The 82,933-nt window shown below is 64.1% G+C and carries 74 protein-coding genes and 1 tRNA gene; 29 read left to right on the forward strand and 46 right to left on the reverse strand.

Features of this window, described 5'->3' with window-relative positions; all coding sequences use genetic code 11:
* Positions 1–1,673: 1,673 nt before the first annotated feature.
* From JQ635_RS12480 to JQ635_RS12510, 7 genes are all read right to left on the reverse strand, one after another.
* A complete protein-coding gene (locus tag JQ635_RS12480) occupies positions 1,674–2,381 on the reverse strand; it encodes a hypothetical protein (RefSeq protein ID WP_211410153.1) in 708 nt (235 codons plus the stop codon).
* 4 nt (positions 2,382–2,385) lie between these two features.
* The gene (locus tag JQ635_RS12485) at positions 2,386–3,657 is read right to left on the reverse strand and encodes an efflux RND transporter periplasmic adaptor subunit (protein WP_211410154.1); all 1,272 of its coding nucleotides are present in this window, start codon (positions 3,655–3,657) and stop codon (positions 2,386–2,388) included.
* Positions 3,654–6,836, reverse strand: coding sequence for an efflux RND transporter permease subunit (locus JQ635_RS12490; protein ID WP_211410155.1), 3,183 nt, complete (start codon positions 6,834–6,836; stop codon positions 3,654–3,656). The genes JQ635_RS12485 and JQ635_RS12490 overlap by 4 nt, the downstream gene beginning before the upstream one ends.
* An 80-nt stretch (positions 6,837–6,916) precedes the next feature.
* On the reverse strand, positions 6,917–7,840 hold the full coding sequence (gene rpoH, locus JQ635_RS12495) for an RNA polymerase sigma factor RpoH (RefSeq protein ID WP_211410156.1): 924 nt from the start codon (positions 7,838–7,840) through the stop codon (positions 6,917–6,919).
* 60 nt (positions 7,841–7,900) lie between these two features.
* Positions 7,901–9,325 carry a sensor histidine kinase gene (locus JQ635_RS12500; protein WP_211410157.1) on the reverse strand — a complete coding sequence of 475 codons (1,425 nt, stop codon included), beginning with the start codon at positions 9,323–9,325 and terminating at the stop codon, positions 7,901–7,903.
* Positions 9,326–9,334: 9 nt separating this feature from the next.
* On the reverse strand, positions 9,335–10,015 hold the full coding sequence (locus JQ635_RS12505; protein ID WP_211410158.1) for a response regulator transcription factor: 681 nt from the start codon (positions 10,013–10,015) through the stop codon (positions 9,335–9,337).
* A gap of 71 nt (positions 10,016–10,086) precedes the next feature.
* Entirely contained in the window at positions 10,087–10,272 is a 186-nt protein-coding gene (locus tag JQ635_RS12510) for a hypothetical protein (RefSeq protein WP_211410159.1), read from the reverse strand.
* 234 nt (positions 10,273–10,506) lie between these two features.
* Here JQ635_RS12510 and JQ635_RS12515 point away from each other — a divergent pair, with 234 nt between their 5' ends.
* From JQ635_RS12515 to JQ635_RS12525, 3 genes are all read left to right on the forward strand, one after another.
* Entirely contained in the window at positions 10,507–10,755 is a 249-nt protein-coding gene (locus JQ635_RS12515) for a hypothetical protein (RefSeq protein WP_211410160.1), read from the forward strand.
* Positions 10,756–11,019: 264 nt separating this feature from the next.
* Positions 11,020–11,397 (forward strand): hypothetical protein, encoded by a 378-nt coding sequence (locus JQ635_RS12520; protein WP_211410161.1) that lies wholly within the window; start codon positions 11,020–11,022, stop codon positions 11,395–11,397.
* 320 nt (positions 11,398–11,717) lie between these two features.
* Positions 11,718–12,182, forward strand: a complete 465-nt coding sequence (locus JQ635_RS12525; protein WP_211410162.1) for a YybH family protein — start codon at positions 11,718–11,720, stop codon at positions 12,180–12,182.
* Between the two features lie 167 nt (positions 12,183–12,349).
* Here JQ635_RS12525 and JQ635_RS12530 read toward each other — a convergent pair whose 3' ends face one another.
* Genes JQ635_RS12530 through JQ635_RS12545 form a run of 4 tightly spaced genes read right to left on the reverse strand, consistent with a single transcriptional unit; the run spans position 12,350 to position 17,126 of the window.
* Entirely contained in the window at positions 12,350–13,852 is a 1,503-nt protein-coding gene (locus JQ635_RS12530; RefSeq protein ID WP_349631861.1) for a tripartite tricarboxylate transporter permease, read from the reverse strand.
* Between the two features lie 40 nt (positions 13,853–13,892).
* Positions 13,893–14,384, reverse strand: coding sequence for a tripartite tricarboxylate transporter TctB family protein (locus JQ635_RS12535; RefSeq protein WP_211410164.1), 492 nt, complete (start codon positions 14,382–14,384; stop codon positions 13,893–13,895).
* Between the two features lie 11 nt (positions 14,385–14,395).
* A complete protein-coding gene (locus tag JQ635_RS12540; RefSeq protein WP_211410165.1) occupies positions 14,396–16,162 on the reverse strand; it encodes a thiamine pyrophosphate-binding protein in 1,767 nt (588 codons plus the stop codon).
* 52 nt (positions 16,163–16,214) lie between these two features.
* Positions 16,215–17,126: a tripartite tricarboxylate transporter substrate binding protein gene (locus JQ635_RS12545; protein WP_211410166.1), complete on the reverse strand. Its 912-nt coding sequence runs from the start codon at positions 17,124–17,126 to the stop codon at positions 16,215–16,217.
* 240 nt (positions 17,127–17,366) lie between these two features.
* Between JQ635_RS12545 and JQ635_RS12550 the strand changes: the two genes are divergently transcribed.
* Positions 17,367–18,143, forward strand: a complete 777-nt coding sequence (locus tag JQ635_RS12550) for an IclR family transcriptional regulator (protein WP_211410167.1) — start codon at positions 17,367–17,369, stop codon at positions 18,141–18,143.
* Positions 18,144–18,731: 588 nt separating this feature from the next.
* On the opposite strand, the gene JQ635_RS12555 is transcribed toward JQ635_RS12550, so the two are convergent.
* The 6 genes from JQ635_RS12555 to JQ635_RS12580 form a co-directional block, all read right to left on the reverse strand.
* Complete coding sequence (locus JQ635_RS12555; protein ID WP_211410168.1) at positions 18,732–18,935, reverse strand: hypothetical protein; 204 nt, start codon at positions 18,933–18,935, stop codon at positions 18,732–18,734.
* A 380-nt stretch (positions 18,936–19,315) separates the two neighbouring features.
* Positions 19,316–19,501, reverse strand: a complete 186-nt coding sequence (locus JQ635_RS12560; RefSeq protein WP_211410169.1) for a hypothetical protein — start codon at positions 19,499–19,501, stop codon at positions 19,316–19,318.
* 11 nt (positions 19,502–19,512) lie between these two features.
* Positions 19,513–19,698 (reverse strand): hypothetical protein, encoded by a 186-nt coding sequence (locus JQ635_RS12565; protein ID WP_136615294.1) that lies wholly within the window; start codon positions 19,696–19,698, stop codon positions 19,513–19,515.
* Positions 19,699–20,015: 317 nt separating this feature from the next.
* Entirely contained in the window at positions 20,016–20,243 is a 228-nt protein-coding gene (locus JQ635_RS12570) for a hypothetical protein (protein ID WP_211410170.1), read from the reverse strand.
* Between the two features lie 54 nt (positions 20,244–20,297).
* On the reverse strand, positions 20,298–20,477 hold the full coding sequence (locus JQ635_RS12575; RefSeq protein WP_130364843.1) for a hypothetical protein: 180 nt from the start codon (positions 20,475–20,477) through the stop codon (positions 20,298–20,300).
* Positions 20,478–20,667: 190 nt separating this feature from the next.
* Entirely contained in the window at positions 20,668–21,273 is a 606-nt protein-coding gene (locus JQ635_RS12580) for a hypothetical protein (RefSeq protein WP_246583478.1), read from the reverse strand.
* A gap of 161 nt (positions 21,274–21,434) precedes the next feature.
* Here JQ635_RS12580 and JQ635_RS12585 point away from each other — a divergent pair, with 161 nt between their 5' ends.
* The 6 genes from JQ635_RS12585 (at position 21,435) to JQ635_RS12610 (ending at position 29,076) form a co-directional block, all read left to right on the forward strand.
* Entirely contained in the window at positions 21,435–22,700 is a 1,266-nt protein-coding gene (locus JQ635_RS12585) for an NHLP bacteriocin system secretion protein (protein ID WP_211410171.1), read from the forward strand.
* Positions 22,693–24,858 (forward strand): NHLP family bacteriocin export ABC transporter peptidase/permease/ATPase subunit, encoded by a 2,166-nt coding sequence (locus JQ635_RS12590; RefSeq protein WP_211410172.1) that lies wholly within the window; start codon positions 22,693–22,695, stop codon positions 24,856–24,858. Before JQ635_RS12585 ends, JQ635_RS12590 begins: the two co-directional genes overlap by 8 nt.
* Positions 24,855–27,740 carry an NHLP bacteriocin export ABC transporter permease/ATPase subunit gene (locus tag JQ635_RS12595; RefSeq protein WP_211410173.1) on the forward strand — a complete coding sequence of 962 codons (2,886 nt, stop codon included), beginning with the start codon at positions 24,855–24,857 and terminating at the stop codon, positions 27,738–27,740. The genes JQ635_RS12590 and JQ635_RS12595 overlap by 4 nt, the downstream gene beginning before the upstream one ends.
* 272 nt (positions 27,741–28,012) lie before the next feature.
* On the forward strand, positions 28,013–28,192 hold the full coding sequence (locus JQ635_RS12600; RefSeq protein WP_211410174.1) for a hypothetical protein: 180 nt from the start codon (positions 28,013–28,015) through the stop codon (positions 28,190–28,192).
* A gap of 54 nt (positions 28,193–28,246) precedes the next feature.
* Positions 28,247–28,474, forward strand: coding sequence for a hypothetical protein (locus JQ635_RS12605; protein ID WP_211410175.1), 228 nt, complete (start codon positions 28,247–28,249; stop codon positions 28,472–28,474).
* A gap of 125 nt (positions 28,475–28,599) precedes the next feature.
* Positions 28,600–29,076, forward strand: a complete 477-nt coding sequence (locus tag JQ635_RS12610; RefSeq protein WP_211410233.1) for a cyclic nucleotide-binding domain-containing protein — start codon at positions 28,600–28,602, stop codon at positions 29,074–29,076.
* Between the two features lie 385 nt (positions 29,077–29,461).
* Here JQ635_RS12610 and JQ635_RS12615 read toward each other — a convergent pair.
* The 5 genes from JQ635_RS12615 to JQ635_RS12635 all read right to left on the reverse strand — a co-directional run bounded on the left by JQ635_RS12615 (position 29,462) and on the right by JQ635_RS12635 (position 34,216).
* Positions 29,462–29,537, reverse strand: a tRNA-Lys gene (locus tag JQ635_RS12615).
* Positions 29,538–29,705: 168 nt separating this feature from the next.
* Positions 29,706–30,311, reverse strand: a complete 606-nt coding sequence (locus JQ635_RS12620) for a Spy/CpxP family protein refolding chaperone (protein WP_211410176.1) — start codon at positions 30,309–30,311, stop codon at positions 29,706–29,708.
* Between the two features lie 210 nt (positions 30,312–30,521).
* A complete protein-coding gene (locus tag JQ635_RS12625) occupies positions 30,522–31,523 on the reverse strand; it encodes a TRAP transporter substrate-binding protein (protein ID WP_211410177.1) in 1,002 nt (333 codons plus the stop codon).
* Positions 31,524–31,745: 222 nt separating this feature from the next.
* Positions 31,746–33,308: a 2-isopropylmalate synthase gene (locus JQ635_RS12630; RefSeq protein ID WP_211410178.1), complete on the reverse strand. Its 1,563-nt coding sequence runs from the start codon at positions 33,306–33,308 to the stop codon at positions 31,746–31,748.
* Positions 33,309–33,955: 647 nt separating this feature from the next.
* Complete coding sequence (locus JQ635_RS12635; RefSeq protein WP_246583479.1) at positions 33,956–34,216, reverse strand: hypothetical protein; 261 nt, start codon at positions 34,214–34,216, stop codon at positions 33,956–33,958.
* A gap of 276 nt (positions 34,217–34,492) precedes the next feature.
* Between JQ635_RS12635 and JQ635_RS12640 the strand changes: the two genes are divergently transcribed.
* Both JQ635_RS12640 and JQ635_RS12645 read left to right on the forward strand, forming a co-directional pair.
* Positions 34,493–35,716 (forward strand): SMP-30/gluconolactonase/LRE family protein, encoded by a 1,224-nt coding sequence (locus JQ635_RS12640; protein WP_211410179.1) that lies wholly within the window; start codon positions 34,493–34,495, stop codon positions 35,714–35,716.
* A gap of 138 nt (positions 35,717–35,854) precedes the next feature.
* Positions 35,855–36,976 carry a D-alanine--D-alanine ligase family protein gene (locus tag JQ635_RS12645; protein WP_211410180.1) on the forward strand — a complete coding sequence of 374 codons (1,122 nt, stop codon included), beginning with the start codon at positions 35,855–35,857 and terminating at the stop codon, positions 36,974–36,976.
* Positions 36,977–37,059: 83 nt separating this feature from the next.
* Here the strand turns inward: JQ635_RS12645 and JQ635_RS12650 are convergent, their stop codons facing one another.
* Complete coding sequence (locus JQ635_RS12650) at positions 37,060–38,226, reverse strand: hypothetical protein (RefSeq protein ID WP_246583480.1); 1,167 nt, start codon at positions 38,224–38,226, stop codon at positions 37,060–37,062.
* A 223-nt stretch (positions 38,227–38,449) separates the two neighbouring features.
* On the opposite strand from JQ635_RS12650, the gene JQ635_RS12655 reads away from it, so the two are divergent.
* The 8 genes from JQ635_RS12655 (at position 38,450) to JQ635_RS12685 (ending at position 46,558) form a co-directional block, all read left to right on the forward strand.
* Positions 38,450–39,547, forward strand: coding sequence for an NAD(P)/FAD-dependent oxidoreductase (locus JQ635_RS12655; RefSeq protein WP_211410181.1), 1,098 nt, complete (start codon positions 38,450–38,452; stop codon positions 39,545–39,547).
* A 251-nt stretch (positions 39,548–39,798) separates the two neighbouring features.
* Positions 39,799–39,933: a hypothetical protein gene (locus JQ635_RS39210; protein ID WP_283826652.1), complete on the forward strand. Its 135-nt coding sequence runs from the start codon at positions 39,799–39,801 to the stop codon at positions 39,931–39,933.
* 100 nt (positions 39,934–40,033) lie between these two features.
* Positions 40,034–40,909 (forward strand): branched-chain amino acid ABC transporter permease, encoded by an 876-nt coding sequence (locus JQ635_RS12660; protein ID WP_211410182.1) that lies wholly within the window; start codon positions 40,034–40,036, stop codon positions 40,907–40,909.
* 1 nt (position 40,910) lies between these two features.
* Entirely contained in the window at positions 40,911–41,837 is a 927-nt protein-coding gene (locus JQ635_RS12665) for a branched-chain amino acid ABC transporter permease (protein WP_211410183.1), read from the forward strand.
* Entirely contained in the window at positions 41,837–43,318 is a 1,482-nt protein-coding gene (locus JQ635_RS12670; protein WP_211410236.1) for an ATP-binding cassette domain-containing protein, read from the forward strand. The genes JQ635_RS12665 and JQ635_RS12670 overlap by 1 nt, the downstream gene beginning before the upstream one ends.
* Positions 43,319–43,357: 39 nt before the next feature.
* Positions 43,358–44,593, forward strand: coding sequence for an ABC transporter substrate-binding protein (locus JQ635_RS12675; protein WP_211410184.1), 1,236 nt, complete (start codon positions 43,358–43,360; stop codon positions 44,591–44,593).
* 187 nt (positions 44,594–44,780) lie between these two features.
* Positions 44,781–46,091: an ABC transporter substrate-binding protein gene (locus JQ635_RS12680; RefSeq protein WP_211410185.1), complete on the forward strand. Its 1,311-nt coding sequence runs from the start codon at positions 44,781–44,783 to the stop codon at positions 46,089–46,091.
* 266 nt (positions 46,092–46,357) lie between these two features.
* Positions 46,358–46,558: a hypothetical protein gene (locus JQ635_RS12685; protein WP_211410186.1), complete on the forward strand. Its 201-nt coding sequence runs from the start codon at positions 46,358–46,360 to the stop codon at positions 46,556–46,558.
* 214 nt (positions 46,559–46,772) lie between these two features.
* Here JQ635_RS12685 and JQ635_RS12690 read toward each other — a convergent pair whose 3' ends face one another.
* The 9 genes from JQ635_RS12690 to JQ635_RS12730 form a co-directional block, all read right to left on the reverse strand.
* Positions 46,773–47,942, reverse strand: a complete 1,170-nt coding sequence (locus JQ635_RS12690; RefSeq protein WP_211410187.1) for a Gfo/Idh/MocA family protein — start codon at positions 47,940–47,942, stop codon at positions 46,773–46,775.
* 43 nt (positions 47,943–47,985) lie between these two features.
* On the reverse strand, positions 47,986–48,297 hold the full coding sequence (locus tag JQ635_RS12695) for a septal ring lytic transglycosylase RlpA family protein (RefSeq protein WP_211410188.1): 312 nt from the start codon (positions 48,295–48,297) through the stop codon (positions 47,986–47,988).
* Positions 48,298–48,400: 103 nt separating this feature from the next.
* Positions 48,401–49,246 carry a CmcJ/NvfI family oxidoreductase gene (locus JQ635_RS12700; RefSeq protein WP_211410189.1) on the reverse strand — a complete coding sequence of 282 codons (846 nt, stop codon included), beginning with the start codon at positions 49,244–49,246 and terminating at the stop codon, positions 48,401–48,403.
* A gap of 354 nt (positions 49,247–49,600) precedes the next feature.
* Positions 49,601–50,539 (reverse strand): ABC transporter substrate-binding protein, encoded by a 939-nt coding sequence (locus JQ635_RS12705; RefSeq protein ID WP_211410190.1) that lies wholly within the window; start codon positions 50,537–50,539, stop codon positions 49,601–49,603.
* A complete protein-coding gene (locus tag JQ635_RS12710) occupies positions 50,536–51,636 on the reverse strand; it encodes an LLM class flavin-dependent oxidoreductase (protein WP_211410191.1) in 1,101 nt (366 codons plus the stop codon). The genes JQ635_RS12705 and JQ635_RS12710 overlap by 4 nt, the downstream gene beginning before the upstream one ends.
* Positions 51,637–51,666: 30 nt before the next feature.
* Positions 51,667–52,839: an acyl-CoA dehydrogenase family protein gene (locus JQ635_RS12715; RefSeq protein ID WP_211410192.1), complete on the reverse strand. Its 1,173-nt coding sequence runs from the start codon at positions 52,837–52,839 to the stop codon at positions 51,667–51,669.
* Complete coding sequence (locus JQ635_RS12720) at positions 52,833–53,630, reverse strand: ABC transporter ATP-binding protein (protein WP_211410193.1); 798 nt, start codon at positions 53,628–53,630, stop codon at positions 52,833–52,835. The genes JQ635_RS12715 and JQ635_RS12720 overlap by 7 nt, the downstream gene beginning before the upstream one ends.
* Complete coding sequence (locus JQ635_RS12725) at positions 53,624–54,646, reverse strand: ABC transporter permease (protein WP_211410194.1); 1,023 nt, start codon at positions 54,644–54,646, stop codon at positions 53,624–53,626. The genes JQ635_RS12720 and JQ635_RS12725 overlap by 7 nt, the downstream gene beginning before the upstream one ends.
* The gene (locus JQ635_RS12730) at positions 54,624–55,727 is read right to left on the reverse strand and encodes an ABC transporter substrate-binding protein (RefSeq protein WP_211410195.1); all 1,104 of its coding nucleotides are present in this window, start codon (positions 55,725–55,727) and stop codon (positions 54,624–54,626) included. The genes JQ635_RS12725 and JQ635_RS12730 overlap by 23 nt, the downstream gene beginning before the upstream one ends.
* Positions 55,728–56,202: 475 nt before the next feature.
* Between JQ635_RS12730 and JQ635_RS12735 the strand changes: the two genes are divergently transcribed.
* A complete protein-coding gene (locus tag JQ635_RS12735) occupies positions 56,203–57,183 on the forward strand; it encodes an ABC transporter substrate-binding protein (protein WP_211410196.1) in 981 nt (326 codons plus the stop codon).
* 126 nt (positions 57,184–57,309) lie between these two features.
* Here the strand turns inward: JQ635_RS12735 and JQ635_RS12740 are convergent, their stop codons facing one another.
* Positions 57,310–57,771 (reverse strand): hypothetical protein, encoded by a 462-nt coding sequence (locus JQ635_RS12740; RefSeq protein WP_211410197.1) that lies wholly within the window; start codon positions 57,769–57,771, stop codon positions 57,310–57,312.
* A 321-nt stretch (positions 57,772–58,092) separates the two neighbouring features.
* Here JQ635_RS12740 and glgC point away from each other — a divergent pair, with 321 nt between their 5' ends.
* Genes glgC through JQ635_RS12755 form a run of 3 tightly spaced genes read left to right on the forward strand, consistent with a single transcriptional unit; the run spans position 58,093 to position 61,100 of the window.
* Positions 58,093–59,355 carry a glucose-1-phosphate adenylyltransferase gene (gene glgC / locus JQ635_RS12745; protein WP_211410198.1) on the forward strand — a complete coding sequence of 421 codons (1,263 nt, stop codon included), beginning with the start codon at positions 58,093–58,095 and terminating at the stop codon, positions 59,353–59,355.
* A complete protein-coding gene (gene glgA / locus JQ635_RS12750) occupies positions 59,352–60,806 on the forward strand; it encodes a glycogen synthase GlgA (RefSeq protein ID WP_211410199.1) in 1,455 nt (484 codons plus the stop codon). The genes glgC and glgA overlap by 4 nt, the downstream gene beginning before the upstream one ends.
* A 33-nt stretch (positions 60,807–60,839) precedes the next feature.
* Positions 60,840–61,100 (forward strand): SemiSWEET transporter, encoded by a 261-nt coding sequence (locus JQ635_RS12755; protein WP_100174567.1) that lies wholly within the window; start codon positions 60,840–60,842, stop codon positions 61,098–61,100.
* A 253-nt stretch (positions 61,101–61,353) separates the two neighbouring features.
* Here the strand turns inward: JQ635_RS12755 and JQ635_RS12760 are convergent, their stop codons facing one another.
* On the reverse strand, positions 61,354–62,151 hold the full coding sequence (locus JQ635_RS12760; RefSeq protein WP_211410200.1) for a DODA-type extradiol aromatic ring-opening family dioxygenase: 798 nt from the start codon (positions 62,149–62,151) through the stop codon (positions 61,354–61,356).
* Positions 62,152–62,323: 172 nt separating this feature from the next.
* On the opposite strand from JQ635_RS12760, the gene JQ635_RS12765 reads away from it, so the two are divergent.
* Positions 62,324–62,503 (forward strand): hypothetical protein, encoded by a 180-nt coding sequence (locus JQ635_RS12765; RefSeq protein ID WP_018640802.1) that lies wholly within the window; start codon positions 62,324–62,326, stop codon positions 62,501–62,503.
* A gap of 113 nt (positions 62,504–62,616) precedes the next feature.
* Here JQ635_RS12765 and JQ635_RS12770 read toward each other — a convergent pair whose 3' ends face one another.
* On the reverse strand, positions 62,617–64,092 hold the full coding sequence (locus JQ635_RS12770) for a carboxylesterase/lipase family protein (protein WP_211410201.1): 1,476 nt from the start codon (positions 64,090–64,092) through the stop codon (positions 62,617–62,619).
* 267 nt (positions 64,093–64,359) lie between these two features.
* A complete protein-coding gene (locus JQ635_RS12775) occupies positions 64,360–64,608 on the reverse strand; it encodes a hypothetical protein (protein WP_211410202.1) in 249 nt (82 codons plus the stop codon).
* 191 nt (positions 64,609–64,799) lie between these two features.
* Between JQ635_RS12775 and JQ635_RS12780 the strand changes: the two genes are divergently transcribed.
* The 3 genes from JQ635_RS12780 to JQ635_RS12790 all read left to right on the forward strand — a co-directional run bounded on the left by JQ635_RS12780 (position 64,800) and on the right by JQ635_RS12790 (position 68,284).
* Positions 64,800–67,490, forward strand: a complete 2,691-nt coding sequence (locus tag JQ635_RS12780) for a flavin-containing monooxygenase (RefSeq protein ID WP_211410203.1) — start codon at positions 64,800–64,802, stop codon at positions 67,488–67,490.
* A gap of 131 nt (positions 67,491–67,621) precedes the next feature.
* Positions 67,622–67,894, forward strand: coding sequence for a hypothetical protein (locus JQ635_RS12785; protein ID WP_211410204.1), 273 nt, complete (start codon positions 67,622–67,624; stop codon positions 67,892–67,894).
* 84 nt (positions 67,895–67,978) lie between these two features.
* Positions 67,979–68,284, forward strand: coding sequence for a hypothetical protein (locus JQ635_RS12790; protein WP_211410205.1), 306 nt, complete (start codon positions 67,979–67,981; stop codon positions 68,282–68,284).
* A gap of 265 nt (positions 68,285–68,549) precedes the next feature.
* On the opposite strand, the gene JQ635_RS12795 is transcribed toward JQ635_RS12790, so the two are convergent.
* From JQ635_RS12795 to JQ635_RS12840, 10 genes are all read right to left on the reverse strand, one after another.
* Positions 68,550–68,705, reverse strand: coding sequence for a hypothetical protein (locus JQ635_RS12795; protein ID WP_018640808.1), 156 nt, complete (start codon positions 68,703–68,705; stop codon positions 68,550–68,552).
* 105 nt (positions 68,706–68,810) lie between these two features.
* A complete protein-coding gene (locus JQ635_RS12800; RefSeq protein ID WP_211410206.1) occupies positions 68,811–69,329 on the reverse strand; it encodes a septal ring lytic transglycosylase RlpA family protein in 519 nt (172 codons plus the stop codon).
* A 148-nt stretch (positions 69,330–69,477) separates the two neighbouring features.
* Positions 69,478–69,645: a hypothetical protein gene (locus JQ635_RS12805; RefSeq protein WP_211410207.1), complete on the reverse strand. Its 168-nt coding sequence runs from the start codon at positions 69,643–69,645 to the stop codon at positions 69,478–69,480.
* 31 nt (positions 69,646–69,676) lie between these two features.
* Positions 69,677–70,924 (reverse strand): DUF1501 domain-containing protein, encoded by a 1,248-nt coding sequence (locus JQ635_RS12810; RefSeq protein ID WP_211410208.1) that lies wholly within the window; start codon positions 70,922–70,924, stop codon positions 69,677–69,679.
* Between the two features lie 2 nt (positions 70,925–70,926).
* A complete protein-coding gene (locus JQ635_RS12815; RefSeq protein WP_211410209.1) occupies positions 70,927–72,402 on the reverse strand; it encodes a DUF1800 domain-containing protein in 1,476 nt (491 codons plus the stop codon).
* Between the two features lie 174 nt (positions 72,403–72,576).
* On the reverse strand, positions 72,577–75,096 hold the full coding sequence (locus JQ635_RS12820; protein ID WP_211410210.1) for a M56 family metallopeptidase: 2,520 nt from the start codon (positions 75,094–75,096) through the stop codon (positions 72,577–72,579).
* On the reverse strand, positions 75,093–75,485 hold the full coding sequence (locus JQ635_RS12825) for a BlaI/MecI/CopY family transcriptional regulator (RefSeq protein WP_211410211.1): 393 nt from the start codon (positions 75,483–75,485) through the stop codon (positions 75,093–75,095). Before JQ635_RS12825 ends, JQ635_RS12820 begins: the two co-directional genes overlap by 4 nt.
* A 308-nt stretch (positions 75,486–75,793) precedes the next feature.
* On the reverse strand, positions 75,794–77,446 hold the full coding sequence (locus JQ635_RS12830; protein ID WP_211410212.1) for an NAD-dependent malic enzyme: 1,653 nt from the start codon (positions 77,444–77,446) through the stop codon (positions 75,794–75,796).
* A gap of 297 nt (positions 77,447–77,743) precedes the next feature.
* Positions 77,744–78,742, reverse strand: a complete 999-nt coding sequence (locus JQ635_RS12835) for a Bug family tripartite tricarboxylate transporter substrate binding protein (protein ID WP_211410213.1) — start codon at positions 78,740–78,742, stop codon at positions 77,744–77,746.
* Between the two features lie 99 nt (positions 78,743–78,841).
* Positions 78,842–81,172 (reverse strand): mechanosensitive ion channel domain-containing protein, encoded by a 2,331-nt coding sequence (locus JQ635_RS12840; RefSeq protein WP_211410214.1) that lies wholly within the window; start codon positions 81,170–81,172, stop codon positions 78,842–78,844.
* 740 nt (positions 81,173–81,912) lie between these two features.
* Here JQ635_RS12840 and JQ635_RS12845 point away from each other — a divergent pair.
* Entirely contained in the window at positions 81,913–82,605 is a 693-nt protein-coding gene (locus JQ635_RS12845) for an MBL fold metallo-hydrolase (protein WP_246583483.1), read from the forward strand.
* The last annotated feature ends 328 nt before the right edge of the window (positions 82,606–82,933 follow it).

An 82,933-nucleotide genomic window follows, 5' to 3' on the forward strand; every position in this document is an offset into this window, starting at 1 on the left:
ATGATGGATGACACCTTGTCGCGGTCGGATGTTATCGAAACCCTGTTCAATCTGGTTGGAAAATCGCTCGTCTCATTGGACCCCTCATTCGAGGGACGATGGCGCCTGCTGGAGAGCACGCGTGCTTATGCGCTGGAGAAGCTGACAGATGCAGGTCTCGTCGAGCAGGTCGCCAGACGGCAGGCTGGCTTTCTCAGGCAGATCATTGCGCCACTCGGCGACAACTCGCCCGCTCCCGACGACATCTCCCGTTTCGCGCAGGAGATCGGAAACGTGCATGCGGCGATCGATTGGGCGTTCTCGCCCGGTGGCGATACTGCGCTTGGCATCGAGCTGACGGCCGGCTTCGTTCCGGTCTGGATGCAGCTATTGTCCTTCGTGGAATGCTCGACGCGGATCGAGTACGCGCTTGCGCATTTCAGCCCCGAGTTCACCTGTGTTCCAAAACTCAAGGCGCAGCTCTATGTCGCGCTGGGATTCGCACTGCTCAACACCACGGGGTCGGCGGATCGCATGAAGGCGGCCCTGAGCATCGGTCTCGCGCTCGCCGAAGAATTGTCCGATCTCGAGCTTCAGCTCAAGGCGGTCTGGACGTTGTGGAGCTACAACCTCAACTCCGGCCAATACGCCGAGGCCAAGGAGGTCGGCGAGCGCTACCTCGAGATCGCGCTGCGCACCGGAAATCCCGCCAACGAGACGGTAGGCCGTCGCCTGATCGGCGCCGCCACCCATTTCTTCGGCGCGCAAGAGGATGCACGGCGCGAACTGACCCTGTCGCTGGACCATGCGGCTCATGGATTGGACGGCGGCGCGAACCAGATGTGGTTTCTGCTCAACCAGAGCGTCCTCGCCAAGGCGATGCTGGCCCGCGTGCTGCTGTTGCAGGGAAAGATCGGCCAGAGCAGATCCCTTGCCGCCGAGTGTCTCCAGGAGGCGCAGCGCGAGAAGGACAAGCTTGCAATCGCCTACGCACTTCGAAACGCGGTCTGTCCGATCGCGCTGATGACGCATGATCTTGCCGCCGCCGATCAGGCGATAGCGTCGCTTCTCGAGCTCGTCACACGCGAGGGAATTGCTTTCTGGACCAGCTGGACGTCATGCCTGAGGGGGCAATTGCTGATTCTGCAAGGCAAGCACGACGACGGAATTGCGCTGCTGCGCAGCGGCCTGAGCGCTCGGAGCGAGAACGGATGGCTGATGCGCAATCCGGAATTTCTCGGATCGCTCGCCGAAGGCCTGCTCGCGAGCGGCGAGGCAGCACAGGCGCTGGCCGCGGTGGAAGAGGCCCTGACCATATCGCGGCAAGGGTGGCAATTATGGTGCCTTGCCGATCTCTTGCGGATCAAGGCCGAGATTCTCCTGGCCAATGCCCCATCCGATTTGTCGCGGGCCGAGGTGCTGTTCGCCGAGGGATTGTCCATCGCCAGAGACCAGCAATGCCGCTTCTACGAGCTGAAGGTTGCGGCAGCGTGGGCAGGGATCATGGCGAGATCGAACCGTCAGCAGACGGCGCTTGACCTCGTCGGTCCGGTCAGCGCCCTGTTCGACCAGGAGATCGATCTTCCCGCACTTGCCTTTGCCCGCGCTCTCGCTGAAATACCGGGCATCTCGACACGCAACGGCGACAGTCCTGCGTCTTGCACCTGCCACTAAGGTTCGAACCGCTATCCACCTCAGCATCCCGGCGGCAGGATCGGCGACACGCCCGGCGTTGGCGCCGCGCCTGAGGCGTTGGCGGGCAACACAGTTGCAGGCTCCGCCAGATTCATCGAGACCCCTTCCGCGCAAGCCGAACTATTCGGGCTGGGTACGACGGCGGCGCTCGGGTCGATGCCCGTGCCGCCGGCGCCGCTGGCGTCTGCCTGAATCGTGCCAGGCGCGGGGCTCGCGGCCACTTGCGGGATCGACAACGGCAGAGATGCAGCGCTCGTGACCTCTCCTCCCGGCGTCGAGCTGCATGCGACCGTCGCACCTGTTCCTGCGGGCGCAGCTGAGGAAATCGTTCCGATGGCGCTGCTGTTCTGTCCCATGATCGGCAACAACGGAGCCGCGATGCCCGGTGGTGAAAGGCCCGTGGACGATACGGTCGGAGTCGCCGGCACCGGCGTTTGTGATGACGACGGTGGAGCGCAGACCACCACCGTCCCCGGCGTCGTCGGATCCGAGGCGAGCGGAACGGGCGCCAGGGTCGTATCCGGAGCACCTGACACCGTCGTTGCGGAAAACGGCCCGGGACTGTTGAGCGGTGAGATCACGATCGCGCCCGGCACCGTCGGCAGATCCATTGCCGTGCTACCGGTCGTTGCGACCTGTGCCTGAACCGGGGAGTAGCCCAGCAGCAGAGCCAACATCGTCGCGAGCGCGATCCGCTTCATCGCCATGGTCCTAGCTCGTCTCGGTCTTGCGAACGGTGACCTTGCTGCCCTCCGCCAGATTGACCGCAGGATTGAGCACGACCTGGTCGCCGGGCTGCACGCCGTCGCGCACTTCCACCGTGGTGCCGAAATCCCGGGAGATCGAGACCTGCTGAAAATGAACCGTGCCGTTGCGCACGACCACGACATGGAGACCGTTCTGATCGAACACGAGCGCGTCGGACGGGATCGTCATCGATGCCGTCCTGCGCGGGATCAATAATTCGACCGTGCAATAGATGCCCGGACTGAGCAGGCCGTCGGGATTGGGAACGTCGATCTCGGTCAGCAGCGTCCGGCTCCCCGGCTGCAGCGCGGTTGCGATCCGCGTGACCTTGCCCGCAAATGTCCGCCCCGGAATCTCGGGGACGCGGATGTCCGCTTCAACGCCCGGAGCAACGCCGAAAGCCTCATCCTGAGGCACGAACACCTGGGTTCGGATCACATCGGAATGCATCATCGTGAACATGAAGGTTGACCCGGCCTGCACCAAGCTGCCATTGTCGACGTTGCGCTGCGTGACCACGCCGTCGAACGGCGCCACCACGCGCTGGTAGGACTTCTCCTGCTGGAGCACGCGGATCTGCGCCTCCTGCGCAACGATGTTCGACTGGGCGACACCCACCGCGCCCTGCTGCGCGCGCAGGGTGAGACGATCGTTGTCGCCCTGTTGCGCCGTCAACCAGCCCTGCTTGACGAGGTTGCTGTCGCGCGAATTGGTGACGTCGGCGAGCTCCCGGCTTGCCTGCGCCTGCTGAAGCGCGGCCTGGTCCTGGGCGAGCGTTGCCTGCGCCTGCGCGATCTGCTGATCCAGCTCCGGCGCGGTGATCTGCACGAGGAGATCGCCCTTCTTGACCCGATCGCCGATATCGACGTAGCGCTTCTCGATATAGCCGCTGGTCCGCGCAAAGATGTTGGCCGCCTCGAACGCGGTCGTCGTCGCCGGCAGGCTCACCTTCATGACGTCGCCGCTGGGCTTGACCGTCGCGATCCGAACCTCGGGAATGTTGGTTCGAGCCTGCTCTGCCACTGCAGCGACGTCACGCGCGGCCTCGTAGTGCCGCCAGCCGCCGATGCCGAGACCGCCCGCAAGCAGCAGGAGCACGCCGCCCCCGAGCAGCGCACCGCCGAAACGGCGTCCGGATCGTGCGCCCTTGCCCGGCAGCTCCACGATCCGGAGGCTTTCCGCCCCGGGGCGGTCACTTGCCTCGTCGTCACTGCTCCTTGCGCGAACGTCACTCATTCCGGTTGCTCCTCGAATACGCCGTGGCGAGGCTTGCCGTCGTTGCCCTTGCGCAGCATCGCGAAGAGATAAGGCACGATCAGCAAGGTGGTCGGGGTTGCGAACAGCAGGCCGCCGATGACCGCCCGCGCGAGCGCTGCATTCTGCTCCTCGCCGGGCCCGCCGATCGCCATCGGGATCATGCCCACGATCATCGCCGCCGCAGTCATCAGCACGGGGCGGATTCGTGTCCGCCCCGCGCTCAGCGCCGCCTGGAAGGCCGAATGTCCCTTCAACTGCTCGTCACGCGCGAAAGTCACGAGCAGGATGGAATTTGCGGAGGCAACGCCGATCGCCATGATGGCGCCCATCAGCGACGGCACGTTCAGTGTCGTCCCAGTGATGGACAGCATCGTCACGATGCCGCAGAATGTCGCCGGCAGCGCCAGGATGACGACGAAGGGATCGCCGAAGTTCTGGTAGTTCACGACCATCAGCAGGTAGACGAGGATCGCCGCGAACAGCAGTCCTAACCCGAGATCGCGGAACGACTGATGCATGCTCTGGATCTGTCCCAGAACCTGAATCGAATTGCCCGGCTGGAGCTGCTTCTGCAGGGTGGACGTCACCTTCTCGATGTCGGCCGCGACGCTGCCGAGATCACGGCCCTGCACGCTCGCATAGACGTCGTACACGGGCTGGACATTGGCCTGGTTCGAATTGGTCGGAACAGTGCCCCGTTTGAAGGTCGCGACATTGCTGAGCAGGCCGGGCACCGTCTGCCCGCTTGCGGCAAGCGAGGCCGACACCGGCGTGTTGCCCAGGGCGTTCAGCGAGTTGGCCCTGTACTCCGGCGTCTGCACGGCCAGGTAATAGGGAATGCCTGACGCCGGATCCGTCCAGAAATTCGGCGAGACCTGCGCGGACGATGAGAGGCTGACATTGATGTTGGTCGCGACCGTGCTCGCATTGAGGCCGAGTTGCGCGGCTCGGGTGCGGTCGATGTCCGCGTAGAATGCGGGAGCATCGACCTCCTGCTGCAGATGCGCGTCGACCACGCCGGGAATCGCGGCAAGGCTCTTCTGCAGCTCCTTGGCGACCACCAGATTGTTGTTGCCGTAACCGACCGTGCGGACATCGATCTGCGCCGGGAGACCGAAGTTCAGGATCTGCGTGACGATATCGGCCGCCTGGAAATAGAAGGTGTCCTCCGGGAACGACGTTGGCAGCACCTGTCGCAGCTTCCTGATGTAATCTGCGGTCGGCTTGTGCCCTTCCTTCAGCGACACGAGGATGGTGCCGTCGTTCACCCCGATCGTTGAGCCGTCCGTGAAAGCAAGGTTATAGGGCCGCGCCGGCAGGCCGATATTGTCGACGATCAGCGCCCGGTCGCGCTCCGGAATGACGTCGCGGATCTTGTCCTCGACCGCCTGGAAGATCGCTTCCGTCCGCTCGATCCGCGTGCCCGCGGGGGCGCGAACATGGAGCTGGATCTGGCCGCCGTCGATCAGGGGATAGAAGTCCCGGCCGACATAGGCGAACAAGGTGGCTCCGAGCGCCAGCACCAGCACGGCGACGACGGGGATGATCACGCGGTGCCGCAGCAATTTCAGCAGGAGATCGGAATAGCCATCGCGCATTCGCTCGAAGCCGCGCTCGAACGCCGCAGAGGCGCGCGCGAAGATGTTTGACGGGCGCTCGCCCTCGCCATGACGCCGTTCGCTCTTCAGCAGCAGGCCAATGGTGATCGGCGTCAGTGTCCGCGACAGCCCGTAGGACGCCAGCATCGCGAACACCACGGCGAGGCCAAGAGGTGTGAACAGGTACTTGGCCGGGCCCTCCAGGAATACGACCGAGGTGAACACGCAGCTGATCGCGAGTGTCGAGACCAGCGTCGGAATGGCGATTTCGGCGGCCCCGTGCAGGGTCGCGTCCGGCAGCGGCATGCCCTCCTCGGTCCAGAGCCGGTGCGTATTCTCGATCGTCACGGTCGAATCGTCGACGAGAATACCGACCGCAAGGGCAAGGCCGCCGAGCGTCATCGTGTTGAGGGTCTCGCCGAGGAAATACAGGACGATCAGCGAGGACAGCATCGCCAGCGGGATCGAGATCAGGACGACCAGCGTCGATCGCCACGATCCCAGGAACACCAGGATCATCAGCGCCGTCAGGCCGGCCGCGATCGCGCCTTCGCGCAGCACGCCATCGACCGAGTGGGTGACGAAGACCGACTGGTCGAACAGCTCGTTGATCTTTAGCCCCGCCGGAGCAGAAGCGCGGATTGATGCCAACGCGTGCTTCACGCCGTTGACGACGGCGAGCGTGGAGGCATTGCCGTTCTTGATGACGCTGAGCAGGACGGCGCGGTGGCCGTCCTCGCGCACGATGTTCTGCTGGACCTGGGCGCCGTCGCGGACCTGGGCGACGTCCTTCAGGAAGATCGTGGCCCCGTTCGCGAACTTGACCGGGATCATGTTGAGATCCTGGATCGTCGCCGGCGTCGCGTTGGTGCGAACGGTGTACTGGGTGTCCCCGATCTTGGTCGTGCCGGTCGGCAGCGTCAGGTTCTGGGTGTTCACCGCGTTGACGATGTCGAGCGGCGTCAATCCGCGCGACAGCAGCTTGTTCGGATCGATGTCGACCATGATCTGGCGGTATTTGCCGCCGGCAGGCGTGGGCAAGGTCACGCCCGGAACGGGAGCCAGCTGCTGGCGGACCCGGTAGATGCCGAAATCGTAGAGCTGCTGCTCATTCAGGCTGTTCGATTCGAGGCTGAGCTGGAGCACCGGCACGCTCGATGCATTGAACTGCACGATGATCGGCGGCTGGATGCCCGGTGGCATCAGGGCACGGATGGCATTGGTCGCCGAGACGATCTGCGAGATCGCGAGATCGAGATTGACGTCCGGCTGGAAGTAGATCTTCTGAACCGACAGGCCGTTGAGGGTCTGCGCCTCGATATTCTTGATGCCGCTGACATTGGCGCTGATCGAATACTGGCTGTAGGTGCTGACGCGCTGCTCCATCTCCGGCGTCGAGAGGCCGGTGTAGCTCCAGATGACCGTGACGACGGGGATCTGGATCTCCGGGAAAATGTCCGTCGGCATCGAGCGGATCGCGATGCCGCCGAGGAACAGGATCAGCGCCGCAAGCACATAGAATGTATGCGGAAGCCGCAGCGCGAAGCGAACAATTCCCATGATGGTCTGCCTGGAGCAAAATTACGCGAGATCGTCGGACAGGTGAGGACGGCCGGGCCTCCGTTCAAATGAAAACGAATTCAGACGCTGCACGCGGCGGCGCGTGGTGCATCCTGTGCGGCGAGCATGACGGCCCGCTTGACCTTGGCGAAGGTGCGGATCTCGATCTGCCGAACCCGCTCACTGGATATGGAGAGCTCCCTGGCGAGCTGATCGAGCGTAACGGGACATTCCGTCAGCCGCCTTGCTTCGAAGATACGACGATCCCGTGCCGCAAGCCCGTCCAGCGCAACACGCAGGGCCTTGCTGCGCTGCTCCGTCTGGTCGTGGTCGGCCAGCATCGTCTCGGCGTCGGCCGCCCCATCGACCAGCAGGGCTTCCAGCTCGGTTCCACTGTCCTCGTCACCGACGCGCGCGTTCAGCGACATGTCACCATTGAGTCGCGCGTCCATCTCGATCACCTCGCGCGCCGTCACCTCGAGCTTGCCGGCGATCAATTCGGCGACGTCGGGCGTGAGTCCTGCCGTCACGCTGCCGGTGGCTTTCCTGATCTCGCCGCGGAGCCTGAAAAACAACTTCTTCTGCGCAGCCGTCGTCCCAATCTTGACCAGGGACCAGGACCGCAGGATGTATTCGTGAATGGTGGCCTTGATCCACCAGATCGCATAGCTGGAGAATCGCGCGCCGCGGCCGGGTTCGAAGCGCGACGCCGCGATCACGAGGCCGAGATTCGCTTCCGCGATCAGATCGACCAGTGGCAGGCCGTATCCCCTGTAACCTCGCGCCAGCTTGGCGGCGAGCCGAAGATGGCTGGTGACGAGCGCATCCGCGGCGCGCCGGTCCCGCGTTTCCTGCCAGCGACGCGCCAGCTGCTGCTCCTGACCTGACTCAAGCAGCTCGTAGCGCCGGATGGCGGCGGAATACGCGGTGAGGAACGGCGTCGACACCGCTGCGACCGGCACGGCAACAGGATCGCGCCTCACGACTTCATGGCTCGTCTGCATGTGTCACTCCTCTAGTCCAGGCCGGCTGATTGATCTCGAAAGCATCGCGCGTCATGTGGCTCATCCCATCTGGCCCGCGTCTGCGTGCAGCAATGCGCGCGACCGGCGCGTGATGGGCCTGCCCGCCCTCCCGGTCCAGGCAAGGATCTCGATCCGGCCACCGGGCGCGGGGCCAATGATCAGCCGGAAACCGTGCAGCTTGACGATCGCGGCCACCAGGCTCAGTCCAAGCCCGACGCCCGGCGTGTTGCGCATCTTGTCGGAGCGGTAGAACCGCCGCAGCACCGCCTCGCGCTCCTGCTCGCTGATGCCGGGCCCGGTATCGCTCACGCGCACCAGCGCGGTGTCGTCCTCCGCTTCCAGGGCGAGCTCCACGCGTCCGCCTGACGGCGTGAACTTGATGGCGTTGTCGACGAGGTTGGCGACCGCCTCGAACAGCAGGTCCCGGTCGCCCCACACCTGCACATTGCGCCCGGTGACGACACCGAGCCCGACATGCTTGTCCTCGGCGATCGGCTCGTAGACGTCGCACACCTCCCGCAGTATCTCGTCGAGCGGGACGTCGCCAAAGCCTGCCATGCGGCGGTTGTTCTCGATCTCGGTCAAGCGCAGCAGGGCTGTGACGATCGCCAGCGACTGGTCGATGCCGGCGATGGCCTTGTCCGTAATGTCCTGGAGCTCTTCCAGCGTTGCCGCATGCGTCCGCCCGCGCTCCAGCGCCAGGCGGACTCGCGTGAGCGGCGTCCTGAGATCATGAGCGATGTCGTTGCCGACGCCGGCGAGCGCATTGATCATCATCTCCATCTCGTCGAGCATGCCGTTGACGATCCTGGCCAACCGCGCAAACGGGTCGTCCGTCCCACCCTCCGGAAGCCGCTCGCGCAGCTCGCCGGCCACGATGCGCTGGACCCGCTGGTTGACCTCCTCCACGCGTCTCTGGGCACGCAAGCTCAGCCAGGCACCGGCGAGCAGGCAGAGGCTGAAGGCCGGCAGCAAGCCCAGGGCCAGGGCCTGGCCGACCACGCTCGATATCTCGCGCGTCTCGTCGACGTTCCGTCCCATCACCAGGACGTCGCCGCCCTCGAGACGCTGGCCGACTGCCCTGACGACGGGACCGTGGGCCGCCGGCTTCTCCAGCAGATCGAGTTGCACACCCTGCACCGCTCCATCGAGTCCCAGCTCGCGCGGCACACGGTCGATGTTGCCGGCCAGCCTTTTGCCGGCGGCATCGAACAGTCCCGCGTATTGGACGCCTCTGGAATCCTGCGCGAGGTGATCCGCGATAGCGCTGACGCGGCGGACCGGGGGCAGATCTGCGACGAAGTGGATCTGCGTAGTGATCATGCGATCGGATCGCGCGACCAGATAGGCATCGAGCTTCCAGTAGATGAATCCGAACAAGGCGACGACGAACAGCGCGAAGGCGGCCGCCACGGCCAGGGCCCAAAGGAACGTGCTGGAGCGGATCAACTGGATCTGCTGCATCGCCCGCCCCTATTGCCGCGAGCGCAGGACGAAGCCGGAGCCTCGAACGTTGTGGATCAGCTGCACCTCTCCAGGACCGTCCACCTTGTGGCGAAGCCGGCCCATATGCACGTCGATCAGATTGGTGGTCGCCGGAACGAACTTGTAGTTCCAGACCTCCTCGAGCAGCATCGCGCGCGTCAAGAGCTGATCGTTCCGGCGCATCATGTATTCGAGCAGGCGGAATTCGCGCGGCAGCAGGTCGAGCTCGCGCCCGCCGCGTCGCGCGGCCCGCTCGATCAGATCGAGCTCCAGCGGCCCGACATGCAGGATGGTTTCACGGCTGTCGATTGGCCGGCGCAGCAGCGCCTCGATTCGCGCGACCAGCTCGATGAGCGCGAACGGCTTTGTGAGATAATCATCCCCGCCCATGCGCAACCCGCGCACCCGGTCATCCACGGCGCCAAGCGCACTCAACACCAGCACGGGCGTCCGGACCTGATCCTTGCGCAGCGCCTCGATGACGGTCAGCCCGTCCATTCCCGGCAGCATGCGATCGACGATCATGGCATCGGGGCTCGACGTACGCGCCTGATCGAGACCGTCGACGCCGTCGCCGGCCCATTGCACCTCGAAGCCGCGATCGGCGAGCTCGGCGACGATCGCCTCGGCGGTCTCGGTATCGTCCTCGATCAGGAGAATCCGGTTCATGATTGTCGTCCCACGTTCCGCACGGCGCTTTGGCGCGCGGCGGGGAAGCTCGGGCTCGGCGGTGCACGGTGTCATGCCGGACGCCCGCCCGTTTCGAACGCGCGGCGACGATGCCGCCCGATGCCGGCCACCCGCTGTTTGACGAGGTAGTGCCGCGGCCGCAGGGGCACCATTAAATTGCAGTTCATGATGTCTGCTGCGCGCCTCACGAGCAGCGCCAATGCAAGGATGATGCGTGTTGCCAATACCGTGATCATCTTCCGGGCTCCGCTGCCAACTGCGCTGGATCGAACATATGCCGTCAACGCACGTGCTGTAGTTTCAGGGGCCACGGATGTTATGCATTCGCACGATCGTGGTTGTGATGCTGCATCGGCTCACAGGCGGTTGAACTGCGGTGAGCAAATCGTGCGTTTGAATCGCGGCCGATCGTTCACACCTCGATGACGAGCCGGCTTGGTTCGGCCTGATGTCAGCAATGGAGAGAGTGAATGACCACGTCCAAACTGTTGTCGCTGGGATTGATCGCGGCCGCCATGCTCGGCGGCCCCGTCATGGCGCGCGAGCATCATCGCGTCGTGCAGCAGCCCGCGGTGGAAGCCGATACGGTCGCAACGAACGCGCCGTTCTATTATCCGGGCGAACGCGCCTGCATTCCGGCACCGCGCGTCGGCGCCTTTGCCACCGCGCCGTGGACCGGCAACAACGTGCCGTGCGAGCCGGGCACGGGCAGCTTCTGATCGCACCAACGGAGCCGGCCGGATCACGCTGCCGGACGCTGCACATGGAATGAGAGGGAGCGGGCTGCTCTGTTCAGCCCGCTCCCCTGCACGCCTCGCGGCCATGCGCGGCGAGATCACCTTCGCGGGCGGCGCAGCTCATCTATGACTGCGAATTCAGTTGGATTGCCGCGCACCGCGCCTACCTCTCTTTCATCACTGGCCCGGTCATCAGAAGCCTCGCGCGCAGCATGGCCGGGCAGCTCAACACGAGAGGAGTTTCCCATGAAGCGCACGATCATGATTCTGGCGACGGCAGCACTCGCCTCGACGCTCGCCATCGGTGCGGCCAATGCGCATGGCGGCGGTGGTGGCGGTGGCGGCCACGGCGGCTTTGGCGGTGGCGGCTTTGGCGGTGGACATGCGGGCTTCGGCGGCGGCGCGCATTTCGGAGGCATGGGCCATGAGGGAGGTTTTGGCGGCAGTGCCCGGTTCGGCGGCGAGCATCTCGGCTTCGATGGTCATGCCGGCGGTCTCCGCCAGCACGCGTTTCACCACTTCGGCCGTGTCCGGCCCGGCTATGGATTCTACGGCGCCTATCCGGATTGCTATGACTGGTACGAGCTGCATCCCGACCAGCCGCTACCGCTGAGCTGCAGCTAACCCCGCAAGGCGCAGCGACCATTGGTCCGGACTAGCTAAAGCGCATTGCCGTCGGTGTCGATGATAAAGGCGATGAAACGCGTCGAAGCCCCCAGTCCTGCTCAGGAGAGTGGCGCTCGAAGGTTTGATTCGAGCGCCGCTACGCCAGCGCATCGCCCCTTCTTTTCAGGAGTTTCGAGCTGCGGGCCAGGACGCCGCTGCTATCGCGGTGCCTTCGTGCATTTCTGCAATGAGAATGGCTAACGGAAATACGAGCCGCGAACGATCCGATATTCGAACTCAAGGCGAAATTGCAATGTCGCCGCAGAAGGAAGGCTCGCATGAAGAAGGTTGCAATAGCGCTTCTCATCATGGCGGCAGTGGCGTCAGGCGGACGTGTACTCGCGCAGCCGAGTGAGGACAGCGTGCGGGACTTCTTCTCGCAGTTCGTGGCAGCGCAGAATGCGCACGACGCGACAAAAGTAAAATCGATGCTGTGGAGCTCACCTCAAGTTCTGTTCTTTTCGCGAGGTCTGGAAATCAGAGGAACGGAGGCGGTGGCAGCCCGCTTCAGCGAATATTACCAAGGGACCTGGCAGGTCGAGCCCGACATGTCGAAATTCCACGTCGCGCTGATCTCGGATCACGTCGCCCAAATACTGGTCCCCATCGTGTTCACGCGAGGCTTGCCAGGGGCAGAACCGCAGAGCAGCAGCTTTCTCATCAGCCAGACCCTGGTTCGAGATTCGGATGGTTGGAAACTCGCGTCGATCATGCCGATTGCAAATACCCAGTTCAAACAGTAGCGACTGACCCAGGGTCCGACTTCTAACCAACTGAAACTGTTGAGTTCTCGATCCAATCCATGATTAGACAAGCTGCAGCGCCGCTCGCGGGATCGCCATCCGCTGAAGGCCAGTCAGGCCTCAGCGCATCAGGGTGCACGGAAATGCACGGCCCCACTCGCGATCGCTCAGTGCATGGCTCGCGCTGGGCGAGGTGACGGCGGGACGCGCAGGTAGCTGTAGAACTGGAGCAGCACCAGCGCCAAACAGAGGACGATGAACGTGGCGCTGATCGGACGCTCAAGGTAGATCATCAAGTCGCCGCGCGAAAGCACCATCGCCCTGCGAAAATTCTCCTCCAGCATGGGTCCCAACACAAACCCGAGTACGACGGGAGCCACCGGAAATTCCAGCAGCAGAAAGATCGCGCCGACGCAGCCGAACACCGCGACGAGAAGGATGTCGAACACGTTGTTGTGCGTGCTGTAGACGCCGATTGCGATAAAGAACAACGCGGACGGGAACAGGAAGCGGTAGGGAATACGAAGTAGCCTGACCCAGATCCCGATGAGCGGCACATTCAATACGATCAACAACAGGTTGCCGATCCAGAAGCTGGCGACCAGCCCCCAGAAGACGTCTGGATGCTCGGTGATCAGTTGCGGCCCGGTGTTGACGCCTTTGATAATCAGCGCGCCGAGCAGCAGGGCCATGACGGGATCGCCGGGGATACCGAGCGACATTGTCGGGATGAAGTCGATCTGGGTCTTCGAATGTGCGGCCGCCTCCGGCGCCGTCACCCCCTCGATTGCCCCCTTACCGAATCGATCCGGCGACTTCGATATCTTCCGCTCCAACGCATAGGCAACGAAGGTCGTGATCGTAGGCCCGGTGCCGGGCATCGCGCCAAAGATGGCGCCGACGCCGGTGCCGCGCAGCATCGGCAGGATGGATCTTTTCAGTTCAGCGCGCGTAGGCATCATCTGCCGCATGGTGATGCGCGTTGTCGTGGTCGAGACCTCCCGCCGATCGACGGTGAGCAGGAAATCGGCGATACCGAACAGCCCAAGAGAAAGCGCCGCGAGATCGACGCCATCGGCGAGATCCGGCAGGCCAAACGTGTAGCGTTGAATGCCGCTGCTGACGTCGGTGCCGACCGAGCCGAGGAAGAGACCGAACAGCGTCATGGCAATGCCCTTGAGCGGCGAGCCGCGCGCCATCGTCGACCCCGCCAGCAACCCGAGCAGCATCACCGCGCTGATCTCGGTCGGACCGAACTTGAAGGCAACGGCCTCCAGCAGCGGCGAGACGAAGACCATCAGCATGATGCCGACGGATGCGGCGAAGAATGAGGCCATCATCGTGACGCCAAGCGCAGCGCCGCCGCGTCCGTTCAGGGTCATCGGATAACCGTCGATGCAGGTGACCGCGTGCGGGGGATGGCTCGGCAGATTGAGGAGAATTGCACAAATGGCGCCGCCATACATGGAGCCATAGAAGATTCCGGCGAGCATAAGGATGGCCGGGACCGCCGGGATTACATAGGTCAGCGGCAGCAGCATGGAAATTGTGGTCATCGCGCCCAATCCGGGAAGGACGCCGATCAGATTTCCCAGCACCACGCCAATGACGACCCACATCAGATTCGCAGGCTGCAGCGCGACGCCGAAGCCATACAACAGATCAGCCAACGCCTGTTCCATCGCTATTCCCCCCAAATCCCTCGAGCACTCACCCCCAGGCGAACAGCGCGAACTGCAGCTTCAAACCGTAACTGAAGATGAGAACAGCCGCGATGACGAGGCCTGTTGCCAACAGCGCCGCAGTCCGTGCCGAATTGGCGGCACTGCCCATCGCGGCGAGGAACACCGCGATGAAGGTTGCCGGCACCAGGCCGCCATACACCCCGATGATCGCGAAAGCGATCAGGGCACCGAGGATGCACAGCCAACCCCGCCAGTTGACAGCCGCGACGCCACGGTCCCCTTCCCTCACGCCTCTTGCGGCCACGCCGATCGCAAGGCCGACTAGCACCATGAGCACGCCGTAGAAGAAGGGCATATAGCCCGGTCCCATGCGGGTAGCCGTGCCCATCCGGTAGGTGAGCGCGAGCGTGGCAATACTCGCGCCCATCACCACCAGCAGCGCAGCGCCGATCCTGTCCTTGCCGAGACGATCGGCCAAGGTGGCAGGTCGGCGCCCGTCAGCGCTACGATCCGTCATGTCCCGCACTCTCACGCAACCCGGTCGCCCTTCTTGATCTGCACGGTGCGACTGTCGACGCCAGGCAGCATCTTGGCAGGATCGCGCGTCACCACGACGTCGATCACCGTGGGACCCGCGCGTCGCGCGAGCGCCTCATGAAACGCGGGCGCCAACTGCTCGGGGCGCTCGACGCGAATGCCGTGACAGCCCATCGCCACGGCGACGTTCGCATAGTTGGTTTCGTTGAGATCCGAGGCATGATAGGCGCCCGCGCCGTACATCAGATGCTGTAACGCTTTGACGTAGCCCGACGCAGCGTTATTGACCACGATGACGGTGAACGCGAGTCCCATGCGGCGCGCCGTCTCCAGTTCGCCGATCATCATGTTGAAGCCGCCGTCGCCGGTGAGCGCGAAGACCGGGTGTCCCGGAGCAGCCGCTGCTGCGCCGATCGCGCCGGGCAGGCCATAGCCGATCGAGGCCGAGCCGCGATCTGGCACGAAAGCGCGGCCGGCGCGCTTGGTATCGAACAGCAGCCCGCCCCAGTGCGCAGCGAAACCACCATCAGCCACCAGGTAACCATCGGCCGGCAGCGCCGCATTGATTTCCGTCAGCAGACGGGCAATGTCGACGGGATGCTCGTCCGAATGGAGACGCGCACCGACCTTGCGGCGCCAATTCGCCATTCGCTCCGCGATATCCGCCGGCCGGCTCGCCCAGCGGACCTGCAACTGCTCCCACTGCGGCGCAAGCGCAGCAGCAAGATCGGTAAGGCCGAGCAACACGTCGCCCCACAATCGCAAGGTTGCGGGCACGGTACGATCGAATTCCTCGGCGACGCAGTCGAGATGGATCATCGGCTTGCCTCGGCCCGGCACCGTGTAGCGCTTGGTTGCGATCTCGCCGAGCTTGCAGCCCACCACCAGCAGCAGATCGGATTCCTCAATCAACTCGTTGGCAAAGCGATCGTAGCGGCCAAATAGGCCGGCATTGAGCGCGTCGCTGCACGGAATCGCGCCCTTTCCGGTCAGCGTGTGCGCGACCGGCAGCTTGAAGCTGCGGGCAAAGTCAGTGAGCCGCTCGGCCGCGCCGGAGAGATGCACGCCGCCGCCAGCGAGAATGACGGGCGCGCGGGCGGCCGCGATCAACTCGGCGGCCCTGGAAATACTCGATGCATCCGGACGCGTGCGCAGCGACGGCGCTCCGCGATAGATCGCATCGCCATAAAAGTCCGCCGTGCTGAAAGCGTGCACGGCATGGGAGACGTCCTCGGGAACGTCCACCACCACCGGGCCGGGCCGACCCGAGGTCGCCACCGCGAAGGCCCGGCGCATCAGCTCGGGAATGCGGCCGACCGACTCGATGCGGATCAGCTCCTTGCATACGGGCCGCAAGACATCCGTCTGTCGGCATTCCTGGGTCATGTTCTTCCAGGAGTGCTCGCGATGGGTATCGCCCACAAGGACCACCAGCGGCGTGCCCGCATTGAGCGCCTCCATCAACCCGGTCACGAGATTGGTCGCGCCGGGACCAAGCGTGGCGTCGGCCAGACCGACCCGGCCCGACACCTTCGCATAGGCATCGGCCGCGAAGATTCCTGCGCGCTCGTCGTTGACGAGGTGGTGTGGAAGCCCGAAGCGCCTCGCCGCATCATAGAACGGCAAGAGCTGAAACCCGCCCATGCCGAACATCACGCCACCATCGAAGACCTGGATCATCCGGGCGATGGCTTCGCCACCGGAGATCGACAGGATATCGGTTCCGCCGTCGGCGTTCACTTCAACGTGCTGATTCATTGTCTCGATCATTCCTCTTGAAAACGTGCTGTGACACTTTGCTGTTCGAACGTCATTCGATGCTGGCCCCCGAGGCCTTGATGACCCCGGCCCATTTCTTCGTTTCGGATGCAATCAATTCGGCCAGCTCTTCCGGCGTACTCGGCGCGGCATCGGCACCGAGCTCCGCGAGGCGGGCCTTGACGCGGGGTTCGGCCAGAATCCTGCCAAGCTCCGCGTTGAGACGCGCGACGATTGCCTGCGGCGTCTTCGCCGGCGCCACCAGCGCAAACCAGGACGTCACCTCGCAGCCAGGCAGGCCGGCTTCCGCCATGGTCGGAATGTCCGGTGCCGCCGCCGAGCGATGCGCGCTCGTCACCGCAAGCGCGCGCAGCTTGCCGGCCTTGATGTAGGGCAAGGACGAGGAGAGATTGTCGAACATCGATTGGACCTGGCCGCTGATCAGATCCACGACTGCCGGCGCGCTACCCTTGTACGGCACATGCACGAGCTGCACCTGCGCGACCATGTTGAACAGTTCGCCGCTCAAGTGAATCGATGACCCGGCCCCCGAGGACGCGAAGTTGATCTGACCTGGCTTGCTCTTCGCAAGCGCAATGAACTCCTTCAGGTTCGCAGCAGGAACCTGTGGATTGACCACCAGCACGTTCGGCACCGTCGCGACCAGGCTGATCGGCGCAAGATCCGTGGCGAAGTCGAAAGGCAGCTTCGGATAGAGGCTGGTGTTGATGGTGTTGGCGATCGTGCTCATGAAGATCGTGTGGCCGTCGGGTGCGGACCGCGCCACCTGAGCCGATGCAATGCTTCCGCCCGCGCCCGGCCGGTTTTCGATCACCACGGGTTGACCGAGGACCTCGGACAATTGCTGCCCCACGATGCGCGCGACGACGTCGGTCGAACCGCCAGCCGCATACCCCACCACGAGGTGAATTGGCTTCGACGGAAAAGGATCGGCTTGAACCATGGCTGCGGAGCCGCCCCACACCAGAACCAATAAGACCAACCTCCCCAACCAGCACCGGCTCATCGCTCATTTCCTCCGTCGCTTGACATGTCCATATTATGGACTATTTATATTCGCGGTGTGAGGCGCGTTCTGGAACCGAATGACCGACCGAGTCAAGAGATTCTATAGATAAAGGTATCCCTCATTTCTCGCGCCGCCTCGTCGCATCGCAATTATGTTCCACATATTGGACTAACAATGAAGAATGAGGCCATCAAGCCAACCGGCACGCAGAGCATCGGCCGCGCGGCCGCAGTGCTCCGTGCGCTCGCGATCCGCAGCCAGTCGGGCGCGCGCATGGCCGACATCGCCCGCGAGACTGGGCTCGAGCGTCCGACGGCCCATCGCATCCTCCAGGGCTTGATCGCCGAAGGCATGGCCAGTCAGAACGAAGCCACGCGCCGCTATTATCTCGGCCCGTTCATCTATGAGCTCGGCCTGCTCGCGGAGCCGCGGTTTCATCTGCGCGAAATCGCGCGTCAGGCGATCGAGTTTCTCGCGGAGCAAACAGGCGATACCGTGTTTCTTGCCGTGCGTGGCGGTAACGACGCGCTTTGCATCGAACGCAAGGCCGGTAGCTTTCCGATCAAGGCGTTCACCGTCGAAGTCGGAAGCAGGATGCCCCTCGGGGTCGGCTGCGGCGGCATCGCGATGCTCGCCGCACTCCCAGAAGAGGAGGCCGAGAGCATTCTCAAGTTCAACGCACCGCGCCTTGTGGAGTACGGCGACATGACGGCGGGACAACTTGCAGAACTCGTGGCGGCCGCGCGCCGCCGCGGTTATGCGATCAATCCCCATCGCGCTCCCGGCATCGCGGCGATCGGCATGGCTGTGCGTCATGCCGATGGCGGTCTTGCCGGCTCGATCAGCATCGCGGCCATCGAGAGTCGGCTATCGCCAGATCGCATCGAGAAGATTGCGCCTACGCTGCGCACTGAGATCAGGAAGATCGAGAGGATGCTCCGTTCGTCCTGAAGTGGCACCGCACAATCGATGCGACTGACATTGAAAGAATGACCGCATCGAGCCTGATCCGGCCAGGCACCAATGGGCTAGGACCTCTTTCGCCTCCCGAGGAGCTGTGCCGCGCAGCGGGATGGGCTCGGTACAGGACCAAGCCACACAGCAATCTGGCCGTGCAACGACGTACGACCACCAAAGCGTCGCACGGGACGCATTTTGTTCTGGAGCGGGATACGAAAAAACCCTGCCGCGGCAGGGCTTTGAAATGGTGGGCGCACCAGGGCTCGAACCTGGGACCCGCTGATTAAGAGACAGGCTGCGAGCGTTGATTCTTCAAGGAAAATTCTCCAACTGTACAAAAATCCATCCATTGCGGATCAATAGCTTACAGTGAGAAATCCAACCGGCCATTCGCCATAGCCCGCGACAAAGCGGTGCTTCCAAGCGCTGGCTTCCAAATGAACCATCGACGTCCACTACAAGATTTCGATTTCGGCACGAACGTCTTTCTTGAGCAAACTCCGAACGGCCCGTCGCGAAGGATCTACAAGAATCCAGATCGGCGACTTCCCGGGCTTCCAAGGCCTGCCGAGCACGCGGCTACGGTATACACCCGGAATTGTTGCTCTTCGGAGTCACCACCTGGCCACACAGCGAACCCTGGGTTGCCCATACCGCCACGCCATAGCCGCCGACAGAGATTTCGATGCCGACATAACCCTTCTCGGCAACCACCGTGAGCTTACCGCCGACAACCTGGTCCAGTTCATTGGAACTCAGTTCCTGGATAGCCATGTCGCTCATTGCTCTCTCCTGTGATTGGCACTTTGGAGTGCGGGTGTTGAATGAGGGCATTTTGGACGCAGTGGACGGGAGCGTCCGTGATGCGCCTCACCCAATGCTGCCGCTGGACCTGTCGCGCCGGCGAAACTCGATTCCTCGACGTCGCGCCAAAAAGCTTAAGGCCTCCCGCAGGAGGCCTGTAGCCGTCAGCGTTTCACCGCATATGGAGGCTGGTCCTAGACTACGATGTGACGGGCTTGTGGACAGGGTCGATTAAACGTTGGCCCCGCACCGGCAACGGCCAAATCGCAGCAGGCGCCTCAATTCGTGGATGTGATGGAGGAGATTTTGACGTCCATTCGCTCTCGACTTTGAGATTTGCCGACGCTGGCAACTCAGCACTACGTCTTGACCGGGGCAATGCTGCTGCAGTGCCCATTCTGATCGTAAGTGAGCCGTACCCCGTAGATCACCATCGAGCCACCCCGTGCATCGACGACATCTGGGTTTCTGACTCCCGTGTCAGCTTTCATGCCGCCGCTGACATCGCGAATTTCGTGATCCGTGAGTTCTCTGGCCGAACGCATCGGAGGCTCCTTCAGATTTTTCCATAGGTCGGGCCGAGGCAACCCTGGCTTCGGGCCAGTTCGAGCGTTGCCGCGGCCTGTCCCGCCTCCACTGTCTCGTGGAAGGCGTTGAGAAAGGCTCTTACGCGGGCATCGTCACTGTTGCGCGCTCCGCCGCACACGGTCTCCAGCTCACGCAGGTTCAGTTCGCTGTTCATCTGGATGCTCCTCAAGTTTTCTGGAACGGATCTGAACAGATCCTGCTCCGGCACACCGTGACACCCATCACGTCCCTCCCCCGGGGGCACCCAATTCGCATCGGGGCCTGGAGTCTGCGAAGACGTGCACAGTCTCTCAATTCAAGTGCGCTTGGGCAACATTCCGCACCTGCTTAGCTTCCGGACGACTGGAGCAACTCATCGGCAATCCAACCGACAGGTCTGGCGTCAGATGCGGACGGAGCTTTAGATCCAAGCGGAAGAGGCCGCCGAACGTGGCGACCTCCAATTCGCGAGCAACTCAGGAAAAAACCAGCTCAGAGAGGCGGCTGCCCCGGCCCCGAGCCCGGGCCAAACGGGCCGCGCAGATTGCCGGGGCCCTGCAGGCCGCCAAAGATCAAGCCGCCGACCCACTGAACGGCGCCCTTGATGGCGCCGCCGATGGCGCGGAAGGCGTCGCCGAGCCAGTTACCACCGACGACCGCATCGAGTTCCGCATCGTTCAGTTCGATGATTTCAGGTTTTGCATGTTCCAGGTTCAGCATTTTGGTCGCTCCTCTTCAGATGATGTGTTGATGAAACGTTTGAACGTGTGGTTCTCAGCGGTGGAAGATGCCACCAGGCAACCAGGGGTTCGGCCCGGCCGGCTGATGGGTCGTGATCTTTCCATCCACAATCCAGGGACCAATGCAGCCTCCATCGTTGATGAAGCCACCGCACACGGACTCCAATTCACGGTCGTCCAGCTCTTTGCAGTCGCGATTGCTGCGCTCAATCATTTCTGTCTCCCGCTTGCCAACGAGGGGCCATCCCCTCTCATCTGGTGGTCGCAGGAGTACCGCGGGCAGCTTGCTCAGACTGTGATTCGAATCACAGGAACCACGGCGGGGACGGGCGGCGCGTTGGCGCGGCCGTCGGTTCGAATAGGCATCCACTTCCGGAAGAGAACGCGGTCAACGCGCAGACGCCTCAAAGCCGGGAACGAATTGAACTCAGGATCCCGGTCGTCGCGTCGATGACCTGTATTGCTTGCTGGGCCTTTACCAACCCTAGAGCTGACCTCGCGCACTGATCGGGAAGTTGCGCGATCTTTCTGCGCTGGCTGGTCAGAATATTGGTCGACTGCTCTATGGCAAATTTCACCACATCGCGGGTTGGGTCGTTGTCGCCAACGCTCGTCAATTCCTTCTCGATCGTAATCAGATATTCGAAACTGGACAGCTCTTGAGAAATCTCCGCGAGATCTTGGACCGTGGCCTTAACGCAATCCGCGTCCGCAGCGGGTATATCGGTCCGTTTGGAAGTTTGGACGAGGTCCGCCATCAAGCCTGCAAACATTGGCCTGAGATCTTCGACTCGCTTCAGGTCTGCGGGACTGAGGACGCCGGCCAAGCACATCTTCGTCGCGAGCAGCAACCCCAGGCATTGCAACGCCAGTCGATTTGCAACCACACGAGCTGCCGCGGCAGGTGTCACGCTATCCGGTTGCGATATCATTTGACGCGCTCGAAGGCTCGGCCGGCAGTCCAGTCCCATCATTGGCGATAGCTTAGCGCCGCACAAGAGATCGCTCAATCGTATTTCCGCCAGCGCCCGCCTCAGACGCCAGGATTGATCGCGACCCGTTGTAGGACAATTCACTCCTATGTATCATCGGAGCCTACTCCGGAAGTTCCAAGTTATTTTTTGACGAACAGAAAGTGGTTGTGCCGGGATCATTTGCGGAGACTTGAAGCGTGACCGACGGCCCCGAACATATCTTTCGTGCAAGCGCGTTGCAGCGCGCGGCGTCTCCAGACGAACTCGACCATCTTGTCGCGATCACCAAGCCCGCCGACTGGATCCTGGCCGCCGTTGTCACGGTCGCACTGGTTGCGGCGCTGATCTGGGGGATCTACGGCCGGATTCCCTCCCGCGTGTCGGGACAGGGAATTCTGGTCGGCAGCGGACGCGTCATCGATGCAGTCTCTGCCGCGGAAGGACGGCTCGCTTCGCTCAGCATTTCCGTCGGCGATCATGTCGAACGCGGGCAGTTGATTGCCCAGATCTCGCAGACCGACATCGAGCAGAAGTACGCAAATGCGGTGGAGACCTATAAGGAGCGTCAGCGCGAGCATGACGACATGGCCGCTAACGTGAGGTCGGAGCTCGCGGCCAAGGCCTCCAATTTCGAAAAGCTCGAGGCCGCCTTCAACAAGGTCATCGAAGCGACCGGGCAGCGCGTTCAGTCGCTGGATATCGACGTGAAGAATCTCGAGCAGCTCATGGCCAAGGGGCTGACCACGCGGAAGACGCTGGATGATCGCCGTCTCGAGTTGACCGAGGCGCAGCAGCGTCGGATGGACTCGCAAAACGAGATCCTCAAGCTGCACGCACAGAAATCCGATCTCCAAACCCAGCGGGAGCATGAATTGCAGCAGGCCGAGTTCGCGGCCAATAATGCTCGCCGCGAGATGCAGGCACTCGCCGGCACCCTGGGGCGCAATTCGCAGATTCTCAGTCCGATCGCGGGGCGCGTGCTCGAGATCAAGATATCGACCGGTTCGGTGCTCGCCGTCGGCACGCCGGTGGTTCTGATTGAAGACGAGGGCTCGAAGGTCGAGGCGGTGGTTTATATCCCCGCCGAGCAGGGCAAGAGCGTCAAGCCGGGCTCGCAGGTGCGCATCGCGCCCAGCACTGTCAAGCGCGAGGAGTTCGGCACGATGATCGGGACCGTCTCCAGCGTGTCGGAGTTTCCCGTCACGCCGCAGGGCATGACCGCGGTGCTCCATAACGACCAGCTGGTTAAGGTGTTCTCCCATGACGGCGCGCCCTATGCCGTGGCCGTATCCCTGGAGCGGGACGAGACGACGCCGAGCGGCTATCGATGGGCCGTCGGCAAGGGACCACAGGTTCATCTGACCAGCGGCACGCTCGTTCAGGCCGAAATTACCACCCGAAACCGGCGTCCGCTGGATCTCGTTGTTCCTCTCATCAGGAAGCTGACCGGGATCGATGGATAGTCCTGCCAAGCCTTCTCCGGGGGTCAAGAAGACACCCACCGTCCTGCAGATGGAAGCGGCGGAATGCGGCGCGGCCTGTCTCGCCATGGTGCTGGCGCATTATGGCCGCTGGGTGCCGCTCGAGCAGTTGCGCGTCGAATGCGGCGTATCGCGCGATGGCAGCAAGGCGAGCAACGTCGTCAGGGCGGCGCGCCGCTTCGGCCTGTCCGCCAAGGGCTTTCGGCAGGAGGTCACGACGCTGCGCACGACGCCCACGCCCTGCATCATCCACTGGAATCTCAATCATTTCGTCGTTCTCGAGGGGCTCGACGGAAAGTTCGCGTACATCAACGACCCGGCCTTTGGGCGAAGGCGAATCGGTCTCGACGAGCTCGACAGGAGCTTCACCGGCGTCGTACTCGTTTTTGAGCCGACCGCCGGGTTCATTGCGCAAGGAAGCAAGCCTGGCGGACTGCGCCTGCTGGTCCGAGAACTGCGTGGATCGAAGGCAGCTGTCGGGCTGCTTCTCCTGCTCAGCTTCGTCATGGTTCTTCCGGGTCTCGTGGCCGCGAGCTTTTCGAAGATTTTCGTCGATGACATCCTGATCCAGCATCTGGATGGATGGTTGCGTCCGCTCCTGGTCGGCATGGCCGCCACCGCACTGATCCGCACTATTCTGGTGTTGCTCCAGCAATCACTGTTGCTGCGGCTGCAGACGAAGCTCTCGGTGGTGATGATCAGCCGCTTCCTCTGGCGGGTGATGGCATTGCCGATGGAATTCTTCACCCAGCGCCACGCCGGCGATATCGCGACGCGCGTTGCGGCCAACGAGCAGATTGCCCGACTGCTTGCAGGCGGCATTGCCGCGAATGCGCTCAACCTCACCTCCGTCGTGTTCTTCGCGCTGGCCATGGCGGTCTACGATCTCTGGCTTGCGGCGATCTGTATTGCCTTGTCTCTGCTCAACGTGCTGCTCTTGCGCCTGTCGCATCAACGACGGGAAGATCTCAGCCGCGGGCTCTCGCAAGAACGCGGAAAGTTGCTGGGAGCGGTGGTCAGCATCGTCAGGAGCATTGAGACGATCAAGGCAAGTGGCCTCGAGGACGAGGCGTTCGGGCAGTGGTCTGGCATTCAGGCCAAGCTTCTCAATGCAGAGCGCGACCTCGCCTCGTCGTCGATCATGCTCGACATGATCCCGACGCTGATCTCCGGATTGACCATGACGGCGATCCTCGGCTTCGGAGGTTTGCGGGTGATTGAAGGCTCGCTGACGCTCGGCAGCCTCGTCGCGTTCCAGGCGCTGATGGCAAGCTTCTCGGAGCCTGTTTCGGCGCTGGTCAATCAGGCCAGCGGCTTTCAGTTGATCCGGGGCGCGCTCGACCGCCTCGAAGACGTCTACAACTATCCGCTCGGCGACAAGCCGAAGGAAGGCGGATCCGAAAAGCGTTTCCCAGCTAAGCTCGCCGGACGCGTCGAACTGAGGAATGTACAATTCGGCTATTCGCTGCTCGAGCCTCCGCTGATCTCCGATCTTTCGATTGCCATCAGCCCGGGATCGCGGGTGGCGATTGTCGGCGCGTCCGGAAGCGGCAAATCGACGCTTGGTCGCCTGATTTGCGGCCTCAACAGGCCGTGGTCCGGGGAGATCCTGATCGACGGGGCCCCGCTTGGGGACGTGCCGCCCGAGATCCTCGCCAACTCCGTAGCCTATGTGGACCAGGATATCTTCCTGTTCGAGGGCACGGTGCGAGACAATCTCACGCTCTGGGACCGGACGACGCCGGACGTCGATCTGACCAGGGCGCTGCAAGACGGGCAGATCCAGGGTGAGATCGCCATCAGGGCCGGCAATTACGATACTTACGTCAGCGAGGGTGGAACGAATTTCAGCGGCGGGCAGCGCCAGCGCATCGAGATCGCGCGTGCTCTTGTCGGCCGCCCTTCCGTCATCGTTCTCGATGAAGCCACGGCAGCGCTCGATCCGGTCACAGAGAAGGCGATCGACGATAATTTGCGCCGTTCCGGCTGCACCTGCATCATCATCGCGCATCGTCTGAGCACGATCAGGGATTGCGACGAGATCATCGTGTTACGGCAAGGCAAGGTTGTCGAGCGAGGGACGCACGAGAGCCTCCTCGCCCTCGCCGGCGAATACGCAAGGCTGGTGTCCCAGGAATGACCCGTTCGGCTGAAAACATCGTGTCGGGCGCGAGCCTCCTCTCGACGGAGCTTCCGGTCGATATGGCGCTCGATGGTCGCAGGCCCGTCCTCCTCAATCACCGCGGCCATGTACTGGAGGTCATCGCCGGTCATCTCGACATCTTTGCTGTCGATGTCGACGATGGCGAATACGGAAGCAGACACCATCTGTTTCGAATCGAAAGCGGCGATGTTATCCCCGATCTCCAGGCGCTCGCGACATCCGCAGCACACAGCGTCAGCTTCATCGCAGTCGGCACCGACGGAACGCGCGCGTCAGCGCGATCCAGGTCGGATCTCTCGGCAGCTCAGGCCACGCGCTGGATCGAACGGTTGGCGCGCTTCGTCGCAGGCCCTGCGCCGCACTGGCAGATGGCCGAGTTGCCGGAGGGCGAAGCCCGATTGTCCCCGAACGAATGCGGCCGGGGACCCATGCGTGGACTACTTTGGCTGACGGTGGAGCGCGGCGACCTCAATCTGATGGGCGTCGCCGTTTCTTATGGGGCCGGAAGCCGGCCGCTGCCGCTGACCTCGGGCTTATGGGTCGAGGCGGGCCCGGAAGGCTGCAGCGTGACCGCAACAGGCGTTGCGCCCGCCTCGATCTGGCCGGCAATCGATCAGCTCCACCAGAGCTTCGTCACCTGCGTCCAGCGCATTCTGGAGCATGAAAGGCTCGCCGAGAGTGAGCGTTTGGCGAGCCGGAATGCTCTTGCGGCGTCGCAGTCGATGGAAGCCTTCGACCGCCTGTCAGGCATCATCGGGCGGCGCTTTGATCATGACTCGGTCGATGCATCGTATTCCGACCGGCTGGCCGGCGCCTGCCAACTTGTCGGAAGCGCTATGCGCACGCCTATCGCGGTCCCCGGTCGAATCGATGGCAGCCGGCAGGAATTCGCTGACCTGACGCAAATCGCGCTCGATGCCCGTCTTCGGCTGCGGCAAGTCCTGCTGCGGTCGCGCTGGTGGCGAACCGACGCCGGCCCACTGGTCGGCTGGTTTGGCGAGAAGCGCGATCCGGTCGCCCTGGTCTACGAGCCGCGCCGCGGCTACATCATGATCGATCCGCTGACGAAAGCGCGTCGGCCGGTCAATCGCGCCGTCGCGGCGCAGATCGCTTCGGACGCGGCGATGTTCTATCCGCCGCTGCCGTCACGCTCCCTGAATTTCAGGGATCTTCTTCAATTTGCCCTACGCTATGCGCGTGGCAGCGGTCTGCGCATCGCATTGGCGGTCGTGATGATCGGGCTTCTGTCGCTGGCGACTCCCTTTGTCACCAACCTGCTGATCAGCTCAATCATCCCGAGATCGGAGCTCGACCAGCTCGTGTTCTGCGCTCTCGCGCTTGGCCTGACGGCACTGGCGGTAGCCAGCGTCCAAGTCATGCAGGGGCTTGTCATGCTCCGCATGGAAGCGACGATCGACTGGCGATTGCAGTCGGCGTTGATCGATCGTCTGCTCAGGTTGCCCACCGCGGTCTTCCGGGAATTCACGGCGGGCGAGCTGGTGGACCGCGCGATGGGCATCGACGCCGCGCGGCGTGCGCTGACAGGCCACGCGTTGCGCGGCATGATCGCAGGCCTATTCTGCATCTTCAGCCTCGGCTTGATGGTCTACTACAGCCCGAAGCTGGCCTTGCTCGCGATTGGGCTGACATTCGTCAGGGCGGCCGCCATCATTTTCACTAACCTGCTGCGGCTCTATTACGAGAACAAGCACTTCAATCAGCAGGGCAAGGTCAGCGGATTCGTCCTCCAGTTGCTGATGGGTGTCGGCAAGTTGCGCGTGTCGGGAGCGACCGGGCGCGCGCTCGGAATTTGGTCGAAGCAGTTCGCGACCCAAAAGCAATATTTTGTCTCCTCGCAAGTTGCTGGCAACGGCCTCGGCGCATTCGAGACGGCCTTTCCAACCCTCGCGACGCTGATCATATTTGCCTACGCATCCTATTCGAACAGCAACCTGCTCACGGATCTCGGCACGTTCTTCGCGTTCTTTTCCGCCTTCGGGCAATCGATGGGGGCCGTCGGCTCCTGGGCGAGCGGCGTGAGTGAGGCGCTGATCGCAATACCACCGATGCTCCGGTTGCGGCCTCTGATCGCGAGCCCGACGGAGATTTCAGATGAGCGCAAGGCGCCGGGAGAACTGTCCGGTTCGATCGAGCTTGCGCGCGTGTCGTTCCGGTATCTGTCGAGCGGCCCTCTGGTGCTCGACAACGTCACATTAAAGATCGCGCCGGGCGAATACGTCGCGCTCGTAGGTCCATCCGGAAGTGGCAAATCCTCCCTGTTCCGGCTGCTGCTGGGGTTCGAGCGACCGGAATCGGGCGCAGTGTTCTACGACGGAAAATCAATCGAGACGCTGGATGCAAGCGGCTTACGGCGACAGCTTGGTGTCGTCTTGCAGAGCGCCAGGTTGGCTAACGGGAGCATCTACGAGAATATCTGTGGCGGACTTCGACTGCCGCTCGATCAGGCCTGGGAAGCCGCCCGGCTCGCCGGCATTGAAGAGGACATCAAGGCCATGCCGATGGGCATGCTGACCCAGATGGCCGAAGGCGTCAGTACGCTTTCAGGAGGACAACGTCAGCGCATCATGATCGCGCGCGCCATCGCGCGACGCCCACGCGTCCTGCTGTTCGACGAGGCGACGAGCTCCCTCGACAATCGATCCCAAGCCATCGTTAGCGATGCCCTGGAAAATTTGAATGTCACTCGGATCGTCATCGCTCACCGGCTGAGCACCGTGAAGAGAGCGGATCGGATCATCGTGCTGGTCGACGGCAAGATCGTCGAAAGCGGCACGTTCGAGGAGTTGACCGCCGCCGCCGGTGCTTTTTCGGCGTTTGCACAGCGGCAGATGCTTTAATCGCGGTACCCCCGATCCATTCGCGCCGAGAAACAGCTCAAGCCCGGTTAGGCGTCGGAGGCTAGCCCAAATCGTGCGTTCTTCCGCACCCTCGGTCGATATCTACAGGCTCTGGAACCGCAGTGCAGTTGCGAAACCGGTTCTCATTTCGCGGAAGAAAAGCAGCCGCTTGCCTCTGTGATGGATATCACAGCCTAAACAAACCGCCCGCGCTACTCCTGCGACCACCGGATGAGAGGGGATGGCCCCTCGTTGGCAAGCGGGAGACAGAAATGATTGAGCGCAGCAATCGAGACCGTAGAGAGCTGGACGACCGTGAATTGGAGTCCGTGTGCGGTGGCTTCATCAACGATGGAGGCTGCATTGGTCCCTGGATTGTGGATGGAAAGATCACGACCCATCAGCCGGCCGGGCCGAACCCCTGGTTGCCTGGTGGCATCTTCCACCGCTGAGAACCACACGTTCAAACGTTTCATCAACACATCATCTGAAGAGGAGCGACCAAAATGCTGAACCTGGAACATGCAAAACCGGAAATCATCGAACTGAACGATGCGGAACTTGAAGCGGTCGTCGGCGGCAACTGGCTCGGCGACGCCTTCCGCGCCATCGGCGGCGCCATCAAGGACGCCGTCCTGTGGGTCGGCGGCTTCATCGCTGGCGGTTTGCAGGGCCCGGGTAACCTGCGCGGCCCGTTTGGCCCGGGCTCGGGGCCGGGGCAGCCGCCGTTCTGAGCTAGTTCTTCCAAGCTGCAATTGGAGGTCGCCTCGTTCGGCGGCCTCCTTCATTTTCGGCTGCGCGCAAGCCGTGCCGGAAAGATGCATTGATTGCGGTTGAAGCAGCGGCGTATAGTATTCTGATGGCTGTCAGCTCGCCCGATCTGAAAGCGTTCTTGCTCGCGACACCTTTTTTCGGTGGCCTTTCAGATACGAGTCTCGACTTGTTGCTCTCCATGTTGGTCGAGCGCAGGGTTCAGGCAGGCCAGATCGTTGTCGCTGAAGGCGATCCCGGACGTTCGATGTTTGTCGTCCATTCAGGAGAGCTTGAGGTACGCAGGCAAGGACATTCAGGCGAGCTCATTCACACGGCTGATCTCGGGCCAGGGGATTTCTTTGGCGAGATGACCCTGATCCAAATGCAAAATCGATCGGCCACGGTCACGGCAACGACGCCAGCCGTGCTCTACGAGCTGACAGCCAAGAACCTGTACGCCTATTATAAGGCTGACATGCCCGCCTATATCATAGTGCTTCAAAATGTTAACCGCGAGCTCTGTCGCCGCCTGCGTCGCGCAGATGAACGTGTTGCGGAGCTGCTGCACCAGCTACGTCAATGAACGCGCGCCGATCGCGGGGCTTGCAACCGGATCGGGCACGACGGCCACCGGTGGAACTAGCCTCTCGATGCGAACTCGCGTCACTCGAAGCTGACACAAGAGCGCGTCGGGGCGCTCGTTTACACGCGGAAGTTCGCCTCTTGGCCCGTCGCTTCCGTCGGTGCGAATCATCGGTTGTTCGCAATTTACGGATCCAGCGTGCCGCTTTCGAATTCGAAGAGCTGACGTGGGTCATCAGCAGGCTATTGTCACCGCTCCATGAAGCGCCCAACTGATCGCAACAAATCGTAGACTAGCCTGCGAAATCGCAAGCAATCGTAGCGAGATTTCCCAACTAAAAAGGTCCGTTCCGATGTGCAATCGCTTTAAGCAATTGATCTCGCTATGGTGGGCGCACCAGGGCTCGAACCTGGGACCCGCTGATTAAGAGTCAGCTGCTCTACCAACTGAGCTATGCGCCCGAAGGCCGGTCAAAGCCTTGCGAGGCCGGTCGTTTAGCAAAGCGATCCGGGTCTGGCAAGCGATGTAGCGCATGTTTTCCAAGGTTCTTCCACAGCCCCGAAAAAGCGAAAAGCCGCTGGATTCCAGCGGCTTCGCCAAGGCTAATCCCCGGGAAATCCCGGACTCGCTCAGAGCCGGCCCTCGCGGTCCCGGTCCGGGCCGCCGTCGCGGTCGAAACGGTCACGGTGGAAGTGCTCCATGCCCCTCTCCATCATCCGGTCCATGCCCCGTTCCATGAAGTGGCGGGGCGGGCCGTCCTCGCCGCCGCCGAACGGGCCGCGGTGGCGGGTCAGCACGGCGAGGCGCCGCTTCTGACCCTCGTCGAGGGTCTTGTAGAGCGGATCGGCGGCATCGGCGATCTTCTTCAGGGCGGCGGAGCTGGCGCCCATGTCCTCGGCGCGCTGGCGCAGGCGGGCAATCGGATCGTCCGGCTTATCGGCGCTCCCGGCATCACCCGGGCCGGCATTCATGCGCGCATTGGCGCGATCGATGCGCAGCTTGGCGAAGTCGCGCACGGCGGCCTCGACCGGCGGCCACAGCTTTTCCTGATCGGCGTTGAGCTTCAGCCCGGCATGGACGGCGGCGATCCGCGCGTCGACGAAGGCGGCGCGGTCTTCCGGGTTCATGCGGATGTGGCGGAAGTGCTCCATCCACGGGCGATGATATTGGGCATAGACCGCGCCCGAGCCGGCAATGCTGAGCACGGCGATGGCGGCGATGGTGAACTTCCTCATGACGTACCTCCTCTGGAAGGATGCGCGTGAGGATGAGCGCGAGAAGGCTGACGCGCAACTTACAACTTGGACAGGAAGCCGTTCTTACAGAGATGTAACTACCGTGAATGCCTGTTCAGATGCAGGCTGAAACGATTTGCAACAAAAGGGGCTTCCGTGCCGGCACGGAAGCCTTTTGTTCATGCATTATATGTCCACGCGTCGCGCGAGTCAGTTCGTCGTGCTCTTGGCTTCCTTCAGAAATTCGTCGATCAGCGGCTGGCCAACGCGGCTCGCGGCATCCTTGTAGACCGGCTCCATGGCCTTGCGCATCGCCTCGTCCTGCTCGCCCGTAAGCTTGAGGATCTCGCTCTTGCCGCTCTTCCTGATCTCGGCGAGCGCGTCGTCGTTCTCCTTCTGCGATTGCGCGTTGTTGTAATCGGTCGCTTCCTTCATCGCCTTCGACAGCTGGTCGCGGATGTCGGCCGGCAGGTCGTCCCAGAACTTCTTGTTCACGATCACGACGTAGCCGATGTAACCGTGATTGCTCTCGGTGATGTACTTCTGCACCTCGTGCATCTTCTGGGTATAGATGTTCGACCAGGTGTTCTCCTGGCCGTCGACCACGCCGGTCTGCAATGCCTGGTAGACCTCGCCGAAAGCCATCACCTGCGGCAGCGAGCCGAGCGCCTTGAACTGGGCCTGCAGCACGCGCGAGGACTGGATGCGGAACTTGACGCCCTGATAGTCGGCGGGTGCGATCAGCTTCTTGTTCGCGCTCATCTGCTTGAAGCCGTTGTCCCAGTAGGCAAGGCCGGTGATGCCCTTGGTGTCGAGCAGCTTGAGCAGCCGCGCACCGAGCGGGCCTTCCGTCACCTTCCGCAGCGTTTTCAGGTCGGGAAGGATGTAGGGCAGATCGAACACCTCGAACTCGCGGATGCCGAGCGGGCCGAACTTGGAGTTGGACGGCGCCAGCATCTGCACGCTGCCGAGCTGGAGCGCCTCGAGCTCTTCCTTGTCCTTGTAGAGCGTCGAGTTCGGGTAGACCTCGACCTTGACCTTGCCGCCGGTGTACTTCTCGGCGAGCTCCTTGAACTTCTCCGACGCCTTGCCCTTCGGCGTGTCGGTGGCGACGACGTGGCTGAACTTGATGATGATCGGCGATTGCGCCGATGCCGGCCCGGTCAGCGCCAAAGCCGCAATCGATGCCGCAGCCCAAATGAGTTTCCGCATGCTTCCTCCAGTACGTTTTTGTGGGGCGCGGACCGCCGGCCCCAAACCTTAAATTCTTGGGAGCCAGATTTATAGGGAAGCAGGCTGAGGCGCCATTGCCCCTTAGCAGGGGTCTCCTTGCAAAAATGCGGTATCCGAGCAGAAACGCCGGCGTGGGCGATCAACGAAAAACGCGGTGCCGAGGGCACCGCGTTTCCGCCGTTTCATCCGGAACGTGAGCGTTCAGCTCGCCGCCGCCGTTGTCACCGTGTCGCGCTGGCGCTTCATGACGATCTTGTTGAGCGCGCCGAGATAGGCCTTGGCCGAGGCCACCAGCGTATCCGGGTCCGCCGCACGCGCCGTCATCGAGCGGCCGTCCTGCGACAGCCGCACCGAGACTTCCGCCTGCGCGTCGGTGCCTTCGGTGACCGCGTGGACCTGGTACAGTTCGAGCTTGGCCTCGTGCGGCACCAGGCGCTTGATGCAGTTGAACACGGCATCGACCGGACCGTTGCCCTCGGCCTCCTCGATCTTGATCTGGCCGTCAACGTCGAGCTTCATGGTCGCACGCTGCGGGCCATGGGTGCCGGCGATCACGGTCAGCGAGGTCAGCTTGATGCGGTCGTGCGAGGCCGCCATCTCCTCGTCGACCAGTGCCTCGATGTCCTCGTCGTAGATGTCCTTCTTGCGGTCGGCCAGCGCCTTCATCCGCGTGAACGCATCTTCCAGCTGGTTCGGGCCGAGCTTGTAGCCCATCTCCTCCAGCTTGTGCACGAAGGCGTGGCGGCCGGAATGCTTGCCCAGCACCAGAGAGGACTGCTTCAGGCCGACCATCTCGGGCCGCATGATCTCGTAGGTGGAGGCGTCCTTCAGCACGCCGTCCTGATGGATGCCGCTCTCATGCGCGAAGGCGTTCCGGCCGACGATCGCCTTGTTGTACTGGACGGGGAACGAGGTCGCCGCCGACACCACCTTCGAGGCGCGGGTCAGCTGCGTGGTGTCGATCTTGTTCCAGTAGGGGAATTTGTCGTTGCGGACGTTGATCGCCATCACGATCTCTTCGAGCGCAGCGTTGCCGGCACGCTCGCCGATGCCGTTGATGGTGCACTCGACCTGACGCGCGCCGCCGACGATGCCGGCCAGCGAGTTCGCCACGGCCATGCCGAGGTCGTTATGGCAATGCACGGAGAAGATCGCCTTGTCCGAGTTCGGCACGCGCTCGATCAGCGTCTTCATGAAGTGGGTGTATTCCTCCGGCACCGTATAGCCGACGGTGTCGGGGATGTTCACGGTCGTCGCACCGGCCTTGATGACGGCCTCGACAATGCGGCACAAAAAGTCCATCTCGCTGCGGGTGCCGTCCTCGGCCGACCATTCGACGTCGTCGATCTGGTTGCGGGCGCGCGCGACCATGGCGACCGAGGTCTCGAGCACTTCTTCCGGCGTCTTGTTCAACTTCACCCGCATATGCAACGGCGAGGTCGCGATCACGGTGTGGACGCGGCCGCGCTTGGCGAACTTCACGGCCTCGGCACAGCGGTCGATGTCGGCTGGATGCGCGCGCGACAGACCGGCGATCACCGAGTTCTTGGAGCGGCGGGCGATCTCGCTCACCGCTTCGAAGTCACCCTGCGAGGTAATGGGGAAGCCGGCCTCGATGACGTCCACGCCCATATCATCCAGCAGCTCGGCGACCTCGAGCTTCTCCTCGAAGGTCATGGTAGCGCCGGGGCACTGCTCGCCGTCGCGCAGCGTGGTGTCGAAAATGATGACGCGGTCCTTCTCGGACTTGTTCACGGTGGCCATTTCAAATTCCTTTTGAGCTTTTGCGCCGTTCAGACCGTCTTGGTCCGTTGGCGCTTGAGGTGTCCGGTGATCTCGACCAACCCCTGAGCGCCCAGGCGCGTTGCGCCCAGCCGGCCCTCAGGGGCAGCTAAGAAGAAGCCCGCCAAGAAGGAGGGTGGGCAGCGCGGCCGGGATCGTGGCGGCGGCCAGAGCCACCTCCTGCGAAATCCCATCAATTTGGCCGCGAATCAGCATTGCCAGACCCTTTTGAGCCCTCAAATCTTCGGCCAAAACCGTTGACGGTTGGTTGCCGGGAGGCCCGATGGGCCTGTTTCTAGACGAGAAACGGGCGCAACTGCAACGCCAAAAGATGGTCAGGATAGCTGACCTGGTTGCAGGTCGATCGCATCCCCTCAGCAAGCGTCCTTATCAGCCCCGTCATCCTGAGGTGCGAGTGGCGCGATGCAATCAGCATCGCGCCGGGAGCCTCGAAAGATGAACGGCCGGGATGCATCCGGGCCGTCGCCCTTCGAGGCCCGCCCTGCTGTGCAGGGCGCGCACCTCAGGGTTACGGTGATGTCGGAGAGTTCGCGGTAGCCTCCGCGTCCTTGCGATACAAAGGCCCCGGATTGTGCTTCGCTAAATCCGAACTGGGGAACAACGTCAAGCTATCCCGCGCGGCGGGCGCGGGCCCTGCTCTCCCAGCGATCCAGCATCTGGCCGAGTTCGCCGGTGACCACGGGCGCAGCCTTGTTCGTGACCTCATTGGTGTTGGCGGGCGCGTTGGCGCTGAGCCAATCCGGCTCGGTATATTCGCGCCAGCGGCGTGCTTCGGCCCGCCTTTTGCGGGAGACGTGGGCGCGGGTGAAATAGCCGGCGGCGAACGCAGCCGCGAGCAGCATAACCAATACGACGACAGCTACCGCCATGAGTTCCGGCCTCTTCTCCCCCGCACACCGTTCTGCCAGCATCGCGCGCGAGGTCAAGGCTTGACAGGTCTCAAAACCGGCACCGGTTAACAGCTCGCGGGCGAGGCGAATTGTCGCCCTGCACCTTGCAAGGCTGCAATGCGGCGATGTTGCGGCGCTCTCGCGACATCGCGCAGAGGATGCGAACCTCCCCCTCGCAACTGTCACCGGACCGGACTAACCTTCGCGCCGCTCGGCCGGATCAACCGGCCAGCCGAACATAACCGGGAGGACGCGATGACACGCCAGGAGGCTCCTGAGCAGGAGCAGAATGCTGCGCTTTCACGACGAACACTTGTCCGGGGACTGGCGCTCGGCGCCGCCGCCACAATGGCCGGCCCCGCGCTGGCCCAGACCGGGCCTGCCGCTCCACCGACGACGATCACCACTCCGCCGCGCGATTTCGGCCCCAACGGCGCGCCGACCACCTATTTCTGGGACCCCGACATCATCGCGGTCGATCCGTCCTTCGAAGATCTCGCGCAGCCCAACACCGCGATCAAGCGCCTCTATACCGGCGTGCTATGGGCCGAGGGCCCGGCCTGGAGCGCACAGGGCCGATATCTGTTGTGGAGCGACATTCCCAACAACCGGCAAATGCGCTGGACCGAGGACGACGGCCGCGTCAGCGTATTCCGCTCGCCTTCCAACAATTCCAACGGCAACTCCTTCGACTTCCAGGGCCGCCAACTCTCCTGCGAGCACCTGACGCGCCGGGTGACGCGCTACGAGCATGACGGCACCGCCACGGTGCTGGCGGATTCCTATCAGGGCAAGAAGCTGAACTCGCCGAACGATGTCGTCGCGCATCCCGACGGCAGTTACTGGTTCACCGATCCGCCCTATGGCGGCCAGCTCTATGAAGGTGAGCCTGACGTCGCGGGCGGGCCGAGCAATGCGGGCGGCAAGCTCAATCCGCGCATCGGACAGCCCGCCGGCTTCGTGCCGGGAAAGCGCGAGCTGCCGACCAACTGCTACCGCATCGACCCCTCCGGCCGCATCGATCTCGTCGTCACCGAGGATCAGGTGCCCGACCCGAACGGCCTGTGCTTCTCACCCGACTACAAGAAGCTCTACATCGCCTCGACCGGCAAGGGACCGGGTGACACCGGCCCCGGCGGCAAGGGCGAGATTTTTGTCTTCGACGTCGGCACGGACAACAAGCTCTCCAACCCTAGGAAGTTCAGCGATTGCGTGATCGACGGCGTGAAGTGCGGACCCGACGGCCTGCGCTGCGACGTCAACGGCAATCTCTGGGCCTCCAGCAATGCCGGCCGCGCGGTCGGCTACAACGGCGTGACGGTGTGGTCACCGGAGGGCAAGCTGCTCGGCCGCATCCGCCTGCCCGAAGTCTGCGGCAACGTCTGCTTCGGCGGCCCCAAGCGCAACCGCCTGTTCATGGCCGCGAGCCAGTCGCTCTATGCGGTGTACACGGCGACGCAAGGCGCGGGGCCGGGCTGAAGGGCATCGGCCTTTGATTGCGGACAGGGCGCCGGCGTGCCTCGCCGGCGCCCAACTGTTTGCGCCGATGCGCCAACCGGGCAACAGAGGTGACTTTCGGACAGAGCACGTCATAATTGAGCCATGACAGAGAAAATATTGGCAGACAAAATTCGCGTCGTTGTTCTCTATGGCGGCAGGTCCGGCGAGCACGAGGTCTCGCTGAAATCGGCGGCTTCCGTATTCAGGCATCTCGACCGCACCCGCTTCGAGGTGATCCCGGTCTCCATCGACAAGGAGGGTCGGTGGCAATGGAACGATCTTGGTGCGCTCGATCTGGCGCAGACGACGTCCTTGCCGATCCTGCCCGACGCGCCGGAGATACGGCTCGCCAGAGAACCTGATGGGCGCGTCACTCTCATGCCGATTTCCGTTGGGACGATGAACCCGCGCGAGATCGACGTCGTCTTTCCGGTGATCCACGGGCCGCTTTGCGAGGACGGCACCGTGCAGGGCCTCCTGGAATTGGCCGACGTCGCCTATGTCGGATCCGGCGTCCTCGCCTCCGCCGTCAGCATGGATAAGGACGTCGCCAAGCGGCTCGCCGAGTTCGCCGGCATTCCGGTCGCGCCCTATCGCGTGCTCACCCGCAAGGCCTTCGTTCAGGACCGGTCCGCGTCTCTTGCGAAGGCGGTCGAGGGGCTGAACCTCCCGGTCTTCGTCAAGCCGTGCAACATGGGCTCCAGCGTCGGTATTCACAAGGTGAAGGATTGGGATGCGCTCGGAGCCGCCCTCGATGATGCGTTTCGCTACGATGTCAAGGTTCTGGTCGAGCAGGGCATCGACGCACGCGAGATTGAGGTCGCGGTGCTCGAGGGCGAGACGCTGTTCGCGAGCCTCGCCAGCGAGCTGAATCCCAATGCCCATCACGAGTTCTATTCATACGAGGCAAAGTATCTCGATCCCGACGGCGCCCGGGTCGACCTTCCGGCCAACCTCGACGCAGCACAGATGGAGCGCGTGCGGTCGCTGGCGACGCGGGTGTTTGCGGCGCTCGAATGCAGCGGCTTTGCGCGCGTCGACTTTTTCCTCGACCGGCAGGGCGGAGAGTTCTGCTTCAACGAGATCAACAACCTCCCCGGCTTCACGTCCATCAGCATGTATCCGAAGATGATGGAAGCCTCGGGCGTGCCGTATGGCGAGCTGCTGACGCGTCTCGTCGATCTGGCGCTGGACCGGCACCGGCAGCGGCAATCGCTGGAACGGGGTTACGCGAGCTAGGCACCGACGCGATCCGCCGGCGCCCGATCTGACCGCCCCAGGCTGACCTCAGCCGAGGTCATCACCGGAGGCGGTATGGCCCGCTAATCATCGCCACGCTTTGGCGGCGCCAGCACAGCGGTCCGATTGGCGGGTACGATCTGCGGCTGGAACGCGAACACCTCGCGGCTGCGGTCGTCCACGAACACCTTCAGCCAATGCACGTCGTTGTTGCCGTTCGCCTGGTTGTCGCCGAAGGTCTCGACGCGGACGAAGTTTTCCAGCCGCCGGCCCTTGGCATCGAGAAATGGCCGGTCGATACGGAAGTAATGCGAGTCGCCATGAACGTAGGCGACGGGCCTGCCGAAGGCGACCACCTCATCGCGCAGCGCAACCAAGAAAGCCTGGAAGCCATCCGGATTGGCGTCCGTTTGCGCAAGCGTCTTCGGATCACGCAACGGCGCGCGGGTTCCGTCCGACTGATCCCAGCCCGGGTCCGCCTGCGAGATGAACATGATGGCCGCGGCGCGATATGTTCTCGCGACCTCGAAGGTCTGCTGCATCCAGAGGATATTGGCGTTGTTGCGCGCGGCCCATTCGGCATCGTCGGGGAGCGTATCGCAACGATTGTTGCACGATCCCTGGATGTTGAGTGTGGCGTAGACCACACCTTTCATGATCCAGCGGCGGTTCTCGACGCAGCCGGTCAGCTGGTTGTTGTGATCGAGGCACAGCTTGTCATGCTGCACCTGCTGCTTGATCGGCCGCTGCCCAAGGGAATAGTCGGTGCTGAAGAAAATCTTCCGCTCGTAGTCGAGCCTGTCGCGCGAGTTGAACGAGCCGTTCGCCGGGCGATCGCAGTCGGTCCAGTCATTGTCGCCGGGGGTCACCATCGCAGCCGACTTCAGGGAGTTGAAATATTTGAGCCCCTGCTGATAGAGAGCGTCGCTGCACGTTGTAGGGGTCACGGATCCCGGCGTGCCGCTGCCGGCTTTCAGGTCGCCATCATGCACCGTGAAGACCAGCTTCTGGTCGTTCATGTCGGCGATCAGATTCGGCACGCCGACCTGCGCCTGGAGGTCGGAATACGGCAGATCGCCCCACAGCCCGATGGCATAAGCCCGGCTCTCGCCTCCCCTGCCCCGGTCATCATCGTCAGCGCGCACGCTGACGACCGAAAAAATCGCAAGGCAAACTGCAAGCACGAGAAAGCTCATCTTGCGCAGCTTGCCGTAGACGCCTTCCGACTTCCCTTCACCAAGTCTCGTCATGGTCTCTCCCCAGAGCAGCTTTGGACAAAACACGGCTCACCGCAGGCAGCAACGTTGAGTTGCCCTGCGCCAAACCCGATCTACGAAAATGAGAAGAAGCCCCACCTGCGGCTTCAAATTGCCGCAGTGAACGTATCCACCGGGTGTGACGCCCACGTGAAACATTTTGAAACGCGGCACACCTGATGAAGTCGCGAGCCGCGGGAGCGACAAGGGAGAGAGCATGCGCGTTGTGATCTGCGGCGGCGGTGTGATCGGGGCCTGCACGGCTTATTTCCTGCGCCGCCGCGGCATCGACGTGACTGTCGTGGAGCGGACCGAGGTCGCGGCCGCAGCGTCCGGCAAGGCCGGCGGCTTCCTGGCGCAGGACTGGTGCGCCGGCACGCCGCTCGATGCGCTGGCCCGGCGCAGCTTTGCGCTTCACAGGCAACTGCCGGAGGAGATCGCGGGCGACTGGGGCTACCGGCCGATGACTGCCTATAGCGGCTTCGTTGCGTCCGACGGCGACGCGCGCCGGGATGCACCATCCGCACTTGGTTGGCTCAGCGACGGCGTCGTCATCGCACAGCGCATCGGCACGGCGAAGACGACTGCGATCGTTCATCCCCGCAAGTTCACGTGGGCGGTGATGAATGCGGCCCTCGCGCAAGGCGCCACGCTTCGCGCCGGACGCATCACCGACATCGTGCGCGATGGCGATCGTGCGACGGGTGTCGAGGTCGAAGGCAGCGTCGTCGCGGCGGATGCCATCGTGATCGCGATGGGACCGTGGTCGCTGCTCGCGGCGCAATGGATGAGCCTGCCCGCCGTCTACGGCCAGCGCAGCCCGAGCATCGTCTACGACACCGCCGCCGACGTGCCGGCCGAGGCGTTATTCCTGGAATGCGAGGAAGACGGCAGCGCGGTGTCGATCGAGGTCTTCCCGCGTGCCGACGGCAGCACGCACATCACGGCTCTTTCCGACATCGCGGCGCTGCCGCTCGATCCCGCCGCCGTGACGCCCGACGTTGATGCGATCGCGCGGCTGCAAACCATGTCCGAGCGGCTGTCGCCGCTGTTCCGTCCCGAAAGGATCATCGCGCAGCAGGCCTGTTTCCGTCCGGTGACGCAGGACGGCTTGCCGCTGATCGGCAAGGTGCCTTACAGCGAAGGCCTCTATGTTGCGACCGGACACAATGTCTGGGGCATCCTCAATGCCCCCGCCACCGGAGAAGCGTTGGCCGAGTTGATCACTGAAGGCGCAACGCGCGAGGTTGATTTGTCGCCCTTCGATCCCACCCGGCTGACACCGCTCGATCCATCCCTGCTGCAAGCACGCTGAACCGCTTGACGACATCACGGCTCGCCGATCGCTCGCAGCCGTTGATACTCACGCATACCCATCGACGGAATCTGCATGCCTGCGCGCGCAATGGATGTCGCGCATCTATTCTGCCTGCAAATTGCGCAAGCTCTCAACTTTAGTCCGCCTCTCACAATCCTGAATGCAGTTTCACTTGCCGAGAAAGTCTCGGCCGGTATAGTCGCGACACAATGGCTCACAAGAGGCCTGTTCAAAGGGAGAAGAACAAGATGAAGAAACGACTCTCTGTTGCGTTGCATATGGCGTGCGACACGGCCGCGACCGGCGCACCGAAGGACGTTGCAAAGGCCGGCGCAAAGGCCAACGTCTGGCTTCCGAGCCTCATCGAACCCATCACAGGCTGATCGGGACTGCTCTCCGGGCGCGAGCCCGGCAGCATTCACGTGCGCTCCATACAGCACCTTCTCCCTCAAGGAGGCAGCTCGTCTGCCTGGCCAATCATCTATGCGAGCTTTCCAGATATTGATCGATGGCTTTGCCATCAGTGCGCTCTACGCCCTCGGTGCCACCGGCTTCACGCTGATCTTTGGCGTCTCGGGCGTCCTCAATCTCTCCCACGGGGCCATCATGGTGGCGGCAGCCGTCGCCGCCTGGGCCGCCGCCAGCATCCTCGGTGTCGGCACCTATGCCGGCGCGCTGATCGGCGTCGGCGTTGCGCTCCTCACGGCGTTTGCCACCTATTTCGCGGTGGTGAAGCCGATCCAGGATTCCCGGCGCATCCCGAACGAGGAGAAGGAGATCTTCGTCCTTACGGGGACGCTGCTCTGGGGCATCATGATCCAGGAGCTGATCGCCTATTTCTTCACCAACAACGCCAAGACCGTGCTGCCGATCGTCGAGGGCGTGGTCGAGATGCTCGGCGTGCGCACGCCGCGCAACGAGATCTTCACCGCCATCGTGTGCTGCCTCGTGATCGCGCTGCTCTGGCTGCTGGTGAACCGCACCCGCACCGGCAAGGCGGTGCTCGCGGCCTCGATGAACCCACGCGGCGTCACCCTGCTCGGGCTGGAGCTCACCAACATCTACATCGTGGTCTGGGCGATCTACGGCATCCTCGCCGGCATTGCCGGCGTGCTGCTCGGCATGTTCTTAGGCGTCAGCTCCTACAGCGTCGGCCCGCTGACCGCGAGCGCGTTCTCGATCGTCGTGCTGGGCGGCCTCGGCAGTGTCTCCGGCTCGCTGATCGCCGCCTTCGTGGTCGGCTATCTCGAAACGCTCACCGCCTACCTGCTCTCGCCGGCGTACCGCACCATCCCGGCGCTCTTGCTGCTCGTGTTTGTCATGTACATCCGGCCCCAGGGCCTTCTGGGGAGGCGCTGAGATGGCCGGCTTCTTTACCTCGCGCCTGTTCTTCATCTCTCTGGCGCTCGTCGTGATCGCGGCGACGCTGCCGCTCTACGTCTCCGGCTATGTGCTGGGCCTACTCACCGTCGCCTTCTATTTCGGCGTGTTCGCGATGGCCTGGGACCTCCTGTTCGGCTTTGCCGGCGAAGTGAACTTCGGCCCGACCTTCCTGATCGGCGTCGGCGCCTACACCGCCGGCATCCTGAACGCCCAGTTCGGCTGGTCGGTCTATGCTTGCATCGTGCTCGGCGCGTTCGCCTCCGTCGTCGCGGGGCTCGTGCTGGCGCTGCCGGCGCTCAGGGTGCGCGGCCCCTATTTCGGCCTGACCACGCTGGTCGCGGTGTTGATGCTGCAGAACTTCATCGTCGTGTTCGCCGACCTCACTGGCGGTGAGATCGGGCTCACCATCCCCGACGTCATCAGCATCAATGCCGGGACGAATTACTGGATCGCACTCGGCTTCATGACGATTTCAGCGGCGATCCTCTACGGCCTGTCGCAATCGCCTGTTGGACTCGTGCTCCAGGCGAGCGGCCAGGATCCGGTGCAGGCCGGCGCGCTCGGCTTCAACATCGTCAAGCACAAGCTCGCGGCCTTCATCGTCTCTGCATTCTTCTCGGGGCTCTCTGGCGCACTCTTGGTGTTCTACTTCGGCACCGCCTCGGTCGGCACCGTAGTCGACGTCGCGGTCGGTGTGAATGTCATCGTCTCCGCCGTGCTCGGCGGCCGGCGCACCGTGCTCGGCGCGGCGCTGGGTGCGATCTTCCTGATCGTCGCCGGCGAGTTCTTAAGGCCCACCGGCGAGCTCGCCACCTTCATCGTCTCGGCGGTCGCGCTGCTCGTCGTGCTGTTCTTCCCCGGCGGCTTCTTAGGGGCGGCCCTCTCGCGCGAGGCTCGCTCGTGATGGATATGAGGCTTTCAAACCGGGCCGTGCTCGAAGTCCGCGGCCTGACCAAGCGCTTCGGCGGCCTGACCGCCGTGAAGAACCTCGGCTTCGAGGTCAACAGCGGCGAGATCTTCGGCCTGATCGGGCCGAACGGTTCGGGCAAGTCGACCGCGATGAAGAGCGTGATGGGCATCGAGCGCCCGACCTCGGGCGAAGTGATCTTCGAAGGCGAGGACGTCGCCGGCCTGCCCGCGCACAAAATCGCGCGCAAGGGCTTTGGCATGGTGTTCCAGCACTCGCGGCCGCTAAACCGGCAGACCGTGCTGGAGAACATCATGGTGGCGCTGCTGCCGGACAGCCTGTTCATGCTGTTTCCGGACAAGGCGCTGGTCGAGCGCGCCAAATGGATCGCCGAGCGCGTGGGCCTAGGCAACGTCATGAACCGCCGCCCGCCGACGCTGCCCTTCGCCGACCTCCGCCGGCTCGAGCTTGCCAAAGCCATCGCCCGCGATCCCAAGGTCGTGCTGGTGGACGAGCCCTTCGCCGGGCTGACGCGGGCCGAGGTCGACATCTTCTCCGACCTGATCCGCAGCTTTCGCGATGACGGCCGCGCGGTCATGCTGGTGGACCACAACGTCAAGAGCGTCGCCGCGCTCGTCGACCGCGTGCTCGCGATGTATCTCGGCGAGGAGATCGTCACCGGCAAGGCCGAGGACGTCATGCGAAACGAGACCGTGCGCCGAGTCTATCTCGGCGGCGCCATCGAGACCCATGCCCGGCCCGAGACCAGCTTTAGGGATAAGGTGCCGCTGCTCCAGGTCGAGAATGTCAGCGTGTTCTATGGCAAGGCGCAGGCGCTGGAGAACGTCTCGATCCACGTCCACGAGGGCGAGTTCGTCTCCGTGGTCGGCCTCAACGGCGCCGGCAAGACCACGCTGTTCAACACCATCTCTGGCTTCCTGCCCTATAGCGGCAAGATCGTGCGCGGCGGTAACAAGTTGCGCGGCACCAGCCCGGCGAAGATCGCCCGCAGCGGCCTCGTGCAATGTCCGGAATCGCGCGAGCTGTTCGGCGAGATGAGCGTGCGGGAGAACCTCGATCTCGGCGGCCAGCATCTGTCCGACGACAAGCGCGCCGCGCAGCTCGCCTGGCTGTTCGAACTGTTCCCGATCCTCAAAGAGCGCCAGGGCCAGATGGCGCAGACGCTATCGGGCGGCGAGCAGCAGATGCTCGCGATCGGCCGCGCGCTGATGATGCAGCCGCAGATCCTGATCCTGGACGAGCCGACGCTGGGCCTTGCCCCCGTCATCCTCGAGCAATTGTCCAAGGCACTCACAAAACTGCGGCAGACCACGGCGATCACGGTGCTGCTCGGCGAGCAGAACGTGACCTTCGCGCTACCGCACGCCGACCGCGTCTATGTGCTCGAACACGCCAGGATCGTCTGGGAGGGCGATCCCGGCCGCTTCGCCAGCGAAGCCGGCGCCGATTTTCTGTAAGTCCTCGACATCAACAAAAAGCATAGAAAGGAAACGACCATGCGATCTTCAACTCTGAGCGGCGGCGTCCTCGCCTCCGCACTGGCGCTGTGCCTTGCGGCCCCCGCCTACGCGCAGTCGAGCGATCCGATCAAGATCGGAATCATTGCCGAGGTGCAGTCGATCGCGGGCGCGGCGACGCCGGGCGGCGCGCAGATCGCCGCCGACGAGATCAACGCCAAGGGCGGCATCCTCGGCCGCAAGGTCGAGATCGTCACCTATGACAACAAGAGCTCGTCGGCCGATTCCGTGCGCGCCTTCCAGCGCGCGGTGAGCGAGGACAAGGTCTCCGCGGTGATCGCGAGTTACATCAGCGAGGTCGTGCTGGCGCTGGAGCCCTGGGCGGCGCGGCTGAAGATGCCGCTGATCACGCCGGGCGCCGCCTCCAACGAGATCACCAAGGCGATCCACAACGACTATGAGAAGAACAAGTACACCTTCCACGGCTACCTGACCTCGGCCGCCCAGGCCCAGCTCGTCTGCGACGCCGCCAAGGATCTCCTGGTCGACAAGCTCAAGTTCAAGACCGTCGCGATCATGAGCGAGGACGCCGCCTGGACCAAGCCGCTCGACGTCGGCTACGAGGCCTGTTTGCCGAAGGCCGGGCTGAAGGTCGTCGAGCATGTGCGCTTCTCGCCCGATACCACGGACTTCACGCCGATCTTCAACAACATCGAGGGCAAGAAGCCCGACGTGATCGTGACCGGCATCTCGCATGTCGGCGTGCAGCCGACGGTGCAGTGGAAGAACCAGCAGGTGCCGATCCCGATGTTCGGCATCAGCGCGCAGGCGCTGAGCCCGACCTTCTGGAAGGACACCAATGGCGCCGCCGACGGCATCCCGTCGCTCGCGGTGGCGACGCCCGACGTCGCCGTGACCTCCAAGACAAAACCGTTCGCGGCCGCCTTCAAGGCCAAGTTCGGATCGCCGCCGGCCTATACCGGCTACACCGCCTATGATGAGGTCTACATCATCACCGACGCGATCAAACGCGCCGGCTCGACCGATCCCGACAAGATGGTCGCCGAGCTCGAGAAGACCGACTACGAGGGCACGATCGGCCAGATCCAGTTCTACGGCAAGAACGACGAGTTCACCCACGGCATCAAGTCCGGCGCGGGCACGGTGACCGGTCTCGTCTTCCAGTGGCAGGACGGTAAGCAGGTCGTGGTCTGGCCCGAGAAGATCGCCGAAGGCAAGATGAAGTTTCCGAACTTCGTGAAGCTCTCGCAGTAACCGGCTCGCACCGACGTCAGGCCCATCGCTCCGCGGGGAGCGGTGGGCCTTTTCCTTGTCTTTCGCAGATGCGGTGTGCCCTCACCGGCGCCTATCGACCTTGGGCGATGTTGACTTTCCTCACCCGCCTCCCAATACTTCGCAAAAAATAACAACCAATCATAAGACGGTTTTGAGGGAGGATAGGATGCCGACTTCACGCAGGCAGCTGCTGAAGGGTACGGCGGCTGCCGCCGCCACGCTCAGCCTCGATTGGACCAGGGCCCAGGCGCAGGCCGAGAATTTGCGGATCGGCCTGATCTACGACCTCACCGGCCCCTTCGCCGCCGGCGGCTCGGTTGCCTCGTCAATCGGCGCGCAGATCGCGATCGATCTCGTCAACGAGAAAGGCGGTGTCGGCGGCAAGACCAAGATCGTGCCGGTCGCCGCGGACTCCCAGAGCAAACCCGACGTTGCGATCAACGAGGCTGAACGCCTGATCAGTCAGGAGAAGATCGACATCCTCAACGGCGTCTATGCGAGCTCGCATGCGGTGCCACTCGCGGCCAAGGTCGAGCAGCAGAAGAAGATCCTCTGGATCACGACCGCGGTCTCGACCGCCGTGTTCAAGGACAAGAACCTGCAATACGTGTTTCGCGCGCAGATTCATTCGGACCAGTATGGCCAGGCCTTCGCGAGCTTCATCGCCGAACATGCGCAGGCAAAGCTCGGCATGGACCCCAAGGACGTCAAGGTTGCGCTGATCCACGAGGACGGCCCCTACGGCGTCGGCGTCGCCGCCGCCGACGAGGCCTATGCCAAGCAGGCCGGCATCCAGGTGGTGCTTCGCGAGGGCTATTCGGCCGCTGCGCCCGACCTCTCGGTGCTGGTCACGAAGATCAAACGCGCCAAGGCCGACGTGATCTCGCATGCGGGCTACAACCCCGACATCACCCTGTTCCTGCGCCAGGCCCGCGAGAGCGGATTGCGCTTCAAGATGCTGTTCGGCGCCGGCGCGGGCTACAGCCAGCTCGACAAGCTGCGTGCCACCTTCGGCCCCGACATCGACAATTTCTGCAATATCGATCCGGTGCCGGCGCAGCTGCTCGATCCGGCAAAGCTCGCGCCGGGTATCGGCGATCTGATCAACGCGATGGTGACGCGCTACAAAGCCAAGACCGGCGCCACCGACGTGCCGCCGCATTGCTCGATGGGCTTCAACCAGACCTGGGTGCTGCTCAACAACGTGCTGCCGGTCGCCAAGGAGAAATACGGCAGCTTCGAGCCCGAGGCGATCCGCAAGGCCGCACTCGACGTCGACATCCCCGCCGGCGGCACCATCCAGGGCTATGGCGTAAAGTTCTTCCCGCCGGGCACGCCTCTGTCAGGCCAGAACGAACGCTCGACGCCGGTGGTGATGCAGAACGCGGGCGAGCACATCTCGGTGGTGTGGCCGACCAACATCAAGACGCAGGACCCGGTCTTCCCGCTGCCGAAGGGCTCGACCTACGGGGCGTAAGCGACGGGGGCGTTCTGCCTGTTGTGGTGAGTTGCTCGCCAGATCGGCGAGACGGGTGAGAGGTTCTCGTGACGCGCGAACCTCTCACTGATATTTCGTGTACATATCCCCCTCGTTCGGTGCTCTCTTACCCACCGTCATTTCGTTTCACGCTGTTTTCACGCCCCGGTTCGATTCCTGGCGCACGATCATCGCGCGCAGGACCGGCTCGCACTGTGGAGCCATCCTGGTGGGATCAGAAATTTTTCAGATCGTGAATTCCAGCGATGGGGGTGAAAATGCCCGCCATATTCGAATTGCTCTACAAGGAATTTTGCCGCGCCCGCCTCGCCGAGATGCGCAAACAGCTTCTGCTCACGGGCAAGCATCCCGAGCTCTCGCGGGCAGCGGACAATCGCTCTGATCCGGACGGCGTCACTGAGACAGACGCGTCGCACGAGGCAGAGGCGAAGCGCGTCAAGAAATAGACGCCCCTCCTGGCGTCGGCAACATTTCAGGAAGGGAGACGTTTTTCAGGAGGCAACATTGAACACACCCGAATTCTATACTGCGTCGATCGCCTGCCTCTCTTGCATGACCATTGCGATCATGATGGCCGTCGGGGCCTGGTAGACGACAGTATCGCTCGGACCCCTTCACTTGTGGGAGAAGCAATGCGAGTACCGGCGGTAAGAGCGCTCGTTACAGCACCACCCTTCTTCCTTCCTCCGCCGCCCAGTACCCTGCATAGTTCACCTTGATCGTCTCGTAGGCCAGCGCGAGATCCGACAGCGGCTGGCGCCCGGTCGCGGCGCATTCCATGAAGTCCTGGATCTCCTGCAGATAGCCGCGCGTCCATTCCTCCTCGAGGCAGACATATTGCCAGCCGGTTTTGCGGTCGACCTTTTCGGTGATGTAGACGCTCGCGAGCTTCTCCTCGCTGGTCTGATAGCTCATCAGATGATTGTTCGGCGTGATGTTGGCGAACAGCGAGCCGCCTGACGTGTAGGTCTCGATCAGATTGCGCACGCCGCCCATGATCATGTCGCCGGAGAACACGGTGGCCTTGGTGCCGTCTGAGAAGGTGGCCGTGAGCGTGCCCCAGTCCTCGACATCGACGGGATTGGCCTTGATGTAGGCGCGCTCCTCCGGCTTGAGCACGGCGGTGACGTTGCCGACATCGCCGGTGACGCTGGCGACATGGATGCTCTCGCCGCGCGCCCTGGCCTCGACCTGCTTCAGATACAGCACGGCCGAGAGCGGATGGCAGCCCATGCGGATCAGCGAGCCGCCGCCGGTCATCGCCCATTGCGCCGCGTGCGCGGCGTGCGAGCCGGAATGGCTCTCCTCACCCTTCATGAACAGGATCTTGTCTTTCGTCGCCTTGATGATCTCCGCGGTCTTGGTCACCGCCGGCGCGTAGATCCAGTCCTCGGCATACATGAAGAGTTTTCCGGTGCGCTCGATCGCAGCCCGCGTCCTGTCCATCTCTTCGATCACGCGCTCATACATCAGCGCCTTCGGCACGTGCTTGCCGATCGGCTGCGGGTCCCCCTCGCGGCCGAAATAGCCCGCAAAGGGCTTTTCGCAGATCACGTGCTTGCCGGCCTGCATGCTGGCGACGATCATCTCCGCATGAAGGTTCGGCGGCGTGCAGATGTCGATGACGTCGAGCTCCCCGTCCGCGATCAGCTCGGCGAAGCTCCTATAAACACGCGGGATATTGTGATGCCGGGCGAACGCGACGACCTTGTCGCCGCGCGCAGCGACCGCCGCGACCTCGACGTCCACGCCATAGACGCGCCGGAACGCATACATGTGCAGCTCCGACACGAAGCCGCAGCCGACGAGTCCCACCCTGATCCCAGCCATAGCGCCCCCCTGCTTTGGGCGGCACTATAGCGCGCCCGGAGGGCTAATCCACCGAGACGCGCACCACGCCCGCGCTCATCATGCCGAGCGCGCGGGCGGCCGGCACCGAGAGATCGACGATACGGCCGCGGATGAAGGGACCGCGATCGTTGACGCGGCACTGGATCGTGCGCCCGCTGTAGGACACCCTGAGCACGCTGCCGAACGGGCGTGTGCGGTGGGCGCAGGTCATTTCGCCTCTGCCGGCCTTTCCATATCCGTAATAGGAGGCAAGCCCGCTTTCGGCTTTTGCAACGGAGATGAACGCAAGGGATGAAGTCACGAGACCAAGCAATAGAGTCGTCTGCGCGCGCACGGCACCGCTCCCGGTTGGCCCCGCCCGGCGCTGCAAACGTCGCTTTGTTCCCTCAGGTTCCAGGAACCCTGCCGGGAGATGCCGGCAGGGCCATCACAGTTTGTTACTGCCGGTGGAACACCAGCGTGCGGACCTCGATGCTCTCACGGGGTGCGGCATCGGCCGGCGTGGTCGGATCGACGAACGCGGTATGCGGCCCGAAGCGGGTGCGGCCGTCGGTTGCGGAATCGTAGCACTTCAGCAGCAGCGCCTCGTCCGGCGTCATCTCGGGGACATAGAACCAGCGGTGGTTCGGATTGTATTTCACCGAATAGGTCTCGCCGCGACGGTTCGGATAGATCAGGTCGGAGGCGACGAGATCGTCGGGCGCGACCGTGGTGCCATCAGCCATGGCGAGCGGCGAATCGCGCAAGGGGCCGCGGATCGGCCGCCAGAGATTGATCACCTGCACGCGGCCCTTCAGCAGTTCCTCGGCCTCGTCAGGCAGGTGCTCGCAGACGCGGTTGGCACCGGACGTGATGGTCTGATCGACATGGACGCGCGTTGCCGGCTGACGCGGGCCGCCGTCGCGAATATCTGGCGCACCTTCGACACGCTTGCGCACGGTGTGATCGAAGATGAAGACGCGGTCAGCCTTCAGCGTCGCGCGCAGGAAGGCCTCGACGGCGGGATAGTAGACGCTGCGGATTTCCTCGTCGTTGTAATAGTCCTTCACCTGCGTCGGGTGGCGCACCAGCGCAAAGCCCTCGCGATCCAGCGAGAAATTTTGCGCGATCAGCCGCGCATCGAAGATCGGGACCTGGTGCGGCTCCGGCAGCGACGTGCTCTTGGACTCACCCGGCGGCGGATCGAAGGCGTAGGTACGCGGCTTGGCCGTTGTCGGCGCGAGATAGTTGAGTTCGGCGGTGACGAAGGGAAGCGATTCGATTTTTGTTTCTTGCAGGCCCATGGCCGATCTCCCGATGTGGTCGTCGGATTGATTTTTGCGGGGATGACGCGCGGCGCAAGGGAGGCGGCGCAAATAGCAATGAGGGTGTTGTCGTCAGCGCGAAATGCAGAAGGAATATTTCGAGGAAGGCGACTGCGCTGGAAGCCACCGCCTCTCCTCACGAGTCCTTGAGGTCCCCGTGAGAGCGTTTCTTCCTTCTCCCCTTGTGGGAGAAGGTGGCGCAAGCGCCGGATGAGGGGTATCTATCCGCGAGTTCGACCGCGAGAGATGAGGACGCGGAGAGAACCCCTCACCCGTCTCGCCGCTGGCGCGGCGAGCCACCCTCTCCCACAAGGGGAGAGGGTGAAGCGCGCGCTACAATCCCGCCTTCCCGATCGCATCCGCGAACGAGCGGTCGACGATCTCCGCTGCATCGAGCTTCTGCTTGATCAGGCCCCAGCGGAAATAGAGGTCGATGGTGCTCTGCTCGTCCGCGACCACGCCGTCATCGATCGGCGCGATCCGGATCTTTGCGCGCGACAGCCAGTTCTGCGGCACGGCGGTCGGGATGTTCATCAGCTTGCCCCAGGTCGCGGCGTAGCTGTCGACATTGTTCAGCGACCACGCCCGCGCCGCGGTGAGGCGGCGGATGAAGTCGGTCAGCTCCGCGCGCTTGTCCCTGATAGCGTCGGGCCGCGCCACCTGGAAGCTCAGGCCCGGCGTGAGGCCTTCCGACGTGATGATGCGGCGCGACCTGAACAGCACCTCCTCCTGGCTGACATACGGTTCCCACGTCGACCACGCATCGACCGAGCCCTGCGTATAGGCGATCTTGGCGTCGGAGGGCGCGAGGAATGCGATCTGCACGTCGCTCGCACTCCAGCCGTTCTTCTCCAGCGCGGCAAGGATCAGTTGATGGCCGATCGAGCCGCGGCCGGTTGCGATCTTCTTAGCGCGCAAATCGGCAAAACTCTTGATCGGCAAATTCTCCGGCACGAGGATCGCGAGCCCCTCGCGCGTCTGCCGGATCGCGGCGATCGCCTTCACCGGCGCGCCGGAGGCGGCAGCAAAGGTGAAGGGCGCGTCGCCAACGAGGCCGGTCTCGATCGCGCCGGCGCTCAGCGCCTCCAGCAGCGGCGCTGCCGCCGGAAACTCCTTCCACTCGATCTTGTACGGCACATCCTTGAGCTGGCCTGCCGCTTCCATCACGGCCTGCGCATTGCCCTTCTGGTCCCCGACGCGCAGGGTGGTTTGCGCCGCCGCCAGCTCGAGCGAACCGAACAGCAGCGCGCCGGCCAGCATGAGGCGGATCATTCTGCCGCCTCGCCGCGAACCACCTGGCGCTTGGCAACCAGCTCGCGCGTCAGCGGGATCAGCTCGCGGCCATATTCGATGGCATCGATCAGCGGATCGAAGCCACGGATCAGGAAATGGCTGATGCCGAGGTCGTAATAGTCGCCGAAGACCTCGGCGACCTGCTCGGGCGTACCCACAAGCGCGGTCGTGTTGCTGTTAGCGCCGGTGAGCTTTGCGATCTCGGTCCAGAGCCGCTTGTCGATCCGGCTGCCCTGGTCGGCCAGCGCGAGCAGGCGCCGCGCGCCGGCGGTGGCATGGCCGTCGGCGGGCTTGCGATACCCCGTCTTGTCCTGCAGCGCAGTGGCGCGCGCCAGAATCTCTTCCGCCTTTTCCCAGGCCAGCTTCTCGGTCGGGGCGATGATCGGCCGCACCGAGAGGCTGAAGCGCGGCGTCGGCCGCCCCTGCCGGACCGCCGCGTTGTGCACGCGGGAGGTGACGTCGCGCACCTGCGCATAGGACTCACCCCACAGCGCAAAGGTGTCGGCGTGCTTGCCGGCGACGTCGATCGCCGCGTCCGAGGCGCCGCCGAAATAGACGCGGATGCCTTCGGGACGATACGGCTTCACCTGCGAGAAGGCGTTCTCGACCTGGTAGTACTTGCCCTTGTAGCTGAACGGCTTGTCGCTGGTCCATTCCAGCTTGAGCACGTCGAGGAATTCGGAGGTGCGGGCGTAGCGCTCGTCCTTGTCGTCGAGCGTATTGCCGTCCTGCCGGAGCTCGGTGGCGTTGCCGCCGGTGATGACATGGAGCGCAACGCGGCCACGGGAAAACTGGTCGAGCACCGCGAACTGACGCGCCAGCAATGTCGGCGCGGTGAAGCCGGGCCGCTGCGCGATCAGCACGTTGAGGCGCTCGGTGTGGTTCAACACGTGCTGCGCGACCTGGAGCGCATCCGGCGTCGTCGAGTGGAACGCCAGCAGCGCCCGATCAAAACCGGCGTTCTCATGCGCCTTCGCCACCGTATCGATGTGGGTGGGATTGAGGATCGGACCTTCGCGGACGACGGTTTCGGACGAATTGTTGTTGCTGATGAAGCCGATGAACTCGATCGACATGATCGTCTCCCTGATTGTTTTCCGGAAAAGCTAGAGGCCCAATGCGGCGCGGCCGAGGCCGATGCGAGTGGAATCGTCCTGAGGCGTGTGCACGCGGCCGCACAGCACGTCGCGATAGTGCCGCTCCAGTGGATTGGTGCGGGACAGGCCGTGATTGCCGGTGAGCGACAAGGCATCCTCGATCGCTGCGACGGCATTATTGGTCACCGTCAGCTTGATCACGTTGGATTCGCCGGCGGACAGCTGGACCCCATCATCGAAGTCGCGGGCGAACGTCTCGATCAGCCGCGCGTTGACCGCGAGCCGCGCCTCGATCGCACCGAGAATCTCCTGCGCGCGCGGCAAAGTCGCGAGCGGCGCCCCGAGGCTGGCGGGAACGCGCTGTTTCAGGAACGTGATCAGCCAGTCGCGCGCCGCGCGGGCGACGCCGTCATAGATCGCGGCGACGAAGACCGTATGAACGGTCGCCTGCGCGACATCGGGCGCGCGCCACTCCGAGGGCTTGCGGACATCTACCTCGGCATCCAGCGGGATCACGACGTCGTCGAAGATGACGTCGTGGCTGCCGCTGGCGCGCAGGCCGTGATGGTCCCAGGTCTCGACGATACGCGTGCCCGGCAGGCCCGCCGGCACCAGGAACTGGCCGACGCGCGGCTCGGCCTCGTCGGTCCGCGCCCAGACCAGGTACCATTTCAGGATCGGCGATCCCGTCGAATAGATCTTGTGGCCGGAGAGGCGCCAGCCGGTTTCCGTACGCCGCGCGATCGTTGCCGGCAGGCCGCCGCGCGCGGGCGAGCCGAGCTCGGGCTCGACCCGAAGCGCGTTGACGAGCGCAAGGCCTTCGACGCTCTCGCGCGCGAGCTTGCGCGACAGCCGCGCCGGCCAGGTCGTGCTGCGCGCCATGACGAGATGATTGATGTAGTGCATCGACAGCACCAGCGCGGTCGACGGATCGGCCTTGCCGAGGACGCCGATGACGCGCGCGGCGTATCGCGCGCCCGCTCCGCCGCCGCCATGGGCCGCCGGCACCGTCAGCGACAGCAGGCCGGCTTCCGAGAGCTCGCGAAAATTCTCGAACGGAAAACTGCCGGTGCGGTCGTGCTCGGCCGCGCGCGTGGCAAAACCTTCGGCCAACGCCTCGGCGCGGGTGATGTAGTCGGGTTCGCTGTGAGCCGTGCGGCCCTTGGCTACGGAGGTCACCATGTGGCATCCAGCCCCAACAGGCCGAGGATCTGGCGGCGCAGATCGGCGAGATATGGATCGCCGCGATGGCGCGGATACGGACGATCGACCCGGATGTCGGCCTTCACGCGCGCGGGACGCTCGCTGAACACGATGACACGGTTAGCGAGGACGAGCGCTTCCTCGGCATCATGCGTCACCAGCAGGGTCGTAAACCCCTTGCGCTGCCAGAGCGAGACGATCTCGGCCTGCATCGTGATGCGGGTCAGCGAATCCAGTTTTCCCAGCGGCTCGTCGAGAATGAGGATCTTGGGATCGTTGACCAGCGCACGCGCCAGCGCGACGCGCTGCGCCATGCCGCCGGAAAGCTGGTGCGGATAGGCATTGCGGAAGGACGACAGCCCGACGAGATCGAGCGCGGCGTCGACGCGGTGACGCTGGGCCTTGAGGATGCCCTGGGCCTCGAGGCCCAGGGCGACGTTGTCCCAGACCGACCGCCAGGGAAACAGGGTCGGATCCTGGAACACGACGACGCGCGAAGGATGCGGACTTCGGATCCGGTCCTCGTCCTCCCGCAGCCTTCCTGCTTTGGGCTTGTCGAGCCCGGCGACCAGCCGCAGCAGGGTCGACTTGCCGCAGCCGGACGGGCCAAGCAGCGCGACGAATTCGCCCGGTTCGACCGAGATGCTGACATCGCTCAACACCGGCAGCTCGGCGCCATCGATGTCGAAGGCGTGGCTGACCTGCTCGATGTCGAGCGCGGCGCCCGCGGCCGGATGCGTCACGGCTTCGGCGAGAGCTGTGGCTACCATTTGACGGTCCCCTTCTGCCAGACCAAGAGGCGATCGCGAATCGAGAACAGCAGCGTGATCGCGCCGGAGCAGAGCAGCGACATCACGATCAGCGCCGCATACATGTTGGCGTAGGCGGCCCAGCCCTGCGCCCATTGCAGGTACCAGCCGAGCCCGGCCTTGACGCCGATCATCTCGGCGACGACGAGCACGGCAAAGGACGAGCCGAGCCCCATGAACAGGCCGACGAAGACATGCGGCAGCGCGGCTGGGATTGCGACCTTCAGCACCAGGAACGACGGTTTTGCCCCTAAAGTGCGCGCGACGTCGTAATAGGCGTTGCTGACGCTCGCGACGCCCGACCAGGTCAGCACGGTGACGGGAAAGCCCGTCGCCAGCGCGATCAGGAAGGTCGAGGCGCTCCAGCTCGAGGGAAACGTGAAGAAGGCGATCGGCAGCCAGGCCGTCGCCGGCAGCGGACCGATGAAGCGCAGCACCGGATGCACCCAATAGCCGACCGCGCGCGACCAGCCGATCGAGACGCCGGTCAGGAAACCGATCGTCGCGCCGATCAGATAGCCGCCGAGCTGAAGCTTGACCGAGGCGAAGACGCTGTCGAGCAGCTTTGGCAAGTCGTCGGTATAGACCTCGATGATCGACTGCGGCGGCGGAAAGAACGGCAGCGGCAGCCAGGCGAATTTCGCCGTCGCGATCTCCCACACGGTCAGGAAAGCGCCGAGCGCAACGAGCCACGGCGCACGCTTGTGCAAGGCCTTCCCCGCCGAGCCGAGATAATCGGCACCCACCGTCCCGAACAACGCGACGGCCGCGATGACGAAAGCGGCAATGCCGAGCGAGTGCGTGCGCGACCAGTCGCCGACATCCTCCCACCACAGGCAGGAGAGACCAAAGGCGATCCAGGCAATGCTGGCGAGTACACCAACGCCGGATTCCCGGAGCCAGGTCGTCAGCAGCGGCGCACGCGAGGTGCGTGGCGCGCCGGAGGCGAGGCCGTCAGACAGCGAATACGTCGACATAGATGCGCTCCGCAAATTTGGCCGTGTCGGTGCTCTGCTTGAAGACCTGCACGCTCTTGAGATCGTCGGCATAGGCTTTGAGCTCGCGCTTGAGCACATCGCCGACGGGATGATGATGGTGGGTGTGGTAGCGGACCATGCCCTCGATATCGGCGAGCGTCGCCGTCTTCGGTGCGTAGGGCTGGAACGACTTTGCCGTCACGGCCGGATTCTGCGCGGTGAACATCGCGGCGTCGAGCAGCGCCTGGGTCAGCGCGCGCGCCACCTGCGGCTCCTCGCGCACCAGACTCCCGCGCAGGCCGAGAATGCAGCAACTCTTGTCGCGATATTCGCCGTCGAGATTGGATGCAACCTCCTTGTACTGGCTGTCCTTGAGCCAGAGATAGCCGAGCGGATCGGACGACAGGAACGCCTGAACCTCGCCCTTCTCGACGGCGACATTGAGCAGATTGCCGGGATAGGCGCGCCAGTCGACGTCCTTGACCGGATCGATGCCGAGCCTTGCCAGCTGGATCGAGAAGAAGTTCTTGTCGGGACCGGCGAGATCGCCGACCGCGACGATCTTGCCCTTGAGATCGGCAAGCTTGCTCACGTTGGAATCGGCGCGGGTCAAAACGCGCATGCAGCCGCCATGGGTGCCGGCGGCGATCTTGACGTCAAAGCCCTGCTCCAGCGGCTTCAGCCAGCGCAGCGCCATGCCGAGGCCGGCATCGCTCTTTCCGGTCGCGATGGCCTCGAGCAGCTGGTCGGTCGAGCCTGAATAGTTGATGAGCTCGACGTCGAGATTGTGCTTCTGGAAGAAGCCGTGCTCGATGGCAACCGGCACCGGCGCGAGACAGACGGCACCGGCATTCCACGACAGTTTCAGCTTGCGCGGCGCGCCGGTGAGCGCGGGCGCGTCGGAGGCCGTGCGGCACAGCGGAAACTCCGAGAAGTCGACGCCGGTCGCGATCGCGCGCGGCGCTAAGGCCTGAGCCGCACCAAAGGCACCAAGCGGCGCGGCGAATGCCGCAGCCAACCCCGCCTGGAGCAAATGACGCCGGTCGAGGCCCGATCCGCCGCGCTTGTTGTCGTTGTCCATCAGCCCCGCTCCTGAGTTGGCACAGCTCCGCCGTTCGCGCAGCGCATTGCGTTGCGCATGTTCCGTCGGGAGCTGCGTTGAGAGAATATTCTTCGTCGGCGCTTTCCGCGCCGCGTTGATGCGATGCGCAAATCATGCGGCGCAGTCGCAGCATCGTCAATGAAATGGAATTTCGAATGTGGCGCGAAGGAAAGTCAATCTCTCCACCAGCGCGCGGAACCGCGGTGAAACGATTTTCGTCGAAGCATCACCCTGCAGGGATGCGCTGCGACTCCCTGGCCTGCATCGTTCCTGCGCATCTCCGCTCGCGCACGGCACGCGTTCTCGAAAGCAGCGCTGCGCTGAAACGTCCTTGCCGAACGCGCGTGCAATACGGATAGCCATTTCATTGACTGGGCATCGCGCGCTCATAGACTTGACTGTCTCGCTGCATCACTCGCTCACACGTCGTGAGCCAAGCAACAAGACAGATCACATGAGCATCAACTCCAACGACCATTCCATCACGCGCTGGCTCGCCACCTCGCTGCTCGCCGCCGCCATCACCCTATCGACAGCGGCTGCATCGCTCGCGGCCGACACCGTCGTGCTGCGCGTCGGCGACCAGAAAGGCGGCAACCGTTCGCTGCTGGAGATCTCCGGCTACGCAAAGGACCTGCCCTACAAGATCGAATGGTCGGAATTCCCCGCAGCGGCGCCGATCCTCGAAGCGCTCAATGCCGGCGCGCTCGATGTCGGCTACACCGGCGACCTCTCCTTCCTCTCGGTCTATGCGGCGGGCGCGCCGATCAAGGCGATCGGCGGCACGCGCTCGGATGCGAAGACGCAAGCCATCCTCGTGCGCCAGGATTCGCCGATCAAGTCGGCGGCCGATCTCAGGGGTAAGCGCCTCGCCGGCACGCGTGGCGGCTGGGGCCAGTTCCTGATCAACGCGACGCTGGAGAAGGCGCAGATCAAGCTGGAGGATGCGACCTTCGCTCCGCTCGGCCCGGTCGATGCCAAGATCGCGCTGGTCGCCGGCTCGATCGACGCCTGGGCGGTGTGGGAGCCCTATGTCTCCTTCGCGACGCTGAAGGACAAGGCGCGCGTGATCGCCGACGGTGAAGGACTGACGCCGACCATCACCTTCATCGTCGCCTCCGACAACGCCATCGCCACCAAGCGCGCGGCGGTGCAGGACCTGGTGCAGCGCTTGAACAAGGCGCGGCTGTGGTCGCTCGATCACCTCGGTGAATACGCCAAGAACACAGCCGAGCTGACCAAGCTGCCGGAAGACGTGCTGCTGTCGGCCTATAGCGCGCAGCGTACCAGCCCGATCGTGATCGACGAGAACGTGGTGAAGGAAATCCAGGCCGCCTCGGATCGCTCGACACACTACGGCATCCTGCCGAAGACGCTCAACGTCAGCCAAGCCGTCGACCGCAGCTTCACCGCCGCGGCGGCTGGATCGAACTAGCGCGGAGCGGCGGGATGCACAGGCCTCGCCTCAAAGCCGGCCCGCTGCATCTCGCCGCGATCGTGCTCACGCATTTCGCCTGCATGAGCCTGATCGTGTGGCTCTCGCTTTAGCTCCGCGAGGCGCTCACCAATATCCGCGGTAATAGGACCGGTAGTAGCCGTAGCGAGGGCCATAATACGGACGATAGACCCGATAGCCATAATAGCGGGGACGCGCGTAGTAGCCGCCATAGCCGTAGCCCGGTCCATAGCCGTAACCATAATAGGCCGGCGCATAGCCATAGCCGTAGCCCGGATATCCATAGCCGCCATAATACGGTCCGCCGCCGTAGTAGCCGTAGCCGTAAGGCGCGCTAGCGGCGATGGCGCCGCCGATGATCGCGCCGGCCGCGAGGGCGCCGACACCAAAGCCCCAGCCGCCACCCCAGCCACGGCCGCGCCAATAGACCTGCGTGACATCATCGCCGACTGCAGACTTCATGGCTGCGACATTGGTCGGCAGCGGGGCTGCTGCGGTCTGCCCGATTTGGCCGACCATGACCGCGCCCGCCAGTGAACAGGCAATTGCCGTTGTCCAGATCCTCATCGTCTTGCTCCCTGTCTGACGTTTCGCTTGGAAAAAGGATCGCAGGCCTATGATCGGGCATCGTTGCGCCAAGTCAAAGCCTCGATTTTGCGTGCGGCGCACAAGAGAGCGGGTGCATGCCTCAATTTTGGTCGGGGATCGCGGATATGACGCCGATACGACGGCGCCGGGTCCCGACGGCCACGGCAAAGCATTAAGCTTCCCGCGCGTTCGCAACCAACAACCATCTTCCTGATTTACTATTCGTACCGTTACTATCGGTTCCAATGGTGCGCGGCCGGGACGCATCCCGCGAAGCGCCAGAGGTGTGGGGAGGATTGCATGAGTGCCGTGGGTAATGAGCCGCTCGCGCGTCAGGCGCTGGCGTTCGTCCTGGCTGGTGGACGCGGCAGCCGGCTGCTGGAGCTGACCGACCGGCGCGCCAAGCCCGCGGTCTATTTCGGCGGCAAGTCCCGCATCATCGATTTCGCGCTGTCGAACGCGGTGAATTCCGGCATCCGCCGCATCGCGGTCGCCACCCAGTACAAGGCGCACAGCCTGATCCGGCATCTTCAGATGGGCTGGAATTTCTTCCGCCCCGAACGCAACGAGAGCTTCGACATCCTGCCCGCGAGCCAGCGCGTGTCCGAGAACATGTGGTATGTCGGCACGGCGGATGCGATCTACCAGAACATCGACATCATCGAGTCGCACAATGCCCGCTTCATCGTCGTGCTCGCCGGCGACCACATCTACAAGATGGATTATGAGGTGATGCTGCGCCAGCACGTCGACAGCTGCGCCGACGTCACCGTCGGCTGCCTGGAGATGCCGCGCGCGGAATCCTCGGGCTTCGGCATCATGCATATCGATGAGAACGGCTGGATCCAGCAGTTCCTGGAAAAACCCAAAGATCCGCCGCCGATGCCAGGCAAGCCTGACACCTCGCTCGCCAGCATGGGCATCTACGTGTTCGACGCGAAATTCCTGTTCGACCAGCTCAAGCGCGACGCCGAAGACCCGAACTCGAACCACGATTTCGGCAAGGACATCATTCCCTATATCGTCAAGAACGGCCGCGCCATCGCGCACCAGTTCTCGACGTCATGCGTGCGCTCCGGCAGCGACGAGCGCGCCTATTGGCGCGACGTCGGCACGGTCGACGCCTATTGGGCCGCCAATATCGACCTCACCGACGTGGTGCCGGAGCTCGACCTGTTCGACCGCGCCTGGCCGATCTGGTCCTATGCCGAGATCACCCCACCGGCGAAATTCGTCCATGACGAGGAGAGCCGGCGCGGCCAGGCGGTGAGCTCGCTGGTCTCCGGCGGCTGCATCATCTCCGGCGCCTCGCTGCGCCGCTCGCTGCTGTTCACCGGCGTGCGCATCAACTCCTATGCCAATGTCGAGAACGCCGTGATCATGCCCTATGTCAATGTCGGGCGCGGCGCGCGGCTGAAGAACGTCGTGATCGACCGCGGCGTCGAGATCCCCGAGGGCCTCGTCATCGGCGAGGATCCCGAGCTCGATGCCAAGCGCTTCCGCACCACCGAGCAAGGCGTCTCGCTGATCACCCAGCCGATGATCGACAGGCTCAATACATGACGCCTGTTCGCGTCCTCGCGGTCGCCTCTGAAGTCTACCCCATCGTCAAGACCGGCGGCCTCGCGGATGTCGCCGGCGCGCTGCCGCTTGCGCTGAAGGCGCATGGCGTCGAGATGCGCACCTTGATGCCGGGCTATCCCGACGTGATGCGGCTCGTGTCCGACGCGGAGGAAATCCGCCGCTGGCCGGATTATTTCGGCGGACCGGGCCGGCTGCTCGCCGGCTCCCGTGACGGGCTCGACCTGTTCGTGCTCGACGTGCCGCATCTCTATGCGCGGCCGGGCAATCCTTACGTCACCGCCGAGGGCGTCGACTGGCCGGACAACGGCGTGCGCTTTGCGGCGCTGTCGCGCGTGGCGGCCGATATCGGTCACGGCCTCGTTCCGACCTTCGTGCCTGATGTCGTGCACGCCCATGACTGGCAGGCGGGGCTCGCGCCGGCCTACCTTCACTATGACAACCGCCCGCGGCCGGGCACCGTGATGACGATCCACAACATGGCCTATCAGGGCAAGTTCGCGCACGAGCTGATCGGCGCGATCGGCCTGCCGTGGAGCTCCTTCGACGTCAACGGCCTCGAATATTTCGGCGGCATCAGTTTCCTGAAGGCCGGCCTGCAATTCGCCGATCGCATCACCACGGTGTCGCCGACCTACGCCCATGAAATCCAGAGCGACGAAGGCGGCATGGGGCTCGGCGGCCTGTTGCGCGCCCGCGCGGGCGCATTGAGCGGCATCCTCAACGGTATCGACACCGAAGTCTGGAATCCGCAAACCGACGCGCACATCGCCTATCGCTTCGGCGCGGAGGACCTGACGTTCCGCGCAGCGAACAAGGCGGTGCTGCAGCAGCAGTTCAATCTCGATTCCTCGGACGAAGCGCCGCTGCTCGGCGTCATCAGCCGCCTGTCCTGGCAAAAGGGACTCGATCTCCTGCTCGAGGCCATTCCGACCATTTTGCGCGAAGGCATGCAGCTCGCACTGCTCGGCAGCGGCGACCGAGATCTCCAGGAGCGCTATCAGGCCGCCGCCCGCGCCAATCCCGGCCGGATCGGCGTCGTGATCGGCTATGACGAGATTTTAGCGCATCTGATCCAGGCCGGCTCGGACGCGCTCCTGGTGCCGTCGCGGTTCGAGCCATGCGGCCTGACCCAGCTCTGCGCGCTGCGCTATGGCGCCGTGCCGATCGTGTCGCGCGTCGGCGGCCTCGAGGATACCATCGTCGATATCGGCGAGGCCGACAGATCGGGGCGCGATGCCACCGGCTTCAAGTTCGGCCCGGTGACGGCGGATGCCTTCGCCGGCACGCTGCGCAAGGCCAACACCGCCTTCCACGACAAGACGACCTGGCGGCGGCTTCAACGAAACGGGCTGGCGACCGACGTCTCCTGGCGCAACCGCGCCGGCGACTATGCCGCGTTGTATCGCGATCTCGTGGCGGCCCGCGCTTGAAGCACAACGTCGAATCCATGCTATAGAGCGCGCATGGACCCGTTATTGATCAAGCTGATCGGCTTTGCCGCCGCCACCTGCACCACCGTGGCCTACGCGCCGCAAGCCATCAAGGTGTGGAAGACCCGCTCCACCGGCGACATCTCGCTCGGCATGTTCCTGGTCATGGTGCTGGGCCTGGCGCTCTGGCTCATCTACGGCCTGCTCTCGGGCGACGCCCCGCTGATCGCCTCGAACGCCGTCACCATGCTGCTCGCCGGCGGCATTTTGGTGATGAAGCTAAGGTACGGGTGAGGTCGCCTCTTCCTTCTCCCCTTGTGGGAGAAGGTCACCGCGTTCGCGACTCAATATCTGTCATGCTCTTGAAGCGAGATGCACATTGATGCGCCCTCTCCCCTTGTGGGAGAGGGCAGCGACGGAGGTAGACGCAAGCTCGCTTGGGTGAGGGGTCTGTCTCCGCGAGTCCATCTCGCGATTTGAATGTGCGGAGAGATACCCCTCATCCGGCGCTTCGCGCCACCTTCTCCCACAAGGGGAGAAGGAAGAATCACCCACCAAACACATACGACGCCATCGCCACGCCCGCGACCTCGTCGACGAAGACGCGCTTGCCGATATCCTTGCCGGCGGCCCCGGCCGCCACCATCAGCGGCAGCAGATGGTCCTCGCGCGGATGCGCCAGGCGCGCGCTCGGCGCGTTCTCCCAGTCGACCAGCATCGCGTTGCGGCGCGCCGCATCGGGGTTGCTGATCGCCTCGTTCAGATAAGCCTCGAAATCATACGAGACCGGCTTCGACTCCGGCCGGTTGAAGCCGCGCATGTTGTGATAGGTGAGCCCGCTGCCGACGATCAGGATGCCTTCGTCGCGCAGCGATGCGATCGCCTCCCCGACCTTGATGTGCTCGGCCGCATCGTAAGCAGACTTCAGCGACAGCAGCACGATCGGCATGTCGGCGTTCGGATACATCAGGCCGAGCGGGACGAAGGTGCCGTGGTCAAAACCCTGATTGGGATCTTCCCGGCAATCGAGGCCGGCGTGCTTGAGCAACGCCCTCACTTCCGCGGCAAGCTCCGGCTTGCCCGGCGCGGGATATTTGAGGTGATAGGTATGCTCGGGGAAACCGTAATAGTCGTAGACCATCGGCGGATGCGCCGAGGTCGAGACGGTGAAGGCGTCGGCCTCCCAATGCCCAGTGATGACGAGCACGGCCTTCGGCCTTTCCGGGAGAAGCTGCGGCAGCCGGCCGAACTCCTCGGCGGTCCTGGCATATTGCACCCGCCGGTCCTCCATGAAGGGCCAGGGGCCGCCGCCATGCGACAGGAAGAGGGTCGGAAATCGCGTCATGAGAATCACGTCCTGGGCAAAGGCTCGGCTCAAAGGCAACATATGCGTGGTGCGATCCCACGCGACCGGCGGCGAGCATAGGCAAAGTCGTATGGTTAGCAAGTCGTTAACGATTTGCCTTCCAAAATCCCCGCCGTGGCCGAAGGAGTCGGCCAGAAGACGAGGACGTGAGATGAGGAAGTTTTCGCTGGGGGACGTCGTCAACAGTGACAAGGGCCGCCGCGGCGTCGTTCGCGCCGCCTTCAAGTCGCGCGAAGGCCAGCAGTTCTATGCCGTCGAGAAGGACGGCGCGATGGACTATCTCGAGGAAGACCGGCTGAGCCCGGCCCCGCGCGTCGAGCTCGCGGCCTAGAGCGTTTTCGAGCGAAGTGGATACCGGTTCGCGTCAAGAAAACGCGTCAAAACAAAAATCTAGAGCCTTTCCCGTTCCGATCCCATCGGAACGGGAAAGGCTCTAGATCCAACTCATTTCCTGCTCTCATCTGCGAGCCGGTCGAGGCGCTCCGCGAAGGGATCGTCTCCGCTCGCGATGCGATCGTTCGCGATCAGCAGCAGGCGGTCGCGGTCTGCAGCCGCGTCCCAATGCGGCAGGTCCGGGCCGTTGGGATCGCCGCCTTTTGCAAAATTGATCCAGTAGCCGCGCATGCGGCTTGCGACCTCGCGATCGCGCCGCGACAGGATGCCGGCACCGGGCACGCCTTCCGCGCCGAAGATGAATTGCAGCTCGCGGCCGTGACCGCCCTCGGGATTAGCGCGTCGGGCCTCCGGCACATAGGCGAAGCGATAGCGGAAGGTCGGCGCGCCGGTCGCAACATGCAGGCGCGCCAGCAGCCTCACCGGCTCGGAGAAGACCTTGTCGGTGTAGACCTGGGCTGCAAGGTCCGAAGGCGTGGCGAGGTCGGGATAGAGCTTGCGCAACTGCTCGGGTGTCGCGCCTGACGATGCAAGCGCCTCCGCGATCCCGGGCTCGCTGTCAAAACCGGTCTCGTCATCGTTGGCACCGATGATCAGAGGAATGCGGCTCTCATGTCCGGCCGCAAAGCCTGCGGCAATGTCTTCCGTGACGAGACCCCCGTCGATCGCCGGCGCGAAGCCGTGCGGAGATTTTGCGAGCAGCTTCCTTTCGGCCGCAAGCAGCCGCGCCGGCGCGCTTCCGCGCGGGTCGGTGCCATCCTGCCCCAGCGTCGCGACGAATTGCAGGCCGAAGGCTTCCGCCTCCTGCCGCGAACGCAAGCGCACGCGGCCGGCCAGCGATTGCAGGATCGCCTTCTGAAACAGGTCGCGCGCCTCACCGCACAGCATCAACAGCGCGATCGATGTCGCACCCGCACCATTGCCGAACAGAGTGACGTTGCCGGGATCGCCGCCGAACGCCGCGATATTGTCGTGCACCCAGCGCAGCGCCGCGACCTGGTCCATCAGGCCGTAATTTCCAGAGCCGCCTTCCGACAGCGCAGGATGGCTGAGCCAGCCGAGCACGCCGAGACGATAGTTCACGGTGACCACGATGAGGCCAGCCTGCGCGAGCCTCGCGCCATCGAACTGCGGATCGTTGGCGGTGCCGCCGACAAATGCGCCGTCGTGGATGAACATCATCACCGGCAGCGGGCCGTCGACGCCGAAGGGGCGAAACACGTTCAGTGTGAGGCAATCCTCGCGCGCGCTTGGCAGCGACGGTTGAAGGCACGGCGCAGCGTACTCATAGGCGGTGCGCATCTCCGAGCTTTCCACGGTCGCCTCCGGCGGACGCCAGCGCAGCGGCCCGACCGGTGGCGTCGCATAAGCCAGTCCCTTGAAGAACGCCACCTCGCCTTCGACGCCGCCGAGCATCTGGCCTTCGCGCGTCAGCGCAAACGGAAACTGTCCGACCGGCTGGGCTGCGGCCGGGCCGGCAAGGCAGATCAATGTGGCAACCACGATGAGCGCAAGCACGGACCGCATCTTGGGGGATCTCGATGCGCAGGAAGGTCTCCTGCGAGGTTATGTCCGTGACCGTCAGCGAGGCAAGCAGCCTCTTACCTCTGCCCGCTTGCGGGGAGAGGTCGGATCGCCCCCGGCGATGCGAAGCATCGTCCGGCGCGATCCGGGTGAGGGGGTACAGGTCTCTCGGCAGATTTACGCGCGGAGAGAAGCCCCTCACCCCAACCCTCTCCCCGCAAGAGCGGGGCGAGGGAGCGCACCGTCGCCGCGGCGAAAGCTGCGCCAGATCTAACCGCCCTTGGCCAAAATCTCCGCCAGTGCCCGCCGCGCGATGATGCCGAGTTCACCGAGCGTCGAGTGTCCCGACTGCGCCGCTTCGATCAGGCGCTCGGCGATGAACCTGCGGCTGTCGTGATCGCCGCCGTGCGGCAATTGGCGGCACGTCTCCTCCAGGACGACGTCCATGTTGGCTCTGGTCCGCTCACTCAACTCTGTCATGACGCCCGGCCGGCACGCGTGGCTTGTAACCGCAAGCATACACAGAGGGATCAGGCATGATTAGACCGGACAATCACGGCCATTGTGCATCGCGATGCGTGCATTGGAGCAACGTTCGCGCCGCCACCGTGAAGCCGCAAACGACTACCGAAGATTGCACTTGCTCTGATGACAAGCCGAGCCTGCAGGGCTAGCCTGCCGGCAAAACAAAACGCACGGGAGGAAATGCCATGCCGGAAGCAATGGTTGCTGCGCGTGAATCCAAAGCGGCGAGTGGAACAGCCCAACACGTCGACGTCGCCGTGGTGGGTGCCGGGTTTGCCGGCCTCTATCTTCTCCATCGCCTGCGCAAGGCCGGGTTCACGACCGTTGCCCTCGACGAGGCCGGCGATGTCGGGGGAACCTGGTACTGGAACCGCTATCCCGGCGCGCGCTGCGATATCCAGACCATCGACTACAGCTACACCTTCGATCCCGAGCTCGAGGCGGCCTGGACCTGGTCGGAGAAATACGCGACCCAGCCCGAGATCCTGCGCTATCTCGGCTTCGTTGCCGACCGCTATGATCTCAGGCGCGACATCCGCTTCAGGACCAAGGTGACCGAGGCCAGATGGGACGAGGCGGCCGAGCGCTGGCAGCTCACCACCGACAATGGGCTACCTGTCTCCTGCCGCCATTACATCATGGCCACCGGCTGCCTCTCCGCACCGAAGCCGCCGGAGATCGACGGCGTCAAGGATTTCAAGGGCGAGGTCTATTTCACCGGCCGCTGGCCGCATGACGGCGTCAATCTCACGGGCAAACGCGTCGCCGTGATCGGAACGGGCTCCTCGGCCATCCAGTCGATCCCGCTGATCGCCGAGCAGGCCGCGCATCTGACCGTGTTCCAGCGCACGCCGAATTTCGCGCTGCCGGCGCATAACGGCCCCGCCCCCTCCGACCGCATGAGCCTGCTGCAGGGCGATCGCGCGGCCTATCGCGAGCAGGCGCGCCAGTCGATGGCCGGCGTGCCCTATCCGCAGCAGACGGTGGTGAGCTGGCAATTGAGCGATGCCGAGCGGCGTGAGCGGTTCGAACGTGCCTGGGCCGCCGGCGACCTCGTCCACATCCTGACGCAGCTCTGGGCCGACCAGGCCGTCGATGTCGACGGCAACAAGATCGTCCAGGACCTGATCCGCGAGAAGATCCGCGCAGCCGTCAGGGATCCCGAGACCGCCGCGGCACTCACACCGCATGACCATCCGTTCGGCGCCAAGCGGCCGTGTCTCGACACCAACTATTACGCCACCTACAACCGGCCGAACGTCACGCTGGTCAATCTGCGCCAGGAGCCGATCAAGGCGATCACCGCGAGCGGCATCTCCACGAACGGCCGCAGCTTCGACGTCGACGTCATCGTGTTCGCGACCGGCTTCGACGCCATGACCGGCGCGATCCGCGCCGTGCATCCGATCACCGGGCGCGGCGGCAAGTCACTCACCGACGTCTGGGCGCAGGGTCCGCAGACCTATCTCGGGCTCACGGTGGAAGGCTTCCCGAACTTCTTCATGATCACCGGGCCCGGCAGCCCGTCGGTGCTGTCGAACATGGCGGTGTCGATCGAGCAGCATGTCGACTGGGTCGTGAATCGCCTTGCCGCGCTGCGCGATGCCGGCTTCACCACGATCGAGCCGACCGAGATGGCGCAGGCGGGCTGGGGCCGGCACATGGCCGACTGCTCGATGCTGACGCTGCACCGGCTCGCCAACACCTGGTACACGGGCGCCAACGTGCCCGGCAAGGTGCAGGGCCTGATGCCGTATACCGGCGGCGTCGGCCCCTATCGCAGCATCTGCGACGAGGTGACGAGCCGCGGCATGCTCGGCTTCAGGCTCACCGGCCCCAATGGCGCCGCGCAATGCAATGACGGCGAGGTGGTGCGCCTGCAGCCCGACGTGCGGCTGGTGCTGAACCTGCTGGCAACGCTCAACCTGCCGCCGATCGAGTCGATGGGCGCAGAAGGCGCGCGCGCCTTCGTCAACGAGTTCAACAAGGGCCGTCCCGCCGGGCGGCTGATCGGCGACATCGTCGACGGCACCCTGCCCGGTGCCGACGGTCCGCTGCCCTATCGTGTCTTCAAGCCCGCAACGCCTGGCCCGCATCCGGTCGTGGTCTATTTCCACGGCGGCGGCTGGGTGCTCGGCGACGAGCAGTCGGACGAGCCGTTCTGCCGCGACATGGTGCGCAGGACCGGCATGATGTTCGTCAGCGTCGGCTATCGTCACGCGCCGGAGCATCGCTTCCCGGCTGCGGTGGAAGACGGCTATGCGGCGACACGCTGGATCGCCGAGCACGCCGCCGAGCTCGGCGGCAGACCGGGGCCGGTGCTGGTCGCCGGCTGGAGCGCGGGCGGCAACATCGCCGCCGTCACCTGCCAGCTCGCGCGTGATCGCGGCGGGCCCGAGATTGCGGGCCAGTTGCTGATCTGCCCGGTCACCGACTGCACGTTCGACCGGCCCTCCTACAACGACAATGCGACCGGCTATTTCCTGACGCGCTCGCTGATGTACTGGTTCTGGGACATCTACTGCTCGCCGGCCGACCGCACCGATCCGCGCGTCTCGCCGCTGCGCGGCAAGGTCGCGGGCCTGCCGCCGGCCTTCGTCGTTACCTGCGAGTTCGATCCGTTGCGCGACGAAGGCATCGCCTATGCCGAGGCGATGCAGGCTGCCGGCGTCCCGGTCGAGCAACTCAAGGCGCGTGGCCATTTCCACTCGTCCTTCACGATGGTGGACGTGGTGATCACGGGCGCGCCGGGCCGGGTGCAGATGGCCGAAGCCCTGCGGCGCTTCGCCGGGCTTCCGCCGGAAGTCAGCAGCACTGACGAGCGCAGCCACGCTCACGCCAGCCCGGGGCACAAGATCGCGGCAGCTGCGAGCTGACGACGGCAAGGCGGCCGGGAACCTTTTCACGGCCGCTGCGTTAAGTAGTCGTGGCATTGAGATGCAGCGATAGGTGTAGGCCCCGGCGCGCAGATTCGCGCGCGGGGGTTCTTTTTGCGTGAGGCGGTGCGATGGGGGACGTTGTTGCGGAGTCAAAAGTCGATTTCGGCGCGCTTGCGGCGTTGCATAAGTGGCCGTCGCTCGGCAACCAGCGCCGCCCGGACCGCGCGCCCTACCAGGTGAGCGAGGGCACGCTCGACGAATGCATCTCGGCCTTCATGCAAAAGCCGGCGGCGACCCGGCATCTCTATGAGATCCGCACCGCGCCGCAGCCGCCGCTGGTTACCGCCGTTCTCTCACCCGAGCACGTCATCGAGCTATCACGCTGGAGAGAATTTCTCTGACGGCCCTCACAAGCACGTGTGTAGGAACCTTCTTCCGGTTCTTCCCGTTGTCGGAGATCGGAAGTCAAGTCGTGAGCGCCTCACATGCTAGAAGCTGGCGTTACATCTCCCGTCGTGCCTTATGGCGCGGACCAAACCCTGTTCGTCGTCGTCGACCGCCTCGATAGAGCGACCGAAATCCGCATCGAGCGCAGTGATCTCGATGCCGCGATCGGCGAGCTCGTCGCCGGTTGCTTCAACGATCCCATCATGGTGATCTCGTTCAACACGCTCGAGCACTGGATGAAAGACATCTCGACCGACGTCGCCGGCGAGATAAAGGCGCGCTGCGACATCGATGGCGTAGAGCTGCCCGACTATCTCAGTGACTTCGTCGAGAGCCATAGCTGAGGGCGCATCGCGCCTCAAACGTTGCAAATCGCGCCCAACAAAAAAAGCGCCGCTTCTGCGGCGCTTTTCGTGTGGCAACCTCAATGGTGCCAGAACAATGCCAGCAGCAGAATGATCGGCAGCGGCACGCCAAGCAACCAAAGCAAAGCACCTCGTCCAAAACCCATGATGTCCTCCTCTCTCACGCCCAAATGACGCGGGAGACGAGCGGAAGTTCCTCGCTTCGGAGGAAGCACGAATGCGCTTACGGCATGGGTTACGGGAGTTATGCGCGCCGATATTTTCCGGTGATGACCTCGATCTCGCGGCGGCGTTCGCCGGCGAAGGTCAGGAGCTTTTCGATCGTCAGCGTATCCGTGATCCGTTTGGCGAGCCGCTCGGCACGCGCGGCCTGATCTTCGAGATACTGGATCGTGTTCAAGCGTCCGCCTCCCCAAAAGCCCCAATTTGTTTGGGCAGCCATGGTGCTTGAGAAGCGCCTAACAGCCGGTTAAGCGGCAGCATCTTGCATCGATGAATCGCAGGCCTATCGCACGACGTCGAGGCGGACGTTGGCGAGGCCCTTGTCGACCATGCCGAGCGCTTCGGCCGCGGACGGAGAGATGTCGACCACGCGCCCGCGAACGAAGGGGCCGCGATCGTTGACCCTGACGGTGACGAAGCGGCCGGAGGACACGTCGGTGACGCGCAGCTTGGTGCCGAACGGCAGCGTGGGATGTGCCGCGGTCAATTCGTTCTTGTCGAACTTCTCACCGCTCGCGGTCTCGGTGTCCGAGTAGAAGCTGGCGAGGCCATGCGCGGCGGTTCGCTTTGCCTCACCGTCGGGGACACGTGCCCGGCTGATCGGCCGCGGATGCAGCGCCGCCACCCTGTGCGGCCGCTCGACTGCAGCCTGCCGGCTTGTGCCGGCGAGATCGGCTTTCTGGCGGCCGACCGGCGACTGCGCACAGGCAGCGAGCGATGCGGCACCCAGGATCGCGAGCAGTAACCGGCTCGAGGTTGCCAGCGACATTCGGGCAGTTTCGGCACGTGCAATGCGAGACATGATGCGCCCTCCGAACAACCCCAAGTTTCGGTGGGCAATCGGGGCAGAACCTTGTCGGAACAAAAGCGGCCTTGCGGCCGCCACCGTTTCGCGCCGGCTGTGACGATTCCATCACAGTGGATGTCCTGAATCGGGACAGATCAGCGGACTATCTGCCCGATACGATGCGTAAAATGATCGGGCGCGCATCCGGCCGAGCCTCATCAGCACCGGCGTTCCCGCGCAGCAGCCGCATCAGCTCGCGGCGATAGAGCCGCCGCCAGCCGGTTTTCAGGCTGGCGAGAAAGTCGAGCTCCAATTGCGTCAGTGTGCACATGAACCCGATCCGGTTTGCTGGAGGCGCGCCGTCAGCCGACGAGGCCTCCCATCGGTTTGACGTCGGTGCTGCCGGGGAACACCGTCTCGGCGAGGACCTTTTCCTCGACGCGCAGATGATCCCTGAGCAGGCCTTTCAGCACGGCACGTAAGTCAGTGGTCGGCTTGAGATCGCGGTCCTCGAGGAGTTGCGCGGGCTTCAGGCCCGGCCAGTCCGCGATCACGCGGCCGCCGGCGAGCCCGCCGCCGATGAGGAAGGCGACCGTGCCGGTGCCGTGATCGGTGCCTTGCGTGCCGTTGATGCGCGCGGTGCGGCCGAACTCGGTGACGACGGCGACCACCGTCTCGTGCCACACCTCGCCCATGTTGCTTTCGATCGCGGCGAACGCGCCGTCGAGCGCGCCGAGCAGATTGTAGAGCTGACCGGACGCTGCGCCTTCGGCGATGTGCGTGTCCCAGCCGACGAAGCCCATCGCGCCGACGCGCGGGCCGTCGGGCTTGGCGAGATAGCGCGCGGCGGTGCCGGCCGCCTCGGCGAAATAGGCGCGCACGCGCGCGGCGCCGGGTGGCATCAGCGTCGGGTCGTCCGACATGGGATCACCGGTGCCGGGCGCGCCGCCGAGCGAGGCGAGCTTCATTCGCGCCTGGAGCACGGTCGCAAGCTTCGGATCGGTGTGCTGGTAGAGATCGAGCAGGCGGTTCTGTGTGTCCTGGCTCGCCGGCAGGAGTCTTTGCGGCACCCATGTCATGACCGGCGCAGAGCCGCGCACCACCAGCGGCGTCACCGAGCCGATGCCGAGCGCGCGGCTACCGCGCGGATCGACTCCGCCGCCGGACTCCATCGCGAGCAGCGCGCGGTTGAGCCATCCCGAAGCGGTCGCACCGGGCCTGGTGAACCCGCTCTCGAGCACGTCCTGGCCGTCGAAATGCGAGCGCTCGCGATAGGGCGTCGCCGTGGCATGGACGATCGCGGCCTTGCCGCTCTTGTAGAGCCGATGCAGGTTCGGCATCGCCGGATTGAGCGCGAAGAAGGCATCGAGCGGCAGCGCCGGCGGCTTACCGTCGAGCAACAGCGCGCGATCACCGCGCAAGGCGACCCAGTCGGGATCGCCGACCGGCGCGACCGCGCCGAGGCCATCGAGCGCGCCGCGCAGGATGACGACGAGCAGGCGCGGATCGCGGCCTTCCGCGCGCGCGATCCGCGGCATCTGGCTCCACGCGAACAGCGCGCCGGAGCCGGCCAGAAGCTCGCGCCGCGTGGGCCAATGATTGACGCCCATGCTCACCTCCTCTGAAAATCCGCCGACATGAACAGGAGCGCAAGCGCCTGCTGCCGGCTCTCGGCACGACCGACCGCCTGCTTCACCTCTTGTGCGATCTCGGACGCAAAGACGTCCTCGATGATGACTTGCGGATCGGCCATGCCGGTGATGCGCTCGGCAAAATTGTTGGCGATGTCGAGCCGCCGGCCGACGCCATCGATCCAACTCGCCTCGTCGTCCGGATAACCCTTCGGCGCGGACGGACGCCACAGCGCCTCGCCGAGCAACTCCTGGCCGCCGGTGTAACGGACCGGATCGACGGTCGTGATGCCGGTCGCGCGCACCACACCGACGACCCATTCGCTGGGACGCTTGAGCTTCGACGGCGGTCCGCGCCACGCCTCGTCCGACGACACCATCGCGATCGCGACCTGCTTGAGGTCACCCTCTGTGTCGCGAAAGGTCTTCGCCATCTGCTCGATCAGCACGGGCGGCGGCTCGTCGGCGACGAAGTGCCGCGCGAGCTTGGTCGCGACATGGGTTGCGGTGGCCGGATGCGCGGCGAGGTCGCGCAGCACCGCGCGGCCCTGCTCGGCGTCCTCCTGCTCGTAGCGCTTGCCGAGCACGGTCTGCCCGCCGGGCTCGTGCAGCCGCGGATTGAAGGTGAACTCGCCGCCATGCTGGGGATCGGCGCCCGGCGGCACCAGCGTCCAGCCGGTCATGACATTGGCGAAGCTGATCACGTCGTCCTGGGTGTAGCCGGTGCGCACACCGACCGTGTGCAGCTCCATGATCTCGCGCGCGATGTTCTCGTTGAGGCCGCGGCTGCGGTTGATGCCCGCGATCGAGTTCGCGCCCATCGATTCCAGATTGTCGAGATAGAACAGCATCGCCGGATGGCCTTCGACGGCCAGCAGGAGATCGACGAAGCGGCCGAGCGCGTTGGCGCGAACCGCCTCGCGCTCATAGGCGCCGGACATGCTCTGGATCTTGTTGGCAGAGACGCAGAAATGGTTGGACCAGAACCACACCAGCCGCTCGGCGAAACCGATGTCGGCGGCAAGCGCAGCTTCCGTGCGCAGCTTGGCTTCCTGCAAATACATCGGACGTCCGGGATCGGGAACGGCTTCCGCGGCCTGCTTGGCCGCGATCTCCGCGGCGTCCTTGTCCTGGGCTTGACCTTGCTTCTCCTGGCCCTGAGCTTGCGCCTGGTCTTCCGACATGGCCGGCGCGGCTGCCGCCATCTGCTGCTTCCTGGCCTGCTGCTGCGCCTGCTTGACCCGCGCCGTCCGCCGCGCATTGGCGTCGGCAACGGTGCGGAACGCTTTTGCACTCGTGGGAAGGACGGCAGCGGCGGTCAGCACCAGCGGCCGGTCGAGCTCGGCGATCAGCGCGCCGCGCGGGTCGGTGCCGATGGCGGCGATTGATCCCGGCCGCGGCCCCATGCCGAAACGATGGAGCGCCAGCACGGCTTCGGCCTTTGCAGAATTGCTCATGGCGAACGCCCAATTCTCTCGCGTCTGCCCGACGGCGCGCCGTCCCAGGCTACCAATCGTAATGCTACACACCGTAACACTTGAGATGGACCCGGGCAAGCGGAGATTGTGCCACCCCCGTTCGGCTATCGCGAGCCGCCCATCCGCGGCGACGGAGGGGCGACTGCAACGATCTTAGAAATTCGGCCCGAGCGCGATCTTGGTGATCGTGCCGTTCCTGACACCGATCCGCCATTCCGCCGAGCCGTTGGCGAACTGGGCGATGTAGATATCGCTGTCGAGCGCGGTGACGCCGCGGAACGACACCGCACGCAGTGTGCCGAGCCGCGCCAGGATGGCCTGGTCGAACGGAAGCTGCTGGCGCGTGATGTCGGCGACCTCGGGCGTCATGTGCTCGTAATCGGGCTGTCCCTTGCCGACACCCTCGATGTAATGACGCAGCATCTCCTCGCCATTGGCGATCGGAACGGCGCGGCGCGCGGCTCGTCCCGGCTTAGCGCCGAGGGTTGAAGCTTCGACATTGTGGAAGCGCGTCTGCCGGCCCGGCATCAACACCTCGAGACACCGCCCCGACTTGTCGGCAATCACCCAGGCATTGTTCACGGTGGTCGTGGCAGCCCAGGTCATGTTGGATCTGACGACGCTCTGGCTCTTGCGATTGCCGTCGGCATCGAGATTGAAGACGCGGATATCGTCGCCCAGCTCGTTGTAGAGCATGATGCGGATCGGCGAGGTGCCGGCGCGGCCGCGCACATTCTCCTCTTCCGAGCAAGGCAGGATGCCGCCAAGCTCGTCATTGCCGTCGGCCCGGAAGAGCACGTCGCCGGCCTTGCCGTCGGGCTCGAGCAGCAGACGGAATTCCGCGGTGCCGTTCTCGAACTTGGCGCCGTAGATGTCATAGCCGCCGGGGCCGACGCCGCGGAAGAAGATCGACTCGAGCGCGCCGAGCGCCACGAACGTCGCCTGCGTCTCATTGAGCTGGCGGTGCACCTTGGCAGCCAGCGGCGCGCTCATCCGGTCGTAGTTCGGCGTGCCCCGGCGCAGATCCTCGATCCCGCGCAGGATCATCTCCTTGCCGCCGGCGACGGGGACCTGTTCGCGGAAACGGTCCGGCACCTCCGCGACACGGCGCGCGAAGTCGGCCTCGATCGCCTGTGCGGTGGCCGCATCGATCCGCGGCGCGAGGCGGGCGCCGAACACCGCATTCTGGACCAGCACGCGCGAGACCCTGGCCTGCTCGTCGCGCAGGAAGATCAGGAGATTGTCGCCGTGGATCGAGAAGACGTCGGCGCCTTCGGCCAGAAGTGCCGTCCTGCCCAGCACGGTTTCCTGCACCTGAAGCCGATCGCTGTCGCGGCGCACGGTCAGCACGCGGTTCGGCGCAACCTTGTACCAGCCGACATACTGGTCGAGCGATACGGTATCGGCTGCCGCCGTCGGCACCTCGGCGAGACGAACCGCGCGGATGTCGCGGCCGTTCATGCGCAGCATCAGCTCGGCCGAGCGGCGCTCCGCATCAGCAGAGAACGTGATCTCGCCGGACGAGGCCGCGTAGGACGCGGTGCCGTCACGCCCGACCGTCAGGCGCAATTTGCGCTGCCCGGTCAGCTGTCCATAGAGTTCGTCGTCCTCGCGGAAGATGGCGAACACCGAGGCCGGGCCCATGGCGTAGAAATTGACGAAGGGGCGGTAATGCTCAGCCGGCACCTCGCCGCTATCCGCAACCGTGGGCGCAGGGTCCGGCGTGCGATAGACGATCATGCCGGTCGACACGATCACCGCCGGCACGATCGCGGCCGCGATCCACAGCCGCTTGCGCCAGCCGACCGCGACGGGCATCGCGGCGGCCGCGATGATGCGCTCGACGCGGGCGCGCACGGTCGAGGCCCGCGCCATCGCGAGCTCGACCGGGCGCGGTTTCACGGTGCTGGCGAAATCGAGCAGGATCTCCGCATAGGACAGCCGGTCGTCGATCACCTCGATCGCCTGCGCGTCGCTAATGATCTCGGCGAGCTCGGCAAGGCGCGCGAGCTGCCACCAGGAGAACGGGCTGAACCAAAACACCGCGCGATTGAGCGAGGCAAGCAGGAGGATATAGAAATCGCGGTTGGCGACATGCGCGCTTTCATGTGCAAGCACCGCGAGGCGCTTCTTCGCATCCCATCCCGCAAATTGCGGCGGCACCAGAATGGTCGAGCCGAAGGTGACGGGACCGCCGACGTCGCGGCTGACGCGAATGTCGGCATCGATCAAAGGCGCACCCTTCATCGGCTTCGCCGCGCGCGCCAGGCGCCAGGTCAGGCCGAGGCCGATGGCGAGCCGCAGCAGCAACAGGCCGGCGACGCCGGCATAGACGATCGTCGCCACCAGCCACCAGTCGATCGAGATGCCGCCTCGCGCCGGTGGTGCGACGACCGCGCGTGGTGTGATCGGCAGCGCCGGCGGCGGCGTCTCCAGCATCGCGAGGTCGGCCGGCCACAATTCGCCCGGCACCGGCACGGCCGAGGGCAACCGATCGATGGTGAGCGTCGGCCAATGCATCACGAACGGCATCGCGAGCGAGGCCATGAGCACGACGACCCACGCCGTCATGTGGACGTGCGGATTACGCACACGAAACAGGGTGAGACCAAACCAGACGACGCCTCCCAGCACAAAGGAGCGCAGCGCCGCCTCCGCCAGAGTTGCGATCATTCTTTCTTCACTCCCCTCGCTTTCTTCGCCTTGGCCACCTGGTCGGCCAGCGAGCGCAATTGCTGCTGGTCGAGCATCTTGTTGTCCACCATGCCGACGAGGACCTCCTCGATCGAGCCGTTGCAGAACCAGTCGACGATGCGCTGCACCGCCTTGGCCGCAACGCGCGCGCGGGGTTCGGCGGCGTTGTACACGTAAGTGCGGCCGTCCACCGTGTGGTTGACATAGCCCTTTTCTTCCAGCCGGCGCAGCACCGTGCGCACCGTGGATTCCTTCAGGCGCCGCGACAACCGCTCACGCACGATTTCGGCCGTGACAGGACCATGGGCCCAAACCAGTTGCATGACCTCGTGCTCGAGGTCGCCGAGTTCAGGCAAACGATCGTCCATGGCATCTGACCTTGCGGATTGAGTTTTCTTGTAACGCTACAGACTGTCGCATATGAGGCCGCGCCGAGCAACGGCGTTTCCGGCAGGAATGCTACCGCGGGGCTGACCTAACGACGCGCGTTGCGACCCGCGAGGGCGGTGCGCTCCCTCTCCCGCTTGCGGGAGAGGGTTGGGGAGAGGGTGTCTCCGCGCCGGGGCTCCCCAAGAGGATAGAACCCTCACCCGGCGCAAGTGCGCCGACCTCTCCCGCAAGCGGGAGAGGTGACCGAGCCAGCCGCCAGATCGAGCCAATCAAAAGTCACCAAGCCTCAGTACTTCGGCTCGTACATCTGCGACTGGACCAGGGCCTTCACGTCATTCGGCGCGGGTCCGTCCGCGAGCCCGCGCTGAAAAGCGACGTCGGCGACCGCGGCGGCGATGCGGACCGAGACTTCGCGGATGCGGGGCAGAGCCGGATAGAGGCTACCCTGGGCAAGGTCCTCCTTGCCGACGCAATCGGCGAGCGTATGGGCGGCCGCCATGAACATCTCGTCCGTCACCAGCCTGGAGCGGCTGGCGATGACGCCGAGGCCGACGCCGGGGAAGATGTAGGAGTTGTTGCCCTGGCGCGGCACGAAGGTGCGGCCGTTGAGCGTGACCGGATCATACGGGCTGCCGCAGGCGAACAGTGCGCGGCCATCGGTGTAGCGATAGGCGTCCTCCGCCGAGCATTCCGCCTTCGAGGTCGGGTTGGAGAGCGCGAACACGATCGGCTGCTCGTTGAGCTCGGCCATCGTCTTCAGCACCTCGGGCGTGAAGGCGCCGCCGACTGCGGCCACGCCGATGATCGCCGTCGGCTTCAGCGTCCTGATCGCGGTGAGGAAGTCGGCAATCGGCGCCTGGCCGGCATGGGCATAGCGCAGCTTGTGGCCGGAGAGGCTTTCACGGCCGCTGACGACGAGGCCGCGGGAATCCACCAGCCAGTTGCGCCGGAGTGCTTCGGCTTCCGTGGCGCCTTCCGCCATCATGGCGGAGACCACGAGATCGGCGATGCCGGTCGCCGCCTCGCCCGCGCCGAGGAACAGGATCTTCTGATCCTTCAGCTTGCCGCCGGAGACGCGCAGGGCCGAGAACAGGCCGGCAAGCGCCACCGCCGCGGTGCCCTGGATGTCGTCGTTGAAGACGCAGGCCTCGTCGCGATATTTGTGCAGCAGCCTGAACGCCGAATGATTGGCGAAATCCTCGAACTGGATCAGCACGCCCGGAAAGGTCTTTCGCGCGGCGGTCATGAACTCGTCGACGAAGCTGTCGTAAGCCTCACCCGAGAGCCGGCGTTCGCGTAAGCCGAGATAATAGGGATCGTTCAGGAGCTCTTCGTTGTTGGTGCCGACGTCGAGCACGATCGGGAGGCACAGCTCGGGATGCACGCCGGCGCAGGCCGAATAGAGCGAGAGCTTGCCGACCGGAATGCCCATGCCATTGGCGCCGAGATCGCCGAGGCCAAGGATGCGTTCGCCGTCAGTGACGACGATCAGTTTTGCGGGATAGGGCCAGTTCTTCAAAATCTCCGCGATCTGGCCGCGATCGCGCGAGGAGATGAACATGCCACGTGGCCGCTGGAAGATCAGGCCAAACTTCTGGCAGGCGAGCCCGACGGTCGGCGTGTAGATGATCGGCTGGATCTCGTCGATATTGTCGACCACGACACGGAAGAACAGCGCCTCGTTGCGGTCATGCAGCGCGTTCAGCGCGACGTATTTTTCGAGGTCGGTCGGCAGCGCGCGCAGATTGATCAGAACGCGCTCGACCTGCGCCTCGATCGTCAGCACGCAAGGCGGCAGCAGGCCACGCAAGCCGAGCGCGGCGCGCTCCGCTTCGGTGAAGGCAGTGCCTTTGTTGAGCAAGGGATCGCGCAGCAGCGTCATGCCGTGCGCGGTGTCGGATGATGTCGAATGGGCACTGACCCGAGCAGGTCTATTCACGAATTCCCCCAGGGAGTTTCTTATTGAACCGCAGGCATTGTCGGCCACCGCCCCCTTGAGATCAAGGACGTAGAAACAAGCGCGTCGATTGTGATCTCGCACCGCAGCAGACTGGTGCGAAATCCGGCAAATACGCGCGCGAAAAGGTTAACGCAGCAAGCTCCCTCTCCTCATGGTGAGGGATTGAGAGCGGCCCCTCTCTCCCCTCGTCATTCCGGGGCGCGCGTCAGCGCGAGCCCGGAATGACGAGAAGGCCTCACAATCCGTCAGGATGAGGAGTCATCTGCGGCAACAGCGCTATTCCGGCTTGATGTCGGCGGCCTTCACGATCGGCCACCATTTCTCGGTCTCGGCCTTCTGGAAGGCAGCGAGCGCTGCAGGCGTTTGCTGAGCTGCAGGCGGGATCTCCTGCCCCAGTTCGGCAAAACGCTGCTTGACGAAAGCATCCGCAAGCACGGCGACGATGGCCGCGTTGAGCCTGGCGACGATGTCCTTCGGCGTGTTCTTCGGTGCCCAGATGCCATGCCAGTAGGAAATATAGAGCCCGGGCAGGCCCGCTTCGTCGACGGTGGGAATATCGGGTGCGGAAGCAAGCCGTGTCGGCGAGGTCACCGCGAACGCCTTGATCGCACCGTTCTTGTATTGCGGCAGCGAGTTCGAGGCCTGGTCGAACATGATGTCGATCTGGCCTGCGACGAGATCGATCATCGCCGGCCCGGCGCCGCGATAGGGCACGAACTGGAAGTCGGTCCCGGTCTTCTCCTTGAAGAAGACGCCGGCGACATGGGCGCCGGTGCCCGCGCCCGCCGTCCCGGCGGTGGCCTTGCCGGGATGGGCCTTCAGCCACGCGATCATCTCCTTCAGGTTGTTGGCCTCGAGCGACTTCCGGCCGACGATGAGCTGCGTGCCCATCGCGATGGTCGCGACCGGCTCGAAATCGGCGATCACGTCATAGGGCAGCTTGAAGATCGCGCCGTTGAGCACATGCGTACCCCAATGGCCGATGGTGATGGTGGTGCCGTCAGGCGTCGCGCGTGCGACGCGGGCGCCGGCGATGCTGCCGGACGCACCCGCCACGTTCTCGACCACGACCGTCGTATGGAGCTCGGCCGCGATCCGCTCGGACAGGATCCGCGCCAGCGTGTCGGTCGGGCCGCCCGCTGCGAACGGCACGACGAGGGTGATGGGGCGCGACGGAAACGGCTGCGCGTTGCCAGGAGCGGCCCACACCGCGCATCCGATCAGCGCCCAAATGACGAACACATGACCACGACATCCAGCCCAGAGCCCCCGCATCATCGTCTCCACCCTTTTTGCCGCCCGCATTGTCAGCGGGCTGAGGCTGGAGTGAACGCTGCCGGACGAGCGCAGGCAAGCTGGAATTTTGCGGAGCCGCTATCCGGCCGCCCGCCGCGGCGTCAGATTGGCGGTCCCCTCTGCCGGCGGCGCGACATGCATCAGAATGGTCTGGGTCGCGGAGGCAACCTCGATGCCGTGCTGCTGGAAGCGCTGCTTCATGCGGCGGTTGAATTCGCGCTGTACCGGCCAGCGGCCGGCCTCGGTGCAACGGATCTGGCCGACGATCGACACCATCGCGCCGTCGACCTTGTCGACGCCCCACAATTCGAGATCGCCGCGGATCAGCGCGCGGAAGTCCGTTTCGCGCCGCATCTCGCCGACGATGTCCTTGAGGATCTGGCCGGCGCGGTCGGTGTCCTCCTTGTAGGCGACATTGACGCTGACGGAGGCGTTGCCGGCGCCGCGGCTGGCATTGGTGATGGTGGTGACCGCGCTGAACGGCACGATGTGCACGGCACCGTCGCCGGCGCGAAGCCTGATCGTGCGGATCGAGACGTTCTCGACGACGCCCGAGAGGCCGGAGACGCTGACATTGTCGCCGACCTGCACCGTGTTTTCCAAAAGCAGGAACAGGCCGGTGATGAGATCCTGCACCAGCTTCTGCGAGCCGAAGCCGATGGCGATGCCGACGATGCCGGCGCCCGCGAGCAGCGGCGCGACATTGACGCCGATCTCGCTCAGCGCCGTGAGGCCGACGACCGTGGCGATCAGGCACAGCAGCGCGGTGCGCAGCATCGGCTGGAAGGTGCGCAGGCGCGCGGCACGGGCGTAGTGCCCGTCCCTGGACAGCGCATTGATCTGGCGGTCCAGCAGCGCATTGCTGATTTCCCAGATCGCCGCAGCGATGAACACGGCAATGCCGATCGTCACCACCGCCGAGATCAGCCGGCCGCCGATCTGGCCGCCATAGAACCAGACGATGGCATCCACGCCCCAGACCTCGAGCACGGCGACGAAGCCGATGAAGGCGATCGCGCCCGAGACGATCTTGCGCAGCAGCGGCAGATAGCGGTTGGCGCGGACCTCCAGCCCCGGAAAGCGCTGCAGGATCTCCGGCTTGATGCGGAAACCGCGGTCGATCAGGCTCAGCGTCAGCATGATGGCGACGCGCGTGATCACGGCGACCACGATGGTGCCGACGAAATATTGCAGCAGCAGCGAATAGCCGTTGCGGATGTTCAGCGCCCACACGGCCCACAGCGCCAGATCGAGTGCGATGGCGAGATAGTGCCAGCCGCCGGCGATGCGGTTGCGCAGGCGCGCGGCGATGCCCTGCCGGTCGGCCGGCGCGCGGATGGCCTCGGCGACCTGGCGGCGACATTGCAGGATGATGACCACGATGAAGAGGTGCACGACCAGCATCACCATGCGGATCAGCGCGGCATAGCCGGCGCGATGCAGGCCGAGCAACAGTGCCACGTTGGCGAAGGCGATGCCGGTGACGCCGACACCGACGATGCGGCGCGCCCAGATCTCGATATAGGCCGCAGTCTCGGCCCGTACCGGAAACAGGCCGAACGGCCCCGCCAGCGCACGGACCAGGCAGATCAGCCCGCGCGAGAACGCATAGGCGTTGACGACCGCGAGGATCACGAGGCGGACGGTTGTGGGCTCACCGATCTCCGTCCCGAGCAGCGCGGTGGAGATGCCGACGAAGACGAACACGGGAAGCAGTTCGAGCACGAAACGCCCGAGCACGAAGGGCAGCCGCAGCATGACCTGCCAGACCCGCGCCAGACTGTGGCGACGCCTGTGCAGTTCGGGCTCGGGGGTGACGTCGGTCACCGATGACGGTGGATCGGCAACGGGGAGCGCCTGCGTCGGCAGGCGCGGGGTTTGCGGCACGCGTCCCTCCAGAAACGCGACCGGCCGGCGGATCAGGCGGAAGATCACCCATTCGGCCGCGAGCGCGCAGCCGAGCACCAGCGCAAGCTTCCAGGCGATCTCGATCAGGAGATTGTAGGCCGCCGGATCATTCGCGGTGCGCATGATCCAGTAGTAGAAGGCCGGAAAGTGCGTGAGCGTCCGTGCCATGCCGGCGATCTCGCTCGAGATCTCGCCGATCTGCTCGGACACTGTAAGCATGAGCTGCGCGCCGAGGCCATCGGCCGCAAGCGGGATCGGCGATTTCTGTTCGGGCGCAGGCTGCTGTGGACCGGACGCATTTGCGATTGCGCGCAGCGTGTCGATCATCTGCGCGCGCTTCTTGTCGTCCTGAAGGGTCTCAAGCGCACGCTTGGCCTCATCGGACGACAGCGCGGTCGCACCTTTGGCATTCGGCGCGGGCGTCTCGGCGCGAACTGGGGAGAAAGACGAGATGGCAATGAAGAGCGCTGCGAGAAGCGCCGGGACAAGCTTGTGCGACACGCGGATTCCCTGAGAAAAAAATGAACGCGCCGGCGGCGACGGAACCGTCAACGCCGAAGCACTTGCGTCATGTCGGATGACAGCTATTCGCCGCGACCCTGTGTCAGAAATTGGCCTTTGAGGCGACATTCTCTTGGCATTTGCCGCAATGCAGGCATCGGAAACTCCGCTTCCGCCCCAACGCAATGCCGAGTTGGATGGAACACGATAGCCCACGCCAAAACCTCGCCCGTCATTCCGGGATGACTCCGGAACGACGGCGAAGAGGACGAGGGAGAAGACATGATGCCAAATGCCCGGCGCGACCTCGTCAGGTCTGCGCAATGCGAGCGTGCCAAAATTACAGCGCCGGGAAGGTAGGGGCTATGCCTCACTGATGCAGCCCGCTAAACCTTGACCCGGCGTGCCGTTCGCGGTTTGCGCCGCTATGCGATAGTCCGAACGAGCTCCATCGCAATTAACGCGGCTGGATTTGCGGAGGTGGTGTCATAGACCTCCCCTTGCTCATGAGGTGGACGTTACGCGTCGCGTATTCGCGACCACTGGAATGCTCCTCCTGCGACACAAAACTGTCAAGCAGGATCAACGGCTCTCAAATCACATTTAGCGCTGCGTTCCACATTGTTCCGCGACAGATCGGCCGCGTGAAACAGCGGAATAAATCCCTCGACGCAACGTTTGTGTCAAAGGAATATTCCCTGTCCCACATCTCCTTCGTTTCCAGAAAGCCCATCTCGTATTTGCGACCCGCCAAGCCCTATATCGACGCGATCAAGGCCGTCACCGACAAGCCGATCAAATACGTCATCTACAGCCACCATCACTACGACCACATCGCCGGCGGCCAGCCATTCAAGGATCTCGGCGCCACCTTCATCGCGCACCGGCGAACCAGGGAGCGTCTGCTCGAGCTGAAGAAGCAGAAGTCCCTGCTCGCCGACGTCGTGATGCCGGACCAGGTGGTGGACGACAAGAAGAGCATCACGCTCGGCGGCACCACGCTGGAGCTGAACTATGTCGGTCGCAATCATTCCGACAACTCTCTGGTGATGCGGCTGCCCAAGGAGAAGATCGTCTTCGTGGTCGACTTCGCTCCGATCGAAAGCGTCCAGTTCCGCAACATTCCCGACAATGCCTCGCCGCTGGAATACATCGCCTCGCTGAAGAAGCTCGCCTCGCTCGACTGGGAGCGGATGATCCCCGGCCATCCCTATGCCGGCGGACGCTTCGGCACCAAGAAGGACGTCGAGGACGACATCGCCTACATGGAGGACCTCTCCACTGAAGTGAAGAAGGCGGCGGACGCCGGCAAGTGCTTCGACACCGCGATGAAGGAGGTGAAGCTGCCGAAATACGAGAAGTGGGCGAATTACGAGGCGAGCCTCCCCGCCAATGTCGAGCGCTTCTGCTACTGGTGGGGGCGGGGGTATTGAGAGTCGGATTGCCCAGACGCGACGAGCTTCGCTCGCGCTGAGGGCGCGGGTACTAGCAAGCCGCTTGCACAGAACTCGTAGGGTGGGCAAAGGCGCGTCAGCGCCGTGCCCACCACCTCTATCGAGTCGAAGATTGGTGGGCACGCTTCGCTTTGCCCACCCTACGAGATCGGAGATCGCGGCTACGAGCGACGACGAACGGGTCGCTCTGCTGCCCTGCTCCGGTCCGCGGCGATGATAGCATCATGCCCCTGTTTTGCCCGACGAGGCTGGGCAAGAATGTTGCTTTTTGGGAGTTGATGTAGGATTCGTCTTATGGCGAATCGCA

This window comes from Bradyrhizobium iriomotense, from assembly GCF_018130765.1.
Taxonomy (GTDB): domain Bacteria; phylum Pseudomonadota; class Alphaproteobacteria; order Rhizobiales; family Xanthobacteraceae; genus Bradyrhizobium; species Bradyrhizobium iriomotense_A.

Bases quoted from the DNA above. Each gene is read 5' to 3' on its own strand.
- JQ635_RS12650 (WP_246583480.1), bottom strand. From the start codon at position 38,226: ATGACGAGACTTGGTGAAGGGAAGTCGGAAGGCGTCTACGGCAAGCTG.
- JQ635_RS12730 (WP_211410195.1), bottom strand. From the start codon at position 55,727: ATGGACAACGACAACAAGCGCGGCGGATCGGGCCTCGACCGGCGTCAT.
- JQ635_RS12725 (WP_211410194.1), bottom strand. From the start codon at position 54,646: ATGTCGACGTATTCGCTGTCTGACGGCCTCGCCTCCGGCGCGCCACGC.
- JQ635_RS12690 (WP_211410187.1), bottom strand. From the start codon at position 47,942: ATGGCTGGGATCAGGGTGGGACTCGTCGGCTGCGGCTTCGTGTCGGAG.
- JQ635_RS12715 (WP_211410192.1), bottom strand. From the start codon at position 52,839: ATGGTGACCTCCGTAGCCAAGGGCCGCACGGCTCACAGCGAACCCGAC.
- JQ635_RS12655 (WP_211410181.1), top strand. From the start codon at position 38,450: ATGCGCGTTGTGATCTGCGGCGGCGGTGTGATCGGGGCCTGCACGGCT.
- JQ635_RS12590 (WP_211410172.1), top strand. From the start codon at position 22,693: ATGGATAGTCCTGCCAAGCCTTCTCCGGGGGTCAAGAAGACACCCACC.
- JQ635_RS12720 (WP_211410193.1), bottom strand. From the start codon at position 53,630: ATGGTAGCCACAGCTCTCGCCGAAGCCGTGACGCATCCGGCCGCGGGC.
- rpoH (WP_211410156.1), bottom strand. From the start codon at position 7,840: ATGCAGACGAGCCATGAAGTCGTGAGGCGCGATCCTGTTGCCGTGCCG.
- JQ635_RS39210 (WP_283826652.1), top strand. From the start codon at position 39,799: ATGAAGAAACGACTCTCTGTTGCGTTGCATATGGCGTGCGACACGGCC.
- JQ635_RS12485 (WP_211410154.1), bottom strand. From the start codon at position 3,657: ATGAGTGACGTTCGCGCAAGGAGCAGTGACGACGAGGCAAGTGACCGC.
- JQ635_RS12780 (WP_211410203.1), top strand. From the start codon at position 64,800: ATGCCGGAAGCAATGGTTGCTGCGCGTGAATCCAAAGCGGCGAGTGGA.
- JQ635_RS12555 (WP_211410168.1), bottom strand. From the start codon at position 18,935: ATGAGCGACATGGCTATCCAGGAACTGAGTTCCAATGAACTGGACCAG.
- JQ635_RS12635 (WP_246583479.1), bottom strand. From the start codon at position 34,216: ATGGCGGTAGCTGTCGTCGTATTGGTTATGCTGCTCGCGGCTGCGTTC.
- glgA (WP_211410199.1), top strand. From the start codon at position 59,352: ATGACGCCTGTTCGCGTCCTCGCGGTCGCCTCTGAAGTCTACCCCATC.
- JQ635_RS12595 (WP_211410173.1), top strand. From the start codon at position 24,855: ATGACCCGTTCGGCTGAAAACATCGTGTCGGGCGCGAGCCTCCTCTCG.
- JQ635_RS12630 (WP_211410178.1), bottom strand. From the start codon at position 33,308: ATGGCCACCGTGAACAAGTCCGAGAAGGACCGCGTCATCATTTTCGAC.
- JQ635_RS12515 (WP_211410160.1), top strand. From the start codon at position 10,507: ATGACCACGTCCAAACTGTTGTCGCTGGGATTGATCGCGGCCGCCATG.
- JQ635_RS12815 (WP_211410209.1), bottom strand. From the start codon at position 72,402: ATGAGCAATTCTGCAAAGGCCGAAGCCGTGCTGGCGCTCCATCGTTTC.
- JQ635_RS12570 (WP_211410170.1), bottom strand. From the start codon at position 20,243: ATGCTGAACCTGGAACATGCAAAACCTGAAATCATCGAACTGAACGAT.
- JQ635_RS12760 (WP_211410200.1), bottom strand. From the start codon at position 62,151: ATGACGCGATTTCCGACCCTCTTCCTGTCGCATGGCGGCGGCCCCTGG.
- JQ635_RS12540 (WP_211410165.1), bottom strand. From the start codon at position 16,162: ATGAATCAGCACGTTGAAGTGAACGCCGACGGCGGAACCGATATCCTG.
- JQ635_RS12685 (WP_211410186.1), top strand. From the start codon at position 46,358: ATGGGGGTGAAAATGCCCGCCATATTCGAATTGCTCTACAAGGAATTT.
- JQ635_RS12710 (WP_211410191.1), bottom strand. From the start codon at position 51,636: ATGTCGATCGAGTTCATCGGCTTCATCAGCAACAACAATTCGTCCGAA.
- JQ635_RS12610 (WP_211410233.1), top strand. From the start codon at position 28,600: ATGGCTGTCAGCTCGCCCGATCTGAAAGCGTTCTTGCTCGCGACACCT.
- JQ635_RS12735 (WP_211410196.1), top strand. From the start codon at position 56,203: ATGAGCATCAACTCCAACGACCATTCCATCACGCGCTGGCTCGCCACC.
- JQ635_RS12790 (WP_211410205.1), top strand. From the start codon at position 67,979: ATGCTAGAAGCTGGCGTTACATCTCCCGTCGTGCCTTATGGCGCGGAC.
- JQ635_RS12670 (WP_211410236.1), top strand. From the start codon at position 41,837: ATGGATATGAGGCTTTCAAACCGGGCCGTGCTCGAAGTCCGCGGCCTG.
- JQ635_RS12575 (WP_130364843.1), bottom strand. From the start codon at position 20,477: ATGATTGAGCGCAGCAATCGCGACTGCAAAGAGCTGGACGACCGTGAA.
- glgC (WP_211410198.1), top strand. From the start codon at position 58,093: ATGAGTGCCGTGGGTAATGAGCCGCTCGCGCGTCAGGCGCTGGCGTTC.
- JQ635_RS12820 (WP_211410210.1), bottom strand. From the start codon at position 75,096: ATGATCGCAACTCTGGCGGAGGCGGCGCTGCGCTCCTTTGTGCTGGGA.
- JQ635_RS12660 (WP_211410182.1), top strand. From the start codon at position 40,034: ATGCGAGCTTTCCAGATATTGATCGATGGCTTTGCCATCAGTGCGCTC.
- JQ635_RS12600 (WP_211410174.1), top strand. From the start codon at position 28,013: ATGATTGAGCGCAGCAATCGAGACCGTAGAGAGCTGGACGACCGTGAA.
- JQ635_RS12640 (WP_211410179.1), top strand. From the start codon at position 34,493: ATGACACGCCAGGAGGCTCCTGAGCAGGAGCAGAATGCTGCGCTTTCA.
- JQ635_RS12665 (WP_211410183.1), top strand. From the start codon at position 40,911: ATGGCCGGCTTCTTTACCTCGCGCCTGTTCTTCATCTCTCTGGCGCTC.
- JQ635_RS12825 (WP_211410211.1), bottom strand. From the start codon at position 75,485: ATGGACGATCGTTTGCCTGAACTCGGCGACCTCGAGCACGAGGTCATG.
- JQ635_RS12545 (WP_211410166.1), bottom strand. From the start codon at position 17,126: ATGGTTCAAGCCGATCCTTTTCCGTCGAAGCCAATTCACCTCGTGGTG.
- JQ635_RS12765 (WP_018640802.1), top strand. From the start codon at position 62,324: ATGAGGAAGTTTTCGCTGGGGGACGTCGTCAACAGTGACAAGGGCCGC.
- JQ635_RS12625 (WP_211410177.1), bottom strand. From the start codon at position 31,523: ATGCGGAAACTCATTTGGGCTGCGGCATCGATTGCGGCTTTGGCGCTG.
- JQ635_RS12755 (WP_100174567.1), top strand. From the start codon at position 60,840: ATGGACCCGTTATTGATCAAGCTGATCGGCTTTGCCGCCGCCACCTGC.
- JQ635_RS12535 (WP_211410164.1), bottom strand. From the start codon at position 14,384: ATGACGGATCGTAGCGCTGACGGGCGCCGACCTGCCACCTTGGCCGAT.
- JQ635_RS12810 (WP_211410208.1), bottom strand. From the start codon at position 70,924: ATGGGCGTCAATCATTGGCCCACGCGGCGCGAGCTTCTGGCCGGCTCC.
- JQ635_RS12525 (WP_211410162.1), top strand. From the start codon at position 11,718: ATGAAGAAGGTTGCAATAGCGCTTCTCATCATGGCGGCAGTGGCGTCA.
- JQ635_RS12675 (WP_211410184.1), top strand. From the start codon at position 43,358: ATGCGATCTTCAACTCTGAGCGGCGGCGTCCTCGCCTCCGCACTGGCG.
- JQ635_RS12805 (WP_211410207.1), bottom strand. From the start codon at position 69,645: ATGTGCACACTGACGCAATTGGAGCTCGACTTTCTCGCCAGCCTGAAA.
- JQ635_RS12680 (WP_211410185.1), top strand. From the start codon at position 44,781: ATGCCGACTTCACGCAGGCAGCTGCTGAAGGGTACGGCGGCTGCCGCC.
- JQ635_RS12510 (WP_211410159.1), bottom strand. From the start codon at position 10,272: ATGATCACGGTATTGGCAACACGCATCATCCTTGCATTGGCGCTGCTC.
- JQ635_RS12560 (WP_211410169.1), bottom strand. From the start codon at position 19,501: ATGCGTTCGGCCAGAGAACTCACGGATCACGAAATTCGCGATGTCAGC.
- JQ635_RS12565 (WP_136615294.1), bottom strand. From the start codon at position 19,698: ATGAACAGCGAACTGAACCTGCGTGAGCTGGAGACCGTGTGCGGCGGA.
- JQ635_RS12770 (WP_211410201.1), bottom strand. From the start codon at position 64,092: ATGCGGTCCGTGCTTGCGCTCATCGTGGTTGCCACATTGATCTGCCTT.
- JQ635_RS12800 (WP_211410206.1), bottom strand. From the start codon at position 69,329: ATGTCTCGCATTGCACGTGCCGAAACTGCCCGAATGTCGCTGGCAACC.
- JQ635_RS12505 (WP_211410158.1), bottom strand. From the start codon at position 10,015: ATGAACCGGATTCTCCTGATCGAGGACGATACCGAGACCGCCGAGGCG.
- JQ635_RS12835 (WP_211410213.1), bottom strand. From the start codon at position 78,742: ATGCGGGGGCTCTGGGCTGGATGTCGTGGTCATGTGTTCGTCATTTGG.
- JQ635_RS12785 (WP_211410204.1), top strand. From the start codon at position 67,622: ATGGGGGACGTTGTTGCGGAGTCAAAAGTCGATTTCGGCGCGCTTGCG.
- JQ635_RS12500 (WP_211410157.1), bottom strand. From the start codon at position 9,325: ATGCAGCAGATCCAGTTGATCCGCTCCAGCACGTTCCTTTGGGCCCTG.
- JQ635_RS12700 (WP_211410189.1), bottom strand. From the start codon at position 49,246: ATGGGCCTGCAAGAAACAAAAATCGAATCGCTTCCCTTCGTCACCGCC.
- JQ635_RS12520 (WP_211410161.1), top strand. From the start codon at position 11,020: ATGAAGCGCACGATCATGATTCTGGCGACGGCAGCACTCGCCTCGACG.
- JQ635_RS12775 (WP_211410202.1), bottom strand. From the start codon at position 64,608: ATGCTTGCGGTTACAAGCCACGCGTGCCGGCCGGGCGTCATGACAGAG.
- JQ635_RS12480 (WP_211410153.1), bottom strand. From the start codon at position 2,381: ATGGCGATGAAGCGGATCGCGCTCGCGACGATGTTGGCTCTGCTGCTG.
- JQ635_RS12705 (WP_211410190.1), bottom strand. From the start codon at position 50,539: ATGATCCGCCTCATGCTGGCCGGCGCGCTGCTGTTCGGTTCGCTCGAG.
- JQ635_RS12605 (WP_211410175.1), top strand. From the start codon at position 28,247: ATGCTGAACCTGGAACATGCAAAACCGGAAATCATCGAACTGAACGAT.
- JQ635_RS12740 (WP_211410197.1), bottom strand. From the start codon at position 57,771: ATGAGGATCTGGACAACGGCAATTGCCTGTTCACTGGCGGGCGCGGTC.
- JQ635_RS12620 (WP_211410176.1), bottom strand. From the start codon at position 30,311: ATGAGGAAGTTCACCATCGCCGCCATCGCCGTGCTCAGCATTGCCGGC.
- JQ635_RS12490 (WP_211410155.1), bottom strand. From the start codon at position 6,836: ATGGGAATTGTTCGCTTCGCGCTGCGGCTTCCGCATACATTCTATGTG.
- JQ635_RS12550 (WP_211410167.1), top strand. From the start codon at position 17,367: ATGAAGAATGAGGCCATCAAGCCAACCGGCACGCAGAGCATCGGCCGC.